The sequence below is a fragment of the Bacillus pfraonensis genome (assembly GCF_050768835.1).
Classification (GTDB): domain Bacteria; phylum Bacillota; class Bacilli; order Bacillales; family Bacillaceae_G; genus Bacillus_A; species Bacillus_A pfraonensis.
In genome coordinates this window covers 115,343-203,305 of the sequence record NZ_JAHCDO010000008.1, presented here as the reverse complement: position 1 = coordinate 203,305, position 87,963 = coordinate 115,343, and the positions used below count along the sequence as shown (strand labels likewise).

Annotated in this window: 85 protein-coding genes and 3 pseudogenes; 20 read left to right on the top strand and 68 right to left on the bottom strand. The window is 37.9% G+C overall.

What is annotated here, in order from left to right; translation table 11 throughout:
* From KFD70_RS09835 to KFD70_RS09825, 3 genes and pseudogenes are all read right to left on the bottom strand, one after another.
* Window positions 1–503 (bottom strand): annotated as a pseudogene (locus KFD70_RS09835) (NADH-quinone oxidoreductase subunit C); the annotation flags it as partial.
* Entirely contained in the window at window positions 500–1,018 is a 519-nt protein-coding gene (nuoB, locus tag KFD70_RS09830; protein ID WP_017153544.1) for an NADH-quinone oxidoreductase subunit NuoB, read from the bottom strand. The gene nuoB and the pseudogene KFD70_RS09835, both read right to left, overlap by 4 nt.
* Window positions 1,009–1,377 (bottom strand): NADH-quinone oxidoreductase subunit A, encoded by a 369-nt coding sequence (locus KFD70_RS09825; protein WP_336451564.1) that lies wholly within the window; start codon window positions 1,375–1,377, stop codon window positions 1,009–1,011. The genes nuoB and KFD70_RS09825 overlap by 10 nt, the downstream gene beginning before the upstream one ends.
* 891 nt (window positions 1,378–2,268) lie before the next feature.
* Here KFD70_RS09825 and KFD70_RS09820 point away from each other — a divergent pair.
* Window positions 2,269–4,482, top strand: coding sequence for a putative bifunctional diguanylate cyclase/phosphodiesterase (locus KFD70_RS09820; RefSeq protein WP_420792339.1), 2,214 nt, complete (start codon window positions 2,269–2,271; stop codon window positions 4,480–4,482).
* A gap of 134 nt (window positions 4,483–4,616) precedes the next feature.
* On the opposite strand, the gene atpC is transcribed toward KFD70_RS09820, so the two are convergent.
* From atpC to KFD70_RS09735, 17 genes are all read right to left on the bottom strand, one after another.
* Complete coding sequence (atpC, locus tag KFD70_RS09815) at window positions 4,617–5,018, bottom strand: F0F1 ATP synthase subunit epsilon (protein ID WP_026591864.1); 402 nt, start codon at window positions 5,016–5,018, stop codon at window positions 4,617–4,619.
* A 20-nt stretch (window positions 5,019–5,038) separates the two neighbouring features.
* Window positions 5,039–6,433 (bottom strand): F0F1 ATP synthase subunit beta, encoded by a 1,395-nt coding sequence (gene atpD / locus KFD70_RS09810; RefSeq protein ID WP_336451563.1) that lies wholly within the window; start codon window positions 6,431–6,433, stop codon window positions 5,039–5,041.
* Window positions 6,434–6,748: 315 nt separating this feature from the next.
* Entirely contained in the window at window positions 6,749–7,609 is an 861-nt protein-coding gene (atpG, locus tag KFD70_RS09805; RefSeq protein WP_336451562.1) for a F0F1 ATP synthase subunit gamma, read from the bottom strand.
* Between the two features lie 341 nt (window positions 7,610–7,950).
* Window positions 7,951–9,459 (bottom strand): F0F1 ATP synthase subunit alpha, encoded by a 1,509-nt coding sequence (atpA, locus tag KFD70_RS09800; RefSeq protein WP_336451561.1) that lies wholly within the window; start codon window positions 9,457–9,459, stop codon window positions 7,951–7,953.
* 11 nt (window positions 9,460–9,470) lie between these two features.
* Window positions 9,471–10,013, bottom strand: a complete 543-nt coding sequence (locus KFD70_RS09795) for a F0F1 ATP synthase subunit delta (RefSeq protein WP_336451560.1) — start codon at window positions 10,011–10,013, stop codon at window positions 9,471–9,473.
* A complete protein-coding gene (gene atpF / locus KFD70_RS09790) occupies window positions 10,010–10,516 on the bottom strand; it encodes a F0F1 ATP synthase subunit B (protein ID WP_336451559.1) in 507 nt (168 codons plus the stop codon). Before atpF ends, KFD70_RS09795 begins: the two co-directional genes overlap by 4 nt.
* A 127-nt stretch (window positions 10,517–10,643) precedes the next feature.
* Window positions 10,644–10,862, bottom strand: coding sequence for a F0F1 ATP synthase subunit C (gene atpE, locus KFD70_RS09785; protein ID WP_000052064.1), 219 nt, complete (start codon window positions 10,860–10,862; stop codon window positions 10,644–10,646).
* 62 nt (window positions 10,863–10,924) lie between these two features.
* Window positions 10,925–11,647, bottom strand: coding sequence for a F0F1 ATP synthase subunit A (gene atpB, locus KFD70_RS09780; RefSeq protein ID WP_336451558.1), 723 nt, complete (start codon window positions 11,645–11,647; stop codon window positions 10,925–10,927).
* A gap of 7 nt (window positions 11,648–11,654) precedes the next feature.
* Window positions 11,655–12,047 (bottom strand): ATP synthase subunit I, encoded by a 393-nt coding sequence (locus tag KFD70_RS09775; protein WP_000567602.1) that lies wholly within the window; start codon window positions 12,045–12,047, stop codon window positions 11,655–11,657.
* Entirely contained in the window at window positions 12,047–12,271 is a 225-nt protein-coding gene (locus KFD70_RS09770; RefSeq protein ID WP_001171217.1) for an AtpZ/AtpI family protein, read from the bottom strand. The genes KFD70_RS09775 and KFD70_RS09770 overlap by 1 nt, the downstream gene beginning before the upstream one ends.
* A gap of 26 nt (window positions 12,272–12,297) precedes the next feature.
* Complete coding sequence (locus KFD70_RS09765) at window positions 12,298–12,411, bottom strand: DUF4024 domain-containing protein (RefSeq protein WP_034278971.1); 114 nt, start codon at window positions 12,409–12,411, stop codon at window positions 12,298–12,300.
* A gap of 390 nt (window positions 12,412–12,801) precedes the next feature.
* On the bottom strand, window positions 12,802–13,431 hold the full coding sequence (gene upp, locus KFD70_RS09760) for a uracil phosphoribosyltransferase (RefSeq protein WP_003202275.1): 630 nt from the start codon (window positions 13,429–13,431) through the stop codon (window positions 12,802–12,804).
* A gap of 462 nt (window positions 13,432–13,893) precedes the next feature.
* Complete coding sequence (gene glyA / locus KFD70_RS09755) at window positions 13,894–15,135, bottom strand: serine hydroxymethyltransferase (RefSeq protein ID WP_336451557.1); 1,242 nt, start codon at window positions 15,133–15,135, stop codon at window positions 13,894–13,896.
* 366 nt (window positions 15,136–15,501) lie between these two features.
* Window positions 15,502–16,074, bottom strand: a complete 573-nt coding sequence (locus KFD70_RS09750) for a TIGR01440 family protein (RefSeq protein ID WP_431613157.1) — start codon at window positions 16,072–16,074, stop codon at window positions 15,502–15,504.
* A 54-nt stretch (window positions 16,075–16,128) separates the two neighbouring features.
* A complete protein-coding gene (gene rpiB / locus KFD70_RS09745) occupies window positions 16,129–16,572 on the bottom strand; it encodes a ribose 5-phosphate isomerase B (protein ID WP_003202270.1) in 444 nt (147 codons plus the stop codon).
* Between the two features lie 138 nt (window positions 16,573–16,710).
* Complete coding sequence (locus tag KFD70_RS09740) at window positions 16,711–17,151, bottom strand: low molecular weight protein arginine phosphatase (protein WP_336451555.1); 441 nt, start codon at window positions 17,149–17,151, stop codon at window positions 16,711–16,713.
* Window positions 17,152–17,477: 326 nt separating this feature from the next.
* Window positions 17,478–17,975 carry a PTS sugar transporter subunit IIA gene (locus tag KFD70_RS09735; protein WP_431613156.1) on the bottom strand — a complete coding sequence of 166 codons (498 nt, stop codon included), beginning with the start codon at window positions 17,973–17,975 and terminating at the stop codon, window positions 17,478–17,480.
* A 390-nt stretch (window positions 17,976–18,365) separates the two neighbouring features.
* On the opposite strand from KFD70_RS09735, the gene KFD70_RS09730 reads away from it, so the two are divergent.
* Window positions 18,366–18,752 carry a DoxX family protein gene (locus tag KFD70_RS09730; RefSeq protein ID WP_431613155.1) on the top strand — a complete coding sequence of 129 codons (387 nt, stop codon included), beginning with the start codon at window positions 18,366–18,368 and terminating at the stop codon, window positions 18,750–18,752.
* Window positions 18,753–19,153: 401 nt separating this feature from the next.
* On the opposite strand, the gene KFD70_RS09725 is transcribed toward KFD70_RS09730, so the two are convergent.
* From KFD70_RS09725 to KFD70_RS09715, 3 genes are all read right to left on the bottom strand, one after another.
* Window positions 19,154–20,365, bottom strand: coding sequence for a Ger(x)C family spore germination protein (locus KFD70_RS09725; protein WP_431613154.1), 1,212 nt, complete (start codon window positions 20,363–20,365; stop codon window positions 19,154–19,156).
* A 111-nt stretch (window positions 20,366–20,476) separates the two neighbouring features.
* The gene (locus KFD70_RS09720) at window positions 20,477–20,707 is read right to left on the bottom strand and encodes a hypothetical protein (RefSeq protein WP_336451708.1); all 231 of its coding nucleotides are present in this window, start codon (window positions 20,705–20,707) and stop codon (window positions 20,477–20,479) included.
* Window positions 20,708–20,896: 189 nt separating this feature from the next.
* Window positions 20,897–22,492, bottom strand: a complete 1,596-nt coding sequence (locus tag KFD70_RS09715) for a spore germination protein (RefSeq protein ID WP_420792336.1) — start codon at window positions 22,490–22,492, stop codon at window positions 20,897–20,899.
* 610 nt (window positions 22,493–23,102) lie between these two features.
* Between KFD70_RS09715 and KFD70_RS09710 the strand changes: the two genes are divergently transcribed.
* The 3 genes from KFD70_RS09710 (at window position 23,103) to KFD70_RS09700 (ending at window position 25,315) form a co-directional block, all read left to right on the top strand.
* Entirely contained in the window at window positions 23,103–24,209 is a 1,107-nt protein-coding gene (locus tag KFD70_RS09710) for a GerAB/ArcD/ProY family transporter (RefSeq protein ID WP_336451550.1), read from the top strand.
* Window positions 24,210–24,410: 201 nt separating this feature from the next.
* Window positions 24,411–25,022 (top strand): flavin reductase family protein, encoded by a 612-nt coding sequence (locus KFD70_RS09705; RefSeq protein WP_336451549.1) that lies wholly within the window; start codon window positions 24,411–24,413, stop codon window positions 25,020–25,022.
* 167 nt (window positions 25,023–25,189) lie between these two features.
* Entirely contained in the window at window positions 25,190–25,315 is a 126-nt protein-coding gene (locus tag KFD70_RS09700) for a hypothetical protein (RefSeq protein WP_336451548.1), read from the top strand.
* On the opposite strand, the gene KFD70_RS09695 is transcribed toward KFD70_RS09700, so the two are convergent.
* The 14 genes from KFD70_RS09695 to spo0F all read right to left on the bottom strand — a co-directional run bounded on the left by KFD70_RS09695 (window position 25,293) and on the right by spo0F (window position 38,900).
* Window positions 25,293–25,841 carry a manganese efflux pump MntP gene (locus KFD70_RS09695; RefSeq protein ID WP_336451547.1) on the bottom strand — a complete coding sequence of 183 codons (549 nt, stop codon included), beginning with the start codon at window positions 25,839–25,841 and terminating at the stop codon, window positions 25,293–25,295. The two genes, KFD70_RS09700 and KFD70_RS09695, sit on opposite strands and share 23 nt — an antisense overlap.
* A 185-nt stretch (window positions 25,842–26,026) precedes the next feature.
* Window positions 26,027–27,070 carry an L-threonylcarbamoyladenylate synthase gene (locus KFD70_RS09690; protein WP_336451546.1) on the bottom strand — a complete coding sequence of 348 codons (1,044 nt, stop codon included), beginning with the start codon at window positions 27,068–27,070 and terminating at the stop codon, window positions 26,027–26,029.
* 108 nt (window positions 27,071–27,178) lie between these two features.
* Complete coding sequence (locus tag KFD70_RS09685) at window positions 27,179–27,637, bottom strand: mechanosensitive ion channel protein (protein WP_336451545.1); 459 nt, start codon at window positions 27,635–27,637, stop codon at window positions 27,179–27,181.
* A gap of 50 nt (window positions 27,638–27,687) precedes the next feature.
* Window positions 27,688–28,557, bottom strand: coding sequence for a stage II sporulation protein R (gene spoIIR / locus KFD70_RS09680; protein ID WP_336451544.1), 870 nt, complete (start codon window positions 28,555–28,557; stop codon window positions 27,688–27,690).
* A 395-nt stretch (window positions 28,558–28,952) separates the two neighbouring features.
* Window positions 28,953–29,804 (bottom strand): peptide chain release factor N(5)-glutamine methyltransferase, encoded by an 852-nt coding sequence (prmC, locus tag KFD70_RS09675; protein ID WP_336451543.1) that lies wholly within the window; start codon window positions 29,802–29,804, stop codon window positions 28,953–28,955.
* Window positions 29,804–30,871: a peptide chain release factor 1 gene (gene prfA / locus KFD70_RS09670; protein ID WP_336451707.1), complete on the bottom strand. Its 1,068-nt coding sequence runs from the start codon at window positions 30,869–30,871 to the stop codon at window positions 29,804–29,806. Before prfA ends, prmC begins: the two co-directional genes overlap by 1 nt.
* Before the next feature lie 516 nt (window positions 30,872–31,387).
* Window positions 31,388–31,972: a thymidine kinase gene (locus tag KFD70_RS09665; RefSeq protein ID WP_336451542.1), complete on the bottom strand. Its 585-nt coding sequence runs from the start codon at window positions 31,970–31,972 to the stop codon at window positions 31,388–31,390.
* 108 nt (window positions 31,973–32,080) lie between these two features.
* A complete protein-coding gene (locus tag KFD70_RS09660) occupies window positions 32,081–32,326 on the bottom strand; it encodes a type B 50S ribosomal protein L31 (protein WP_000643436.1) in 246 nt (81 codons plus the stop codon).
* Between the two features lie 96 nt (window positions 32,327–32,422).
* Window positions 32,423–32,647, bottom strand: a complete 225-nt coding sequence (locus KFD70_RS09655; protein ID WP_336451541.1) for a hypothetical protein — start codon at window positions 32,645–32,647, stop codon at window positions 32,423–32,425.
* A 178-nt stretch (window positions 32,648–32,825) separates the two neighbouring features.
* Complete coding sequence (rho, locus tag KFD70_RS09650) at window positions 32,826–34,097, bottom strand: transcription termination factor Rho (protein ID WP_017153573.1); 1,272 nt, start codon at window positions 34,095–34,097, stop codon at window positions 32,826–32,828.
* Window positions 34,098–34,613: 516 nt separating this feature from the next.
* A complete protein-coding gene (gene glpX / locus KFD70_RS09645) occupies window positions 34,614–35,579 on the bottom strand; it encodes a class II fructose-bisphosphatase (protein WP_336451540.1) in 966 nt (321 codons plus the stop codon).
* Window positions 35,580–35,734: 155 nt separating this feature from the next.
* Window positions 35,735–37,024: a UDP-N-acetylglucosamine 1-carboxyvinyltransferase gene (murA, locus tag KFD70_RS09640; RefSeq protein ID WP_336451539.1), complete on the bottom strand. Its 1,290-nt coding sequence runs from the start codon at window positions 37,022–37,024 to the stop codon at window positions 35,735–35,737.
* A 438-nt stretch (window positions 37,025–37,462) separates the two neighbouring features.
* On the bottom strand, window positions 37,463–38,320 hold the full coding sequence (locus KFD70_RS09635; protein WP_243525283.1) for a class II fructose-bisphosphate aldolase: 858 nt from the start codon (window positions 38,318–38,320) through the stop codon (window positions 37,463–37,465).
* Window positions 38,321–38,531: 211 nt separating this feature from the next.
* Window positions 38,532–38,900: a sporulation initiation phosphotransferase Spo0F gene (spo0F, locus tag KFD70_RS09630; RefSeq protein ID WP_016112701.1), complete on the bottom strand. Its 369-nt coding sequence runs from the start codon at window positions 38,898–38,900 to the stop codon at window positions 38,532–38,534.
* A 206-nt stretch (window positions 38,901–39,106) separates the two neighbouring features.
* On the opposite strand from spo0F, the gene KFD70_RS09625 reads away from it, so the two are divergent.
* Window positions 39,107–39,634, top strand: coding sequence for a DUF2529 domain-containing protein (locus KFD70_RS09625; RefSeq protein ID WP_336451538.1), 528 nt, complete (start codon window positions 39,107–39,109; stop codon window positions 39,632–39,634).
* Between the two features lie 35 nt (window positions 39,635–39,669).
* On the opposite strand, the gene pyrG is transcribed toward KFD70_RS09625, so the two are convergent.
* From pyrG to KFD70_RS09585, 8 genes and pseudogenes are all read right to left on the bottom strand, one after another.
* Window positions 39,670–41,277: a CTP synthase gene (gene pyrG, locus KFD70_RS09620; RefSeq protein ID WP_336451537.1), complete on the bottom strand. Its 1,608-nt coding sequence runs from the start codon at window positions 41,275–41,277 to the stop codon at window positions 39,670–39,672.
* Window positions 41,278–41,534: 257 nt separating this feature from the next.
* Window positions 41,535–42,053, bottom strand: coding sequence for a DNA-directed RNA polymerase subunit delta (gene rpoE / locus KFD70_RS09615; RefSeq protein WP_336451536.1), 519 nt, complete (start codon window positions 42,051–42,053; stop codon window positions 41,535–41,537).
* A gap of 515 nt (window positions 42,054–42,568) precedes the next feature.
* Complete coding sequence (locus KFD70_RS09610) at window positions 42,569–43,198, bottom strand: TetR/AcrR family transcriptional regulator (protein ID WP_336451535.1); 630 nt, start codon at window positions 43,196–43,198, stop codon at window positions 42,569–42,571.
* Between the two features lie 63 nt (window positions 43,199–43,261).
* Window positions 43,262–44,401, bottom strand: a complete 1,140-nt coding sequence (gene acdA, locus KFD70_RS09605; protein ID WP_336451534.1) for an acyl-CoA dehydrogenase AcdA — start codon at window positions 44,399–44,401, stop codon at window positions 43,262–43,264.
* 26 nt (window positions 44,402–44,427) lie between these two features.
* Entirely contained in the window at window positions 44,428–45,558 is a 1,131-nt protein-coding gene (locus tag KFD70_RS09600; protein WP_336451533.1) for an acyl-CoA dehydrogenase, read from the bottom strand.
* Between the two features lie 92 nt (window positions 45,559–45,650).
* Entirely contained in the window at window positions 45,651–46,502 is an 852-nt protein-coding gene (locus tag KFD70_RS09595; protein ID WP_336451532.1) for a 3-hydroxybutyryl-CoA dehydrogenase, read from the bottom strand.
* 19 nt (window positions 46,503–46,521) lie between these two features.
* A pseudogene (locus tag KFD70_RS09590) lies at window positions 46,522–47,806 on the bottom strand (acetyl-CoA C-acetyltransferase).
* A 9-nt stretch (window positions 47,807–47,815) separates the two neighbouring features.
* Complete coding sequence (locus tag KFD70_RS09585) at window positions 47,816–49,921, bottom strand: (Fe-S)-binding protein (protein WP_336451531.1); 2,106 nt, start codon at window positions 49,919–49,921, stop codon at window positions 47,816–47,818.
* 204 nt (window positions 49,922–50,125) lie between these two features.
* On the opposite strand from KFD70_RS09585, the gene cls reads away from it, so the two are divergent.
* The 3 genes from cls to KFD70_RS09570 all read left to right on the top strand — a co-directional run bounded on the left by cls (window position 50,126) and on the right by KFD70_RS09570 (window position 55,082).
* Window positions 50,126–51,319, top strand: a complete 1,194-nt coding sequence (gene cls, locus KFD70_RS09580) for a cardiolipin synthase (RefSeq protein WP_336451530.1) — start codon at window positions 50,126–50,128, stop codon at window positions 51,317–51,319.
* 45 nt (window positions 51,320–51,364) lie between these two features.
* Window positions 51,365–52,318, top strand: coding sequence for a UV DNA damage repair endonuclease UvsE (uvsE, locus tag KFD70_RS09575; protein ID WP_336451529.1), 954 nt, complete (start codon window positions 51,365–51,367; stop codon window positions 52,316–52,318).
* A 79-nt stretch (window positions 52,319–52,397) separates the two neighbouring features.
* Window positions 52,398–55,082: a DUF4084 domain-containing protein gene (locus tag KFD70_RS09570; RefSeq protein WP_336451528.1), complete on the top strand. Its 2,685-nt coding sequence runs from the start codon at window positions 52,398–52,400 to the stop codon at window positions 55,080–55,082.
* A gap of 39 nt (window positions 55,083–55,121) precedes the next feature.
* Here the strand turns inward: KFD70_RS09570 and KFD70_RS09565 are convergent, their stop codons facing one another.
* Together KFD70_RS09565 and KFD70_RS09560 are read right to left on the bottom strand one after the other, a co-directional pair.
* Complete coding sequence (locus KFD70_RS09565) at window positions 55,122–55,268, bottom strand: quorum-sensing peptide PapR (protein WP_336451527.1); 147 nt, start codon at window positions 55,266–55,268, stop codon at window positions 55,122–55,124.
* A gap of 157 nt (window positions 55,269–55,425) precedes the next feature.
* The gene (locus KFD70_RS09560; protein ID WP_336451526.1) at window positions 55,426–56,280 is read right to left on the bottom strand and encodes a helix-turn-helix domain-containing protein; all 855 of its coding nucleotides are present in this window, start codon (window positions 56,278–56,280) and stop codon (window positions 55,426–55,428) included.
* Between the two features lie 225 nt (window positions 56,281–56,505).
* On the opposite strand from KFD70_RS09560, the pseudogene KFD70_RS09555 reads away from it, so the two are divergent.
* Window positions 56,506–56,950 (top strand): annotated as a pseudogene (locus tag KFD70_RS09555) (M4 family metallopeptidase); the annotation flags it as partial.
* A gap of 38 nt (window positions 56,951–56,988) precedes the next feature.
* Here the strand turns inward: KFD70_RS09555 and KFD70_RS09550 are convergent.
* The 4 genes from KFD70_RS09550 to KFD70_RS09535 are packed head-to-tail and all read right to left on the bottom strand — an operon-like array spanning window position 56,989 to window position 60,352.
* Window positions 56,989–57,591 (bottom strand): response regulator transcription factor, encoded by a 603-nt coding sequence (locus KFD70_RS09550; protein WP_336451525.1) that lies wholly within the window; start codon window positions 57,589–57,591, stop codon window positions 56,989–56,991.
* Window positions 57,588–58,718: a sensor histidine kinase gene (locus KFD70_RS09545; protein WP_336451524.1), complete on the bottom strand. Its 1,131-nt coding sequence runs from the start codon at window positions 58,716–58,718 to the stop codon at window positions 57,588–57,590. The genes KFD70_RS09550 and KFD70_RS09545 overlap by 4 nt, the downstream gene beginning before the upstream one ends.
* Window positions 58,719–59,453 carry an ABC transporter permease gene (locus KFD70_RS09540; RefSeq protein ID WP_336451523.1) on the bottom strand — a complete coding sequence of 245 codons (735 nt, stop codon included), beginning with the start codon at window positions 59,451–59,453 and terminating at the stop codon, window positions 58,719–58,721.
* Window positions 59,450–60,352: an ABC transporter ATP-binding protein gene (locus tag KFD70_RS09535; protein WP_336451522.1), complete on the bottom strand. Its 903-nt coding sequence runs from the start codon at window positions 60,350–60,352 to the stop codon at window positions 59,450–59,452. Before KFD70_RS09535 ends, KFD70_RS09540 begins: the two co-directional genes overlap by 4 nt.
* A 196-nt stretch (window positions 60,353–60,548) precedes the next feature.
* Here KFD70_RS09535 and map point away from each other — a divergent pair, with 196 nt between their 5' ends.
* Both map and KFD70_RS09525 read left to right on the top strand, forming a co-directional pair.
* On the top strand, window positions 60,549–61,346 hold the full coding sequence (gene map, locus KFD70_RS09530; protein ID WP_336451521.1) for a type I methionyl aminopeptidase: 798 nt from the start codon (window positions 60,549–60,551) through the stop codon (window positions 61,344–61,346).
* 440 nt (window positions 61,347–61,786) lie between these two features.
* Window positions 61,787–63,187 (top strand): M28 family metallopeptidase, encoded by a 1,401-nt coding sequence (locus tag KFD70_RS09525; protein WP_336451520.1) that lies wholly within the window; start codon window positions 61,787–61,789, stop codon window positions 63,185–63,187.
* Between the two features lie 125 nt (window positions 63,188–63,312).
* Here KFD70_RS09525 and argS read toward each other — a convergent pair whose 3' ends face one another.
* Together argS and KFD70_RS09515 are read right to left on the bottom strand one after the other, a co-directional pair.
* Entirely contained in the window at window positions 63,313–64,983 is a 1,671-nt protein-coding gene (gene argS / locus KFD70_RS09520; protein WP_431613153.1) for an arginine--tRNA ligase, read from the bottom strand.
* Window positions 64,983–65,420 carry a YwiB family protein gene (locus tag KFD70_RS09515; RefSeq protein WP_336451518.1) on the bottom strand — a complete coding sequence of 146 codons (438 nt, stop codon included), beginning with the start codon at window positions 65,418–65,420 and terminating at the stop codon, window positions 64,983–64,985. Before KFD70_RS09515 ends, argS begins: the two co-directional genes overlap by 1 nt.
* 202 nt (window positions 65,421–65,622) lie before the next feature.
* Here KFD70_RS09515 and KFD70_RS09510 point away from each other — a divergent pair, with 202 nt between their 5' ends.
* Window positions 65,623–66,609: a S66 family peptidase gene (locus tag KFD70_RS09510; RefSeq protein ID WP_336451517.1), complete on the top strand. Its 987-nt coding sequence runs from the start codon at window positions 65,623–65,625 to the stop codon at window positions 66,607–66,609.
* A 24-nt stretch (window positions 66,610–66,633) separates the two neighbouring features.
* Here KFD70_RS09510 and KFD70_RS09505 read toward each other — a convergent pair whose 3' ends face one another.
* Window positions 66,634–66,996, bottom strand: coding sequence for a YxeA family protein (locus KFD70_RS09505; RefSeq protein ID WP_336451516.1), 363 nt, complete (start codon window positions 66,994–66,996; stop codon window positions 66,634–66,636).
* A gap of 233 nt (window positions 66,997–67,229) precedes the next feature.
* On the opposite strand from KFD70_RS09505, the gene KFD70_RS09500 reads away from it, so the two are divergent.
* Complete coding sequence (locus KFD70_RS09500) at window positions 67,230–68,267, top strand: PTS sugar transporter subunit IIC (protein ID WP_336451515.1); 1,038 nt, start codon at window positions 67,230–67,232, stop codon at window positions 68,265–68,267.
* A gap of 149 nt (window positions 68,268–68,416) precedes the next feature.
* Here the strand turns inward: KFD70_RS09500 and speB are convergent, their stop codons facing one another.
* From speB to KFD70_RS09480, 4 genes are all read right to left on the bottom strand, one after another.
* On the bottom strand, window positions 68,417–69,289 hold the full coding sequence (gene speB, locus KFD70_RS09495; protein WP_336451514.1) for an agmatinase: 873 nt from the start codon (window positions 69,287–69,289) through the stop codon (window positions 68,417–68,419).
* A 272-nt stretch (window positions 69,290–69,561) separates the two neighbouring features.
* Window positions 69,562–70,389, bottom strand: a complete 828-nt coding sequence (gene speE / locus KFD70_RS09490) for a polyamine aminopropyltransferase (protein WP_174100832.1) — start codon at window positions 70,387–70,389, stop codon at window positions 69,562–69,564.
* A 365-nt stretch (window positions 70,390–70,754) separates the two neighbouring features.
* Entirely contained in the window at window positions 70,755–71,918 is a 1,164-nt protein-coding gene (locus KFD70_RS09485) for an MFS transporter (RefSeq protein WP_336451513.1), read from the bottom strand.
* Between the two features lie 5 nt (window positions 71,919–71,923).
* Window positions 71,924–72,331 (bottom strand): MerR family transcriptional regulator, encoded by a 408-nt coding sequence (locus tag KFD70_RS09480; protein ID WP_336451512.1) that lies wholly within the window; start codon window positions 72,329–72,331, stop codon window positions 71,924–71,926.
* A gap of 152 nt (window positions 72,332–72,483) precedes the next feature.
* On the opposite strand from KFD70_RS09480, the gene KFD70_RS09475 reads away from it, so the two are divergent.
* Complete coding sequence (locus KFD70_RS09475; RefSeq protein ID WP_336451511.1) at window positions 72,484–73,209, top strand: glycerophosphodiester phosphodiesterase; 726 nt, start codon at window positions 72,484–72,486, stop codon at window positions 73,207–73,209.
* A 235-nt stretch (window positions 73,210–73,444) separates the two neighbouring features.
* On the top strand, window positions 73,445–75,496 hold the full coding sequence (locus KFD70_RS09470; RefSeq protein WP_336451510.1) for a transglycosylase domain-containing protein: 2,052 nt from the start codon (window positions 73,445–73,447) through the stop codon (window positions 75,494–75,496).
* Window positions 75,497–75,578: 82 nt separating this feature from the next.
* On the opposite strand, the gene KFD70_RS09465 is transcribed toward KFD70_RS09470, so the two are convergent.
* Both KFD70_RS09465 and KFD70_RS09460 read right to left on the bottom strand, forming a co-directional pair.
* Window positions 75,579–76,088, bottom strand: coding sequence for a YwhD family protein (locus KFD70_RS09465; protein ID WP_336451509.1), 510 nt, complete (start codon window positions 76,086–76,088; stop codon window positions 75,579–75,581).
* A 24-nt stretch (window positions 76,089–76,112) separates the two neighbouring features.
* Window positions 76,113–76,787 carry a site-2 protease family protein gene (locus KFD70_RS09460; RefSeq protein ID WP_336451508.1) on the bottom strand — a complete coding sequence of 225 codons (675 nt, stop codon included), beginning with the start codon at window positions 76,785–76,787 and terminating at the stop codon, window positions 76,113–76,115.
* Between the two features lie 112 nt (window positions 76,788–76,899).
* Here KFD70_RS09460 and thmT point away from each other — a divergent pair, with 112 nt between their 5' ends.
* A complete protein-coding gene (gene thmT, locus KFD70_RS09455) occupies window positions 76,900–77,085 on the top strand; it encodes a 2-hydroxymuconate tautomerase (protein WP_001147171.1) in 186 nt (61 codons plus the stop codon).
* 41 nt (window positions 77,086–77,126) lie between these two features.
* Here thmT and KFD70_RS09450 read toward each other — a convergent pair whose 3' ends face one another.
* From KFD70_RS09450 to KFD70_RS09425, 6 genes are all read right to left on the bottom strand, one after another.
* Window positions 77,127–78,431, bottom strand: coding sequence for an HD domain-containing protein (locus tag KFD70_RS09450; protein WP_336451507.1), 1,305 nt, complete (start codon window positions 78,429–78,431; stop codon window positions 77,127–77,129).
* A 150-nt stretch (window positions 78,432–78,581) separates the two neighbouring features.
* Window positions 78,582–79,523, bottom strand: a complete 942-nt coding sequence (locus KFD70_RS09445; protein ID WP_336451506.1) for an ABC transporter substrate-binding protein — start codon at window positions 79,521–79,523, stop codon at window positions 78,582–78,584.
* Between the two features lie 202 nt (window positions 79,524–79,725).
* Window positions 79,726–80,538, bottom strand: a complete 813-nt coding sequence (locus KFD70_RS09440) for an ABC transporter ATP-binding protein (RefSeq protein WP_174100841.1) — start codon at window positions 80,536–80,538, stop codon at window positions 79,726–79,728.
* Window positions 80,539–80,553: 15 nt separating this feature from the next.
* Window positions 80,554–81,570 carry a FecCD family ABC transporter permease gene (locus KFD70_RS09435; protein WP_336451505.1) on the bottom strand — a complete coding sequence of 339 codons (1,017 nt, stop codon included), beginning with the start codon at window positions 81,568–81,570 and terminating at the stop codon, window positions 80,554–80,556.
* Complete coding sequence (locus KFD70_RS09430) at window positions 81,567–82,622, bottom strand: FecCD family ABC transporter permease (RefSeq protein WP_336451504.1); 1,056 nt, start codon at window positions 82,620–82,622, stop codon at window positions 81,567–81,569. Before KFD70_RS09430 ends, KFD70_RS09435 begins: the two co-directional genes overlap by 4 nt.
* Before the next feature lie 303 nt (window positions 82,623–82,925).
* Complete coding sequence (locus tag KFD70_RS09425; protein WP_017153617.1) at window positions 82,926–83,150, bottom strand: YuzB family protein; 225 nt, start codon at window positions 83,148–83,150, stop codon at window positions 82,926–82,928.
* A gap of 291 nt (window positions 83,151–83,441) precedes the next feature.
* On the opposite strand from KFD70_RS09425, the gene KFD70_RS09420 reads away from it, so the two are divergent.
* The gene (locus KFD70_RS09420; protein WP_336451503.1) at window positions 83,442–84,107 is read left to right on the top strand and encodes an RsfA family transcriptional regulator; all 666 of its coding nucleotides are present in this window, start codon (window positions 83,442–83,444) and stop codon (window positions 84,105–84,107) included.
* A 25-nt stretch (window positions 84,108–84,132) separates the two neighbouring features.
* On the opposite strand, the gene KFD70_RS09415 is transcribed toward KFD70_RS09420, so the two are convergent.
* Window positions 84,133–84,723: a lipoprotein BA_5634 family protein gene (locus tag KFD70_RS09415; RefSeq protein WP_336451502.1), complete on the bottom strand. Its 591-nt coding sequence runs from the start codon at window positions 84,721–84,723 to the stop codon at window positions 84,133–84,135.
* A gap of 174 nt (window positions 84,724–84,897) precedes the next feature.
* Here KFD70_RS09415 and lipL point away from each other — a divergent pair, with 174 nt between their 5' ends.
* Window positions 84,898–85,743 carry an octanoyl-[GcvH]:protein N-octanoyltransferase gene (lipL, locus tag KFD70_RS09410; protein WP_336451501.1) on the top strand — a complete coding sequence of 282 codons (846 nt, stop codon included), beginning with the start codon at window positions 84,898–84,900 and terminating at the stop codon, window positions 85,741–85,743.
* A gap of 34 nt (window positions 85,744–85,777) precedes the next feature.
* Here lipL and pta read toward each other — a convergent pair whose 3' ends face one another.
* Window positions 85,778–86,749 carry a phosphate acetyltransferase gene (gene pta, locus KFD70_RS09405; protein WP_336451500.1) on the bottom strand — a complete coding sequence of 324 codons (972 nt, stop codon included), beginning with the start codon at window positions 86,747–86,749 and terminating at the stop codon, window positions 85,778–85,780.
* A 391-nt stretch (window positions 86,750–87,140) separates the two neighbouring features.
* Here pta and hemQ point away from each other — a divergent pair, with 391 nt between their 5' ends.
* Window positions 87,141–87,884 (top strand): hydrogen peroxide-dependent heme synthase, encoded by a 744-nt coding sequence (gene hemQ, locus KFD70_RS09400; RefSeq protein WP_336451499.1) that lies wholly within the window; start codon window positions 87,141–87,143, stop codon window positions 87,882–87,884.
* Window positions 87,885–87,963: the final 79 nt, after the last annotated feature.

The window sequence follows — 87,963 nt, the reverse complement described above, 5'->3', positions numbered from 1 at the left end:
TTCGCTAACGCGGCTGCTTTTGCTTTCGCTGCTGCCGCCGCTTTTGCCTTCGCTTTCGCTTTGTCCTCTTCCGATATTTCTTCGCCTTCTGATGCCTTCTGCTTCGCTAACGCTGCCGCTTTTGCTTTCGCTGCTGCCGCCGCTTTTGCCTTCGCTTTCGCTTTGTCCTCTTCTGATATTTCTTCGCCTTCTGACGCCTTCTGCTTCGCTAACGCGGCTGCTTTTGCTTTCGCTGCTGCTGCCGCTTTTGCCTTCACTTTCGCTTTGTCCTCTTCTGATATTTCTTCGCCTTCTGACGCCTTCTGCTTCGCTAACGCTGCCGCTTTTGCTTCCTCTATACTTATCTCCTCACCTTTTGGTAGCGCTTTCTCTTTTTCTTCTTGTACCTCAGTTTTAGACATTTCCTCCTCATGTTTAGCGGCTAACCGTTTCCGAGCTTCTTCTTTTGCATGTCTTGCGGCCGCTTTTTTCATATCTTCTATCTCTTTATTCGGATCACTCATCTATTCGTCACCTGCTTTCCAGTCTTTGCTTCGTAACGAATCTTTTCTTTTAATTTATTAATCCCATAAATTAAAGCAGCTGGGTTCGGAGGACACCCTGGAATGTACACATCTACCGGTACGATTTGGTCCACTCCTTTCACAACAGCGTACGAATTCACATATGGACCGCCTGCTGTTGCGCAGGACCCCATCGCAATAACCCATTTCGGTTCTGGCATTTGATCGTATAAACGACGCACAATTGGTGCCATTTTCTTTGTCACTGTTCCTGAAACAATCATGACATCTGATTGCCTCGGCGATGTCCGAAAAAATGATCCAAACCGGTCTAAATCATAATGAGATGAGCCAACTCCCATCATTTCAATCGCACAACATGCCAGCCCAAATGTCATTGGCCATAAAGAATTACTACGCGCCCACCCCTTCACCTGCTCTAATGTTGTAAAAAAGATGTTCCTCTCTAATTCCGCCCGTTCCTGTGGATGTAACTCTTCGAAATTTATAGCCATTGTAACACCTTCTTTTTCCAAGCATACGCCAAACCAACAAGCAACATAATGACAAAGATTAACATTTCAATAAGCGCGAACAAACCAAGCTTGTCATAGGCAACGGCCCACGGATATAAAAATACGGTTTCCACATCAAAAATGACAAACAATAATGCAAAAATATAATAACGAGCATGAAAACGGACATTCGCATCATGATAAGGTTCAATTCCGCTTTCGTACGTCGTTGCCTTCGCTGCACTTGGTTTATGTGGGCGCAGCAACTTTCCTAACGTAAGAGCCACTATCGGTAGCAATATACCCAATAGTAAAAAGATCCCAACAATCATATAACTATTTTCATATACATTCGCCACCCTGAAACCCTCCCCCCCTAAATTAAGAACAAGTTCACTTAGTAAACAATATGTCTAACCTGCATCATTTATTATTTTTAAATTTTTCTAAATAATGCGACTATTAACCTCATTATAGCAAACTTCAAATTCCTATGTCGATATATTGGGAAAAAGAAAAACCAAGTAACGTAAGGCAAATTTTCTCCTTATATTACTTGGTTGACAGTAATTTGAACTAGTTTAATGAAATCTCATATTTCTCTTCATTTTTACAATTTGTGATAAATGTGTAAAATAAAATATGGAAACTGCATATACGTATCAAGCAATTCCCTCTAGAAAATAGAAAAGGACGATTTATACTCGTCTATATCGCGGGTGACTTCAGTGAAAACAAAGAAACAAACACATGTAACTATCCTTATAAGCTCTTTATTATTATATTTTATAATTCACTATATAGCTTTACTCTTTTTTTCCGGATACTCAGTTCCGTTCCAAATCATAGCGGGTATTACTACCATTTTTCTTAACATGATGATGAGTAGTTATTTATTTTACTTTTCATTAAATACAGATAAACAAGCTCATACATTTTGGATGTTAGTAACAATCGGCACAATACTTTATAGCATCGGTGATATAATCGTTTTTTATCAACGACTTATTCTAAATGATTATTACACATTTGTTGATCCATCTGATATTTTTTATTCACTATTTGTAATAAGCTTTGTATCTGCCTTTTTATACGAAATGATTCACAACAAAAATATATGGGAGAAACTTTTCACGCTATGTGACATTTGTATCATTGTGACTGCACAATTCACTTTAAGTTATTACCTTCTCATTGAACAAGCTATCCATATATTCACCTTATCTCTCATCAATATGGTTGTTCAACTTATGTATCCGATGGCAAATTTACTATTTGTATTAATAGGAATTCACTTATTATTTCGGCCGCTATCACTCATTTCAAAACAGGTTGCCACGCTACTTGGAATCTCTCTTATTTTATATGCAGGTACAGATTCTATTTATATGTATATCAAATACTCAGCACCAGAATATTCCATGTTTACGGTCGCACCAATTTATCAAGTTGTACTTATGATGATTACGATTGCATGCGTACTTCACACAAAAAAGACTAAGAAACATGAGCAAGTACTTTTAACACCACAAGCTGGTGAAGCAATCCGTTTATCATTACCATATATATCCGTAACTGTACTTAGTATTTTTATATTGGTAGAGCACGTTTTTGCACCCGTTTTAGTAACCGGATTTATTCTCACATTTTTCTTCTTATTGATTCGTCATATGTTAGTACGAAGACAAAATAAAGTGCTATTACTAAAACAGATGCATTTTAATTTAGAACTAGAAAAACAAATTGAACTACGTACAAAAGATTTAGTGGATCAAAAAAATAAATTGTTTCAAAGTAAGCAAATGTTTAAATCTTTATATGAACATCATCCGGATCCAATTTTCACGTTAGATTTACATGGGAATTTTTTAAATGTCAATAACGCGGGAACTACATTGCTTGGCTATCAAACAAATGAGTTATTTCACAAACCTTGTCATTCCCTCATTTATGAAAAAGATTTACAAAAGGTAATCGATGCATTTCGTCATGTAAAACAAGGACATTCTATTTCTTTAGATATACGAGCATATCATAAAAACAGAGATATTTATTATTTACACGTTACAGCTGTTCCTATTATTTTAAAGGAGCATATTACAGGGATTTATTTGATGCTTAAAGACATTACAGAAAGTATACAACAACAAAAGCAAATTAACTTCCTAGCATATCATGATACATTAACTGAACTAGCAAATCGCCGTGCTTTCCAGGAATACCTTGAATCTGCCATTATAAGAGCAAAAAAAGAAAAAGGTTCCTTTGCAGTTATGTTTCTTGACTTAGATCGCTTTAAAATTATAAATGATACCCTTGGACACCAGGTAGGAGACCTTCTCTTAATTGCTGTCGCAAAACGATTGAAGCGAATTTCAAAACCAAATGTGAAGATTGCAAGGCTTGCTGGAGATGAGTTTACACTTCTCATAGAAGACTATGAGAAAGACTCTGAAGTACAAAGAATTGCAGATAACATTTTATCATTGATGAATGAACCATTTGAAATTGAAAATCATCTACTGCAAATCTCACCAAGTATCGGTATCGCTATCTATCCAGAAGATGGTGAGGATGCAATGTCTATTTTGCAGCACGCCGATATGGCGATGTATGAAACAAAACATAAAGGAAAAAATGGTAGTTCTTTTTATACGAAAGAACTATATGAGAAGATGGAGCGAAGAGCGAGAATTGAAAAAGACTTACCGCTTGCCTTAGCAAATCATGAATTCTCTATCGTCTACCAACCACAAATTGATGTCGTCACAAAAAAGATAATCGGTGCAGAGGCGTTAATTCGTTGGCAACATCCGGAACTAGGAATGATTTCTCCGTATGAGTTCATTCCAATAGCGGAAGAAACGATACAAATGATCCCACTCAGTCACTGGATGTTAAAACAAGCTTGTCAACAACTACAAGTGTGGCATAGATTCGGTTATTGCGATTTAAACATGAGCGTTAATTTATCAGCAAAAGAATTTCAGCAGGATAACTTAATTGATGTAATTCTAAATATACTGCAAGAAACAAACTTAGAACCAAAATTTTTAACACTCGAATTAACGGAACGAATCGCAATGATAGATGAAGAAGAAACTTTATTAAAGCTAAGACAATTGAAAGAATACGGAATTCAAACATCAATCGATGACTTTGGTACAGGCTACTCATCACTTGCCTATCTATCTCTTTACCCAATTGATACATTAAAAGTACCAAGAGAATTTACACAAATGGCTGAACATCGCGAAGAAGAAAAAGCGATTGTATCAACAATTCTTTCACTTGCCAATACATTAAAGTTCTCTGTTGTTGCAGAAGGAATTGAAACAAAAGAACAACTCCAATTCTTACAAAACAATGGTTGTAAATATATGCAAGGCTATTACTTTAGCAAACCACTAAGCGGTAAAGAATTTATGAAATTCCTACAAAAAACCCCAAGCATGAACAATTAATGTTTATGCTTGGGGTTTTTTTAAAAAGTAGTATCTTCTTTTTTATAATAATTTTTAGGATGTGTAATTTTCAGCTCTCTTCTATCCAAGATATAATAAAAAATCCGTAAAGGAATGAACCTTTACGGATTTTTTTATTTCATATCGGAAACGTTCAAACGGTTAACCGCACGTTTTAGTGCAAGTTCTGCACGCTTGAAGTCAACATGTACTTGTTTATCTTGCATACGTTGCTCAGCACGACGCTTCGCTTCGTTTGCACGATGAATATCGATATGGTTTGCTTCTTCAGCAGATGGTGCTAATACTGTTACTTTATCTGGACGAACTTCGATAAAGCCACCGCTTACCGCTACATAATCAGTGTGACCGCCATTCTTTAAACGAACCGCACTAATTTTTAGAGGTGCAACAGTTGGAATGTGACCTGGTAAGATCCCCATTTCCCCACTTTCTGCTTTCACGCTTACCATTTCTACTTCTTTTTCGTAAACCGGTCCATCAGGAGTTACAATACTGACTGGAAATGTCTTCATAATTCGTCCCTCCTAAGGCCTTACGCCATCATTTTCTTCGCGTTTTCAATAACTTCTTCAATACCACCAACTAGACGGAATGCATCTTCTGGAAGGTCATCGTATTTACCTTCTAGAATTTCTTTGAAACCACGAACTGTTTCTTTTACAGGTACGTAAGAACCTTTTTGACCTGTAAATTGCTCCGCTACGTGGAAGTTTTGTGATAAGAAGAATTGAATGCGACGAGCGCGATGTACAACTAACTTATCTTCTTCAGATAACTCATCCATACCTAAGATAGCGATGATATCTTGAAGTTCTTTATAACGTTGAAGTGTTTGCTGTACTTGACGCGCTACTTCGTAATGCTCGTCTCCTACGATTTCCGGAGAAAGCGCACGAGATGTAGATGCCAATGGATCTACCGCTGGGTAAATACCCATTTGTGTTAAACGACGCTCTAAGTTTGTTGTTGCATCTAAGTGAGCGAACGTTGTAGCTGGTGCTGGGTCAGTATAGTCATCGGCTGGTACATATACCGCTTGGATAGACGTGATAGACCCTTTATTTGTAGATGTAATACGCTCTTGTAATTGACCCATTTCTGTTGCAAGTGTTGGTTGGTAACCTACCGCAGATGGCATACGACCAAGAAGGGCAGATACTTCAGAACCCGCTTGCGTGAAACGGAAGATGTTATCGATGAACAGTAGTACGTCTTGTCCTTGCTCATCACGGAAATGTTCAGCCATTGTTAATCCTGTTAACGCAACACGTTGACGTGCACCAGGTGGCTCGTTCATTTGTCCGAATACCATCGCTGTTTTCTTGATTACGCCAGAATCGCTCATTTCGTGGTATAAGTCGTTACCTTCACGAGTACGCTCACCTACACCAGCGAATACAGAAATACCACCGTGCTCTTGTGCGATGTTGTTAATTAACTCCTGGATTAATACTGTTTTACCTACACCGGCACCACCGAATAGACCGATTTTACCACCTTTAATGTATGGTGCAAGTAAGTCTACTACTTTAATACCAGTTTCAAGAATTTCTACTTTCGTAGATAACTCTTCGAATGCAGGTGCTTGACGGTGAATTGGATCACGGCGTACATCCGCTGCAACTTCACCATCTAAGTCAATTGCATCACCTAATACGTTAAATACACGACCAAGTGTTGCATCACCAACTGGAACAGAAATTGGTTTACCAGTATCTTCTACTTCTGTGCCACGAACAAGTCCATCTGTAGAAGACATCGCAACCGTACGAACTGTGTCATCACCTAAGTGAAGCGCAACTTCTAAAGTTAAGTTAACTTCATCTTTTTTAATTCTAAGGGCATTGTAGATTTCAGGTAGCTTTCCGCCGTCAAACTTAACGTCTACAACCGGACCCATGATTTGCGTAACGCGCCCTTTATTCATCGGGTTCCCTCCTAGCTTTCTTTAAATTAGCCAGCTTTCTATGAGCAGTCGGCTTTCATTTTTTTATTAATGTAGCTTGGGCGACTCTTCCGAAAGAGCCACTTCCGTTTTTTATGAATCTAGCTCTGGTGGCTAGAAGGGGCGGTCATTTCACCCCTTCCCTTCTGGGCAAGCCACCTCCGCTTTTTATTACAATCTAGCTTTGCCTCCTAGCCCCTTTCGTCTAAGAACCTTCCCCACGAGAAGGTAAAAAGCACCTTCTGTGGGAAAGAACCTTAGCCGGCGGGGCTAAACAGTCGGCTCCGCTTTATATTACTATTCTAACGCTGCCGCTCCACCAACGATTTCTGTAATTTCTTGCGTAATCGCTGCTTGTCGAGCACGGTTGAATGAAAGTGTAAGTGTATCGATAACTTCCATTGCGTTGTCTGTAGCACTTTTCATTGCTGTCATACGCGCCGCGTGTTCACTTGCTTTACCATCTAGTAATGCACCGTACACTAAGCTTTCTGCGTATTGTGGCAATAATACTTTTAAGATATCTTCCTCAGAAGGTTCAAACTCATAAGCTGTCGTCGGTTTGTCAGACGTCACGTCCGTAAGCGGTAAAATTTTATTTTCCGTTACTTCTTGTGAAATTTTACTTACGTAATGGTTGTAGTAAATATACAGCTCATCATAAGCACCATCTGCGAACATCGCAATTGCTCGAGAAGCAAGGTCTTTAATATCTGTAAATGATGGGTGGTCAGATAATCCAACTACTTCATCAATGATGTTAAAGCCGCGACGTTTTAAATAATCACGTCCTAGTCGTCCAAGCACAATAATTGAATATTGGTTTGAATCCATATTATGACGTTCACGAATTACGTTACTTACCGCACGTAATACGTTACTGTTATAACCACCTGCTAGTCCGCGATCAGATGTAATAACGATGTATCCTGTACGTTTTACAGGGCGCGCTGTTAACATTGGATGATTGATTCCTTTGCTACCTTGCGCAATACTCGCTACGACTTCTTGAATCTTTTCCATATACGGAACGAAAGATTTAGCATTTTGTTCTGCACGGTTTAATTTCGATGCAGATACCATCTCCATCGCTTTCGTAATTTGACTCGTTTTCTTAGTCGAGTTAATTTTCGCTTTTATATCGCGTAAAGATGCCACAGGTTTTCACCACCTTTTTTCCGGAAGTTGGCACGATTAGTAAGAATCCCTTTCGTTCATCTTTCTAATCTACGTTGCAAGATCTTCTTGCTCATGATTGAAGGAAAAGAATAGGTGCACCTACTCTTTTCCTTTACATAACCGTTAGCAATCCCTGTAAGAGTTGCCTGTTTATATCATTTAGTTTCAGCGGCACGAGCCGCTTCCGCTTTTTTATTCAATCTAGCTGCGGTGGCTAGAAGGGTCGGTCATTTCACCCCTTCCTGCGAGGCAAAAAGCGCCTCTTTGTCAGGAGTTCCAATGCCCTCCCCTTCTGGACAAGCCACCTTCGCTTTTTATCATTATTCAGAAGCTACGAATACTTTCTTAAATCCATTGATTGCTGCTGCAAATTTGTCGTCATCCGCAAGTTTTTTCGTTGTGCGGATTTCGTTTAATAGGTCAGCTGCATTTGAATCTAACCAAGCATGCAATTCTTCTTCAAAACGAGTGATGTCTGCTACTGGAATATCATCTAGGAATCCACGTGTTAGAGCGTAAAGAATGATAACTTGTTTCTCTACTCGCAGTGGTTTGTGTAATCCTTGTTTTAATACTTCAACTGTACGAGCACCACGGTTTAATTTCGCTTGTGTTGCTTTATCAAGGTCAGAACCGAACTGAGCGAACGCTTCTAACTCACGGTAAGATGCAAGGTCAAGACGAAGTGTACCTGATACTTTACTCATCGCTTTAATCTGAGCAGATCCACCAACACGAGATACTGAAGTACCTGCATCGATCGCTGGACGTACGCCAGAGAAGAATAAGTCAGACTGTAAGAAGATTTGTCCATCTGTAATAGAGATTACGTTTGTTGGGATGTAAGCTGATACGTCCCCTGCTTGTGTTTCGATGAAAGGTAGAGCTGTTAAAGAACCGCCGCCTTTTGCATCGCTTAATTTTGCTGCACGTTCTAATAAACGAGAATGTAAGTAGAATACATCCCCTGGATATGCTTCACGACCTGGAGGACGACGTAATAGTAATGACAGCTCACGGTAAGCAGCTGCTTGTTTTGATAAGTCATCATATACTACTAATACGTGTTTTCCGTTGTACATGAATTCTTCACCCATTGTTACACCAGCGTAAGCAGCTAAGTATAATAATGGAGCTGGTTGAGAAGCTGATGCAGTTACAACGATTGTGTAATCTAATGCACCATGCTTACGTAGTGTTTCTACTACATTACGTACTGTAGATTCTTTTTGTCCGATTGCAACGTAGATACAAATCATATCTTCATCTTTTTGATTCAAGATTGTATCAAGTGCAACTGCTGTTTTACCAGTTTGACGGTCACCGATGATTAACTCACGTTGACCGCGACCAATTGGTACAAGAGCGTCAATCGCTTTAATACCTGTTTGAAGTGGCTCATGAACAGATTTACGATCCATTACACCTGGTGCTGGACTTTCGATTGGACGAGTTTTTGTTGTATTGATTGGGCCTAAACCGTCTACTGGTTGACCTAATGGGTTTACAACACGACCGATTAGTTCTTCCCCTACTGGTACTTGCATGATGCGACCAGTACGACGAACTTCGTCACCTTCACGGATTTCTGTGTAAGGTCCTAAAATAATAATACCTACGTTGTTTTCCTCTAAGTTTTGTGCTAGTCCCATAACGCCGTTAGAGAACTCTACAAGTTCACCAGCCATAACGTTATCAAGACCATGAGCACGTGCGATACCGTCACCAACTTGGATAACTGTACCAACATCACTAACTTCGATTTCAGACTGATAGTTCTCGATTTGTTGCTTTATCAGTGCGCTAATTTCTTCAGCTCTGATGCTCATGTGCTTCACCCCTATCTATTCTTCATAAGTTCACGCTGAATACGTGCTAACTTTCCTTGTAAACTACCATCATAAATGCGATTTCCGATGCGTACTTTAATGCCGCCTAGTAAATCTTCATCTATAACATTCTTAATACGAATTGCATCTTTCCCTGTTCTCTTAGCAAATGATTCTGCAATACTAAGCTTTTCATCTTCTGATAGAGGACGAACTGAATATACAGTTGCATCAGCAACGTTACGTTCATCATTAGCAAGAACTACATATTCATTTGCAATTTCAGGTAGAATTTCAATGCGTTTGTTATCAATTAAAATATATAACGTATTTAAAATTGATTCAGAAACAGAAGAGAATACGTTAGAAAGGAACGTTTTTTTCTGCTCCTTTGAAATGTTTGGTTGTGTTAAAAAGCTATGTAGTTCTCCGTTCTTTACAAAAACGTTTTGTACAAGGCGTAATTCCTCTTCAAACATTTCTAATACGTGTTTTTCTTTTGCAATTTGAAAAAGAGCGACAGCATAACGTTTTGCTACAATCTCATTGCTCATCGCGCTTCTCCTACTTCTTTAATATAATCGCGAATTAACTTCACTTGGTCTTCTTCTTTTAATTCTTTTTCAATTACTTTAGAAGCAATTTGAACAGATAAAGAAGCGACTTGTTCTTGCAGAGCAGCAATTGCTTGCTCTTTTTCGCGTTGAATTTCTTGTACAGCAGATGCTTTAATAGATTCTGCTTCTTCTTTTGCAGCGGCAACAATACCATCTTTTTGCTCTTCTGCTTGTTTTTTCGCTCTTTCGATTAACTCTTGTGCTTCAACACGTGATTGTTTTAACATTTCACGTTGTTCTTCTACTAACTTTTTCGCCTCTGCATTATTTTGTTCTGCAGCGTCGATTTCACTAGCAACATGCTCTTCACGTTCCTTCATAATTCCCATCAAAGGACCCCAAGCAAATTTACGTAGCATTACTAATAAAATTAGGAAAACTAGCAATGTATAAGCGATTGTTCCAAATGGAATGGCAGCTCCTAACATTAAAGTTGGCACAAGGATTCACTCCCTTCGAGATATCTAATTTGACCATATGAAAAAAAAAGACATACATTTCGTTCATAAAGCAATGGCGAAGAAAGTCTAAAAACACTCTTCGCCATCTATGTAAGGGGAGTCTCCCTTATTTGTTCATTACGATGAATGCGATAACTACACCGATGATTGGAAGTGCCTCAACTAATGCAACCCCGATGAACATAATTGTTTGAAGTGCGCCTTTTAATTCTGGTTGACGAGCAACACCTTCGATTGTACGTGATACGATAAGACCGTTACCAATACCTGCACCTAATGCTGATAAACCAATTGCAATTGCAGCTGCGATTACACCTAAACTCATTTAATTTGTCCTCCTTTGTATTATAAAAAAAATAGATTTTTTTACTTACTTATTAAAGTATATTAATGGTCATGACTTACTTTATGAGCCATATAAACCATCGTTAACATTGTAAAGATAAACGCTTGGATTGAACCAACGAATACACTGAATCCCATCCATGCCAACATTGGTACAATCGCACCTAATGCTCCAAGTACTGCTCCGCTTCCACCTAATTTAGCAAGTAATCCTAACAAAATCTCACCTGCATAAATGTTACCGAATAGACGAAGACCTAACGTTAATGTGTTAGCAAATTCCTCAATAACCTTTAAAGGAAATAAGAACTTCATAGGTTGGAAATAACCTTTGATATATTCTTTTGTACCCTTCATCTTAATTCCATAATAATGGGTGAGGGTAACTACCATCACGGCTAATGTTAATGTAACTGCTGGATCAGACGTTGGCGATCTCCACCATGCAATGTGTTCACCAGCCTCAGTTGTTGAATACATGAATGGTAAACCTAGCATGTTTGATACGAAAATAAACATCATAAGTGTGACGCCAAGTGTTAAAAAGCGCCCACCTGTTTTCCAGTCCATCGTACTATTAATGATCCCTTTCACGAAGTCTAAAATCCATTCCAAGAAGTTTTGCATTCCCGTAGGACGAAGAGCTAAGCTGCGAGTTCCAATAACAGCGATTAAGAAAACAATAACTGCTGCAACAGTGACCATCATAACTGATGATAAATCGAACGTTAAACCTAGAAATTCAACTAATTTACCGTGTTCCACTAGTAATTCACCTCTCTTCCCTGCTCTTATACTCTAAATAAAGAAAATCTATGATCATGACAAGATATCCTGTCAGCAATCCTACACCTAAGCTCCACATCGCAATTAAATGCTGATATTTCGCTGCAAATAAAATTAATAACCCAATCGTGGCAAATCTCGAATATGTACTTACAGCCGTTGCTTTAAATTTCACGTTTTCTCCATTGGTAACGCGATCTAATAGCTTGTCTGTTCTACGTGCAATGATGCGCAAACTAAGAAAACTGAAAATCGTTCCGATAATCAGCCCAAGAAATACATCCTTGTAAGAGGTAAATCCCCATCCTAGCACAAGAAGCGCAAGCAAGTAGTACATATATTTCTTTTGTCTTTGGACAAGTCCATGTACGTCTATCATCATTGCTCTCCCGAATAGTAATGTCGAATGAGTCGAATCATTGCGTAAATCCCTGTTCCTAATCCTAGCAATAAGCCTATAATGAGAAACAATGGAAACGTTCCAACCTTACTATCAATCCATTGCCCACCAAAGATTCCAACAAGAATGGAACCGACTAACTGAGCAAGAATACCTGACATTAAAGCATACGCTTTTACCGGGTTGCGATCGTTTTTTTGCAAGGATTCATCCCTCCAATATGTAACCCTCATTCACGATGTGTTAATAATAACTCATTTTTTTGCATAAATCCTATACAAAATAAAAAGTTTACTTTTTCGTCACGGAATAGATGTAATTTTGTCACTGAAAGCCCTACCATCTATCCCCGTTGTTAGCATACAATAGGGTATTAGCACTGTCAACGAGAAATCGTAAAAAATCAAAAAATTTGAGTATTAGTTATTTCCTTCCAAAAATGAAAACGTTCCCCTTCAAAATACTGGTGAAAGATATGCAATTTCTAGAAGTTTTCCTCTTATAATAGAAGAAAAAGTTCACAAGTTTGTCACTATTACATTTTTGGGATATAACGTTTTTCTTCTATAGTATAGTGTTTCATAGAAGTTAGACTTCTATATTATATGTGATATATATGCAAGTTATGTTGTATATACAAAAAATACCATTTTATATAAACTTATCCCCCTCCCCCATTCTTCATCTTCCCATAAAAAAAAAGACGAGTAGGGAATCCCTCTCGTCTGTTGTCTTACTTCGTTCCAAATAAACGGTCACCAGCATCGCCAAGACCTGGAACAACATAACCATGGTCATTTAATTTCTCATCTAATGCCGCTACATAAATATCAACATCAGGATGTTCTTCTTGTACTACTTTTACTCCTTCTGGGGCAGCTACGATACACATTAATTTAATTTGCTTCGCACCGCGCTTTTTCAGAGAGTTAATTGCTTCAGCTGCAGAACCACCTGTTGCTAACATCGGATCAAGTACGATAAAGTCACGTTCTTCTACATCCGTTGGAAGTTTCACATAGTATTCTACCGGTTGCAATGTTTTCGGGTCACGGTATAAACCAACGTGTCCTACTTTTGCTGCTGGGATTAATTTCAGAATCCCATCTACCATTCCTAAGCCTGCACGTAAAATTGGAATTAGACCAAGCTTTTTACCAGCGATCACTTTTGTTTTCGCTTTGCTTACAGGTGTTTCAATTTCGATTTCTTCAAGTGGAAGGTCGCGTGTAATTTCAAATGCCATTAAGCTTGCTACTTCATCCACTAATTCACGAAATTCTTTAGTACCTGTATTTTTATCGCGAATATATGTAATCTTATGTTGAATTAACGGGTGATCAAATACATACAGTTTTCCCATGTGAATCTCTCCTTCAGATGATATTCATGCGTGCGCACACGCCGTTTTACACTATTTACGATTGTAAAGAAAACGCTACTAATATTCAAGGGCAAATTTGGAAAAATATTAAATTCATCATGAACCTACCTAATATCTTTACCAATTATGGAAGCCCTATCCTTCATTATATATCCAAAATTTATTCACCATTTGTATACATACTTCACAAGTTATATATGTCCTCGCTTATCTACTACGCTCTCCTATACTGGACTCCCAAAAGAATTTATTATCTTAGCGTTCTTTTCAGGTCATTTATCTTGCTATTCGCAGGCCGAGAAAACTGCAGTTCTATATCTTCCATATTAAAAACTCTGACTTATAGAAAGTATTCTAAAAAACCATCTATTACGAATCCCTGTTTCAAATGAAAAAAAACTGCTGAAACAATATATGCTTCAGCAGTCTTCATCTAATCTATTATAGATCTGTATACATTGGAAATTTATCTGTTAATGCTTCTACACGCTTACGTGCTTCTTCTAGTGCAGCTTCATTCTCATGATTTTTTAATGTATGAGCAATGATTGATGCGATTTCATCCATTTCTTCTAGACCGAAGCCACGAGATGTTACTGCTGCTGTACCGATACGTACACCACTTGTTACAAATGGGCTTGCTGTTTCAAATGGAATTGTGTTCTTGTTCACTGTAATACCAACTTCATCTAATACATGCTCTGCTACTTTACCTGTAATGTCTAAGTTACGAACATCAATTAAGATAAGATGGTTGTCCGTTCCACCAGAAACGAGTGTAAGTCCTTCTTTTTGAAGACCTTCCGCTAAGCGATTTGCATTATTAATGATGTTTTGTGCATATGTTTTAAAGTCATCTTGAAGTGCCTCACCGAATGCAACAGCTTTCGCAGCAATTACGTGCATAAGTGGGCCACCTTGAATACCAGGGAAGATTGATTTATCAATTTGCTTTGCAAATTTTTCTTCACATAAAATCATACCGCCACGTGGGCCACGTAATGTTTTATGTGTTGTTGTTGTAACGAAATGTGCATGTGGCACTGGGTTTGGATGTAAGCCTGCTGCAACTAAACCTGCGATATGTGCCATATCTACCATTAAGTATGCACCAACTTCATCTGCGATTTCACGGAATCTCTTGAAATCGATAACACGAGGGTAAGCACTTGCACCTGCAACGATTAGTTTTGGTTTATGTTCTTTTGCTTTTGCTAACACATCATCATAATTGATGCGATGTGATTCAGCATCTACGCCATATTCTACGAAATTATATTGTACCCCACTGAAGTTAACAGGGCTTCCGTGTGTTAAGTGACCACCGTGGGATAAGTTCATACCAAGTACTGTATCGCCTTGCTCTAAAATCGTGAAGTATACAGCCATATTCGCTTGTGCACCAGAGTGTGGTTGAACGTTCACATGCTCTGCACCAAAGATTTCTTTTACGCGATCACGTGCAATATCCTCTACTACGTCTACATGCTCACAACCGCCGTAGTAACGTTTACCAGGATATCCTTCTGCATACTTGTTTGTTAAAACAGAACCTTGTGCTTCCATTACAGCTTCACTTACGAAGTTTTCTGAAGCGATTAATTCAATTTTTGAACGTTGTCTTCCTAGTTCTGCTTCAATTGCAGCAAATACCTTTTCATCTTGACGTTTTAAATGATCCACCAAAATCCCCCTTTTCTGAACGAATTACACTGATTCCCGATAATTTTTTCTTATTTATTGAGAAAAAAACGAAAATTCAAGTTGTAATTCTTTAGAACCTTCATGTTTTCAACTACATTCTAACATGACTTTCTATATCATAAAAGAAAAAAAAGATCGAGTTTGGTCTTTTCTTTTTATCCTTTATAAGGTCAGACTACATACCTCTTTATATGAGATACTACATTTCTGTTTCTTCTTCATCCCAAGCGCTCTACCTAAAGATGCAAAGGGGAGATAACAGATAGCTGCCTATAAAAGCACAATTCGTGAAGGCCTTTCATCAGTAGGGGATATCCCCACTGATGAAAGGCCTTCACTTTATCTTTAGCTACAAGTAACTGTTTCTTCTACTGCTGCATACACAGCACGCGCACCACCAATAAGTTTCGCGCGTGTTTTGGCCATCGTTACGTGTGCACTTCCAATCTCTTTTACACTTGTGCGGATTGGAACTGCAACATGTTTTAAATGCATACCAATAAAAGTATCACCGATATCCATACCTGCATCTGCTTTTATAAACTCCACTACTACAGGATCCTTTAGATAATGATATGCATATGTTGCTAATGCGCCACCAGCTGATCTAACGGGCGTAACGGTTACAATTTCAAGTTGATACTTCATTGTCACTTCTCTTTCAACTACTAAAGCACGATTTAAATGTTCACAACATTGGAATGCCAATTCTATACCTGTTTGCGCTTGAAATTGTTTTAGCTCAGAAAAAATTGCTTCTGCTACTTCCATCGTTCCCGATGTTCCAATCCTCTCTCCGAGCACTTCGCTCGTACTACAGCCCACTACAAAAATTTGACCGCTTTGCAGGGAAGCTTGCTTTTGAAAATCAGAAAGCGATGTTTGTAGCTGCTTTTTCACTTTTACTATTTCCGTCATGACGCCTCTTCCTTTCACAGATTGGTTCAATAAATTAGTATGTCCAATAGAAAATTACTTCGCTTCGTATGTTTTAATTTTCCCTACGCGGTTTTCGTGACGTCCACCTTCATAATCAGTTGTTAGCCAAATTTTTGCGATATCACGCGCTAAACCAGCACCAATTACGCGCTCACCCATCGCTAACATGTTTGTATCATTATGTTCTCTTGTTGCTCTTGCACTAAATGTATCGTGAACTAATGCACAACGAATACCGTGTACTTTATTTGCTGCAATTGACATCCCAATACCTGTCCCACAAATTAAAATACCACGGTCTACTTCACCGTTTGCAACCATTTCTGCCGCTGGAAATGCAAAGTCAGGATAATCAACAGAACCGGCTTCACATTCACATCCTAAATCAACATATTCAATATTTAGTTCTTCTAATAAACTTACGATTTCTTTGCGGATATTCATTCCACCGTGATCAGATGCTACTACTACTTTCATTTTGACCCCTCCAAAATTTTAGTAAAACTTCTATCGAGTAAGGTTCTTCATCCCCACTGATAAATGATTGCAAAACACTTATACTTACTTGCTCATTCCAAGCAAGATCATCTCCAATATCGTATTATACACGAAACATTAACCTTCTGAATGTTTTTTCAATAAAGTTTGTACAAGTTTTTCCATCTCTACTAATGTTGATTGATAAATAGCGAGAGAACCGCCATACGGGTCTGAAATATCCTTACTTGTACCCTCTACAAATTCATAAAATGTATACACCTTTTTTCCAGCACTCGGATAGTGCCCAATCACAAGTTGCTTATGGCTTTCTGTCATCGTAAGTACCATATCAGCCCACTCAAGTAATTCTTCCGTTATTTGCTGCGAAGCATGTGCTGCCTTAATTCCCTTTTCTGCTAATGCATTTTTTGCATACAAAGATGCATCACTTCCAGGATTGGCAAAAACACCAGCGGACTTCGCTTCAAAATTCCCTTTCCCATAGTGACGAAGCAACGCCTCTGCCATTGGGCTACGACATGTATTTCCAGTGCAAACAAATAACACTCGCTTCATCCAAGCTCACTCCTTATAGTGAATGTTCTACATTTATCATAACGTACATTACAATGGAACAAAAGAAATGTGAACATACAAAAGGCGTATTTCTCCTTTTATTTTTTCTAAGAGAAATACGCCTTATCCACATATATGTGAAACCCTAGTTTCAAGTGCCTTACATATAATAACACACTTGAAGAAAACATCCACTCGAAAAGCCCCACTATGAATTGAACTCCCCCCCACCTACCTCTAAACAAGTTTGAGGTGGGGGATGAATCGGTTAAAATGATAAAATAAGGAATCCATTTCATATAAAATGGATTCCTTACAACAAACTATTACTTCATAGTAACTTTCATTAATTCTGTTGAACCTTTTGTAGCTGAAATGCCTACAGTTGTATGAATAGATTCAGCTGCATCTGTGTTTGTAATAACGATTGGCGTAATTGTGCTTTTTGCTTTTTCGCGAATTAATTCTAAATCGAAAGAAATTAATTTATCGCCAGCTTTCACAGCTTGTCCCTCAGATACGTGAGCTTCGAAACCTTCGCCTTCCATTTTTACAGTTTCTAAACCAACGTGGATTAAAATTTCCGTACCATTTTTCGCTTTAATTCCAACAGCATGTTTTGTATGGAATAATTGTACGATTTCACCGTCCACTGGTGATACAACTACACCTTCAGTTGGAACGATTGCAACACCGTCACCCATCATGCGACCAGCGAATACTGGATCTGGTACTTCTTCAATATTTTTCACTTCTCCAGTTAATGGAGCTACGATTGTTTCTGCATTTGTTTTTGAACCAAGGCCAAATAATTTTTTAAACATAGGATAGTCCTCCTTATAATTAGGTTGAAAATGTATAGGGCAATCCCTAGTAATAATTGAGATACATGTAAGACTTTATACTTCAAATATTATATTGTAAAAACGCTTTCGAAAAGAATCACGTTATTACCAATAGACTCTTATTGTATCGCTTTGCAAAATTCCAGTCAATTCAGATTGTCTGAATAACAATTATCAGAATTAATTCTTTCTTATATTTTCTCTTTTTTTCTCTCACTTGTCTAGAGGTCTTTACGACATATTTATTTTTTATTGTTGATTTGTAAAATTTTCTTCATATTTTCCACGAAAGTTACTTGACTAAAGTAAGTAACTGATTTATCATTACTTACGTAAGATAAGTAAATAACTTTTTTGGAGGTTTTATAAATGATGGACATCGGTCTTCTTATTATTCGTCTTATTATCGGAATTACATTCATGGGTCATGGTACTCAAAAATTATTCGGTTGGTTTGGTGGTCACGGCCTAAAAGGAACAGGCGGCTGGATGGAATCAATTGGCTTACGCCCTGGCGTATTTATGGCATTTATGGCTGGTGCAACTGAGCTGTTAGGCGGATTCTTATTCGCAGCAGGTATCTTCACTTGGGTTGGCTCATTACTTATCATAGGTACAATGCTAGTTGCAATCTTTACAGTCCATGGCAAAAATGGCTACTGGGTAACACAAAACGGATTTGAATATAACATGATCTTAATTGCTATTGCAGTTGGTGTTGCATTAACTGGACCTGGCGCTTACGTTTTATTTTAATTAACTATCTCAATTTCAAGATATTTATTAAAAAGAGGAGTAGATTTCAGTTTGAGATCTACTCCTTTTCAAATCGTTGAGAGACGGGAGGCACAAAGTCTCCAACTCAGTAGAAGTAAAATCCATAAAAAAATGATCCCTCCTGCGTGGTAGCAATCTGGTCTTTTTACCAACGGTCTATATAAGAGGAATCGCTTAGTGATCTTTTAGTGTTCTTATAGCTTTAATCTATGTACCACTTTTTTAAAGTTTAATTTTACGCTAAACACACATAATTTTTTATGCGCTCATATAAAAAAATATTCTTTAAAATGAGTAAACTCTTTCTATCGTTTGCAGGATTTTAAATAGATTTTTGACTGCTATTTTCGAACCTCCAGTCCTTATATAAACTAAACAAGTTACTTTATTTTTTCAAAAAAGGAATTAGTTACTGTTCCTACCTGTTCGATTTCTCCTTGTACATGTAGATTAACAGGCAGGTTCTCGAAATATTCATTCCAATCTTTTTTGAGTTTTTTCCAAGCTTTAGGATCAGCTCGATGAATCGCTTCTCCAAATCCAAATATATCTATTTTATATTTTTCCTGTACTTCTTTTATTGCTTTTTTAAAGAATTCCACCGATTCTTTTTCATAAATCTCCTCTAATTTTTCAATCGCTCCCGTTTTTTTTAAATCGATATCGCATGCTACTTCACCGACATTACCTTTCACACGAATATTTAGATCTATCTCCGGCTTTCCATTCTTTATCTTACCCTTCATTTCCGTGTTTGAGTTCATCACTTGATAAACAAATTTCCCTCCTTTTGGACACGATACATTCACAACTGTACTTAACTCATTGTTCGTAATGACATTATACGTCTTGCTTTGTTTCTCATTTAACCAACCCACTAATTTATCTTTTTCAAATACCGCTAAGTTTTGAAAAAGTATTCGAGCAGGAGTATCAATCACTTCTATATTCTGTTTACTTAAAGCTGTTTCTTCATCATCTTTTACATGTAAGGAGATTCCTGTTAACACTGGTTGTTTCCCATCGCTTACCATATCTACAATTAGCTCGTCTAATGTAACGAAACTTGTCGCTGACCATGCTTCTGACGAGGCCTTAAGGGTATTAAACAATTTATTAGCAGGTATTTTTTCTACAGGTGTACGCACCTTTAAAACATCTTCTGCTTTCATTCCCTTAGCTACAGCGATATAAAAATCTGATCGTAGTTCCCAATCTCTCGAGAGAAGATCTAACGATTTTCCAATTCCTTTTTTCGCTAATGACTCACCAATTACGAGCATCCGAAGGTGTGAAGGATAAATTTTCCTCGGGGAGTCCTTTGTCATTTTTCGGATCGCCTCAAATATGGTTTGCCCTTTCGCCTGATAGATAACTACTGGTGAACGACCACCACTGCCACCGCCTTTTGTCGTAGCTACTTCTCCTGGATTTACCACCTGAGCAGTCACAAGATATTGACCATTCATTGTACGATCTATCCCTAAGGCCAATGTGATGGCCAATTCATTTAATTCACGACGATTCCAGCAGCCTGTAGTAAATAATAGAAATACAAGCAGTATGATAAGCATTGTAAAGTAGCGTTTCATAGATTAAACACCTTTCGAATTTATTTATACATGCTTATATCTAAGGAGAATGCTCCATTTATTCTTTCTTGAGTGGTATTTCTTAAAAACTTTAACCATGTAAAATCATTTTCATCTTAATAATTCCTCAATAACGTAATAAAGTGGCTTATAAATGGCTGTAATCCAATCTAGTGGATTGGGAATCTTAATATTCAAGGCTTTTGCAACGCTTAACGAAGTGCCCAATAATAGAAGAATAGAAAACAACCATAACTCTCCTTTTAATTTTTCTTTTAACAGAAAAGGAACATCGATCGCAATAATGGCAGCGACAATGACAAAGATTCCAGCAACAGCCATCACTTTTGTATACTCCTTTCTTCCTTTGAGTGATTAGAAAATAGGGATATAGAGGCATCTAGTCGTCAAGTCTTTATACCTATCTATACTTATCCCTTTTTGCAAGCTTGAAATTGGTATTATTACTGACGTTATCAATTCCAAATAGACAGGTTTTACATTTTTTGAATTGATAACTTTTATGTTCATTTAAACTTTATTTCGAGGCGGTTTCGGAGCTGAATTTTGTTCACGTCTAACATTTTTTTGACTAATTAAACGCGGGCGAGAGAACATCCGCCATAGAGGTACCCGAATAAACGTATCTTTAATGTCCTCACGGATAAAAGGCCCAAAAGGGCTCATATAAGGAATCCCAAAAGAACGCAAGCTGCACAAGTGAAGAATAAGTGCAATAAACCCAATGAATATCCCAAATAAGCCAAAAGAGGCAGCAAGCACCATCATTGGGAAACGGAGTATCCTAATAGACATAGAAAAGGTAGATGCGGGGAGCACAAAACTTGAAATCGCCGTGACTGCAACAACGATTACCATAGCAACCGATACAATTCCCGCATCAACTGCCGCAGTACCAATTACCAGTGTTCCTACAATAGATATAGCTTGGCCAATAGCCTTTGGCATTCGTAAACCGGCTTCTCGTAAGATTTCAAATGCCACTTCCATCATGAGAGCTTCAATGAATGCAGGAAAGGGAACTCCTTCCCGTTGAGCAGCTAAACCGATTAACAGAGGAGTTGGTAACATTTCTTGATGAAACGTGGTGATGGCAATATATAGGGATGGTCCTAGCAGAGCGGTAAAAATACTTAAAAAACGAAGCAAACGGATGAGAGTACTAATGTCTGTACGTTGATAATAATCTTCCGCAGCTTGTACGAAGGAAACAAACAGTGCCGGGACAACTAGAACAATCGGCGTTCCATCCACTACGATAGCAATTCTTCCTTCTAAAAGCTCTGCAGCAATCACATCAGGTCGTTCCGAATGAAATACAGTCGGAAAAGGACTAAACGGTTCATCTTCAATCAATGCCTCAATATAACCACTCTCTAGAACCCCATCGATATCAATTTTATTTAGACGCCTATGCACTTCTTCGACAACTCTATCATTCGCAATCCCATCAATATACAAGATCGCCACATCTGTTTGGGTTACTCTTCCAAGCATTTTCGATTCAACCCAAAGGTTGGGTGCTTTTATTTTTCGGCGGATTAATGCCGTATTGGTACGCAAGCTCTCCGTAAAACTTTCTTTAGGTCCTCGAACGACGGTTTCCGTACTGGATTCCATGACACCACGGTCTCTCCACCCACGCATACATATTGTGAAACCTTGTTCATAGCCATCCAACAGGAAAATAACATCCCCTGATAACAAAGAATTGAATAAAGACCTGAATTCAGTAACATCTTTTATATCTCCAACCGTAAGAATACGATCTTTCAATATTTGTAAAACGTTCTGTTGAGATGATATGGTTTGATTCTGTTCGATAGGAATATCTAACATGAGCGACTCCAAAATAAAGTTCTGAATGGAGTTCGTATCCACCAATCCATCCGTATAGAAAATACCTGCTTTAATTAACCCATCTTTACCAATTTGTATTTCCCTAATCACTATGTCGCTACTATTTCCAAGCATTTTCTTTACATATTGAATATTTCCTTCGAGACTTGTTTCTAACAGGACTTTGTTATCTTCCTTACTTTCATCTTCTTGCTCAAATGAGGAGTACATTACACTGTTTTTTCTTTGTTTCTTAAAAAAACGCATACAATTTATCCTCTCTCATAATGTTGATTCATCGCTTATATAAAGTGAAACTTTAATCAGTGAGGGTTTTCCCCACTGATTATTAGCCCTCACCAATCGGGCCTTTACGGACAGTTCATCTCCCACTTAACTTCTTTGCTTTCGCTGAATTTTGAGGTGGGAGTGTTACTGTCCGTTAATGCGAGATAAATTTTGAAGTCTATTTCACTTCATAACCGTTATTTGTAGCCGAAGGATTTAAAAACATGTTAGTGAATACCTACGAAAACAATCTCTTAATTTACGGTGATTTTTCGCATAAATATTACTCGACCTTGTTCTTTCAAGTTCATTTTTACCAATTAAACTTGAATTATACTTGAACTTCCAATAAGTACGGTATAGCATCCCCATTACCAAAATCCAATAAAATAATCCCCCTCGAATATCTTCTACTGGATACGGAAATTGTTATGGAACTGTTAAAACCTGACCATACTTATGAAATAACAAAACCTCACAAGATAATGTAAAGTGAAACTTTTACTCAGGATTATTTAAAAAAGATTTTCTTTTTAAGAATTCTATTGGGTAGGTATAAACTAATGAGAAAATGGGGTAGGTTCCTATTGTGAAAAATGAAAAGATCAATTCACATCAATTTTTAACTTTAGTAACTTTATTTACAATTGGTACGACTATCTTAATTATTCCAGGAGGATTAGCAGTCGAAGCAAAACAAGACGCTTGGATTGTATCTCTAGTGGGTACAGGGATAGGAGTTTTTGTAATATGGATATTTAACACTTTAGTTCGTAATTTTCCTAACATGACTATTGTACAAATCAATGAACAATTATTTGGAAAATGGTTAGGGAAAACAGTGTCTCTTTTCTTTGTTTCTATGCCATTACTTTATACTTCTATTCTTTTGATTTATAATGGTAGCTTTTTAAACACACATATGATGCCTAATACACCCGCCCTAGCCCTTAACCTATTGATGATACTCATTTTGGTAATGGGAGTACGTCTGGGGCTCGAAACAATCGCTCGCTCCGCAGAAATATTCATACCAATTTTCTTTATCCTTTTTATCATTTTAGTCATCTTTCTTATTCCACAAATCAAGTTTGAAAATATTCAACCTGTATTTGAGGTAGAGACAAAAACGATATTACGAGCATCCTTACACTTGATTACTACATCTTCTGTAAACTCTGTGATTTTATTAATGATTTTTCCTGCCTTAATTAATCAACCGAAAGAAGCCAGAAAATCGTTTTATATTGGAAATATAATTGGGGGAGTTGTCATTATTATCATCACAATTTTAAGTATTTTGGTTTTAGGTGCCGAAACTACTGCAAGACACACGTATCCAAGCTTTATACTAGCAAGAAAAATAAACGTAGGTGATTTTATCCAACGTATCGAAGGAACAATCGCGATCATGTGGTTTATTACAATCTATTTTAAGATGGCTCTTTATTTTTACGCTTCTGTTTTAGGTATTACACAAATTTTGAATTTGAAATATTATCGCCCATTAGTATTACCTTTAGCGATGATTGTAGGTGTTCTTTCTATCATTATGTATGAAGACGTCGTAAAACAACAAAACTTCGACGCTACAGTGACTATAGCCTATTCGTTGTCAGTTGGGCTTTTTTTACCTCTAATCATGTTAATAGTCAGTATATTTAGGAGAAAAGGAAAGACCGAACAAAGAGAATAGTTATTTTCTTTGAAGAGTATCCCTGACAAAGCGTAGAAAATACACATTATGGTCTTGTTATGGAAGCTTGTTTACCGAAGTGTAAAGTTTTCTTCGGGAATTTTACAAAAACCGCCAAAAAATATTTTTTAGCAGGAATTTCCCCTCCTCATCTTGTAAACAAACAAAGAGTATTCATATCGAGGAAGGGAGATTACAAATATGCTTTCGATTAATCCAAATGAACAAACAGAAAAAGATAATTACAAATTATTAACAGGGAGTATTATTCCGCGCCCTGTAGCATTCGTGACTTCTGTAACAAAAGATGGTGTTTTAAACGGCGCTCCATACAGCTATTTTAATATCGTCGCTGCTAATCCACCGCTCATCTCTGTTTCAGTGCAACGTAAAGGAGGAGAACGAAAAGATACTTCTCGAAATGCCATTGAAAAAGGTGAATTTGTTGTACATATTTCCGATGAATCTTATGTGGAGGCCATCAATGAAACTGCTGCAAACCTTCCTCCAAATCAAAGTGAAATTGAATTAGCCAAACTAACTCCAATCGAAAGTGATGTCATCTCCGTACCAGGCGTAAAAGAAGCGAATATTCGAATGGAATGTATATTAGAACGCGCCATCCCACTGGGTGGAACAGAAGACTCTCCAGCATGCGACCTACTAATCGGCCGCGTTGTCCGCTTCCACGTCGCAGAACATTTATATGAAAACGGCCGGATTCATGCAGAAGGACTAAAACCAGTAAGCCGACTAGCAGGACACAACTACGCAAAACTAGGAGAACAATTCGAGCTTGTAAGGCCAGTTTAAAAGTGGAAGCGGCTCGTTCAGAATCGCAGGGCATTGGAAAGTTCGACCATTTCACACCAAAAAAGACCAGCTTACGCATCATCACGCAAGCCGGTCTTTTTTGTCTCATAAAAAATCCCCCACCATTATAAGTAGGGGATTCATAGAAGAAGATAAAGGAGTCTAAAATGGTCATAGACCTCTCTCGCTATCATTGGTTATTGGTAACAAGTAACAGTGTGATTGGTTATTGGATGATTGGTTTTACCATTTTCTTATATGATAGCAAGATTACATTGGAAAAAGAAGGGTAAGTCCAAACCCAACAAGAATGATACCACCGAGCACTTCACCGTATGTACCGAGCAAACTTTTGGCATGTCTTCCAATTAGTAAGCCACCCCATGCTAGTATCATGCTAACCAACCCAAATAATAAAATCGTTACAATCATTTGCGCTCCATAAATTCCTAAGCTAAGCCCCACTGAAAAACTATCGATACTCACACCAAACGCAAATACCAATAAACTTATTCCTACAGGAGCAGATCTTGTCTCTTCCCCTTCTAAAATTGCAGCGTACACAATATAAAAACCTAATCCAATTAACAAAATAGCCCCAGCAACAGTCGCAATATGACCAAACTTCTCTGATAAAAAGCGACCTAGTATCATACCAAGAAACGGCATAACAATATGAAACAGCCCTATTGTCATACCGATATAAAGGATTTGTCGCATTCTGAGCGTTACCATACCCATGCCGAGGCTTACAGAAAATGCATCCATCCCTAAGGCAAATGCCATTATAATTAAAGGTACTAGCTGTTCAACCGTCATTTTGTCCCTCCTCGGACGTGCTACTTCACAATATGCTCATCCGAGGAAAAATAGAATCTATGCAAGTCGTCTATATAAAGTGAAACTTTCTCTCCACATGGGGCCAAAAAAGGCACTGACCGCTTCTATGCATGGCTAGATGCTCTCTTCCACCCTAAAAAATAGGTTTTAATTTTTTAATCCGCCTACTCTTCAATAATAATATGATGTCCTGCCGCTTTCGTTAAACGGTTCATAATCGCATTTCCAATTCCTTCATTCGGAAATGACTCACTAAAAATTACATCTACCTCACTTGCATCAAACGTACGCAATACATCATATAATTTCGTCGCAATGCTCGCTAAATCACTTCTCACACCACAAGATAGCACAACATTCGCTTTATACACATGTTGATACTCTTCTGTTGTTAATACACCCACCGTATAGCCTTCTTCTTTCTTCTTATCCACAAGTTGCTGAATAAACTCACGAGACCCTTCCACAATACTAAGTGGTGCCTTCGGTGCATAATGCGTATATTTCATTCCTGGTGCCTTCGGTTTTTCTTTTTCATCTTTTAGTGCAGGATCCAAAGAAACGGTTCCGATTACTTCTTCTAATTGTTCCTTTGTAATACCACCTGGACGTAAAATCGTTGGCACTTCACTTGTACAATCTACTACTGTTGATTCAACACCAACACCCGTTGCACCGCCATCAACAATACCAGCAATTCTTCCATTCAGATCTTCATATACGTGAGAAGCTAACGTTGGACTTGGACGCCCAGAACGATTGGCACTTGGTGCTGCAACTGGTACATTCGCTGCTTCAATAAGAGCAAGCGCTACCGGATGATCCGGCATTCTCACTCCAACCGTATCTAATCCTGCTGTAACCTTCTCTGAAATCCCGTCTTTTTTAGGCAAAATAATCGTTAATGGCCCCGGCCAAAAATGCTTCATTAATACTTCTGCAACTGGCGTAATCTCTCTAACAATTTCCCCTAATTGCGATTTTGCACCAATGTGGACAATAAGTGGATTATCACTCGGTCTGCCTTTTGCTTCAAAAATTTTCGCAATCGCTTCATCATTCATCGCATTTGCCCCTAGTCCATACACCGTTTCAGTAGGAAAGGCAATCGCTTCATTTTCTCTTAATAATCTTGCTGCTTCTTGTAATTGTGGATAATCTTTTTTTATTTCCACAACATTATCCACAACCCACATATTTGTATGCATTTTTTCACACGCCCTTTTCTTCCATGAAATACTTGTCTATTATTAGTTTACTATGACATTTATCCAAAAGACAAACAAGGTTTATCCACAAAATGTGGATAAACCTGATCAATCAGTGGATAACTTTGTTAATAGCTGACAATTTAGTATTATTACATTCTGCTGTTTTATATTTTCACAAAAATGTTCTAGTTGCTGAATATCATCTGGAACTTGATCTTTTTCCACAGCTGTAAAGTGAAAAAACTGAAATATTGCCACAGATTGTGGATGATTTGTGAGTAAATATACTTGCCAGATACTTTTTTCTTTCATATACTGCAAAAACATTTCAAAAAAATATAAGAAGGTCCCGTTATCCACAGCAGTTGTGAACAAACAAGAACGAATGAGTGCATTCTCCCCTTTTTGTTCATAACCAATCACAGCCTGGATTTCTCCGTTATCTTCCAAAATCATAAATTGTTTATATAACTCATTTATTTTATCATCTTTCTTATTAGCTTGTCCGAAAAAAGAATGTAATCTTTCAACATCACCTTTTGTAGCAAAATAAGTCTTTTTCATAGCAAATCCCTCCTCATTTCTATATATGAGGAGGGATTTAAAAGTAGTACTTATTTAGAAAATAACGATGAGAATGCTTCTACAATAAATAATTTCACTTCTGGTTTTTCCTCTTGTTCCTCTATTTCTACTGTTTCAATCTTTTGCTTCTTTTCCACAGGTTGTTCTGTTTTCTCCACAATTTGTTTTTCCTCTTGTTTTACACTTTTTTCTTGTACAATTTTTTCGTTCGTTTCTTTCACAGTAGTCTCTACTTTTGAAGCGCCCTCTTTTTTCGGTGACTCTTGTTCTGATTTTTGTTTCGATACAAATTCTTTATCTTGTTTTTTCGATACCTCTTCTTTTTCTTCCTCTGTTTCTACTGGCAGTTCTTCCTCATCAATTGATTCCGCTTTTACAACATGCTCTTCCTTTTTGACAGCTGATCCGCTAGAGAAATCTAAGAAACACATTGGCGGAAATAGCACGCACCACCAATTTGCTCCTTCCCCTTTCCCAATTGAAATAAGCACTGCTTCATATTCCCCTGCGGGATAAATAAAATTCCCATAGACCTTTGTAGGAAATTTAATGTTTTTACCAAATGTAACTTGAAACGATTCTTTACTTCCTTCTCGTTTTAATGTTTTCGCAACCGTTTTTTCGATTTCCGGGATGTGACTTTGAATGACACGACGTGCATCTTCAAACGATTTCAAATCTGCTACCCAACCATCGATTTGCGCCTTTACTTCATCGCGCACTTTACGCTTTAACGCTTGATCTTTATCTGAATCACTATTTGCTAAAATACGTAATCGAACAGCTTCTTTCGGAATCACTGCAGGCCCCTTTGCATCAGCTTTCATATATCCAAACTGCACAAGTAGCTGTGCACCAATTAATAATAAAAGAAAATAGGCAATCGCTTGTTTTTTCATATCTTTGCACCGTCCCTTCTGGTAAACAGTGTAGACACACTTGCCTTTTTCTAAACTATTAAATTCTAAATCTATAGAAAAAATTTAAAGCTTTCTTTTCGAATGGGAGAGAGCATCTAGCCATGTACAAATGCGGTCAGGGACTTTTTCACTCCATCGGATCCAACAGGCCCTTACCTTTTGTCATTATTTGTTGGTTGGTCGATATCCTTTGTCGAATCGCTGATATATTTGAATTTGCGCCGATATATTGTGAGAAATGGTCGATATATTCGAATTTGCGCCGATAAAATTTTATTTACTATTTTCCCACTACCTAAACCGCAGCATTTCTCCCTGTATTTTTGTAACATATCCTTTCTCAATGACCTCAAAAAAAGGAGTAAGGTTCTCCCTTACTCCATCTCCGCAAAGACCATACGATCTTTTCCGTTAATATCAAAAACAACTTCTACACGAGCATATGGAAATGTTTGCTGCAATAATCCTTTCACATCTTCCCCTTGCCCTATACCTACTTCAAAAGCAACAATCGCTTTGCTTTGCAAGACGTTTGGCAATTCTTCCATAAAGCGGCGATAAAAATCAAGTCCATCTTCCCCGCCAACAAGGGCACGCTTTGGCTCATGCTCTTTTACAACCGGAGAAAGCCCCCTCCAGTCTTCTTCTGGAATATAAGGTGGATTTGAGACAACAACATCTAACTTTTGTCCCGTTTCATAAAATGGTGACAATAAATCGCCATGATAGAACGTTACATTCGCACCTAGTGCATTCGCATTTTCTTTCGCAACTTCAATCGATTCTTGCGCAATATCTACTGTATATACATGAAGATTTTGATTTTCTAAAGCAAGTGTAATTGAAATGGCTCCACTTCCTGTGCCAATATCAGCTACATGAAGTTCCTGCTTCCCAAACATACGCTGGATTCTATCTAGCACACCTACGATAAGTTCTTCTGTTTCTGGCCTTGGTATTAACACTTCTTCATTTACAAAAAAAGAACGACCATAAAACATTTCATATCCAATCATATATTGAACAGGAATCCCATCAACGTGTTTGTGGATAAATTCCGTAAAAAACTTCTCTTGTTCCTCAGATATGTCTTCACGCATGTTCATCATTAAACCTGTTCGGTTCGTCTTTAATACATGACAAAGGACGATTTCTCCCGCATTTTCATCTCGTCCATTTTCCTGTAAAAAAGAAGAAGCCCATTTCAGGGCTTCATAGACACGCATTACTCAGCTGCCTCCATCTTTTGCGCTTGATCTTCCATCACTAAGGCGTTGATGAAATCATCTAACTTACCTTGTAAGATTTGATCTAGCTTTTGAATCGTTAAACCGATTCGATGGTCTGTAACACGGTTTTGCGGGAAGTTATACGTACGAATACGCTCTGAACGGTCTCCCGTACCAACAGCTTGCTTACGGTTTTGATCATACTCAGCCTGAGCTTCTTGCCTAAACTTATCATAAACACGCGCACGTAATACTTTCATTGCTTTTTCTTTGTTCTTAATTTGCGACTTTTCATCCTGACAAGATACAACTACACCAGTCGGTAAATGCGTTAAACGTACCGCTGACATCGTTGTATTAACACTTTGTCCACCAGGACCACTAGAAGCAAATGTATCCACACGAACATCTTTTTCATGAATATCGATTTCCACTTCTTCTGCTTCTGGTAATACAGCTACAGTTGCTGTAGAAGTATGGATACGTCCCCCAGACTCTGTTTCCGGAACACGTTGCACACGGTGTGCACCATTTTCAAATTTCAATTTTGCGAAAGCACCTTTACCGTTAATCATAAAGATAATCTCTTTATATCCACCTAATTCTGTATAGCTTGCTTCGATAATTTCAGTTTTCCAACCTTGCACCTCAGCATAACGGCTATACATGCGGTATAAATCACCAGCAAATAAAGCAGCTTCATCGCCACCAGCTGCACCACGTACCTCCACGATAACGTTTTTATCATCGTTTGGGTCTTTTGGAACAAGTAAAATTTTCAGACGCTCTGATAATTCCTTCTCTTGTCCTTCTAGTTCAGAAACTTCTTCCTTTACCATTTCACGCATGTCAGCATCTAACTTATCTTCTAACATTGCCTTTGCATCTCGTAATTGCTCACGAACATCTTTATACTCACGGTAAACCTCTACCGTTTCTTGTATATCAGATTGTTCTTTTGAATATTCACGAAGCTTATTCGAATCACTAATAACCTCTGGATCACTTAACAATTCGTTTAACTTCTCATAACGATCTTCTACAGCTTGCAAACGATCTAACACATCATTCACCTCAACATCCTAGTATCTAATACAAATAGTATATGGCACTTAATCAAAAAAACGCAAATTATATTTAAAAGCGGAGCCGACTGTTTAGGCCCGGTGACTAAGGTTCTTCCCCACAGAAGGTGTTTTTTACCTTCTCGTGGGGAAGGTTCTTAGACGCAAGGGCCTAGGAGGCGCAGCTAGATATATTTAAAAGCGCAAGCGGCTCGCTCAGAATGGGAGGGGGATGGAGCTTCTGACGTTGAGGCGCTTTTTGCCTCGCAGGAAGAAGCGAAGCCACCGACCATTCTTGCCGCTGGAGCTAGATATCACTTAAAAGCGTATGCGGCTCGTTCAGCTCTGACCAGCTAAGGTTCTCTCACACAAAAGGTGCTCTTTGCCTTTTGTGCGGAAGGTTCTTAGATGCGAAGAGCTTGCCGCCGGAACTAGATATCATTTAAAAGCGGAGCCAACTCGCCCCCACTCTTCATCTATTTTCGAAAAAAACCCGCTCTATGTAGCGAGTTTTACTTATCGTTGTTTTGTAGGTACAGCATGACAATGACGACAACGTGGTTCATATGACTCTGAAGCTCCAACTAAAATAATTGGATCATCAAAAGAAGCTGGTTCATCATCAATTAAACGCTGTGTACGACTTGCTGGAGATCCGCATACAGAACAAACTGCTTGCAGCTTCGTTACATACTCGGCAATCGCCATCAGCTGAGGAACTTGTCCAAATGGTAGACCACGGAAATCTTGGTCTAAACCGGCTACAATGACACGATAGCCACGATTTGCCAATATTTGCACCACTTCCACAATGTCCCCATCAAAGAATTGCACCTCATCAATTGCAATAACGTCCATTTCCTCTGTTATATGATTAAATATATCTTTTGAAGCTGAAACAGGAACTGCTTTTACCTTTAATCCATTATGTGATACAACATCTTCTTCACTATAACGGTTATCAATACATGGTTTAAATACAATTGCATTTTGCTTTGCAAATTGTGTACGGCGTATGCGGCGGATGAGCTCTTCTGATTTTCCAGAAAACATACTCCCGCAAATCACTTCAATCCAACCGTTTTGATTTATTAAGTACATTGAGCTCTCCTTTCATCTACTTTTTTTATCCAAAGTAGGCAAAGGTTTAATATTTTCGCAAAAAAAACAGACAAGCGAATAGATACACTTGCCTGTTTTATGTTTTTATTACTTAAGACCGTATTTCTTGTTGAAGCGGTCAACACGTCCGTCTGCAGTAGCAAACTTCTGACGTCCAGTGTAGAATGGGTGAGAATCAGAACTGATCTCAACTTTTAGTAATGGATAAGTGTTTCCATCTTCCCACTCAACCGTTTCGCTAGATCCTTTAGTAGATCCGCTTAAGAATTTGAAGCCTGTGTTTGTGTCCATGAATACAACTTTCTTGTAATCCGGATGAATTCCTGCTTTCATTCTTTTCATCTCCTTCCGCCCTGAATCATTTTCGAAACAGAGTTTTTCATCTTTAGCTGCAATCACAACTATATTGATGAAACACATATGATGAAATTATAACAAGGCTAACTTCATTTTGCAACTACCTGTTTTTAGCATTGTTAAAATAAAAGTGGAAGCAGCTCGCTCAAAATGGGAGGGGGATGGAGCTTCTGACGTTGAGACGCTTTTTGCCTCGCAGGAAGACGCGAAGTCACCGACAATTCTTGCCGCTGGAACTGGATATCCTAAAAGCGCAGGTGGCTCGTTCAGCTCTGACCAGCTAAGGTTCTTTCGCACACAAGGCGCTCTTTGCCTTTTGGGCGGAAGGTTCTTAGATGCGAAGAGCTTGCCACTGGAGCTGGATATCTCTAAAAGCGCAGGTGGCTCGTTCAGCTCTGATCGGCTAAGGTTCTCTCCCAAAAAGGCATGAAAAAACTCGCTTAGCATAAAAATAAGCGAGTCTCACCGTTTCCCTTTACTTCGTTGTTACATATCTCTTGGAATCTGCAACAATGTTTTGTAAAAATTCTTCATTTGTTTTCGTTTGACGAAGTTTACGTAAGAAACTTTCAACAAAGTCCGGTGTATCACGCATTGTTTTACGAATACCCCATAGCTTGTCTAAATGTTCTTTTGGAATTAATAGATCTTCTTTACGCGTACCAGAACGGCGAATATCAATCGCTGGGAAGATACGACGCTCAGCTAACGAGCGATCTAAATGAAGCTCCATATTTCCTGTTCCTTTAAATTCTTCGTAAATGACATCGTCCATACGAGACCCTGTATCAACAAGTGCCGTCGCTAAAATTGTTAAGCTACCGCCCTCTTCGATATTACGAGCTGCCCCAAAGAATCGTTTTGGTCTATGGAATGCTGCTGGATCAATACCACCTGACAATGTACGTCCACTTGGTGGAATAACAAGGTTGTAAGCACGTGCTAAACGGGTAATACTATCCATTAAAATGATAACGTCTTTTTTATGTTCTACAAGACGCATCGCACGTTCTAATACAAGCTCAGCTACTTTAATATGATTTTCTGGTACTTCATCGAAAGTAGAACTTACAACATCACCTTTAACAGAACGTTCGATATCCGTTACTTCCTCTGGACGTTCGTCGATTAAAAGTACGATTAATTCTGCTTCTGGATGGTTCGTTGTGATACTATGAGCAATTTCTTTTAATAGTATCGTTTTACCAGCCTTTGGAGGCGCAACAATTAAACCACGTTGTCCAAATCCAACTGGTGCAATTAAATCCATGATGCGTGTTGACAGCTTCTTTGGCTCCGTCTCCAATTTCATTTGACGATTTGGATACAACGGTGTTAATGCGGGAAAATGCACACGTTCTTTTGCAGATTCTGGGTCATCCCCATTTACCGCTTCAACCTGTAGCAATCCAAAGTAGCGTTCGTTTTCTTTCGGCGGGCGTACTTTACCAGAAACCTTATCTCCATTACGCAAATCAAAACGACGAATTTGCGAAGCTGAAATATAAATATCTTCTGAGCTTGGAGAATAGTTGATTGGACGTAGGAAACCGAAACCTTCTGATTGAATAATTTCGAGTACACCTTCCATAAAGAAGAAACCTTCTTTTTCTGCACGAGCTTTTAATATAGCAAAAATTAACTCTTTCTTTGTTAATTTGCTGTAATACGAAATCTTAAATTCTTTCGCAAGCTCATATAACTCTTTTAATTTCATGTTTTCTAATGCTGCAATTGACAAATTCATTCAGACACCACACTTTAACATTATTCTCTTTTCACATGGGTAAAGGGAAAATATACGGAAGGCAAATACATAATAATGAAAGGCAATAAGTTCAAGTAGGGTAATATTCACTATTGTAACCCTTTTGTCTAGTTTTAATCAATACGTTGTAACACAAATACAAGAAGCGAAGACAAGAAAAGTTGTCTCCGCTTTTATATTGCTTCCGTTTTTCTCTGTTTATAGCATTTGGATAATGGCTAGATTAGAGCTGAACGAGCCATTTCCGCCTTTTATTTATCCAGCTCCAGCAGCTAGAATGGTCGGTGGCTTCACGTCTTCCTACGAGGCAAAATGCGCCTCTACGTCAGAAGCTCCATCCCCCTCCCATTCTAATCGAGCTGCTTCCGCTTTTATTTAATCCAGCTCCGGCGGCTAGCTCTTCATGTCTAAGAACCTCCCACACTAAAGGCAAAAAGCACCTTTTGTGTGAGAGAACCTTAGCCAGTCAGAGCTGAACGAGCCGCCTCCGCTTTTTTATTTAATAACCAAATTCGGTTTTTTGTTTAAGCTGTGACGTCCGTCAACGAAACGAACTGTTCCTGATTTTGCACGCATAACAAGGGATTCTGTTGTACCGACGCTTCCTTTAAATTGAACGCCACGTAGTAATTCTCCATCTGTTACACCTGTTGCTGCAAAGATTGCATCGTCACCTTTTACTAAGTCTTCCATACGAAGAATACGATTGGTATCTTCAATACCCATCTTTTTGCAACGCGCTAATTCTGCTTCATTTTGAGGAAGGAGCTTCCCCTGAATTTCTCCACCTAAACATTTTAATGCAACTGCTGCAAGAACGCCTTCAGGTGCGCCACCAGAACCGAATAAAATATCAACACCTGTACGATCAAATGCTGTATTAATCGCTCCAGCTACATCGCCATCATTAATTAATTTAATACGAGCACCAGCTTTACGAATTTCTTCAATAATTGCTTGGTGACGTGGACGGTTTAGAACTGTTGCCACAACATCTTCAATATCCTTATTTTTTGCTTTTGCAACAGCGCGTAAGTTATCAATAATAGGTGCGTCAATATCAACTGCACCAACCGCTTCTGGTCCAACCGCAATTTTATCCATGTACATGTCAGGAGCATGTAACAAATTACCATGATCCGCAATCGCAATAACAGCAAGTGCATTCCAGCCTCCAGCTGCTACGATATTTGTTCCCTCTAACGGATCAACTGCAACATCAACACGTGGGCCGTATCCTGTACCTAATTTTTCTCCGATGTATAGCATTGGCGCTTCATCCATTTCTCCTTCGCCAATTACAACTGTACCTTTCATCGGAATTGTATCGAACACATCGCGCATTGCTGATGTTGCTGCACCGTCTGCTTCATCCTTTTTACCGCGTCCCATCCAACGTGCTGATGATAATGCTGCAGCCTCTGTTACACGTACTAACTCCATAGATAAACTTCTTTCCACAATAATCCCTCTCCTTTAAGTCTTAATATTTATGCCGTATGTTGTGAACTGTTTCTTTCTATGAAAACTTCCGTCAGTAGCGATTCTTCGTCCCCCATTAACGGAAGCATCACCACTTTATTCGCATGTTTTACCAACTAGTAAAACATACAATATTATGCATTTTTCATTTCTTCAATCTCTTGCTGCGTCATTTGTTCTCGCCAAATATTTGCACCAAGACCTTTAAGCTTGTCTACTATATTCTCGTAGCCTCGATCAATATGTTCGAGCCCTGTTACTTCTGTAATTCCTTCAGCCATTAATCCCGCAATTACAAGAGCTGCACCCGCTCGTAAATCGCTCGCTTTTACCTTTGCTCCCTGAAGTGAGACAGGTCCTGTCACAATCGCAGAACGACCTTCTACCTTAATTTGTGCATTCATCCGGCGCAATTCATCAATATGTTTAAACCGAGCACCATAAATCGTATCCGTTACAACTCCTGTTCCATGAGCCTTCGTTAAAAGGGTTGTAAAAGGTTGCTGCAGGTCTGTCGGGAAACCTGGGTACACAAGCGTCTTTATATCAACTGTCTTTAACTTACGATTCCCATTTACTGTAATTTGATCATCATTCGTCTCAACTTGTACACCAGCTTCACGTAACTTTGCAGTGACTGACTCTAAATGTTGCGGGATTACATTATCAACTGTTACTTCTCCACCAGACGCTGCACCTAAAATCATGTACGTACCCGCTTCAATTCGGTCTGGAATAATAGAATGGTGACATCCATGAAGGGAATCCACCCCATCAATACGAATCACATCTGTACCAGCACCTTTAATTCGCGCTCCCATACTTGTTAATAATGTCGCTACATCAATAATTTCTGGTTCTTTCGCAGCATTTTCAATCACTGTTCTACCTTTTGCACGCACAGCTGCTAGCATAATATTAATTGTTGCTCCTACACTAACAACATCTAAATAAATACGAGCTCCTCGTAATTCATCTGCTCTTAAATAGATTGCACCTTGCTCATTTGTGACATGTGCACCTAACGCTTCAAAACCTTTGATATGCTGATCGATTGGTCTTGGTCCTAAGTGACATCCACCAGGAAGCCCAATTACAGCTTTTTTAAAACGACCAAGCATAGCGCCCATCAAGTAATAAGAAGCACGTAGTTTTTTTACTTTCCCATTTGGCAAGGGCATAGCAACCATTTTGGAAGGATCAACTGTCATCTCTTCCTCCTGACCATACGCTACACTCCCTCCAATTTCCTCTAGTAGGTCTCCTAACATCTTCACATCTGAAATATTAGGTACACCACCGATGGTCACTGGAGTATCAGCTAAAATGGTCGCTGGAATTAAAGCAACAGCACTATTCTTCGCACCGCTCACGCGAATTGATCCGTTTAAAGGTCGTCCACCTTCAATCAGCAACTTTTCCATGTTGAGCTCCCTTCTTGTGAATGTATTTACTTTCAGTTTCCCTTTTAATAAAAAACAGAAAGCCTTTCCTTAAGAATCTCATTCGTTCAGCAAACTATCAACCAACATATTGTATTCTCTCTTCTCTGGTCTAAACTTAACAAGCAGTAAGGCCCCACCTAAAAATAGCTATCTATACCTTAAGTGAGCAGATGAAGACTAACTGCTTGTCAAGATTTGTTCATCGATTACTCTAGATACGTTATTACATTTATTAATAGGACTATGCACATTATGTTCCATTTTTATATTGAAAAGGAGTAGAAAACTCCCTTCATACATAGGTAATACGAGGAAATGTAGAAATTTAATTAATCTTAAGATATGTTCACGCTTTCATTATACAACGAAAGGAAACCGTCTAAAAGAGTAGACGGTTTCCAAAACGGAATTTTATTCTTACGCTTTACCGTTAGAACCGAATTCACGAATTTTACCAATAACAGTTGCTTTGATAGCTTCGCGGCCAGGTCCGATAAATTTACGAGGATCGTAAACTTCTTGGTCTTTGTTTAATACTTCACGAACAGCTTTTGTAAACTCGATTTGGTTCTCAGTGTTTACGTTGATTTTTGAAGTACCTAAAGAAATAGCTTTTACGATATCAGCAGTTGGGATACCAGTACCACCGTGAAGTACTAAAGGTACACCAGTGAAGTCACGAACTTGTTCCATTTCTTTAAATCCTAAGTTAGGCTCACCTTTGTAAGGACCGTGTACAGAACCTAAAGCTGGAGCTAGGCAATCGATACCTGTTGCTTCAACAAGGTGTTTACACTCTTCAGGATCAGCGTAGATAACGCCTTCAGCGATTACATCGTCTTCTTGTCCGCCAACTGTACCAAGCTCAGCTTCTACAGATACGTTACGAGCGTGTGCGTATTCTACTACTTTTTTAGTAGTTTCTACGTTTTCTTCGAATGGGTGGTGAGAAGCGTCGATCATTACAGATGTGAAACCTGCATCGATTGCTTCTTTACATTTTTCGAAGCTTGAACCATGGTCAAGGTGAATCGCTACAGGAACAGTGATGTTCATTTCTTCGATTAAAGCTTTAACCATAGCTACAACTGTTTTGAAACCAGTCATATGACGAGCTGCACCCTCAGATACACCTAGAATTACAGGAGATTTTTCTTCTTCCGCAGCAGCTAAGATAGCTTGAGTCCACTCTAAGTTGTTCATGTTGAATTGACCAACTGCGTATTTTCCTTCTAGTGCTTTGTTTAGCATTTCTTTCATGGAAACTAAAGGCATGGTGAATCCTCCTAAAAAACGTTTTTTGTATCCGATAAGTTCTTATCGCTGGTAGTATGACCAGAATAAGGTAAAACATGTATATTTACATACCGGACTTTTTTCTACACTCAATAGGATAACAACTTGTACTCAAAAACTCAACTGTATTCACCTGCTCATCAGTCCATGTAAACGCTTTTTTCCATATTTTTTATAAAAAATTCATTTTTTAAGCCTCTACAGTAATTTCATTTCGTACTGCTTGACGAATTTCATCAATATCAAACGGCTTCGCAAAATGCATTAAAGCTCCTAAATCCTTTGCTTCTTGAATCATATCAAGCTCCCCATAAGCAGTCATTAAAATCACTTTAATATCTTCATTAATTTCTTTTACATGTTTTAAAATCTCTATACCATCCATACCTGGAATTTTCATATCTAAGATAACTAAATCTGGATTATCCTTTTTCACGATATCTAAAGCTTGAAATCCATTTGCTGCTTGGAACGTTTGATAACCTTCTTTTTGGAACACTTCATGCAACAACACACGAATGCCATATTGATCATCAACGATTAAAATTTTCCCTTCCATAATCCCCAACCTTTCTGTAGTAAATACAAGATTAAAAGCTTCTTATATCTATATCGATTTTACTTTCGCTACTCTTTACCAAATTCCTTCCTGTTCTTTCTTATTTTACCTCCTACCATTTTGTTGTGCCACCCCTATTACTTCGACTTTCTGAAAAAATAGGCTATAATGAAAGCCGCCCTAACATATTCGAAAGGAGCAATATGATGTTAAAAATTTTTTCCACTCAGCTAAGCGGCTATTTCACAAGAATTTCTCAAAAAGAAGAGATGAACATAGAAGATAGCGCCCGTCTACTTGCCCAAGCGTTAGTTGGTGATGGCATCGTTTATTTACACGGTACACAAGAAATGGAAGGCGTGGTTTCAGAAGCATTGCACGGTGCAGAGCCTCTAAAACAAGCAAAGCGCTTAATAGAAAATGGTAACCAAGCAGAGGTTACATCCGCAGACCGCGTACTTCTTATCAGTCGTTTTTCAACAGATGAAAATATCATTTCATTGGCGAAAGGGCTGCAAGAAGAAGGGCACTCCATTGTTGGTATTTCGGCTATCCAAAATGGCGAAGTCTCACTAGAGCAATTCACAGATGTACATATTGATACAAAATTGCTAAAAGGTTTAATCCCCGATGATGAAGGAAACCGTTATGGGTTCCCAAGTTTAATCTTATCTCTATTTGCTTATCATGGAATAAAATTTACAATCGATGAAATGATAGACGAATATGAGTAAAGGAAAAAGGCGTCCAAATTTGGACGCCTTTTGTATTACTTGCTTTCTTTATTCGTAATAGAAGCTTTTACGAAATCATGGAACAACGGTTGTGGACGGTTTGGACGAGATACAAGTTCTGGGTGGAACTGTGCTGCCACGAACCAAGGATGATTTTGTAATTCAATGATTTCTACTAAACGGCCGTCTGGGCTTGTACCAGAGAAGATAAATCCAGCGCCTTCCATGTCTTTACGGAATTCGTTGTTGAACTCATAACGATGACGATGACGCTCGTATACAACTGGTTCGTTATACGCATTGTAAGCATTTGTTTCTGGAGTAAGCTTACATGGGTATAGACCAAGACGAAGTGTACCACCTAAGTCTTCTACATCTTTTTGTTCTGGTAATAGATCGATAATTGGGTAAGGTGTGTCAGGATTAATTTCAGAAGAGTTAGCACCTTCTAATCCTAGTACGTTACGTGCAAATTCGATTGATGCAAGCTGCATACCTAAGCAAATTCCTAAGAATGGAACTTTATTTTCACGCGCGTATTGAATTGCAGCGATTTTTCCTTCTACACCGCGATCGCCGAAGCCACCTGGTACAAGGATACCGTCTGTGTCGCCAACTAATTCTTTTACATTTTCTGCTGTTACGTGCTCAGCGTTTACCCATTTTACTTCTACATCTGTATCGAATGAGTAACCTGCATGACGAAGTGCTTCTACAACAGAGATGTATGCATCTTGAAGCTCTACATATTTACCAACAAGAGCAATTTTTGTTTTCTTAGAAAGATTACGTACTTTTTCAACTAATGCAGTCCACTCTGTCATATCTGCAGCTGGGTTGTCTAGTTTTAAGTGATCGCAAACGATTTGGTCCATATTTTGCTCTTGAAGAGATAATGGAACTGCATATAATGTATCTGCATCGCGCGCTTCAATAACTGCTTTTGTATCAATGTCACAGAATAATGCAAGCTTGTCTTTCATATCTTGAGAAACAGGCATTTCTGTACGAACAACGATAATATTTGGCTGAATACCTAAGCTACGAAGTTCTTTCACGCTATGTTGCGTTGGTTTTGTTTTCATTTCACCCGCTGCTTTTAAGTACGGGATTAATGTACAATGAATGTACATTACGTTGTCACGGCCAATATCGCTCTTAATTTGGCGAATTGCTTCTAGGAATGGTAGAGACTCAATGTCACCAACAGTTCCTCCGATTTCTGTAATAACAACGTCCGCATTTGTTTCGCGGCCCGAACGATATACACGCTCTTTAATTTCATTTGTAATGTGAGGAATAACTTGAACTGTTCCTCCTAAATATTCACCACGACGCTCTTTTTGAAGAACAGAAGAGTAAATTTTACCTGTTGTTACGTTGCTGTATTTGTTTAAGTTGATGTCAATGAAACGCTCATAGTGACCAAGGTCTAAGTCTGTTTCTGCACCATCATCTGTTACGAATACCTCACCGTGTTGGTATGGGCTCATTGTCCCTGGGTCTACGTTAATGTATGGGTCAAACTTTTGAATTGTTACGTTTAAACCACGATTTTTTAAAAGTCTTCCAAGAGATGCTGCTGTAATCCCTTTTCCTAAAGAAGATACTACACCGCCTGTTACGAAAATATACTTAGTCATGAAAGTACTCCCTTCTACTTTGTTGTTATATAATCATCGTTGCAAAACGCAACGTATGTAGATAACACCGTATCTATCTTATTGTTAGACTCTTTTTATTTTCTAAACAAAAAACAAAAAAGAAAATTGCTCCCCTCATCACAAAAAGTAATAAGTAGGGAGCAATTTTCTTTTATATTTACACTTTAAAAGTATTATCGTCCTGTTTTAAAGAGCCCAAAAATGATTCTACATGGACGATAATGAAAAGTCAAGAACTACAGTTCTTCCTCTTCTTCTGTTTCATCATACTCGAGTTCTTCTTCAGCGAATTCATCATCATCTTCATCATCTAAATCATCAAGATCTTCGTCTTCATCGAGAACCTCGTCTAAATCTTCTACATCATCATCGTTGTCTTCTTCAGTATCATCGTCAAAGTCTTCTTCGTCTTCTTCAATGTAGTCATCAAAGTCTTCATCCTCTTCAACTTTACGCTTTTTCTTAGCCTTTGGTTGAGGTAAGATTTCTTCATCAATTTGCTCGTATGGGTACCAGCTACGAAGCCCCCAACGGTTTTCTCCTAAATTGATGAAACGTCCATCGATATTTAAATCTGTATAAAATTGTGCGATCTTCGCAGCAACTTGCTCTTGAGATAGTCCCAGCACTTGAGCGATTTCTTGAACTAAATCCTGGAATGACGTTGCTTGTCTTTTATCCTCTAAAACACTATGTACAACTTCAATCATGGAAAATTCTTGTAGCTCTTCTGGTGAATATTGCTTAAAATCCACTTATGCGGCACTTCCTTTCTTAAAATATAATCCTATATATAACGGCCTGTTTAAAAAAATCCATACTATTCATTATAAACAAAACTCCAACAAATATGCTACAAAAAAAACGGGAAACTTTTATGAGGAATTGATAAAAGTGATTATAGACTATTATTTACGAGATTAACTTGTAGGGACTATATAAATCAAGGCTATGAATACAAATACGGACTTTCTCTCATTTTCTCCTTCTAGTTTCACTCGGCATGGGGACAAAAAAGGCACCGACCGCTTCTATACATGGCCGGATGCTCTCTTCCATCTAAAAAAGTTTCTATTAGTTTTTCAATTTGTATTCCTATATGTTAGATCTCCAGCATATAATTCGCGGCTATGAATGCAAAAACAGACTTCCTCTCATCTTCTCCTTCTGGTTTTACTCGGCATGGGCTCAAAAAGGCACCGACCGCTTCTATACATGGCCGGATGCTCTCTTCCATCTAAAAAAGTGCTTTTTGTATTTATATAGCTTTTTATTTCGAAATCATGTGCGCTCCATTCAATACATACCTAATCTGCATCTCTGTATATTCCTCTAATGTATAAAGCTTTTGCAGTGCCCAGCGTCTAAATCCCCACATTTGTCCTTGGATGAAAATATTATGAGCCAGCAGTTGTATTTCCTTTTTCGTTAATGTAAATACACCATTTTTCGTGCACTGTTCTAAAATGTTTTCAAACATCCCCACCATTTGAAACTCTTTTTCTAGTACATACGGCAAAGACTCTTTCGGTAAAAAGCGCACTTCTTGATACATAATTAATACTTCCTCTTGCAACTCATCCATTACTTTAAAATAATTCGTAATAGCTATCCTTAAACTTTGGACGCTTCCTTTTTCTGTGTAGACGACTTCTTCTAATCGTTCTTTTACATGTTCATAAATACTATCACAAACTAAATACAACACGTCATCTTTCGTACGGATATATTCGTAAAGTGTCCCAATACTAAATCCAGCCGCTTTTGCAATTTCCCTAGTTGTTGTACGCGGAAATCCCTTTTGCTTAAAAAGCTGTACAGCTCCTTTAATCATTTGCTCACGTCTTAGTGCAACTAGTTTCTCATCTTTCACAGACGCATGCACATTATGCTTAACCATCCCCTTCACCTCTCTCTACTATTTGGAAGGAAAAAGCGTAGGAAAGTCCCTACGCTTTTTCTCTTATTTCGTTAACATGCGAGAAATTACAAGTCTTTGAATCTCTTGTGTTCCCTCATAAATTTGCGTAATCTTTGCATCACGCATGAATCGTTCTACCGGGTAATCTTTCGTATAACCGTAACCACCAAATACTTGCACCGCTTCCGTCGTTACTTTCATTGCTGTATCGCCAGCAAATACTTTCGACATCGCTGATTCTTTCCCATATGGAAGTCCTTCTGATTCTAACCAAGCAGCTTGATATGTTAATAGGCGTGCAGCCTCTACATTTGTTGCCATATCCGCTAATTTAAAACCAATTCCTTGCTGCGCGGCAATCGGCTTCCCAAACTGATGGCGTTCTCTCGCATACTCCACTGAAGCATCTAAAGCTCCTTGTGAAATACCAACAGCTTGCGCCGCAATGCCATTACGTCCACCATCTAATGTTTGCATGGCAATTTTGAATCCTTGTCCTTCTTCACCAAGTAAATTCTCAGCAGGGATGCGACAATCTTCAAACATGATTTCTGTTGTTGGAGAAGAGCGAATCCCAAGCTTGCTCTCTTTCTTACCAACTGAAAATCCTGGTGCATCACTTTCTACGATAAATGCACTTGTGCCGCGCTGCTTCGATTCTGGATCCGTCAATGCAAAGACAACATAAATATCCGCTATACCACCGTTTGTAATGAAAATTTTGGAACCATTTAAAATGTAATGATCTCCATCACGCTTTGCCGTCGTTTTCATTCCGCCCGCATCTGAACCAGATCCTGGCTCTGTTAAGCCGTATGCACCGATTTTCTTTCCTTCTGCCATCGGACGTAAAAACTTTTGTTTTTGCTCTTCTGTTCCAAATTTAAAAATAGGCCAGCCAGCAAGTGAAGTATGAGCAGATAACGTAACGCCCGTAGAAGCGCAAACACGGGATAATTCTTCTACAGCAATCACATACGCTAAGTAATCGCTTCCAATCCCACCGTATTCTTCAGGCCACGGGATTCCTGTTAAACCAAGGTCTGCCATTTGATCAAATAAAGCGCGGTCAAATCGTTCTTCTTCATCGCGCTCCGCAGCTGTTGGCGCCACTTCATTTCTCGCAAAATCTCGAACCATTTTTCTTATCATTTCATGTTCTTCTGATAATTTAAAATGCATGTTTCTTCCTCCCCGCTCTCGTCCTCTTATAGTGCCCGGCTAATAACAAGTCTTTGTATTTCACTCGTTCCTTCATAAATCTCACAAATTTTCGCATCACGGAAAAATCGCTCAACTGGATAATCTTTCGTATAACCATAACCACCAAATACTTGCACGGCTTCAATTGCAACATCCACCGCTGTTTTCGAAGCAAACAACTTGGCAATAGATGCCTCTTTTCCGCACGGAAGCCCTTGCGCTCTAAGTGATGCCGCTCTATATACAAGTAGCCTTGCCGCTTCTACACTCGTAGCCATATCCGCTAGTTTAAAACCAAGTCCTTGCTGCGCGGCAATTGGCTTCCCAAATTGCTGACGCTCCTTCGCATAATCCACTGCACATGCTAGCGCTGCCTCAGCAATTCCAAGTGCCTGCGCTCCAATACCAATACGGCCGACATCTAGATTTGCCATCGCAACTTTAAACCCTTGTCCTTCTTCACCAAGTAAATTCTCTGCCGGAACTTTCATATCTTCAAACGTTAATTGCACGGTACGAGAGCCAAGCAGTCCCATCTTATGTTCGTCTTTTCCTACGATTAAACCTGGCGTATCTTTCTCTACAATAAACGCGGAAATCCCGCTTTTCCCTGCATCTGGATTTGTAGAAGCAAATACGATATATGTATCCGCCTCACCGCCGTTTGTAATAAATACTTTTGATCCATTAATAACATAATGATCGCCTTGCTTTTTGGCTCTTGATTTTAAACTACCTGCATCTGAACCTGCATTCGGCTCCGTTAAAGCAAACGCTCCTAAATATTCACCCGTTGCTAGTTTGGAAACATATTTTTGCTTTTGTTCTTCTGTTCCAAAATATAGGATAGGATTTGTTCCAACCGATGTATGCACCGCCAAAATAACACCAATTGTCGCACTTACCTTTGATAATTCTTCGATAGCTAAAATGTAAGAAATGAAGTCCATTTCTGCACCGCCATATTTTGCTGGCGCTGGGATTCCCATCAGTCCAAGTTCACCCATCTTCGTCAAAATTTCTCTAGGAAACACCCCTTGTTCCATCTCTGGAACAAAGGGAGCAATTTCCTTCTGTGCGAAATCTCGAACCATTTTCCTCATCATCTGCTGCTCTTCTGTAAAATGAAAATTCATATGCCCCGCCTCCATTTGCTATATTTCTTCTTTCGAATTCCTGGTAAGACCACTACTTTATACAAAGAGGGAGACCTACCTACCCTTGCTTTCTACTCGTACACATAGAAGCCGCGGCCTGTTTTTCTTCCTAGCCAGCCAGCATTTACATATTTACGTAATAATGGACATGGGCGATACTTACTATCTCCTAATCCTTCGTGCAGAACTTCCATAATGTATAAACATGTATCTAAACCGATAAAATCTGCTAATGTTAATGGTCCCATTGGATGATTCATGCCGAGCTTCATCACTTCATCGATCGCTTCTTTCGTCGCTACGCCTTCATATAACGTATAAATCGCTTCATTGATCATCGGTAATAAAATACGGTTGGAAACAAATCCAGGGAAGTCATTTACTTCAACAGGTACTTTTCCAATTTTCTTTGTAATATCTTCAATTGTTTCGTATACCGCATCGTCTGTTGCAAGTCCGCGGATGATTTCTACAAGCTTCATAACCGGAACTGGATTCATAAAGTGCATCCCAATTACTTTCTCTGGACGCTTTGTTACCGCTGCAATTTCCGTAATTGGTAAAGAAGATGTATTCGTCGCTAAAATCGCATGTTCTGGTGCAATTTCATCTAAATTCGCGAAAATCTTCTTTTTAATATCCATTTTTTCAACAGCTGCTTCAATGACAAGATCCGCTTCCTTTACACAATCTAGTTCAAGCGTTGCTGTAAGGCGATTTAAAGTCGATTCTTTAACCTCTGCATCCATACGCCCTTTCTCTACTTGTCTAGCTAAATTTTTTGTAATAATAGCTAATCCTCGATCTAATTGCTCTTGTTTCAAGTCTTGCATATACACGTTATATCCTGCCATTGCACATACTTGTGCAATACCCGAACCCATTTGCCCCGCACCGATTACAACTATTTTTTGTACACTCATTTTTTTCTCCCCCTTTTTATTAGTGAACCTCAATCATAATCGCGTCGCCTTGACCACCGCCGCTGCAAATCGATGCGATTCCAATTCCGCCGCCGCGCTGCTTTAGTGCATGAATAAGCGTTACAATAATTCGTGCACCGCTTGCTCCAATTGGATGCCCCATCGCAACCGCGCCACCGTTTACGTTAATTTTCTCTGGATCAATTCCTGCAATATTAGCACTTGCAATCGCAACTGCCGAGAACGCTTCATTGATTTCGAATAAATCAATCTCATCCACCGTCTTACCTGTTTTCTTCAAAAGCTCATTAATCGCATAACCTGGCGTTCTTGGAAAATCTTTCGATTCCACCGCAATTGCTGTATGCGCTAAAATTGTTGCTAATGGCTTTCTTCCTTCTTGCTGCGCTCTGTCCTCGCTCATTAATACAAGCGCTGCCCCGCCATCGTTTAACCCTGGTGCATTCCCAGCTGTTACTGCCGCTGACGGATCGAATACAGGTTTTAATTTTGCTAACTTTTCAACCGTTGTATCTTCACGCGGCGCTTCATCTTTTGTCACAACAATCGGATCTCCTTTTCGCTGTGGTACTGAAACAGGAACGATTTCTTCTTCAAATCTTCCTTCCTTTTGCGCCGCAACTGCGCGTTGATGGCTACGGTACGCCCATTCATCTTGCGCTTCGCGAGAGATTCCGTCCTCCTTCGCAACTTCTCCGCCATACACGCCCATATGTATACCAGAAAATGCACATGTTAAGCCGTCTACTACATTTAAATCAGCAACTTGATTATGTCCCATCCGGTATCCCCAGCGTGCGCCTTGCAAAATATAAGGGCTATTGCTCATGGATTCCATTCCGCCTGCTACAATAAGTGTTTGATCTCCAGTACGAATAATTTGATCCGCTAACGTCACAGAGCGAAGGCCAGATGCACAAACTTTATTCACCGTTTCCGTACGCGTTTCCCAAGGAAGCCCAGCTTCTCTCGCTGCTTGACGAGAAGGAATTTGTCCCTGCCCTCCTTGAATTACCGCTCCAAATATAACTTCTTCAACATCATTTGCAGCAACGTCCGCTCTCTCAAGCGCAGCTTTAATCGCGATTCCTCCAAGTTCCGTTGCTTTTACATCCTTTAAAGATCCTCCAAACTTTCCAACCGGTGTTCTTGCAGCACTTAAAATAACTGTTCTTACCACTTTTATTTCCCCCATTTCTTTTTTTCGGCGCTGAGCGCCCGCTCGGTACTCTTACGCTGAGAAGAGGTGCAAATCTTGCACCTCTTTCTAAAGTTGTATGGATTCTTACGTATTACATAACTTCTTTCTTAGGCCCAATTACAGAGCGTTCTAAAATCTCTGTTATATCAAGCGTTTGAACTTTTTCCTCTACCTCTTTTGCTTTCGTACCATCACTAATCATCGTTAAACAATACGGACACCCCGTACCAATAATTGACGGTGACGTTGCAAGTGCTTGTTCTGTACGCGCAACGTTAATGCGTGAGCCTGTTGTTTCTTCCATCCACATAAGCCCGCCACCTGCGCCGCAGCACATGCCTGTTTCACGATTACGCTCCATCTCAACAACATTTACACCTGGAATTGCTTTTAAAATATTGCGTGGTGCTTCATATACTTCGTTATATCTTCCTAAATAACAGGAATCATGATACGTAATCGTTTCTTCAATACGGTGAACTGGCTCTAATCGCCCTTCTTTCACCCACTGTTCTAATAATTCTGTATGGTGATAGACTTCTGCTTGTAAGCCAAAGTCTGGATACTCATTTTTAAATGTGTTATAGGCATGCGGATCAATCGTAACGATTTTCTTCACACCTGCTTTTTCAAACTCCTCAATATTTTTAGTTGCCATCTCCTGGAACACGAATTCATTTCCGAGGCGGCGTGGTGTATCTCCAGAGTTCTTTTCTTTGTTACCAAGAATCGCAAATGATATGCCTGCTTTATTCATCAACTTCGCAAATGATATCGCAATTTTCTGACTGCGGTTATCATACGATCCCATAGAGCCAACCCAGAATAAATATTCAAACTCTTCGCCAGCTTTTGTTTTCTCTTTCACAGTCGGAACTGTTACTTCATCATCGCCTTGGCGCCATGTTTCACGCTCTTTACGATTCAGCCCCCACGGATTTCCTTGGCGCTCAATATTTGTCATTGCACGCTGCGCTTCCGCATCCATCTTTCCTTCTGTTAAAACAAGATAACGGCGTAAATCAATAATTTTGTCGACATGCTCATTCATAACTGGACACTGATCTTCACAGTTACGGCATGTTGTACATGCCCAAATTTCTTCTTCTGTAATGACATCCCCAATTAAGCTTGGATCATAAGCAAGTGCCGCTGCTGATTCTTGTTGTCCTTGTCCAGCCGCCATCGCTAACTGATTTCCTTGTGTTTTGTTAAACGCAACTGCCGGAACCCACGGTACCTTTGAGGTTACCGCTGCCCCCTTATCTGTCAGATGGTCGCGAAGTTTTACAATTAAATCCATCGGCGACAATATTTTTCCTGTCCCTGTTGCCGGACACATATTTGTACAGCGCCCACACTCTACGCAAGCGTATAAATCAATGAGCTGATTCTGTCTAAAGTCTTCAATTTTTCCAACACCAAATGTTTCTTGTGTTTCATCTTCAAAATCAATTTTTTCAAGCTTTCCTGGATTAGAAAGACGGCTAAAAAATACATTGGCCGGTCCAGCAATTAAATGTGCATGTTTCGATTGTGGTACATAAACTAAAAACGTTAACAAAATAAGTAGATGCAACCACCAAGAGAAATAGAACACCGAAATGGCTACGGTTTCATTTATCCCCGAAAAAACATAAGCGATTCCAGAAGCAATTGGTTCGCTCCATGAAAGTTCCTCTCCGTGCCATATAAGGCCCATACCGTTACCAAGTAGTACAGAAAGCATCAAACCTCCAATAAAGATAAGAACAAGGCCCGATTTAAAATTACGTTTTAAACGAACAAGCTTTTCAACGTATCTTCTATGAAAAGCCCAAAAAACTGCGATTAAAATCATTAGTGTGACAATTTCCTGGAAGAATGTAAATGCAGGGTATAGTGGTCCAAGTGGAAGATGTGATCCTGGTGCAAGTCCTTTCCAAATGAAGTCTATTGCTCCAAATTGGACAAGAATAAATCCATAAAAAAACATAACGTGCATGATGCCGCTTTTTTTATCTTTCAGCAATTTTTTTTGGCCGAAAACGTTGACCTTCAGAAGATCCCATCGTTCTTTAAAGCGACGATCAAATTCTACTTTTTTTCCTAATTGTATGTAGGCCATCCTCGTTCGTATAAGATATACAAACAAATATCCCGCATAAACAATAACAGCAATGGAAGCCAGCCAATTCATAATCAGTAAGCTATTCATTTTTATGCTACCCCTCTCTTTGTAAGCCCTCTTTCTTTTAGAATCTTCGAAAATAAATAATTTTCTGAATTATATCCCCTATTCCCATTATATAATGAGTGAGCATTCAGTCAACAGTTTTTTGTTATACAACACAACATTTTTTCATAAAGCTATTTATTTAGGTGAAACTATAAGAATGAATTCTCAGGAGGTAATTTGATAATGGTCTTTTTATCTCTCTTACTAACAGGCTTAATCATATGGATTTCACTCGACCTTTTACTCGGAAGAAAACATCATTTAAAAAAAATAAAACCCCGCTCTTTTCCTTTACGATGCAGCGATTTTAAATTATATACATGGGGCACAAATTTATACAATGATTTACTTCTGGATATACAGGAGGCGAAGCATCATATACATATTTTATTTTTCATTGTCAAAAATGATGAAATTAGTCAAACCTTTTTACAGCTTCTCACTGAAAAAGCAAAACAGGGTATAGAAGTACGTCTCCTTCTCGATCGTATAGGAAGTCATCATTTATCAGATGAATCCATTCGCTCACTCAGGCAACATGGTGTATCTTTTTCATATTGTCATAAAATCAAGATCCCTTTTCTCTTTTTTTCTGCAAACCAAAGAAATCATAGAAAAATTACGATTATCGATGGGAAAGTTGGCTATATTGGGGGGTTCAACATCGGAGAGGAATATTTAGGTCATGATCCAGAACTTGGCCTTTGGCGTGATTATCATTTACGCCTGACTGGAGAAGGCGTACAAGATCTACAAAAACAGTTTTTGCACGATTGGCGCGATGATACAAATGAAGATTTGCTAGAAGAAGCATCATTTTTTCCTAAACAGCTACCAGGACCTATAGTGCACCGTTTTATCCCAACAGACGGGGCCTATTTACAGGAAACATTTGTATCACTTATTGAAAGTGCAAAAGAAGAATTATACATTGGGACGCCCTATTTCATTCCAGGAAAAATAGTGATGAATGCGTTATTACAAGCAAAAAAGCGAGGTGTTCGCGTTACAATTCTTGTTCCAAAAAAGGCAGATCATCCACTCGTTCGCGAAGCAAAATTACCATACTGCCGAAAATTGATACAAGCAGGTTGTAATATTTACGAATTTCAACAAGGGTTTTTTCATGCCAAAATTATTATGGTAGATAATCATACTTGTGATATTGGAACAGCTAATTTTGATATGAGAAGTTTATATATCAATCATGAAATAAATTGTCTCCTTTATGATCCAGCTTTTATACAAGAAATTAAGGTTCAAATTAGCAAAGATATTGAAGGCTCTTCATTGCTTACTTGGAAAGATGTTTCCTCTCTCTCTCTCGTCGATAAAGGAAAAGAATGGATTGGGACGTTACTAGCGTTCTTCTTATGAAATGAAACTTTTATAAGTAAATAATAAATAACGGGGGTAGAGCAGATGATTATGCGCTTTGGGTATGTCTCACATGCAGTGGCTTTGTGGGACTGTTCCCCTGCTAAAACAATGACATTTACAACGTGGAAAAAGCTTGGCAAACAGGAACGAGAAGAGAAACTATATAATGTTACAAAACAAAACCTTATGCATACATTACGTATCCTGCATTACAATATCGCACATGAAATTCCCTTATATCGATTATCTTCTTCTATCGTTCCACTGGCAACGCACCCTGAAGTCGATTTTGATTATATCCATATATTCGCACCATTTTGGCGTAAAATGGGGGAATTAATCCGAGAGCATAATTTACGAGTGAGCTTTCATCCAAATCAGTTCACATTATTTACAAGTGACAAACCTCACATTACAGAAAATGCCGTTCTAGATATGACATATCACTATAACGTATTAGACGCAATGGAATTAGCAGATTCTTCTTATATTAACATTCATGTAGGGGGTGCATATGGCAACAAAGAAAAGGCTATCCTACGCTTTCATGAGAATATAAAAAAGTTACCGCCACATATCAGGCAGCAAATGACTCTTGAAAATGATGATAAAACCTATACAGCTTCTGAAACATTAGCTGTTTGTAATCAAGAACAAATCCCTTTCGTATTCGATTACCATCATCATATGGCAAATCCATGCGGCGAACCATTGGAAAAGCTATTACCAGCTATTTTTGAAACGTGGAATCATACAAATACAATTCCTAAAGTTCATATTTCTTCGCCAAAGTCAGAAAAGGAATTCAGAGCTCACGCTGACTATATTGACGCTACATTTATAAGACCCTTTTTGCACATTGCTAAAGCAGTCAATAAAGATTTTGACATCATGATTGAGAGTAAACAAAAAGATCTAGCACTTTTTCAATTAGTGGATGAACTCGCTTCTATTAGAGGAATAAAACGAACAAGTGGTGCAACGTTACAATGGTAATTGTAACGTTTTTTCATGATTCCACTTTCTCTAATGCGATATTATTATAATATAGTATTTTTTGAAATGGAGTCATGCAATGAATGAACACAAAATATATATAAATTTCTTTATTTTTTATTGTTGTATATTTCTTCTATGGATTACAATAATCCCACAAAGCTGGCTTGGAAAAGAGATTGGAATCCTTTTCTTATTTTGCTTTGCTACACTCTTATCCTGTTATTGTTTATATAAGACAATTCGGAAGATTACTAAGGAAGAAAGACTATTTTGGATACTCATCTTATGTACTTGCCTATTCGGTTTTACAATGGAAATCACGCTTTACTTTCAAGTGCTTTCGATTTACAAACAAGCTATTTTTTCATATGAAGCACTACCGTTTTTCATCATACAATACATTTTATTATTCATTGCTTTCGCAGTAAAATTCACAAAAAATTATTCAATAAAGGCTCTATCTCAATTTTTATTTGATAGTATTTTTATCATTATTATGAATATATATTTCATATTTACTGTTATCCTTCCTATACCAAGCCTTAACGCGATTACAGTAGAAATGTGGATTTTAACAGGGTATTTTATCGCCCAATCATCGGTCGTATACGCAGTCATTAGTTTATATAGAAGAGAACAACACTCTTCTAGTAGGATCGCTTTAATTATTGGTTTTTCTTCTATACTTATTTATAGTTATATTTATAAATTTTACAGAGGAATAATAGCTTCTGCTGAATTAATCTATCTTGTTCATACAATTTCTATTTTGTCCATTGGACTGTCTGCATTGCTATATGTATTAAATAAACCTGTCACAAATCCAACAAAAATAAAGTATTATCGCTTTGACTACATTCGGTTTATTTTACCATTTTTTAGTATCGTTGCAGTTTCTATTTTTATAATAGTTGAATATTCACAAAAAAAACCTATTTTAATCGGTTTTGTAGTCTCTTTAGTCTTATTATTCTTAAGACAACTTTATATGTGGAAAGATAATCAAAACCTGATTCATACGTATGAAGAATTAACTATACAACTAGAGGATAAAGTAAAAGAAGGCATTCATGCTCTTTCTAGAAGTGAACAACGCTATAGGTCATTATTTGAAGATCATCCTGATGCTGTTTTTTCACTTGATTTAAACGGGAATTTTCAAAGTACAAATAAGGCATGTACCAACTTATTTAAAGCATATTATTGTGAAGATACTAGTTATACCCTTTTCCATTTCATTGATGTAAATGATTATAAACTGGTAGAAGCTGCCTTACAGCGTACAAAAGAGGGAAAACCACAAACCTTAGAAATACGTACAAAAAGAATGGCAGAAAATCGCTACTTTCACCTGCATATGACACTCATTCCTATTATAGTTGAAAAGTTTGTAATAGGAATGTTTGGCATCGCTCGTGATATTACCGAGTTAAATGAAAAACAAAAACAAATTGAACACTTAGCCTTTCATGATGCGCTTACAGGAGTACCTAATCGCCGCAAATTTGAACTAGACTTACAGACTACTTTAAATAAACTAAGTATAAATCAAACATCGCTAGCCGTATTATTTGTAGATTTAGACCGATTCAAAAAAATTAATGATCGACTTGGACATGATGTAGGAGATTTATTACTCATTGAAGTCTCCAAAAGATTCCAAAATTGCTTGTGCACTCGAGATATCGTTGCACGTCAAGGTGGAGACGAATTTACGCTCATGTTGCCGGATGTCTATTCACAAAAAAGTGCAGGCTTTATCGCTGAGCGGTTATTAACCGCATTAAACAAACCGTTTTTTATCAAAAATGAAGAATTATCTATTACACCAAGTATCGGAATCGCCATGTTTCCTGATCACGGCACAAATGTAACAGAACTCATGAAACATGCAGATATTGCTATGTACCGTGCAAAAGCAACCGGAAAAAATAAATTTGTTTTCTTCTCAGAAGAAATGAGCATTGTTGAAAATGAAACGCAATTTTTAGAAGGAGAACTTTCAAAAGCATTGCAGCAAAATGAATTCTTCTTACAATACCAACCACAAGTCAATACAAGAACAGAAGAAATTATCGGCTTCGAAGCATTGATTCGTTGGAAACATCCAAAGCTTGGGATTGTGTCACCTGCACAGTTCATCCCTATTGCAGAAGAAACGAGATTTATTATTAAACTCGGAGAATGGATTCTACGAACTGCTTGCCAGGAAGCCAAAAAATGGCATGATGAAGGATTTACCCAATTAAAAGTTGGTGTAAATTTATCAGTCGTACAATTTAATGATGGGGAATTAATTTCAACGATCTCAAGAGTATTAAAAGAAACGAGTTTAGCTCCGCAAGCATTAGATCTCGAAATTACTGAAAGTATTGCTCTTAACAAAAAACAATCAGTAATTGAAAAGCTAGAGCAACTGCAAGAAATTGGCGTTCAAATTTCAATTGATGACTTTGGAACAGGTTATAGCTCATTATCCTATTTAACAAAATATCCAATTCACACACTCAAAATCGCAAGAGAGTTCATAAGTCAAATTCATAATAATCCGTTAGAGGAGGCCATTACGTCTTCTATTATTACACTAGCAAAAGATTTGCAGCTTAACGTTATTGCTGAAGGCGTTGAAACACATGAACAATGGTCATTTTTACACCACCAAAATTGCGACCATATTCAAGGCTTTTTAATTAGTAAACCAGTTTCTTCTCATAAAGTATTGAATTTATTACAGAAACAACTACAAATTCATTCTTCTTAACATCTAAAAAAGAACCCTCGCCAGGGTTCTTTTTTTATCTTAGTATTCAAATGGTAAATCAGAAGCCAACTGTACTTCTTGATTGTTATGAATGACTCCATAACTTTCATCTAATAATTTATCTCCAAGAGAAATACCCCATATCATCGCTAACGTCAACATACTACCGATAAGTAGCTTTTTCATATTCCATCACCCACATGTTTTTCTTTCAATATATCATGAAAATTTATCCATCCTATATGCAATTATGCATATCCATTAATGTCCAAACCTTAATTCTATCTACTCTTATAAAAAACTCGTTTTTATCCCATTAATAAGCTCCTTACCAAGAAAAGCATCACTTTAATTTTTTTAAAAGTGTATCTTTATACTCATGCAGTTCTAATAAATCAAAGAAGAACAACGCTTTTTCATAAGCTTCTTGAATGTCTTCTTTTGCATTTCCTAGCTTTTCAAGACATTCACCTTTTTGATATTGTAATTGTCCAATTAATGACATGCTATTAATACGACAAGAGATTTCAATTGCCTTTATAACCTGATAAAGCGCCTCTTCATATCGATTATCTAAATACAGTGCTTTTGCATGATTATATCTAACCTTTACAGCAAATTCTTCATTGCTATGGAGAGATTCCAATTGTTTTAAAATATCTTCAAACAACTCAATACTTTTTTTGAAACATCCATTTTCTGCATAAATGTTTGCTATAGCATTTTCTATATATAAATTTTGAAATACATCAATTCCTGCTAATTCTTGGTTGAGTAATTTTTTTAGTTCTAAAATACAATATTCATAACTTATCTTTTTTAACATATACGCTGCCAAATAATACTGCCACTGAAGAAATTGTTGAAATTCTGGATGATACTCATCTTTTTTGAGTTCCTCCCAGACTTTATTATAAATTTCTTTATATTTCTTTTGCTTACAGAGTAATAGAATATAATCTTTAAACTGTTTCTTTCTTTCAATATCAGAATAAATGAGTACCTCATAAAAATGAATGATGGGAACTCTTAGCTTTGCTGCAATTCCTTGGAGTATATCCATACTTGGATATACTGAGCCTGATTCAATTCTGCTCACTTCTGATTGATGACATATATTATCAGATAACTGTTTTTGTGTTAAACCTCTTAACATTCTAATTTTCTTTATTTCTGCTCCCAGCTTTTCTGCGTGCATAATTGTTCACCATCCCATTACAGAAATCTAACTTCCGAAGTTGTCATACCACTACAATACTGGTTTTCGACAATTTTTGACATGAAATATTGCATAACATGTATAAATTTAGCAAACTTTTCTTATAAATCATCTTAGACAGATACAATACTCGTAGTGTTAGAAATGAATGATAGAAAAGTTGCTAGTGTATTCCTTACTTTTGGTCTACTCTAGCCTTTATCAATGGAAGCAATTCTCGTGCCCCAGAAATTGATAAAAGTGAAGCGAACGTTGAAGTTGCTCAACCTAGTTTCAATAATTCGTACATAAACTGAACTACAAAACATCACAGTAGGAAATATTGCTAAAAATACTTAAAGGGTGAAGTACAAGAGGTTAACGCGTAACAAAAACAAGTTACCACTGAAAAAATGTTGGCTTTCAACCTACAAATAAAAAGGCAAAAGAAAATCAAGCCGAAGTAAGTCTTTTCCAAACATATAAAAGTGACAAAATATATGGTCAAGACATCGTTGTTAAAGTAGATAAGCATGAGGCAATTAAGACTGTTAGTGGTAAAGTTGCCCAAAACCTAGAACAGCAACCTCCTCTTACTATAACAAATATTTTGTCGAAAAATGAAGTAAAATCTAAATTCTATAACTCCTTACAAATTGTAAGAGATGCAAAAAAAGATGTTTACCACTATAACTGGTAAACATCTTTTTATATCCAACCCTTTTCTTCAGCAATCGTAATCGCTTCAATTCTATTTTTAGCATTTAGCTTTGTTAATACTTCTGAAATATAATTTCGCACTGTGCCAGGTGAAAGATAGAGTACTTTTGCAATTTCATTTGCTGTTTTTCCCTCTTTCGCTAACAGTAGTACTTCTTTCTCTCGATCTGATAATGGATTTTGTTCCTGCCATAACCCAAACATTAATTCAGGAGAAATCTCTCGTTTTCCCTGCATCACGTTGCGAATCGCTGCCGCTAAATCTTCACTCGGGCTATCTTTTAGTAAATACCCATGAACTCCTGCTTTCATCGCCCTTTCAAAATAACCTGGACGTGCAAATGTTGTTAACATCATTACCTTGCATGGTGATTTTTTCTTCTGTAGCATCTCTGCAACATCTAATCCGCTTTGAATCGGCATTTCAATATCCATAATACCGACATCTGGCTGCAACTTTTCAATTAATTTTAAAGCTTCTTCTCCATTTTCCGCTTGCCCAACCACTTCAATATCATCTTCTAAATCAAGAAGCGCTCCTAATGCCCCACGAAGCATTCGTTGATCCTCTGCAATAATAATTCGAATCATGCCCTCACCTCATCTTTTCCCGTTCTAATTACAATTGGAACCTTCACGATTAACATCGTCCCCGGATGCAGTTCCTCTAGTTCAAGTTCTCCATCAATCAGTGCGAGCCGTTCTTTCATACCTAATATGCCATTCCCATCATGACTTTGCTTTTGTAATCCCACTCCATTATCCTTAACCTGCAAAATAAGTTCTCCCTGTGTTTCAAATAAAGAAACTGTACATATCGCTGCCTTACTATGCTTGACGACATTTGTTACCGCTTCTCGCAAACACATCCCTAAAATATTTTGCTCAAGTGGTGATAATGCACTTGAACTCGCTGTTTGCTCTACCTCTAGTGAAATATTAGCAGCTTGCAGGATAACTTTTATTTGTTCCAACTCTTCTTCCACAGTAATCATCCGCATATCGGAAATCAATTCACGCAATTGTTTTAAAGCTGTACGAGATGTCTGCGTAATTTCCTTCGCTTCTAAGCTTGCACGCTCTGGATTTTTCACAATCAACTTCTCAACAAGTTGGCTTTTTAGAGTAATCAGAGATAATGTATGCCCTAACGTATCGTGGAGGTCCCTTGCGATTCGCTGTCGTTCTTCACGTTTTACTAAATCTTTAATTTGTTCGTTTGCTTGATGTAGCTGGTTCTTTAACATCTTTTTTTGATTGAAATTACGCATACCAAACGGTGTAAGAATCATTAAGATAAACATTGGAACAATATTAACTAAACTTGTAGTTGTTAATTGTTCAAGATATACAAGTATAAAGCCTACAAGCATTACAATTAAAAGAACAAATAATACTCGAAATACCTTTTTACTTGGTGCAAATCCCATTGCACTTGCTGTAAAAAATCCAAAAAAGATCATAAAAGGATTATAAAGTAAGGCAAATAAGAATATAAGCACCATTTGAATACATGCCCATAAAATAAATGTCTTCTTCGCAAAATAAAGTTGACGGTATGTGATAACAAAAATGATCAGCATACCAATACCCATTAAAAGCTTCCATCCTGATACTTGCGTTAAATTGTAAATTGGAAATAGTAAATACACAAACCACATATATGGGAAGAACCCCATATGTTTTGGAAAAAATTCAAACTGCTTATTTTCTGTCATTTATACCGCTTCCTGTCTCTTTCTTATATATATTGATATTACAACAAATATAAGGAAATAACCTCCTAACATCGCGATATTTTCCCATCCTATCGATTTCCCATCGACAATATCCCATGCTCCGCTTCCAAAGTGATATGTTGGTGTCCATTCTCCAATTGTTCTTAATACTTTCGGGAAAACTTCAATTGGCATCCATAAACCGCCTAACACTGCTAAACTCATATTTAAAATGTTAGCAAGCCCCGCAGCTGCATCTGCTTTCTTAATGGAACCAATAACCGTTCCTAATGCTAAAAATGGTGTAACACCTAATAACAACCATAATCCAGCACCAATCCATTGCCCAATTGTTAACGATACGTCATTAATTAATATCCCTGCAATAAAGATCACAAGTATTGAAAAAGCATTTACCACTGTTTGAGAAATAATTTTAGCCGTTAAATATGCTCCCTCTGGAAGTGGCGTAATTTTTAAAAGATGTGTCCATCCTTGCCCTTTTTCTTGTGAAATTCTCACACCAAAACTAAAAAGCGCTGTTCCTACAATACTGAAAGTTGCCATTGAAATTAAATAATGCGCTTGCCATGCCGCACCATTTTGCGGCACTTGAATCACGTTTGTAAAAATGTAATAAAACAAAACTGGCATTAATAATGAAAAAAAGATAAATAATTTATTGCGAAATGTACGTAAGATTTCTATTTTGCATTGCATCCATAATGCTTTCATGCAATTCCCTCCTTCTGATTTGCAACAAACTGTTCAAATGCTTCATCAAGACTGCCACGTTCAACTGAAACATCTGTAACAGGTAAACTCTTTTGATAAATTGCTTGTAACGTAGCATCCGTATCGCCTGTTGTTAGGATAAAGCGCCCTTCATGTGATTTCACTCCTGTTACATGCGGTAATTCCTTCAGCAATCCTGTCGGAATATTTTCTTTTGAATAAAATGAAATCGTTTTTTGAGAAATCGTCGCTTTCATTTCCTCTGGTGTACCATCTGCAATGACTTTTCCATTAGCAAATAATAAAATACGATTTGCTAATGCATCCGCTTCTTCTAAATAATGCGTTGTTAAAATGATTGTTTTCCCTTCACTTGCTAGCTTTCGAATCGTTTCCCAGAAATTCTTTCTAGACGTAATATCCATTCCTACAGTCGGTTCATCTAAAAATAATAAATCCGGATTTCCAGCAAGTGCGAGTGCAAAATTCAACCGTCTTTTCTGACCACCAGATAGTTTTTCACATCGTTGCTTTATTTCTGACTCTAAGTTTGATAACTGAAGCAATGTTTCTTTTGCAACTGGATTCATATAATAGCTACGAAACAAATCAATAGCTTCGCCAACTGATATACTATCAATTACACTTACCTCTTGCAGCATTGCGCCAAGGCGATTACGAACGTCTCGATGCTTCGGGCTCTTTCCAAATACAGAAATACCTCCTTCTGATGGATCCTTTAATCCAAGCATCATTGATATCGTCGTTGTTTTCCCTGCACCATTTGGCCCAAGCAGTGCAACAATTTGCCCCTTCTCCACATGAAATGAAACGTTATTTACAGCTTTTTTATGTTTAAATGTTTTTGAAACACTGTTTACTTCAATAATCTTTTCCATCTCTCCACCTCCGCTGTTCCTTATATTTATATTGTATAAATTGGAAGAGATGGAAAACAGTAAGTTACGTCATGACATGCATATGACAATTGTCATAAAATCCTTATGAAATGAATCACACTACTCTGTTCTATACCTCTTCAAACCCTTTATAGAACGAGGTTAATAGTACGCAAGTAGCAGGACAAAAACAAACATGATACAATCGTGTAAGATATACATTCGAGGAAGGACAGTGGTTTTTTTTATGATCATTCGTAATGAACAAGATTTAGAAGGTTTACGAAAAATCGGCCGTGTTGTTGCGCTTGCACGTGAAGAAATGAAAAAACAAGCAAAACCAGGCATGACAACGAAAGAACTTGATTTGATCGGCAAAAAAGTATTAGACGAGCACGGTGCTATTTCTGCACCTGAAAAAGAATATGATTTCCCAGGCTTCACTTGTATTAGTGTAAATGAAGAAGTTGCTCACGGTATTCCAAAAGATCAAGTATTAAAAGAAGGCGACTTAGTAAATGTGGATGTATCTGCAGCACTTGATGGCTATTATGCAGATACAGGTATTTCTTTTGTTCTTGGTCAAGATGAAGAAAAAGAAAAACTTTGCCAAGCAGCAGTAGACGCATTTTGGGCAGCAATGAAAAAAGTAAAAGCTGGTTCAAAACAAAACCAAATCGGCCGTGCAGTTTCTAACTTCGCACATAAAAATGGCTATTCCGTTATTCAAAACTTAACAGGACATGGCATTGGACTTAGCTTACACGAAGCACCAAATCACATTTTAAGCTACTACGATCCAATGGATAATGCGCTTCTGAAAGACGGTCTTGTGATCGCTGTAGAACCTTTCATTTCTATGAAGGCCGACCACATTATCGAACGCGGCGATGATGGCTGGACATTTGTAACACCAGATAAAAGCCTTGTTGCACAATGTGAACATACAGTTGTCGTAACACGTGGTGAACCAATTATTTTAACTGAGCTATAAAAAGAAAAGGAATGCAAATGGCATTCCTTTTTCCATACAAAAAAGAAGAGAAATCAGCATTGATTTCTCCTCTTCGCATATGGATGCCTTACATATTTACTGATAGTAATCATGAAATGTGGGAACATGATTACCATAGTTAAAAGGTTCAAGCATGAAAAACAGAAATCCCACCCTGAATTTCTGTTTCTCTACATAATCTAAAGTTTGGGTACACTAGACATGCATTTTAGGGGCTTTCAAACAAGAAAGCGAACCTTCCTTTCAAATAATAGCATATACACCCCCTCTAGAAATATGTAAATATGCATATACAAATTATCCTTACTTTTATTTCTCAACTCAAATTGATTGAAAATACAAAAAATAACAGGTAGAATATAGTCGTTATCCGTCTTCTTTTGTCAGTCAGATAGAATAGAAGAATGGGAGAGGAATATATGAAGAAAACATGGAAACAAAAAATAGTAAGCTCTTTGCTTGCTGCAACACTCGCTGTCAGCTTAGCTCCAATCGGACAAGCAAAAGCTGATTCCCCGCAAACAACGATTGAGACTCCATCTATTACAAAACAAGTTGATGCAAATCGCGCAATCGAACATGTCCGCTTTTTATCAGAAACCATCGGCCCACGTCCTGGTGGAACACAATCAGAAAAATGGGCTTCCCGCTATGTCGGAATGAAATTAAAGTCAATGGGATATGAAGTAGAATATCAGCCATTTGCTGTACCCGATCAATATGTAGGGTTCATTGAATCACCATTGTCCAAATCGCGAAATTGGCAAGTCGGCGCTGCTCCAAATTCCCTTATTTCAGCTGAAGCTGTTACGGCTCCTCTCATTTTTGTGCCAAATGGGACAAAGTTAGACGAAATTCCAAATGAAGTCAATGGAAAAATCGTTTTATTTGAAAGAGGCGCAACAGTAGCAGATTACAACAAACAAGTAGAAAATGCAGTAGCAAAAGGCGCAAAGGGCGTTCTTTTATATAGTTTAATTGGTAGTCGCGGTAATTATGGACAAACATTCAATCCAAGATTAACGAAAAAACAGTCAATCCCTGTATTTGGCCTTGCTTATGCACAAGGAAATGCCTTCAAGGAAGAATTAGCAAAAAAGGGGAACACAATCCTTTCTTTAAAAGCAAGACATGAATCAAACTTACAATCACTAAACGTTATCGCGAAAAAGAAACCAAAAAACAGCACTGGAAATGAAAAAGCTGTTATCGTAAGTTCACACTATGACAGCGTTGCTGGAGCACCGGGAGCAAATGATAACGCCTCTGGAACAGGGCTAGTATTAGAATTAGCTCGCGCATTTCAAAATGTAGAAACTGACAAAGAAATTCGCTTTATTGCTTTTGGATCAGAAGAAATGGGACTGATTGGTTCTGAGTACTATGTTGATAACTTATCACAAAAAGAACGCGATCGTATTTTAGGCGTGTTCAATGCTGATATGGTTGCGACAAACTATGATAAAGCAAAAAACTTATATGCAATGACACCAGATGGTTCTACGAATCTTGTAACGGATGCTACACTAAATGCGGCTAAACAATTAAATAATGATCTTGTTCTTCAAGGTAAATTCGGCTCTAGTGACCATGTTCCATTTGCATATGCAGGCATTCCTGCAGCTCTGTTCATTTGGATGGGAGTAGATAGCTGGAATCCACTTATCTATCATATTGAAAAGGTATACCATACACCACAAGATAACATTCGAGAAAACATTTCACCAGAACGTATGAAAATGGCATTAGATGTTATTGGTACTGGTGTTTCTGATGTTCTTCAAAAGCCAGCTGTACAAAGTGAACAAAAAGCTGCTTAATTATAGCTAAAGGCCCCCATCTTTTGAAATGGGGGGCTTTTTTCATGATTCCAGATTAATAAAAAAGTGGTTTTCCCTGTTAGGGAAAACCACCGGGACTAAACAGTCGGCTCCGCTTTTCTCTATTACATTTTCTCCGGCGCAGATACACCTACTAATGCTAATGCATTTTGCAGTGTGATGCGTACTGCACGCATTAAGTCGTAACGAGCTTTACTTAACTCTAAGTTATCTTGGTTTAATACTTTTTCTGCATTGTAGAAGCTGTGAAGTGCTGCTGCTAATTCAAATGCATAGCTTGTAATGCGGTGTGGCAAACGTTTTTGTGCTGCGTCTGCAACTACTGCTGGGAATTCACCAAGTTTTTTTAGTAAGTCTACTTCTTTTTCAGATGCAACCAGTTTGTAGTTTACATCCCCACCTGCAGTTAAACCAAGTTCTTCTCCTTGACGAAGAATACTGCATACACGTGCATGAGCATATTGTGCATAGTATACAGGGTTTTCGTTAGATTTTGATACCGCTAAGTCCATATCAAAGTCTAAGTGAGAGTCACCGCTACGCATTGCAAAGAAGTAACGCATTGCGTCCACGCCTACTTCTTCCATTAATTCACGAAGTGTAACAGCTTTACCTGTACGCTTACTCATTTTTACTTTTTCACCATTTTGGTATAGTTGTACCATTTGGATAATTTCTACTTCTAACGTATCTTTGTCGTAACCAAGCGCTTGGATTGCTGCTTTCATACGAGGAATGTAACCGTGGTGGTCAGCACCCCAAATGTTGATTAATTTATCAAATCCACGCTCTAATTTATCACGGTGATACGCGATATCTGGCGTTAAGTACGTGTAAGAACCATCGTTTTTAATTAATACACGGTTTTTATCATCACCGTAAGTCATAGAACGGAACCAAGTTGCGCCTTCTTCTTCAAAGATTTCATCGCGCTCTTTTAATACTGCAAGAGCTTGATCAATCTTTCCGTTTTTGTATAGTGATGTTTCAGAGAACCAAACATCAAATTTAACACGGAAGCTTTCTAAGTCTTTTTGAAGTTTTGCTAACTCATATTTTAAACCGTACTCACGGTAGAACTCGTAGCTTTCTTTTTCATCAGCTTTTGCATAACGATCGCCAAACTCTTCTGCTAAGCGTTGTCCGATTCCAATGATGTCCGCACCATGGTAGCCATCTTCTGGCATTTCTTTTTCTAACCCTAATGCTTGCATGTAACGAGCTTCAACAGAAAGCGCTAAGTTATGAATCTGGTTACCAGCGTCATTAATGTAGTATTCACGAGATACATCATATCCTGCTTTTGCTAATACGTTACATAATGTGTCTCCTACTGCTGCACCGCGTGCATGTCCTAAGTGAAGGTCGCCTGTTGGGTTTGCAGACACGAACTCAACTTGTACTTTTTCACCTTTACCAGTGTTTGTTTCACCGTAAGCCTCGCCAGCTTTAACAATTGCCGGAATTAGGTCTGTTAAATAGCTGTTATCCATATAGAAGTTAATAAAACCAGGACCAGCAATTTCAATCTTTTCAATAGAAGCTTTTGCCTTATCAAAGTTTGCAATTAATTCTTCTGCAATCATACGAGGTGCTTTTTTCGCAACGCGCGCAAGCTGCATCGCCATGTTCGTAGAGAAGTCACCATGTGTTTTATCCTTTGGAGATTCTAATACAACATTTGGAATTTGTTCTTCTGTTGCTAATTCAGCTTTTAATACCGCAGCTTTAATTTCATCTTTAATCAATTCTTTTACTTGTTCTAAAGAGTTCATTATTTTGCCTCCTTCAAATTAATCGTAATTGTATATCGACCAGCTTCTTGTTCACTTAGAAGCAGTGCGTACGTTAAAAAGAGTTGTCCTTTTTTCTTCTCGCCCGACCATTTAAAAAGAACATTATCGGTTTTCGTTTGCAATGCAAACGTACCAAGCTCACTCGTATACGTACCAGTTGTCCATTCACCTTTCACATGCGTCTGACGCATAGAAACAGCACCTGAACGCATAATGAGAACTTGTTCACCTTGAATTTTGATAATTGTCTTCACTTCGCCTTGTTCGTTCGGCTCCTGAAATGTTACATATGTACTTTGACCTTTTACATAGTATTGACCATTTGCTTCAAAAGCAACGGTCTCCTTTCGTGCCCCTTCACGGATTTCTGTTACAAAATGAACGTGTACCGGCAAGCCTGCAAGTTGTTTCTCCACGTCTTGCACACCTTTCAACATGTTATAGATATTAAATACACTTTATAATAAATCACTTTTCCTATCATATCAAAAAAAGCCTCTGTCTGTCTGCTGAAAAATCAGGAAAACTCTGCTTCGAAAAAACAATTTATAAAGATCTATCGCCTATGATAAAATGTCTTTTAAATCTAAATTTTCTTTCAAAAAGGGGATATTACAAATGATACCATCAAAATTAAAAAGGGGAGATGAAATACGAGTTATTTCACCGTCTTCTAGTTTAAGTATTGTTTCAGATTACAATCGAGATCTTGCTATAAAACGACTAACAGATCTAGGATTTCATGTTACCTTTTCAAAAAATGCGGAAGAAATCGACCGTTTTGCTTCTTCCTCTGTTTCTTCTCGTATTCATGATCTGCACGAAGCCTTTGCTGACCCAAGGGTGAAAGCAATCTTAACAACACTTGGAGGATATAATTCCAATTGTCTCCTAAACCATATCAATTATGACTTAATTCGCAACAACCCTAAAATTCTCTGTGGTTATTCTGATATTACATCTCTAAGCAATGCAATTTATGCGAAGACTGGTCTAATTACATATTCCGGTCCTCATTTCTCTTCATTCGGAATGGAGAAAGGGCTTGATTATACAATAGAGTACTTTTTAAAATGCATGACTTCTGAAGAGCCAATAGAAATACAACCTGCTAAAACATGGAGCGATGATTCTTGGTATATGGACCAAGAAAATCGAACTTTCTTCCAAAATGAAGGCTATATTTCCTTACATAAAGGGGAAGCTGTTGGCAAAATTGTTGGCGGTAATATGAGTACCTTTAATTTACTACAAGGCACAGCATATATGCCGAGCTTACGAGATAAAATATTATTTTTAGAAGAGGATGCTTTAACGGGAAACGCAACTGTGCAGACATTCGATCGTTACTTACACTCCCTTATGCAACAACCTGAATTTGAATATGTAAAAGGTATTGTCATTGGAAAACTTCAAAAAGCGTCTGAAGCTGTTATAGAAGATATACAAGAAATGATTTACTCAAAACAAGAGCTTTCCCACATTCCTGTCATTGCAAATGCTAACTTTGGCCATACAACTCCAATATTCACATTTCCAATTGGAGGGCTTGTAAAAATTGTTTCTGACAAAATAAACACATCGATTGCACTTTTAACGCATTAAAAAGGAGCGAACACCTCGCTCCTTTTATACTTTCCGCAACTGTTTTAAAGCTTTTTCTGGAATTTCTTCTTTTGAAATCTCAGCCCATCCTTTTCCTTGCATTCCCTTCGCATAAATCTTTATAAAAGCACCAGAGTGCAATTGACGATTCACCATCTTTTTAATCGTTTGCTTCTCTCCATTTTCTGTGTAACCTTTTAACGTATATAAATATTCATCATCTATTCTCTCACCTTTATTTATAACCGCATAATAATCTTGTATTTCTTTATTTGAAAAGAAGTTATCGACAAATGCCTGAACACCTTCTGTTTTTGTTTGTAAATAATATGCCGTACCACCTAAAAGAATGGCAAAAACGGCTAAAACCTTTATCACCAATTTCATGCATGTACCTCCTATATACATTTCGCTTCATATTCACGTAATCATATTTGTAATTATACAGAAAAGGGCATGCTATTCTCTATTGAAATGTATTACACTTCCCTTACACTATTGTAAGAAAAAACGTTTGTAGTATTTTCCTAACAAAAAAATTTTCCGTTTAAGCAACTTTTGTATTATTATTGAATAATACAAATTTTTATAATAAATATCAAAAAGGAGACAGTTATCAAATGGCTATCTTGCAAGGTTTAGCACTACTACTTGTTGTACTTTTTCTTTTCACACTGTTTAGCTACCGTGCTCCTTACGGAATGAAAGCAATGGGTGCTCTGGCCAACGCTGCAATTGCGAGTTTTCTTATTGAGGCATTTCACCGTTATATTGGTGGAGAAATGTTTCATAATGACTTTCTGCAATCGGTTGGACAAGCCTCTGGTGGCATGAGCGGTGTCGCAGCTGCAATTTTAGTGGCACTCGCAATAGGTGTATCTCCTGTATATGCTGTTTTAATTGGTATTGCCACAAGTGGATTTGGTATTTTGCCAGGCTTTTTCGCTGGATATGTTTGCGCCTTTGTCGTGAAATTTCTTGAAAAAAAATTGCCAGCTGGCGTGGAGTTTTTAGCAATCTTGTTCATCGCTGCACCACTTTCACGCGGAATGGCTATGCTTATGGATCCAGTTGTGAATGCAACACTTGGAAAAATCGGTTCTATTATTTCAATTGCAACTACAGAAAGCCCGGTTATTATGGGGATTATGCTTGGCGGGCTCATCACAGTTATCTCTACATCTCCATTAAGCTCCATGGCTCTAACTGCTATGCTCGGTTTAACAGGCCTACCAATGGCTATCGGTAGTCTTGCAGTAGCAGCCTCTGCTCCAATGAACTTTATTTTCTTTAAACGTTTAAAGATTTGTTCAAAGAAAGATACAATTGCTGTAGCAATTGAACCATTAACACAAGCTGACATTGTCGCAGCGAACCCAATTCCAATCTATGCGACAAACTTTGTTGGCGGTGCACTTGCTGGCATTATTACATCCTTATTCCAACTTGTGAATAACGCACCTGGTACGGCATCACCAATTCCAGGACTCCTTGTTCTATTCGGATTCAACGATGTAATGAAAGTAACAATTGCAGCTATATTATGTGGAATTGTTACCACAATTATTGGTTATATCGGAACAATTATTTTCCGTAAGTACCCAATTCGTACCGCTGATGAAATTCGCGGAATTACTCCGGAAGAAAAAGTTGCATAAGCAAAAGGAGCGAGTTCCATAGGATGGAAACTCGCTCCTTTTTTCTTATACTATCGAATCTTGCAAAAGTGCCGATATATCGGTGCTGTAAGCCGCTTCTCGGTCGAGTGCTCCAATGACCTGCGATTCTGAGCAAGCTGCCTCCGCTTTTACTTCACCCAACCAAGAAGCATTTCCCGCACGAATTTGCTTGCTGCGATTGGTGTTTGGTCACTATGATCATAGACTGGAGCTACTTCTACTAAGTCTGCTCCGACTACTTTTATATTTGAATTTGCAATTGCAACGATGGAATCTAATAGTTCTTTAGATGTGATACCACCAGCTTCTAATGTTCCTGTTCCAGGAGCATGTGCTGGATCTAATACGTCGATGTCAATTGTGACATAGACTGGGCGTCCTGCAAGTTTTGGCAATACTTCTTTTAATGGCTCTAACACTTCAAATTTATATAAGTTCATGCCCACTTCTTTTACCCATTCGAATTCTTCTTTCATACCAGAACGAATTCCGAAAGAATATACGTTTTCCGGACCAATCAAATCACACACTTTACGAATTGGCGTAGCATGGGATAAAGGCTCCCCTTCATATGACTCACGTAAATCAGTATGAGCATCCATATGAATGATTGCTAAGTCCGGATATTTTTTTGCCATTGCCTTAAAAACTGGCCAAGACACTAGGTGCTCACCACCAAGACCTAGTGGAAACTTACCGGCATCTAATAGTTTTGTTACATATTCTTCAATCATGTCTATGCTACGCTGTGGATTTCCGAATGGTAACGGAATATCGCCAGCATCAAAATATTTTACTTCTTCTAGTTCACGATCTAAATATGGACTATATTCTTCTAGTCCAAGTGATACTTCACGAATACGTGCAGGGCCAAAACGAGAACCTGGACGGTAGCTTACTGTCCAATCCATTGGCATCCCGTAAATAACAGCCTCTGACTCTTCAAAACTCGGATGACTTTTAATAAATACTTTACCTGAATAAGCTTCATCAAAACGCATATTCTTTTCCTCCTTATGTGGAACTTAAGGTATCCCAACCTTTCATTATTTCTCAAATTTGGAGCGTTATACTCCTCTTTCTCGATTTACCTCAATCTTCTTTTAACGATGAGAAGATTATTTTATTTATAGAAGTGTAAGTAGCTAGCATGCTCAAATCTTGTGGACGTGCACCTTAAATGAGCTACTTACACTTTCATCTATTATCCAGCCACTTCCGCTTTTCTTTTGTCTAGCTGCAGCGGCTAGAATGCTCGGTGGCTTCCGCTTTTCTATTTAATTAAGTCTCCAACAAACTTAGGTAATACGAATGCTGCTTTGTGCAGTTCTTTCGTGTAATATTTCGTTTCAATTTCGTGGAAACGCTCTTCGCTTACTTTTAATGGATCGTGTTCTTTAGATCCAATTGTGAATGTCCACATTCCACTTGGGTATGTTGGAATATTCGCTGTGTATAGACGTGTAATTGGGAAGATTTCTTTTACGTCTTTAAACACAGTTGAAATTAATTCTGGTGTAAACCAAGGGTTGTCCGTTTGCGCAACGAAGATACCGTCTGCTTTTAACGCTTTAGAGATTCCAGCGTAGAATCCTTTTGTAAATAAGTTTACTGCTGGTCCTACTGGCTCAGTAGAGTCAACCATAATTACATCGTACTCATTTTCACTTTCTGCGATGTGTAGGAAACCGTCTCCTACTTTTACTTCAACGCGCTCGTTATCTAATGCACCTGCAATTGATGGTAAGTACTGTTTAGAATACTCGATTACTTTTCCATCGATTTCAACAAGTGTTGCTTTCTTTACGCTTGGGTGTTTTAACACTTCACGGATTACACCACCATCACCACCGCCAACAACTAATACGTTTTCAGGATTTGGGTGTGTAAATAAAGGTACGTGTGCTACCATTTCATGATAAACGAATTCGTCCTTTTCTGTTGTCATAACCATGCCATCTAAAATAAGCATGTTTCCGAATTCTTCAGTTTCAACCATATCAAGTTTTTGAAATTCTGTTTGCTCCGTATGTAATGTGCGGTTAATACGCGCCGTAATTCCAAAATGTTTTGTTTGTTTTTCAGTGAACCATAGTTCCATCGTACAATCACGCCTTTCGCTGCAAATTTATAATAGGGACATCATTAATGTCCCCTAACAAAAATAAAACAAAACATACAAAATGTATAGTTAAAAGTACAAAAATACCGAAAATATATTTTGGTAAAATTATTTTCGTTCGTAAATTACAATAACACTATATTTAGCAATAAAGAAAACCCTTTCTTATGAAAGGGTTTCTGCTTGTCGTTACTTGCCGAATGGTCGATATCCTTTGTCGAATCGCTGATATATTTAAATTTGCGTCGATATATTTGAAAAATCGCCGATAAAATTTCATTCACCAAAACCACCTACCCCAAAAAAGCCCACGATCACCCCGCACCAAGTTTCTTCAATTCGTCTTATGAGAGGGTTTCTGCTTCTAATTTGGAATTTTCTCGAACAGGAATCAAAATCGTGACACAACCAACTAATACAACGATTCCTCCAACTAAAAATGGACTTTGTGGTGAAATCGCATGACCGATAATTCCCGATAAAATTGGTGCAATTGCTCCGCCAAGCCAACGGACAAAATTGTATACACCTGATGTAATAGATCTTTCATAAGGTGAAATATCCATGACATAGCTTGTATATAAAGCGTTATTTAATCCAGATGCTAATCCAGATAAGACGATAAGAACAATTTGTAACCACATTACTTTCACAAAGAATAATGCAAGTAACAGAATCGCAAATACAAATAGGCTAAATCTTAACAATGCTTTTGGCTCATATTTCCCTTCTAATTTATGCGCTAATATTGCAGATCCATATGCTAGCGCAAGTCCCCAGCCGCAAAATACGAAACCGAGCTGAATTGCCGATAAATGCATAATGAGTGGTGAATATGCTAATACAACAAAAAATCCATAATAATATAACATGCCTGAAATGGCACCTTGCATAAACGGTTTATATTTAATCAGGTTAAGTAATTCCCCTACCCCAGCTGCCTTGCGCTTTACTTTGCGCTCCGGTTCTTTTACAAAAAAGAAAACAAGAATAAATGCTAATAAAATTAAAAGACTTGTCGCAAAAAATGGGTATCGCCAAGAATGTCCGCCTAGTAGTCCACCTAATAACGGACCACCTGCCATCCCTAAACCAATCGCCGCTTCATATAAACCTACCGCTTCATGTACTTCTTTACTAAGAGCGATTAATAATGTCATCGCTGTTGCGAAAAACATCGCATTTCCTAACCCCCAGCCAGCGCGGAAAAGAGATAACTGTGCAATCGTTTGTGATATACCGCATATAAAAGCAAATACAGTTACAATCGATAAACCAATTGTCATCATTCTCTTATCGCCAAACCGCGCTGCAAATAAACCAGCGGGCAACATCATAATTGCCATCGTTAAAATATATGCTGTAAATAACATTTCCACTTGCCAATGTGTGGCACCAATTTTCTCAGCAATAATTGGCAAAATAGGATCGACTACTCCGATGCCTGAAAAGGCAAGGAAAGTAGCCAGTACTGTAATCAATCTCCCTAATTTTTGTTTGCTCTCCATATTTATTACTCTCCTTTTGTTTCCTCCAAGAATCTAATTGCGCGCTCTAAACTATTCTCTAATTCTGCTTTCACGCGCTCCATTTGTTTCATTTTTGTATCTAACGTTTGTACTTGGTTCTCAAGCATATCCTTAATTTCTTGAATCACTGCACGATCACGTGGATTTTCGCTATTTCGTCTTTGCTCCATACGCTCTTTTAATGATAAGAAATGATGCATTTCTTGAAGTGTGATTCCTAATACTTCTTTCGCTTCTACAATCTTTTTAATACGAGCAATATCTTCATCCGTATAAAGACGAATATTTCCTTCACTGCGCTCCGGCGGATGAATTAAGCCAATTTCCTCATAATAACGAAGTGTACGTTTTGTTAATCCAACTTGCTTTGTTACTTCATCAATCTTATACATGTATATTCCTCCTTCCATCACATTATTACATTTTACGTTAACGTTAACTTTTATGCAACTGTTATACTTTTGTAAATGTTTGGCATATAGATTGTATTTTTTTTGCTACAGTTTCATAATGAAAGAAATGAACTCATAAGGAGATTTTTCAAATGAAGAAAACACTTATTTTTGCCCATCGCGGAGTGAAAAGTACACATCCAGAAAATACAATGATCGCTTTTCAAGAAGCAGAACGTGTTGGTGCTCATGGCATTGAACTTGATGTTCACCTTTCAAAAGATGGGGAGCTCGTTGTAATTCACGATGAAACTGTTGATCGTACGACAAATGGGATTGGACTTGTTTCTGAGAAAACAGTAGCGGAATTACAAGCTCTTGATGCAGGCAGTTATAAAGAACCTTCCTTTCACGAAGCGAAAATTCCAACATTACGCGAAGTATTCATTTGGTTATCTACGACAAATTTACAACTTAATATTGAATTAAAAACAGACGTAATCCACTATCCAGGTATCGAAGAGAAAGTTGTTGATCTTGTTCGGGAGTATCACCTTTCAAACCAAATTATATTCTCATCGTTTAACCATGATTCTGTTTCTTTGCTTGCAGAACTTGCTCCTGAAATTCCGAGAGCTATCTTATATGATGAACCAATTGCTGATCCAATTGCTGAAGCAAAGAAAAGAGAAGCAACCGGATTACACCCTAATTTTCAGCTATTAACAAAAGAATTTGTCCAAACTGCGCAGCAGCAAGGATATGTATTCCGGCCCTATACAATCAATGAATATAAAGATTTACAAACTATGATTGATTACGGCGTAGATGTTATTATTACAGATTGGCCGATGCGCGCTTTTGAGCTCCTTTCTTAATTGAAAGGGCTCTTTTTCATTTTGTGTTTAAAATACGAAAAAACCCTCAATACTATTAAAGTGAAACTTTAATCAGTGGGAGATCCTCATCCTCACTGAATTATTAGCCTTCACCAATCGGGCTGTTACGGACAGTTTATCCCTCCACCTTACTTCTTTGCCTTTGCTAAAGTTTGAGGTGGGGGGACTGCCCTCGAATAGCGGGATAAAAGTATATGATGAGGGGATGAAAAAGATGGATCAAACTATAAATCCAAAACTTAAAAAATATAAACGTCTTTTCTTCACCGCACTTTTTTCATGCGTTCTTTTTTTCGTTTTTTCTTTTTTTATTATCATTATTGCTGCAAAGATTATGGGACCACCTCCCATTGCTGTTCCGCAGACAAGTACCTTTTATGCTAACGATGATACTGTAATGGGACAAAGTAATGGAATGCAGAATCGTTATAATGTGTCACTCGACCAAATTTCTCCCTATGTAAGAGAAGCGACACTCTCTATTGAAGACCAACGCTTTTATAATCATCATGGCTTCGATATGAAACGAATTGCCGGCGCAATCGTTGCAGATATAAAAGCAATGGCAAAGGTTCAAGGTGCTAGTACCATTACACAGCAGTATGCCCGCAATCTATATTTGGACCATGATAAAACTTGGAAGCGAAAAGCTTTAGAAGCAATATATACGATTCGTCTTGAAGTCAACTACAATAAGAATCATATTTTAGAAGGATATTTAAATACGATTTATTATGGACACGGCGCTTATGGTATTGAAGCTGCCTCCCGTCTTTACTTTAATAAATCCGCTAGTGACTTAACATTAGCAGAGGCAAGTATGTTAGCCGGCATTCCAAAAGGCCCTAGCGTATACTCTCCCTATGTAAAAGAAGAACGGGCAAAAACAAGACAATCCATTATTTTAGATGAAATGGTAGAGCAAGGATATATTACAAAAAATCAAGCATCCTCTGCTAAAAAAGAAAAGCTTGCGTTTGCTTCGTTAGAAACAAAAAAGGTCACAGAAATTGCACCTTATTTTCAGGATGCTGTACAATCATCTCTCCTCCATGACATTGGACTCGATGAGCAAACTCTGCAGCGCGGTGGACTCCGTATCTATACAACACTAGATCAAAAACTACAAACAATAGCTGAGCAAGCTGTAAAAGATACGATTCCAGAAACAACTAGTATACAAACCGCTCTTGTCTCAATGAACCCAAAAACAGGGGAAGTAGCAGCTCTTGTTGGTGGAAAAGATTATAAAGAGAGCCAATTTAACAGAGCGATTCAAGCAGCTCGCCAGCCAGGGTCCACCTTTAAACCGTTTTTATATTACGCCGCACTCGAAAAAGGATTTACACCAGCGACACGCTTAAAAAGTGAGTATACAGTGTTTACATTAGGCGATGGTGTTTCTAAGTATAAACCGAAAAATTATAAAGACTATTATGCCGATGATTTTGTAACGATGGCGCAAGCTCTTGCAGTATCAGATAACGTATATGCTGTGAAAACACATTTATTTTTAGGCGAAGATTCTCTTGCTAAAACTGCAAAACAATTCGGTATTACAAGTTCATTAAAAGACGTACCCTCCCTTGCCCTTGGTACTTCTCCTGTCAAACCAATTGAAATGGTAGGAGCGTACAGTATGTTTGCAAACGGAGGAAAACAAGTAAAACCAACCTTTATCCGTCGCGTTGTCGATAACGAAGGAAACATTTTATATGATGCGCATCTACAAAGTAAACAAGTTCTCGATAAAAACAATACGTTTGTAATGGAAGAGATGATGACAGGAATGTTCAATGACAAGTTAAGTGGTTATGCATCTGTTACAGGACATTCTCTTCTTCCAAAACTATCACGCACGTATGCAGGAAAGTCTGGTTCCACAGAAACAGATAGCTGGATGATTGGTTTCACACCACAAATTGTAACTGGTGTTTGGGTAGGATACGACAGGCCGAAATCTATTTCCAATCCGGCTGAGCAAGGATACGCCAAGAAAATTTGGGCCATTACGATGGAAAAAGGACTAGACGGTCAACCTAAAAAGGATTTCAAACAACCAAGTGACGTTGTTGCTGTAAATATCAATCCCGAAAATGGGAAAATCGCAACGAAAAGCTGTCCTGTCTCTGTAAAAATGTATTTTACAAAAGGAACAGAACCAACCGAATACTGCATAGATCATGTGGATGACAAAGAAGAATTCGAGAAGGCTAGCAAAGAAAAGAAAAAAGAAGGCTGGTGGAAAAAGTATTTTCCATGGTAATCCAACATATCGGTGATTCCACAATATACGACATAAAATAATAAAACAAAGGCTACCAGAATTTCTCCTGGTAGCCTTAAAATTATTCTCCTAATAATGCTTGACGCAATTCTTCACTAGATTCATTCCAAATTGCTTCATTATGCTCTTTCAAGAATGTTCCAAGCACTTTTTTAGATGATTCATCCATATGGTCAACCATGATGTGACGTTTTAATGATTTATCCATCTTATTTACATGCTCCGGAAGTGATTTATAACCACGGCGAATTTCACGGTCAACTGTCATTTCACAAGCTGTTACGCCTGCATAATAAGCACCTTTTGCTGTTCTCTCAATCGTTACCCATACGAGCCAATACGGCTTTCCATTTGGAACTTCGTCTTTATTCGTTAAAAATTTAATTCCCTTTTCAACAGTACTACGTGCATGCATCGCCCCAATATCAACGAATGCTGTTTGCTCAATTACATCTACGAAAACAGGTGAAATATTTTCTAAACTTAGTGCTCCAACACCAAAGCCACCATGGCCATCTGTTGAATCATTCTTCACGATATTAAAACCAATTTTTTTCTTTTTCTCTGTCATATGTAAGTCCTCCTCACTCATTTATTACATAATCCCAAATATAGGTGCAATAATGCTGTGCAAAATACCTAATACATATGGAATAACCACTTGGAAGATTGGTTGAATTGTATAACGATCAAGCGGTGTAATAACAAGAATCAATAAAGCAATTGCTCCATATTTCTCATATTGCGTCATTTTCGCACGAATATTTGCTGGTGCTAAATCTTCAATCACGCGATATCCGTCAAGCGGCGGAATCGGTAATAAATTGAAAACAAGTAAAACGATATTAAGAGTAATAAAAATTTGAAAGAATTGTCGTAATGTATCTGCCACTGCAAATGGAATGGCATCTAACAATCCAAATCTTATCATGCTATACCAAATCATTAACCCGATCGCACTCAAAATGAGGTTACTAATTGGCCCTGCAATCGAAACAAGTACGCCAGCAAGACGTGGCTTTTTAAAATTATACGGATTAACAGGAACTGGGCGCGCCCAACCAAATCCAATGATTAATATAGCAATCATACCAATCGGATCTAAATGAGACATTGGTGATAACGTTAAACGCCCCTGCCTTTTCGCAGTATCGTCTCCAAACTTATATGCAACATATGCATGTGCAAATTCATGCACAGACAATGCAATAACAATAGCCATTGCGACCAACGGTATTTGGTGCAGTGGATATACAAAAAAATTCTCCATACTTCATCTCCTCTTCATTATGTCGAAAAAAGAAAATATTTGTTTTTCCGATTGTTCTTCTCTAGAATCCGTTATAATAAGATTGTAACTTACATAAAAGGAGCGATTGTACATGCCATACGTAACAGTGAAAATGCTAGAAGGACGCACAGAAGAACAAAAGAAAGCTCTTGCTGAGAAAGTAACTGCAGCAGTAAGCGAAACAACTGGTGCTCCAGAAGAAAACATCGTTGTTTTCATCGAAGAAATGTCTAAAAATCATTACGCAGTTGGCGGAAAACGCTTAAGCGACAAATAATCTCAAGTTTCTTTAATAAGAAGCAGTCCTGAGGCTGCTTCTTATTTTTTCCCTTCTAATAACTCAATAATTTTCTCTTTATATTTTCCTTTTCTTCCGTTTTCATAGATTAAATCATGCGGATAGAAGAGTTTTTGATCTGTTCTCTTCTTACCAGTAATCGCTTCTACGATATCAGATTCACGTGAAAGCTCCCTGAGATCTCCGTTTGGCATAAGAAGTAAGATTGGAAGCCGCTCTTCTTCTTCTCCAGCACGATAAAAGTCATACGGTAAATCCGATGTTGAATCCACAACTAAATAGTACTCTGGATCAAGTCCAATCTTTTTAAATAAACTACTTAATTCCATCCAATTATCTAAACCGTGCTTCTCTGTAAATTCTACATATTTAAAGAGATTTCGGTTCATAAAACGACGACATAAATCACTTAGAATTTGGTCATCTTCATCTTGCCATACCTGGAAATAATAATACATTACATTCTCATCTAGTTTTAAATAATCCTCTACTGTTACTTCTTCTTCAAATAAAGAATAGAAATGAACCGGATGATACTTAAATGTATAATACTGCTCATGCAATGTTTTGGCACGGTGTAAAATCTTTGTTAAAATCACTTCTGCACTGCGCGTTACCGGATGGAAATATACCTGCCAGTACATTTGATAGCGGCTCATAATATAATGCTCAACAGCGTGCATACCGCTATTTTTAATCACGACTTGATCTCCATACGGGCGCATCACACGGAGTATACGCTCCATATCAAAGTTCCCATACTTTACACCAGTAAAATAAGCATCTCTTAATAAATAATCCATACGATCTGCATCAATTTGACTAGAGATCATACTAATCGCTAATTTATTATCAGACGTTTTCGCAATCACATCTGCTACTTTTTGTGGAAATTCTCGGTCTACACGGCTAAGTACATCATTGATTTCCGTATCACCGACAATAATTTTCTGCGTGAACTTCTCATGATCTAATGAAAAAACTTTTTCAAAGGAATGTGAGAACGGACCATGTCCAACATCATGCAAGAGCGCTGCACATAAACATAATAATCTATCTTCTGCATTCCAATTTGGTCTGCCATCAAACACATCATCAATCATACGACGAATAATCTCATATACACCTAATGAATGAGTAAAGCGACTATGTTCCGCACCATGAAATGTAAAAAATGTCGTTCCAAGCTGCTTAATACGGCGCAAACGTTGAAATTCCTTCGTTCCGATTAAATCCCAAATGACACGATCACGCACGTGTACATATTTATGTACTGGGTCTTTAAACACTTTTGTTTCGCTGAGTTTGTCGTTTAAATATACCATATCGACACCCTCCTTCCTTACTGCATTCTTACTTTATATTATAAACGAAATAGGAAACAGAAAGAAACGAAAGACTATAGAAATGCATAAAATTCCCCTATATACAAAGAAAATCACCTTCGCCAAGGCGAAAGTGATTTTCTTTGTTTACTATTTTCCTAAAACGAACTCAGCAATTTCGTCTAAGATCATTTCTTTACCAAGTGGGAAGTATCCTTTATTTAGATCTTCGCTCTTAATTGTAAATACGTGGTTGTTCTTAACAGCGTTCATGTTTTTCCAAATTGTTTCTTCTTGGAATTCTTTTAAGCGCTGAGAACCGTCACCAGTTGTAAATACGAATAAGTAATCTGGGTTGTAATCGATTAATGCTTCTTTTTGTACTTGTACTAATGGTTTATCCATTGGTGTACCTGGAACTGCTGGTAATTTTAAATCTTTGAAGATTACGCTACCGTAACCGTAGTCACCGTATACACGGAATGCATTTGGATATGCAGCCATTTTCATGAATTTCGCATCGCCAGTTTTTGCCACGATTTTATCGTGTAACTTGCTTGCTTTTTCATCATATTTCTTGAACCATGCAGTTGTTTCTTTTTCTTTATCGAAGATTTTACCTAACTCTTCAAACTTTGGACGCCATTGATCTAATGGAGTTTTTAACATAACAGTTGGTGCAATTTTAGATAATTGATCATAGATTTTTTCTTGACGATTGTTCACAAGAATTAAATCTGGTTTTGCAGCAGCTACTGCTTCGATGTTAATTTTGTCGCCCCAAGCAGAGCCAACTGGTTTTACATCTTTTAATTTATTTGCAATATGTGCATCAATTTTTTCTTGAGACGTATTTGCAGTAATGATTGGTTTCATTCCAAAGATTAATAATTCTTCTGTTGAACCACTAAGGTCAGCAATTTTCTTTGGATTTGCAGGGATTTTAATTTCACCTTTTGCATGTTGTACAGTGCGCTCTTCCGCTTTTGCGTCTGCTTTCTTTTCTTCTTTCTTGTCAGAAGAACAAGCTGCAAATAGTACAGAAGTAACAACTAATACCATTGCTAGTAATGCTACTTTAAACTTCTTCATATTTCCACTCCCTCTGGATGTATTTCTCTTATAAGTTGTATATAACTATAAGAAACCACAAACAACATTGCATTAATATATATTTATTAATCGTTGTATGTAACCCGTTCTAACGGGCGTTCAACTTCCCATGCTAAATGAGGAGCTCAACGTCCATTAGAATCCCCCTCCTATCTAAATACGGATAGGAAGAGGATTTCTCTTATGCTTGCTTACGTACTTGTTTATTTATCATTGTTAAATCATAAGTTAAGCAAATCGGTTTACAGTTTACAGGACATGGAACAATTTGCGCTTCAATTTCAAATACATTGCGAAGCGTTTCGCACGTCATAACTTCATCTGGTGTTCCTTGCTTCATTAACTTACCCGCTCTTAACGCAATCATATGATCTGAAAAACGAGAAGCATGATTTAAATCATGAATAACCATAACGATTGTGCGGCCTTCTTCTTGATTTAACTTTTTCAATAAATTTAATACTTCCAGTTGATGGGCCATATCTAAGTATGTCGTTGGTTCATCTAATACAAGTAAATCCGTTCCTTGCGCAAGAGCCATTGCAATCCATACACGTTGGCGTTGACCACCTGATAAAGCTTCTGCTGGACGGTTCGCAAACTCTGTCATCCCTGTTACTTCAAGCGCCCAGTGAATATAACGGTAATCTTCTTCTTTCAGCGTCCCAAATCCCTTTTGGTGGGGGAAACGTCCATATGAAACAAGTTCAAACACAGTAAGACCTGTCGGCACTTCTGCAGTTTGTGGTAAAATCGCCATTTTCTTTGCGATTTCTTTTGTCGGCTGCTTCTCAATTGCTTTTCCATCAAGATATACAGTACCTCGTTTTGCTTTTAAAATACGAGAAGCTGTTTTTAACAATGTGGATTTCCCGCATCCATTCGGTCCAATAATTGTTGTAATTTTCCCTTCTGGAATTTCCACTGACAATCCATCGATAATTAACCCTTCATTATAGCCAACAGATACCGAATCAACCGCTAAAGTTGCCATAAAAAAAGCCTCCCTTTATTTTGTCCTCATAAGTAAATAAATGAAATACGGTGCACCAATTACAGAAATAACAAGACCGACCGGTATTTCAGATGTCGTTAGTACACTTCTTGAAATCAAATCTGCAAATAGTAGAAGGAATGTTCCAATTAATGCTGCTGTCGGCAACATAATTTGATGTTTCCCGCCGACAAGTCGCCTCGCCAAATGCGGTGCCATTAAACCAATAAAGCCAATTCCACCAGCGACTGCAACAGACGCTCCCGCTAAACAAACAGCAATAAATAATAATTTTCGTCTTTCTTTCTCTACGTTTACACCAAGTCCAACTGCCGCAGCATCTCCTAAATTCATTACATTTAGCACATGTGCTTTACGAATCGCAATTGGTAAAAAGATAAGCATCCACGGAAGTACGCTTAATACGAATTTCCAGTCTGTTCCCCATAAACTTCCCGCTAACCAAATCGTTGCAAAGCGGAAATCATTCGATGTCATTTTCATTGAAAAAATTAAACTAACAGCACCAAACCCTGCTGCGACTGCGATACCAACAAGTATTAAACGAGTTGATGAAACGCCGTCCTTCCATGCCAATACATAAATAATGACTGCTGCTAGTATTGCACCGACTAATGCAAAGAATGGAAGAATGAATACGGACAGAAGAGTACCAGTTCCTACTTTTCCAAAAAAGAAGTATACGAAAATAACAACAGTTAATCCTGCACCGGCATTAATACCGATAATTCCAGGATCAGCAAGCGGATTTCGTGATAATCCTTGCATAATTGCACCGGACATTGCTAATGCTGAACCCACTAATATAGCAATTACCATACGTGGCATACGAAATTCAAATAAAATAACTGACTGATCTTCTGCTCCTAATCCAACCAATGATTTTAATACGTCCATTGGTGGAATTTTAAATGTTCCTGTATTTAAGCTAATAAGAAATACTGAAACAATTAAACAAGCTAAAATTGTTACGATTGAAACGTTCTTTTTTGTTAAGACGGTTGTCTTCACATTTTCCCTCTCCCTTCATTACGTGCTAAGTAGAGGAAGAATGGAACGCCAATTAGTGCTGTAATTGCTCCAATTGGTGTTTCAAACGGCGGATTAATAATTCGTGATAGCATATCCGCACATTCAATTAACAATCCACCTAATACAGCAGAACATGGAATTACCCATCTATAATCTGAACCGACAAGAAAACGTGTCATATGCGGGATGACAAGCCCAACAAACCCAACGGAACCTGCCATAGATACTGCTGAACCTGTTAACACAAGCACAAGTATAGTTCCGATAAATTTAATTAATGTTGTATTTTGACCAAGACCAATTGCAATTTCTTCACCAAAACTTAAAATTGTAATGTATCTCGACATCATAATCGCTATAACAAGACAAACAAGTCCAATGGGCAGGAGCATATCAATACTCTGCCATTTCACACCAGCAACGCCGCCTGCATTCCACATGCTCACCTCTTGTGCAAGATTGAAATAGAGTGCGATACCAGATGAAATAGCCCCGAGTAGGGCGCTAATTGCCGCTCCAGCTAACGCTAATTTAACAGGTGTTAATCCGCCCGGTGAAGATGCCCCAATTCCGTATACAATACTTGCACCAAATGCTGCTCCAATAAAAGAAGCGATAACAAACATTAAATACGGTGAATTTGGGAAAAACGCATACATAATTGCAATCCCAAATACCGCTCCATCAGTAATCCCCATTAATGATGGAGATGCAAGTGGATTCCGCGTCATCCCTTGCATAATTGCACCGGATACCGCTAGAAAGGCACCAGCAACAACTCCGCCAATTGCCCTAGGCATGCGCAGCTCCCAAATCACATTATGATGCGTCAAAGAACCATCAAACTGAAAGATAGCTTGCCATACAGTCTGTAAACTAATATCCGCTGCACCAAATGAGATTGAAGTTGCCATACTTAAAGCTAACAAAATTGTTCCCGCTATTAAAATAATAGAAGCAATGAGCGGTCTACTCTTAATCTCTTTCACATTTACTTCCTGTTGTTCAATATTCCTCGCGCTTGCTTCCATCCCTCAACCATCCTAACCAACAACATATATTTAATAAAATGAGATTTATTCTCAAGAAACAGCAAAAGAAAACTAGGTGTGTCCACCTTTTTTGATAATGATTCTCAGAATCACAATTCTATTCTACCTACCGGTATAAAAGGCTGTCAACCATTATTTTGCAATATCAAACTAATGTAATTGATATGAAACCAATATCATAATATGACGTTTATCCATTGGTACATGTTTACTGTATATCAGTATCTAAAAATAATTTTAAATTTCAGCAATAAAAAAAGAAGAGTAAATTATTCACTCTTCTTACTTATTTAGTTTCGCTTCAATTTTCTTAATCAGTTCATCTTCGTTTGGCGCTGCAACCGGACGATTATTCACAAAAGCGAATGATTTTTTACGACCTGGTCCACAATAAGATTGACATCCAACTTCAATATTTGCACATGAATCTACTTTTTTGAGCTTTGGTATCAAGGTCTTAATGTTCGTCGCCTGGCAATCATCACACACACGAAATTCGTTTCCCATTCTATACAACACTTCCTCTATTTTTAACTTTTCACAAGTACATTTAACAATAAACACTAAATGGTATTTTACCGCTCTTTGGGGCTTGATGCAAGTTCCCCTCTATGATTCCTACGCGATAGAAAACCTCACTTTCCCTCTTCATTTTTCCCTTTATAAACTCTCTTCATTCGTGCACCAATTTCTTACTTCCATCAAAATCTACCATATTTTTAAAAGCTTTGTATAAAAGCCCTTTCTTTTGCCCATTATAAAAATAGGAAGTTCATAAAAAGAAAGGGAGTTGAATCTATGAAAGTAAGACAAGATGCTTGGACAGACGAGGACGATTTATTACTTGCAGAAACCGTACTACGTCATGTTCGAGAAGGAAGTACACAATTAAATGCATTTGAAGAGGTTGGCGATCAATTAAACCGTACCTCAGCTGCTTGTGGATTTCGCTGGAATGCTGTTGTTCGTTATAGCTACGAACAAGCCTTACAGCTAGCAAAAAGACATCGAAAAGATAAAATGCGTGCCGCTAGCGGCGAACAGGCAAAAAAACGCCTCCTTTATACGCCACCAGCTTCAGCGGTAATTACGAATGATGAAGAACTCGTTGTAAACACAACTGTTCCTCGTTCAGAACCAGTTGTATCTAGCACTTCTATAACAATGCAAGATGTGATTTACTTTTTACAAACAGTAGGATCTTCAAACGTAAAAGTAACAGCACTCGAAAACGAGAATACGAGATTGAAACAAGAAATTAAAGCACAGATACTTCGTAATGAAGAGTTAGAAAAGAAATTAGAAAAGCTAGAACAACAATCTAATACAGTACAAGAAGATTACGAAACGCTCATGAATATTATGAACCGCGCTCGTAAATTAGCATTAATGGATGATGAAGAGCCTACGCAAACTTCTTTCCGTATGGATCGAAACGGCAATTTAGAAAAAATTGCAGAATAAAAAGGATGCGATGAATGCATCCTTTTTATTTCGCCTCAATCATATGAGCTTCTTCTATTTTAGAATCGTTCTTTATATCTGGGAAAATCTCTTTTTTCGGATTTTCTTTAAATACTGCCGATCCAATTACTTTTACTGGTTGACTCATTTTTTGATATGCTGCATCGCTTACAACTGCATACATATCTGCGTATTTACGTGCATCGCCAATAATTATATTGCCTTCATACTTCATTTTCTTCCCATCAATCACTACATCATTTTGCTCCGTTTTCGCAAATACAACCCCTGCATCATCAGAAATAGATGGAAGTGTTGTAATTGGTTTTACATCGTCTCCCTCTACTTTTCTCAGTACTTTTTCTTTTACCATTTTGTCTGCTGTTGTTTTACTCATAATTAATACTTTTTGATCATTAAAGGTACCAAATTTTGCTTCAAATTTATGCTGAGATTCCATTTTATCTTTATATTGATCCATTTTTTTCTGTACCGCTGCGTCATCACCATACATAATCACGCCGTTTGCTTGTGGGGCAATCATATCCATAATCGAGCAACCACTAAATACTGCAGCTGACATAATCGCTACAAGTCCTAATTTTACTTTTTTCATTTGTATTCCTCCTAAAACTATAATTACAATTCTTAGTTTAACGAGCATAGTGGCTTTTACCAATCGCCTTTCCTTACAGTAACATTACAATCTCGTAAGGTTCTTTTTCACAACTCTCCTCTCTCTTTTTTGTTATAATAAAGGTTGTTATTTTATAAATAAGGGGTTAGTTATATGAGCAATTCCCGTTCCATTTTATCTCAACCAGAGTGGCGCATTGTAGATCAGTCCAGTTTAGGTCAGACCTTCCACGCACTTCAATCATTCGCTATGGATGATACATTGTGCACAACAATCGGAAATGGTACATCTGCTTCGACAATGCGCTCTTGGGTTCATCACAATACAATTGTTCTTGGTATTCAAGATTCTCGTCTTCCTCATTTACAGGAGGGAATCTCCTTTTTAAAACAGAAGGATTTCAATGTCATTGTTCGTAATTCAGGCGGTCTTGCAGTCGTACTTGATGAAGGAGTTTTAAACGTATCGCTTCTATTTCAAGAAAACGAAAAAGGAATTGATATCGACCTTGGATATGATACGATGTGGCATTTAATTAAAGAAATGTTAAAAGATTACGATGTTGATATCGAGGCAAAAGAAATCGTTGGCTCTTATTGTCCTGGTAGCTATGATCTAAGCATTCGTAATCAGAAATTCGCAGGTATTTCGCAGCGCCGCATTCGCGGAGGGGTTGCTGTACAAATTTACTTATGTGCTACAGGTAGCGGCTCCGAACGTGCGGCACTGGTTCGTGATTTTTACAACTTGGCAATTCAAGGTGAAGAAACAAGATTTACGTATCCTGAAATTGTACCGAGCACAATGGCTTCTTTATCTGAATTACTCGGTGAAACAATTACCGTTCAAGATTTAATGATGCGTTTATTAAAAACACTGCAGCAGTTTGCGCCGCAATTAACACCATCACAATTAACTGTGGATGAAGTTCCTTTATATGAAATGAACTTGCAGCGTATTATTGACCGTAATAATAAAGCACTTAGTCTTGAGAAATAACAAAGGCCCCGCTATATAGCGAGGCCTTTCGTTTTTATAGTGCTTGAGCTGCTGTAATTAAAGCTAACTTGTACACTTCTTCTTCGTTACAACCGCGAGATAAATCGTTTACTGGCATGTTTAAACCTTGTAAGATTGGTCCCACTGCTTCAAAGTTACCTAAACGTTGTGCAATTTTATAACCGATATTACCAGCTTCTAAGCTTGGGAATACGAATACGTTCGCATCACCTTTAATAACAGAACCTGGTGCTTTCTTCTCGGCTACAGATGGTACAAATGCAGCGTCAAATTGGAACTCACCATCTAATGTTAGCTCAGGAGCCATTTCTTTTGCAATGCGAGTTGCTTCTACAACTTTTTCTGTTTCTGGAGATTTCGCAGAACCTTTTGTAGAGAAGCTTAACATTGCAACGCGTGGATCGATACCGAATAGCTCGGCAGTTTTTGCACTTTCAATACCAATTTCAGCTAAATCTTGGCTGTTTGGTGCAATGTTGATTGCGCAATCAGCGAATACATACTTCTCATCTTCACGTACCATGATAAATACGCCTGAAGTTTTTGTAACGCCTGGTTTTGTTTTAATGATTTGAAGTGCTGGACGAACTGTGTCAGCTGTAGAGTGAGCTGCACCACTTACTAAACCGTGTGCTTTGCCCATGTATACAAGCATTGTACCAAAGTAGTTTTCGTCTTTTAAGATTTCACGAGCAGCTTCTTCTGTTGCTTTACCTTTACGGCGTTCAACGAAAGATGCTACCATTGCATCCATTTCTTCATATGTAGCTGGATCGTAAATATCAACGCCTGCTAATGTTAAGTTCATGCTAGCAGCTTTTGCGCTAATCTCTTCTTTATTACCAACTAAAATTGGTTTTACTAACTCTTCTTTTGCTAAACGCTCTGCAGCGCCTAAAATTCTTTCATCAGTTCCTTCAGGAAGTACGATAGAAATGCCTTTTCCTTGAACTTTTTCTTTTACTGTTGTAAATAAATCGCTCACGAATAAACCCTCCTACAAATGTTAAAAAACTCTACCTTTAAGAATACTTCTTTTCATCTATATTTTAAACTTATAGCTCCTAAAAAATAGGTAAAATGAAAATGATTATATTTTCATAAAATTCAGCCCTATTAATTTTCCATTTATCTATGGATATAAGAGATATATAACCTTTCTTTTTTTAGATGAAAAAGAGCATCCGCCCATGCATAGCAGCGGTCAGGGGCTTTTCCTGCCCCATGCCAATTGAAAACAAAATGAATGTATACATACTCCCCTTTCTAGCATTTTAAAATGTGACAATTTTATGCACCCGAGCTTTACATGGGTGACTTTAAACCTATATATGCTATAGTTAACGTGTAAAATATCATTAACTGAGGTGAATAGAATGAGTGAAGCAGCAAAAACGTTAGATGGTTGGTATTGTTTACATGATTTACGTTCTATCGACTGGGCAGCATGGAAAACATTATCTAGTGACGAACGCGGACAAGCGATGTTTGAATTTTTAAACGTCATTGAGAAATGGAATAAAGTAGCTGCCGCAAAGCAAGGTAGCCATGCAATGTATACAGTTGTTGGGCAAAAAGCTGATATTATGTTTATGATTTTACGTCCAACAATGGAAGAATTAAATGAAATCGAAACAGAATTAAATAAAACAACATTAGCTGAATATATGGTTCCTGCATACTCTTACGTATCTGTTGTTGAACTAAGTAACTACCTGCCAGCTGACGAAGATCCATACCAAAATCCACAAATCTTAGCACGCTTATACCCAGAATTACCAGAAGCAAAACACATTTGTTTCTATCCAATGGACAAGCGTCGTCAAGGAGATGACAACTGGTACATGCTTCCGATGGAAGACCGCAAAAAACTAATGTACAGCCACGGAAAAATCGGTCGTCAATACGCAGGTAAAGTTCGTCAAGTCATTACTGGTTCTGTTGGCTTCGATGATTACGAGTGGGGCGTAACACTATTCGCTGACGACATCCTTCAATTCAAAAAACTTGTATATGAAATGCGCTTTGATGAAGTAAGTGCTCGCTATGGTGAATTTGGTACTTTCTTCGTTGGTAACATTTTGCCAAGCGAAAAAGTAGCTAAATTTTTATATGTATAATACAAAAAAGGAACGAAATTCGTTCCTTTTTCTTAATATCCTACAAAATACCTTCAAAAATCCTCTTTTTTCATCAAAT

Coding starts and splice junctions, on each gene's coding strand:
- nuoB (WP_017153544.1), bottom strand. CDS start 1,018: ATGGCTATAAATTTCGAAGAGTTACATCCACAGGAACGGGCGGAATTA.
- KFD70_RS09820 (WP_420792339.1), top strand. CDS start 2,269: ATGTATCCGATGGCAAATTTACTATTTGTATTAATAGGAATTCACTTA.
- atpC (WP_026591864.1), bottom strand. CDS start 5,018: ATGAAGACATTTCCAGTCAGTATTGTAACTCCTGATGGACCGGTTTAC.
- atpD (WP_336451563.1), bottom strand. CDS start 6,433: ATGAATAAAGGGCGCGTTACGCAAATCATGGGTCCGGTTGTAGACGTT.
- atpA (WP_336451561.1), bottom strand. CDS start 9,459: ATGAGCATCAGAGCTGAAGAAATTAGCGCACTGATAAAGCAACAAATC.
- KFD70_RS09795 (WP_336451560.1), bottom strand. CDS start 10,013: ATGAGCAATGAGATTGTAGCAAAACGTTATGCTGTCGCTCTTTTTCAA.
- atpE (WP_000052064.1), bottom strand. CDS start 10,862: ATGAGTTTAGGTGTAATCGCAGCTGCAATTGCAATTGGTTTATCAGCA.
- KFD70_RS09775 (WP_000567602.1), bottom strand. CDS start 12,047: ATGATAGACGTACATGGACTTGTCCAAAGACAAAAGAAATATATGTAC.
- KFD70_RS09765 (WP_034278971.1), bottom strand. CDS start 12,411: ATGGTAGGGCTTTCAGTGACAAAATTACATCTATTCCGTGACGAAAAA.
- upp (WP_003202275.1), bottom strand. CDS start 13,431: ATGGGAAAACTGTATGTATTTGATCACCCGTTAATTCAACATAAGATT.
- KFD70_RS09750 (WP_431613157.1), bottom strand. CDS start 16,074: ATGACGGAAATAGTAAAAGTGAAAAAGCAGCTACAAACATCGCTTTCT.
- rpiB (WP_003202270.1), bottom strand. CDS start 16,572: ATGAAAGTAGTAGTAGCATCTGATCACGGTGGAATGAATATCCGCAAA.
- KFD70_RS09740 (WP_336451555.1), bottom strand. CDS start 17,151: ATGAAGCGAGTGTTATTTGTTTGCACTGGAAATACATGTCGTAGCCCA.
- KFD70_RS09735 (WP_431613156.1), bottom strand. CDS start 17,975: ATGTTTAAAAAATTATTTGGCCTTGGTTCAAAAACAAATGCAGAAACA.
- KFD70_RS09730 (WP_431613155.1), top strand. CDS start 18,366: ATGATGGACATCGGTCTTCTTATTATTCGTCTTATTATCGGAATTACA.
- KFD70_RS09725 (WP_431613154.1), bottom strand. CDS start 20,365: ATGAAACGCTACTTTACAATGCTTATCATACTGCTTGTATTTCTATTA.
- KFD70_RS09720 (WP_336451708.1), bottom strand. CDS start 20,707: ATGGCTGTTGCTGGAATCTTTGTCATTGTCGCTGCCATTATTGCGATC.
- KFD70_RS09715 (WP_420792336.1), bottom strand. CDS start 22,492: ATGCGTTTTTTTAAGAAACAAAGAAAAAACAGTGTAATGTACTCCTCA.
- KFD70_RS09705 (WP_336451549.1), top strand. CDS start 24,411: ATGCTTTCGATTAATCCAAATGAACAAACAGAAAAAGATAATTACAAA.
- KFD70_RS09700 (WP_336451548.1), top strand. CDS start 25,190: ATGGTCATAGACCTCTCTCGCTATCATTGGTTATTGGTAACAAGTAAC.
- KFD70_RS09695 (WP_336451547.1), bottom strand. CDS start 25,841: ATGACGGTTGAACAGCTAGTACCTTTAATTATAATGGCATTTGCCTTA.
- KFD70_RS09690 (WP_336451546.1), bottom strand. CDS start 27,070: ATGCATACAAATATGTGGGTTGTGGATAATGTTGTGGAAATAAAAAAA.
- KFD70_RS09685 (WP_336451545.1), bottom strand. CDS start 27,637: ATGAAAAAGACTTATTTTGCTACAAAAGGTGATGTTGAAAGATTACAT.
- spoIIR (WP_336451544.1), bottom strand. CDS start 28,557: ATGAAAAAACAAGCGATTGCCTATTTTCTTTTATTATTAATTGGTGCA.
- prmC (WP_336451543.1), bottom strand. CDS start 29,804: ATGCGTGTCTATGAAGCCCTGAAATGGGCTTCTTCTTTTTTACAGGAA.
- KFD70_RS09665 (WP_336451542.1), bottom strand. CDS start 31,972: ATGTACTTAATAAATCAAAACGGTTGGATTGAAGTGATTTGCGGGAGT.
- KFD70_RS09660 (WP_000643436.1), bottom strand. CDS start 32,326: ATGAAAGCAGGAATTCATCCGGATTACAAGAAAGTTGTATTCATGGAC.
- rho (WP_017153573.1), bottom strand. CDS start 34,097: ATGAATTTGTCAATTGCAGCATTAGAAAACATGAAATTAAAAGAGTTA.
- murA (WP_336451539.1), bottom strand. CDS start 37,024: ATGGAAAAGTTGCTGATTGAAGGTGGACGACCTTTAAACGGATCAATT.
- KFD70_RS09635 (WP_243525283.1), bottom strand. CDS start 38,320: ATGCCTTTAGTTTCCATGAAAGAAATGCTAAACAAAGCACTAGAAGGA.
- spo0F (WP_016112701.1), bottom strand. CDS start 38,900: ATGGAAGGGAAAATTTTAATCGTTGATGATCAATATGGCATTCGTGTG.
- KFD70_RS09625 (WP_336451538.1), top strand. CDS start 39,107: ATGTTAAAAATTTTTTCCACTCAGCTAAGCGGCTATTTCACAAGAATT.
- pyrG (WP_336451537.1), bottom strand. CDS start 41,277: ATGACTAAGTATATTTTCGTAACAGGCGGTGTAGTATCTTCTTTAGGA.
- KFD70_RS09610 (WP_336451535.1), bottom strand. CDS start 43,198: ATGGTTAAGCATAATGTGCATGCGTCTGTGAAAGATGAGAAACTAGTT.
- acdA (WP_336451534.1), bottom strand. CDS start 44,401: ATGCATTTTAAATTATCAGAAGAACATGAAATGATAAGAAAAATGGTT.
- KFD70_RS09600 (WP_336451533.1), bottom strand. CDS start 45,558: ATGAATTTTCATTTTACAGAAGAGCAGCAGATGATGAGGAAAATGGTT.
- KFD70_RS09595 (WP_336451532.1), bottom strand. CDS start 46,502: ATGAGTGTACAAAAAATAGTTGTAATCGGTGCGGGGCAAATGGGTTCG.
- KFD70_RS09585 (WP_336451531.1), bottom strand. CDS start 49,921: ATGAATAGCTTACTGATTATGAATTGGCTGGCTTCCATTGCTGTTATT.
- cls (WP_336451530.1), top strand. CDS start 50,126: ATGGTCTTTTTATCTCTCTTACTAACAGGCTTAATCATATGGATTTCA.
- uvsE (WP_336451529.1), top strand. CDS start 51,365: ATGATTATGCGCTTTGGGTATGTCTCACATGCAGTGGCTTTGTGGGAC.
- KFD70_RS09570 (WP_336451528.1), top strand. CDS start 52,398: ATGAATGAACACAAAATATATATAAATTTCTTTATTTTTTATTGTTGT.
- KFD70_RS09565 (WP_336451527.1), bottom strand. CDS start 55,268: ATGAAAAAGCTACTTATCGGTAGTATGTTGACGTTAGCGATGATATGG.
- KFD70_RS09560 (WP_336451526.1), bottom strand. CDS start 56,280: ATGCACGCAGAAAAGCTGGGAGCAGAAATAAAGAAAATTAGAATGTTA.
- KFD70_RS09550 (WP_336451525.1), bottom strand. CDS start 57,591: ATGATTCGAATTATTATTGCAGAGGATCAACGAATGCTTCGTGGGGCA.
- KFD70_RS09545 (WP_336451524.1), bottom strand. CDS start 58,718: ATGACAGAAAATAAGCAGTTTGAATTTTTTCCAAAACATATGGGGTTC.
- KFD70_RS09540 (WP_336451523.1), bottom strand. CDS start 59,453: ATGAAAGCATTATGGATGCAATGCAAAATAGAAATCTTACGTACATTT.
- KFD70_RS09535 (WP_336451522.1), bottom strand. CDS start 60,352: ATGGAAAAGATTATTGAAGTAAACAGTGTTTCAAAAACATTTAAACAT.
- map (WP_336451521.1), top strand. CDS start 60,549: ATGATACAATCGTGTAAGATATACATTCGAGGAAGGACAGTGGTTTTT.
- KFD70_RS09525 (WP_336451520.1), top strand. CDS start 61,787: ATGAAGAAAACATGGAAACAAAAAATAGTAAGCTCTTTGCTTGCTGCA.
- argS (WP_431613153.1), bottom strand. CDS start 64,983: ATGAACTCTTTAGAACAAGTAAAAGAATTGATTAAAGATGAAATTAAA.
- KFD70_RS09510 (WP_336451517.1), top strand. CDS start 65,623: ATGATACCATCAAAATTAAAAAGGGGAGATGAAATACGAGTTATTTCA.
- KFD70_RS09505 (WP_336451516.1), bottom strand. CDS start 66,996: ATGAAATTGGTGATAAAGGTTTTAGCCGTTTTTGCCATTCTTTTAGGT.
- KFD70_RS09500 (WP_336451515.1), top strand. CDS start 67,230: ATGGCTATCTTGCAAGGTTTAGCACTACTACTTGTTGTACTTTTTCTT.
- speB (WP_336451514.1), bottom strand. CDS start 69,289: ATGCGTTTTGATGAAGCTTATTCAGGTAAAGTATTTATTAAAAGTCAT.
- speE (WP_174100832.1), bottom strand. CDS start 70,389: ATGGAACTATGGTTCACTGAAAAACAAACAAAACATTTTGGAATTACG.
- KFD70_RS09485 (WP_336451513.1), bottom strand. CDS start 71,918: ATGGAGAGCAAACAAAAATTAGGGAGATTGATTACAGTACTGGCTACT.
- KFD70_RS09480 (WP_336451512.1), bottom strand. CDS start 72,331: ATGTATAAGATTGATGAAGTAACAAAGCAAGTTGGATTAACAAAACGT.
- KFD70_RS09475 (WP_336451511.1), top strand. CDS start 72,484: ATGAAGAAAACACTTATTTTTGCCCATCGCGGAGTGAAAAGTACACAT.
- KFD70_RS09470 (WP_336451510.1), top strand. CDS start 73,445: ATGGATCAAACTATAAATCCAAAACTTAAAAAATATAAACGTCTTTTC.
- KFD70_RS09465 (WP_336451509.1), bottom strand. CDS start 76,088: ATGACAGAGAAAAAGAAAAAAATTGGTTTTAATATCGTGAAGAATGAT.
- KFD70_RS09460 (WP_336451508.1), bottom strand. CDS start 76,787: ATGGAGAATTTTTTTGTATATCCACTGCACCAAATACCGTTGGTCGCA.
- thmT (WP_001147171.1), top strand. CDS start 76,900: ATGCCATACGTAACAGTGAAAATGCTAGAAGGACGCACAGAAGAACAA.
- KFD70_RS09450 (WP_336451507.1), bottom strand. CDS start 78,431: ATGGTATATTTAAACGACAAACTCAGCGAAACAAAAGTGTTTAAAGAC.
- KFD70_RS09445 (WP_336451506.1), bottom strand. CDS start 79,523: ATGAAGAAGTTTAAAGTAGCATTACTAGCAATGGTATTAGTTGTTACT.
- KFD70_RS09440 (WP_174100841.1), bottom strand. CDS start 80,538: ATGGCAACTTTAGCGGTTGATTCGGTATCTGTTGGCTATAATGAAGGG.
- KFD70_RS09430 (WP_336451504.1), bottom strand. CDS start 82,622: ATGGAAGCAAGCGCGAGGAATATTGAACAACAGGAAGTAAATGTGAAA.
- KFD70_RS09425 (WP_017153617.1), bottom strand. CDS start 83,150: ATGGGAAACGAATTTCGTGTGTGTGATGATTGCCAGGCGACGAACATT.
- KFD70_RS09420 (WP_336451503.1), top strand. CDS start 83,442: ATGAAAGTAAGACAAGATGCTTGGACAGACGAGGACGATTTATTACTT.
- KFD70_RS09415 (WP_336451502.1), bottom strand. CDS start 84,723: ATGAAAAAAGTAAAATTAGGACTTGTAGCGATTATGTCAGCTGCAGTA.
- lipL (WP_336451501.1), top strand. CDS start 84,898: ATGAGCAATTCCCGTTCCATTTTATCTCAACCAGAGTGGCGCATTGTA.
- hemQ (WP_336451499.1), top strand. CDS start 87,141: ATGAGTGAAGCAGCAAAAACGTTAGATGGTTGGTATTGTTTACATGAT.